This window comes from Agrobacterium tumefaciens (genome assembly GCF_005221325.1).
In the GTDB taxonomy this organism is placed as follows: domain Bacteria; phylum Pseudomonadota; class Alphaproteobacteria; order Rhizobiales; family Rhizobiaceae; genus Agrobacterium.
Window position 1 is genome coordinate 2595858 of the sequence record NZ_CP039888.1, and the last position, 89143, is coordinate 2685000.

At 58.7% G+C, this 89143-nt stretch carries 81 protein-coding genes and 1 riboswitch (1 of these 82 running past the window's edge); of the genes, 32 read left to right on the forward strand and 49 right to left on the reverse strand.

Annotation, left to right across the window (positions count from 1 at the left end):
- Positions 1-365 carry the 5' portion of a DUF1636 family protein gene (locus tag CFBP5499_RS13235; protein ID WP_175416724.1) on the reverse strand. The gene continues 61 nt to the left of window position 1, outside the view, so 365 of the gene's 426 nt are visible here — the first part of the coding sequence; its start codon is at positions 363-365; the stop codon falls past the left edge of the window.
- A gap of 119 nt (positions 366-484) precedes the next feature.
- Positions 485-701: riboswitch (cobalamin riboswitch) on the reverse strand.
- 134 nt (positions 702-835) lie between these two features.
- Between CFBP5499_RS13235 and cobO the strand changes: the two genes are divergently transcribed.
- A complete protein-coding gene (gene cobO, locus CFBP5499_RS13240) occupies positions 836-1453 on the forward strand; it encodes a cob(I)yrinic acid a,c-diamide adenosyltransferase (RefSeq protein ID WP_080827544.1) in 618 nt (205 codons plus the stop codon).
- A 1-nt stretch (position 1454) separates the two neighbouring features.
- Positions 1455-2912: a cobyric acid synthase gene (locus tag CFBP5499_RS13245; protein ID WP_080827018.1), complete on the forward strand. Its 1458-nt coding sequence runs from the start codon at positions 1455-1457 to the stop codon at positions 2910-2912.
- Here the strand turns inward: CFBP5499_RS13245 and cbiB are convergent.
- Positions 2899-3864: an adenosylcobinamide-phosphate synthase CbiB gene (gene cbiB / locus CFBP5499_RS13250; RefSeq protein WP_080827017.1), complete on the reverse strand. Its 966-nt coding sequence runs from the start codon at positions 3862-3864 to the stop codon at positions 2899-2901. The two genes, CFBP5499_RS13245 and cbiB, sit on opposite strands and share 14 nt — an antisense overlap.
- On the opposite strand from cbiB, the gene cobD reads away from it, so the two are divergent.
- The gene (gene cobD / locus CFBP5499_RS13255) at positions 3863-4909 is read left to right on the forward strand and encodes a threonine-phosphate decarboxylase CobD (RefSeq protein ID WP_080827016.1); all 1047 of its coding nucleotides are present in this window, start codon (positions 3863-3865) and stop codon (positions 4907-4909) included. The genes cbiB and cobD overlap by 2 nt on opposite strands.
- On the opposite strand, the gene CFBP5499_RS13260 is transcribed toward cobD, so the two are convergent.
- From CFBP5499_RS13260 to CFBP5499_RS13300, 9 genes are all read right to left on the reverse strand, one after another.
- A complete protein-coding gene (locus CFBP5499_RS13260; protein WP_080827015.1) occupies positions 4891-6168 on the reverse strand; it encodes an L-fuconate dehydratase in 1278 nt (425 codons plus the stop codon). The genes cobD and CFBP5499_RS13260 overlap by 19 nt on opposite strands.
- Before the next feature lie 36 nt (positions 6169-6204).
- Positions 6205-6534, reverse strand: a complete 330-nt coding sequence (locus CFBP5499_RS13265) for an L-rhamnose mutarotase (RefSeq protein ID WP_010972585.1) — start codon at positions 6532-6534, stop codon at positions 6205-6207.
- A gap of 11 nt (positions 6535-6545) precedes the next feature.
- Positions 6546-7679: a mannitol dehydrogenase family protein gene (locus CFBP5499_RS13270; protein WP_080827014.1), complete on the reverse strand. Its 1134-nt coding sequence runs from the start codon at positions 7677-7679 to the stop codon at positions 6546-6548.
- On the reverse strand, positions 7676-8686 hold the full coding sequence (locus CFBP5499_RS13275; protein ID WP_080827013.1) for a zinc-binding alcohol dehydrogenase family protein: 1011 nt from the start codon (positions 8684-8686) through the stop codon (positions 7676-7678). Before CFBP5499_RS13275 ends, CFBP5499_RS13270 begins: the two co-directional genes overlap by 4 nt.
- 3 nt (positions 8687-8689) lie before the next feature.
- Positions 8690-9511: an amidohydrolase family protein gene (locus tag CFBP5499_RS13280; RefSeq protein ID WP_080827012.1), complete on the reverse strand. Its 822-nt coding sequence runs from the start codon at positions 9509-9511 to the stop codon at positions 8690-8692.
- Positions 9512-9515: 4 nt separating this feature from the next.
- Positions 9516-10529, reverse strand: coding sequence for an aldo/keto reductase (locus tag CFBP5499_RS13285; protein ID WP_080827011.1), 1014 nt, complete (start codon positions 10527-10529; stop codon positions 9516-9518).
- Between the two features lie 96 nt (positions 10530-10625).
- Positions 10626-11567: an ABC transporter substrate-binding protein gene (locus CFBP5499_RS13290; RefSeq protein WP_080827010.1), complete on the reverse strand. Its 942-nt coding sequence runs from the start codon at positions 11565-11567 to the stop codon at positions 10626-10628.
- A gap of 77 nt (positions 11568-11644) precedes the next feature.
- The gene (locus tag CFBP5499_RS13295) at positions 11645-12667 is read right to left on the reverse strand and encodes an ABC transporter permease (protein ID WP_080827009.1); all 1023 of its coding nucleotides are present in this window, start codon (positions 12665-12667) and stop codon (positions 11645-11647) included.
- Between the two features lie 8 nt (positions 12668-12675).
- Positions 12676-14241, reverse strand: coding sequence for a sugar ABC transporter ATP-binding protein (locus CFBP5499_RS13300; protein ID WP_175416725.1), 1566 nt, complete (start codon positions 14239-14241; stop codon positions 12676-12678).
- Positions 14242-14494: 253 nt separating this feature from the next.
- Between CFBP5499_RS13300 and CFBP5499_RS13305 the strand changes: the two genes are divergently transcribed.
- A complete protein-coding gene (locus CFBP5499_RS13305; RefSeq protein ID WP_080827008.1) occupies positions 14495-15187 on the forward strand; it encodes a FadR/GntR family transcriptional regulator in 693 nt (230 codons plus the stop codon).
- Positions 15188-15229: 42 nt separating this feature from the next.
- The gene (locus CFBP5499_RS13310; protein WP_080827007.1) at positions 15230-16762 is read left to right on the forward strand and encodes a UxaA family hydrolase; all 1533 of its coding nucleotides are present in this window, start codon (positions 15230-15232) and stop codon (positions 16760-16762) included.
- 86 nt (positions 16763-16848) lie between these two features.
- On the opposite strand, the gene purH is transcribed toward CFBP5499_RS13310, so the two are convergent.
- The 4 genes from purH to htpX form a co-directional block, all read right to left on the reverse strand.
- Complete coding sequence (gene purH, locus CFBP5499_RS13315) at positions 16849-18465, reverse strand: bifunctional phosphoribosylaminoimidazolecarboxamide formyltransferase/IMP cyclohydrolase (protein ID WP_080827006.1); 1617 nt, start codon at positions 18463-18465, stop codon at positions 16849-16851.
- Positions 18466-18615: 150 nt separating this feature from the next.
- Positions 18616-20283, reverse strand: a complete 1668-nt coding sequence (locus CFBP5499_RS13320; RefSeq protein ID WP_175416788.1) for a heparinase II/III family protein — start codon at positions 20281-20283, stop codon at positions 18616-18618.
- A 125-nt stretch (positions 20284-20408) separates the two neighbouring features.
- On the reverse strand, positions 20409-21794 hold the full coding sequence (locus CFBP5499_RS13325) for an RsmB/NOP family class I SAM-dependent RNA methyltransferase (RefSeq protein WP_080827541.1): 1386 nt from the start codon (positions 21792-21794) through the stop codon (positions 20409-20411).
- Positions 21791-22756 carry a zinc metalloprotease HtpX gene (htpX, locus tag CFBP5499_RS13330; RefSeq protein ID WP_080827005.1) on the reverse strand — a complete coding sequence of 322 codons (966 nt, stop codon included), beginning with the start codon at positions 22754-22756 and terminating at the stop codon, positions 21791-21793. Before htpX ends, CFBP5499_RS13325 begins: the two co-directional genes overlap by 4 nt.
- Positions 22757-22872: 116 nt before the next feature.
- Here htpX and CFBP5499_RS13335 point away from each other — a divergent pair, with 116 nt between their 5' ends.
- Positions 22873-23085, forward strand: a complete 213-nt coding sequence (locus CFBP5499_RS13335) for a DUF1674 domain-containing protein (protein WP_080827004.1) — start codon at positions 22873-22875, stop codon at positions 23083-23085.
- Positions 23086-23146: 61 nt separating this feature from the next.
- Here the strand turns inward: CFBP5499_RS13335 and CFBP5499_RS13340 are convergent, their stop codons facing one another.
- The 8 genes from CFBP5499_RS13340 to hemE all read right to left on the reverse strand — a co-directional run bounded on the left by CFBP5499_RS13340 (position 23147) and on the right by hemE (position 31890).
- Positions 23147-24028, reverse strand: coding sequence for a ParB/RepB/Spo0J family partition protein (locus CFBP5499_RS13340; RefSeq protein ID WP_080827003.1), 882 nt, complete (start codon positions 24026-24028; stop codon positions 23147-23149).
- Between the two features lie 29 nt (positions 24029-24057).
- Positions 24058-24852, reverse strand: coding sequence for a ParA family protein (locus CFBP5499_RS13345; protein ID WP_080827002.1), 795 nt, complete (start codon positions 24850-24852; stop codon positions 24058-24060).
- 21 nt (positions 24853-24873) lie between these two features.
- Positions 24874-25491 (reverse strand): 16S rRNA (guanine(527)-N(7))-methyltransferase RsmG, encoded by a 618-nt coding sequence (gene rsmG / locus CFBP5499_RS13350; RefSeq protein WP_080827001.1) that lies wholly within the window; start codon positions 25489-25491, stop codon positions 24874-24876.
- Between the two features lie 11 nt (positions 25492-25502).
- Complete coding sequence (gene mnmG / locus CFBP5499_RS13355; protein ID WP_080827000.1) at positions 25503-27386, reverse strand: tRNA uridine-5-carboxymethylaminomethyl(34) synthesis enzyme MnmG; 1884 nt, start codon at positions 27384-27386, stop codon at positions 25503-25505.
- Positions 27387-27443: 57 nt separating this feature from the next.
- Positions 27444-28772 (reverse strand): tRNA uridine-5-carboxymethylaminomethyl(34) synthesis GTPase MnmE, encoded by a 1329-nt coding sequence (gene mnmE, locus CFBP5499_RS13360; RefSeq protein WP_080826999.1) that lies wholly within the window; start codon positions 28770-28772, stop codon positions 27444-27446.
- An 89-nt stretch (positions 28773-28861) separates the two neighbouring features.
- Complete coding sequence (gene rho, locus CFBP5499_RS13365) at positions 28862-30127, reverse strand: transcription termination factor Rho (protein ID WP_080826998.1); 1266 nt, start codon at positions 30125-30127, stop codon at positions 28862-28864.
- Positions 30128-30313: 186 nt separating this feature from the next.
- Positions 30314-30859, reverse strand: coding sequence for a protoporphyrinogen oxidase HemJ (gene hemJ / locus CFBP5499_RS13370; protein ID WP_175416726.1), 546 nt, complete (start codon positions 30857-30859; stop codon positions 30314-30316).
- Entirely contained in the window at positions 30856-31890 is a 1035-nt protein-coding gene (hemE, locus tag CFBP5499_RS13375; RefSeq protein WP_080826997.1) for a uroporphyrinogen decarboxylase, read from the reverse strand. Before hemE ends, hemJ begins: the two co-directional genes overlap by 4 nt.
- Before the next feature lie 408 nt (positions 31891-32298).
- Here hemE and CFBP5499_RS13385 point away from each other — a divergent pair, with 408 nt between their 5' ends.
- The 5 genes from CFBP5499_RS13385 to dnaQ are packed head-to-tail and all read left to right on the forward strand — an operon-like array spanning position 32299 to position 35903.
- Positions 32299-33120, forward strand: a complete 822-nt coding sequence (locus tag CFBP5499_RS13385) for a pyruvate, water dikinase regulatory protein (protein ID WP_080826996.1) — start codon at positions 32299-32301, stop codon at positions 33118-33120.
- A 30-nt stretch (positions 33121-33150) separates the two neighbouring features.
- On the forward strand, positions 33151-33750 hold the full coding sequence (actR, locus tag CFBP5499_RS13390) for a two-component system response regulator ActR (protein ID WP_080826995.1): 600 nt from the start codon (positions 33151-33153) through the stop codon (positions 33748-33750).
- Positions 33743-34603: a shikimate dehydrogenase gene (locus CFBP5499_RS13395; protein ID WP_080826994.1), complete on the forward strand. Its 861-nt coding sequence runs from the start codon at positions 33743-33745 to the stop codon at positions 34601-34603. The genes actR and CFBP5499_RS13395 overlap by 8 nt, the downstream gene beginning before the upstream one ends.
- On the forward strand, positions 34603-35184 hold the full coding sequence (gene coaE / locus CFBP5499_RS13400; RefSeq protein WP_080826993.1) for a dephospho-CoA kinase: 582 nt from the start codon (positions 34603-34605) through the stop codon (positions 35182-35184). Before CFBP5499_RS13395 ends, coaE begins: the two co-directional genes overlap by 1 nt.
- Positions 35185-35204: 20 nt before the next feature.
- Positions 35205-35903, forward strand: coding sequence for a DNA polymerase III subunit epsilon (dnaQ, locus tag CFBP5499_RS13405; RefSeq protein ID WP_080826992.1), 699 nt, complete (start codon positions 35205-35207; stop codon positions 35901-35903).
- Positions 35904-36001: 98 nt separating this feature from the next.
- On the opposite strand, the gene secB is transcribed toward dnaQ, so the two are convergent.
- Both secB and CFBP5499_RS13415 read right to left on the reverse strand, forming a co-directional pair.
- Entirely contained in the window at positions 36002-36484 is a 483-nt protein-coding gene (secB, locus tag CFBP5499_RS13410; protein WP_080826991.1) for a protein-export chaperone SecB, read from the reverse strand.
- A gap of 103 nt (positions 36485-36587) precedes the next feature.
- Positions 36588-37124: an FxsA family protein gene (locus CFBP5499_RS13415; RefSeq protein WP_080826990.1), complete on the reverse strand. Its 537-nt coding sequence runs from the start codon at positions 37122-37124 to the stop codon at positions 36588-36590.
- 140 nt (positions 37125-37264) lie between these two features.
- Here CFBP5499_RS13415 and CFBP5499_RS13420 point away from each other — a divergent pair, with 140 nt between their 5' ends.
- The 5 genes from CFBP5499_RS13420 to gyrB all read left to right on the forward strand — a co-directional run bounded on the left by CFBP5499_RS13420 (position 37265) and on the right by gyrB (position 42594).
- A complete protein-coding gene (locus tag CFBP5499_RS13420) occupies positions 37265-37963 on the forward strand; it encodes a Tim44/TimA family putative adaptor protein (protein WP_130932494.1) in 699 nt (232 codons plus the stop codon).
- A complete protein-coding gene (gene mltA, locus CFBP5499_RS13425) occupies positions 37960-39072 on the forward strand; it encodes a murein transglycosylase A (RefSeq protein ID WP_080826989.1) in 1113 nt (370 codons plus the stop codon). The genes CFBP5499_RS13420 and mltA overlap by 4 nt, the downstream gene beginning before the upstream one ends.
- Positions 39069-39638, forward strand: a complete 570-nt coding sequence (locus tag CFBP5499_RS13430; protein ID WP_080826988.1) for a Smr/MutS family protein — start codon at positions 39069-39071, stop codon at positions 39636-39638. Before mltA ends, CFBP5499_RS13430 begins: the two co-directional genes overlap by 4 nt.
- Positions 39635-40000: a helix-turn-helix domain-containing protein gene (locus CFBP5499_RS13435; protein WP_080826987.1), complete on the forward strand. Its 366-nt coding sequence runs from the start codon at positions 39635-39637 to the stop codon at positions 39998-40000. The genes CFBP5499_RS13430 and CFBP5499_RS13435 overlap by 4 nt, the downstream gene beginning before the upstream one ends.
- A 158-nt stretch (positions 40001-40158) precedes the next feature.
- A complete protein-coding gene (gene gyrB, locus CFBP5499_RS13440; protein WP_080826986.1) occupies positions 40159-42594 on the forward strand; it encodes a DNA topoisomerase (ATP-hydrolyzing) subunit B in 2436 nt (811 codons plus the stop codon).
- Positions 42595-42699: 105 nt separating this feature from the next.
- Here the strand turns inward: gyrB and CFBP5499_RS13445 are convergent, their stop codons facing one another.
- Entirely contained in the window at positions 42700-43302 is a 603-nt protein-coding gene (locus tag CFBP5499_RS13445) for a nitroreductase family protein (RefSeq protein ID WP_080826985.1), read from the reverse strand.
- A 128-nt stretch (positions 43303-43430) separates the two neighbouring features.
- Here CFBP5499_RS13445 and CFBP5499_RS13450 point away from each other — a divergent pair, with 128 nt between their 5' ends.
- From CFBP5499_RS13450 to CFBP5499_RS13485, 8 genes are all read left to right on the forward strand, one after another.
- Positions 43431-44273: a fumarylacetoacetate hydrolase family protein gene (locus CFBP5499_RS13450; protein WP_010970602.1), complete on the forward strand. Its 843-nt coding sequence runs from the start codon at positions 43431-43433 to the stop codon at positions 44271-44273.
- A 126-nt stretch (positions 44274-44399) separates the two neighbouring features.
- Entirely contained in the window at positions 44400-45632 is a 1233-nt protein-coding gene (locus tag CFBP5499_RS13455) for a polyhydroxyalkanoate depolymerase (protein WP_233284194.1), read from the forward strand.
- A gap of 69 nt (positions 45633-45701) precedes the next feature.
- Complete coding sequence (locus tag CFBP5499_RS13460; protein ID WP_080826983.1) at positions 45702-46469, forward strand: M48 family metallopeptidase; 768 nt, start codon at positions 45702-45704, stop codon at positions 46467-46469.
- Positions 46470-46571: 102 nt separating this feature from the next.
- Positions 46572-47234, forward strand: a complete 663-nt coding sequence (locus CFBP5499_RS13465; protein ID WP_080826982.1) for a phosphoribosylanthranilate isomerase — start codon at positions 46572-46574, stop codon at positions 47232-47234.
- Between the two features lies 1 nt (position 47235).
- A complete protein-coding gene (gene trpB / locus CFBP5499_RS13470; protein ID WP_080826981.1) occupies positions 47236-48456 on the forward strand; it encodes a tryptophan synthase subunit beta in 1221 nt (406 codons plus the stop codon).
- A gap of 4 nt (positions 48457-48460) precedes the next feature.
- Entirely contained in the window at positions 48461-49300 is an 840-nt protein-coding gene (gene trpA / locus CFBP5499_RS13475) for a tryptophan synthase subunit alpha (RefSeq protein WP_080827538.1), read from the forward strand.
- A 27-nt stretch (positions 49301-49327) separates the two neighbouring features.
- Positions 49328-50224, forward strand: a complete 897-nt coding sequence (accD, locus tag CFBP5499_RS13480) for an acetyl-CoA carboxylase, carboxyltransferase subunit beta (protein ID WP_080826980.1) — start codon at positions 49328-49330, stop codon at positions 50222-50224.
- A gap of 87 nt (positions 50225-50311) precedes the next feature.
- Entirely contained in the window at positions 50312-51691 is a 1380-nt protein-coding gene (locus CFBP5499_RS13485) for a bifunctional folylpolyglutamate synthase/dihydrofolate synthase (RefSeq protein ID WP_175416727.1), read from the forward strand.
- 49 nt (positions 51692-51740) lie between these two features.
- Here CFBP5499_RS13485 and trxA read toward each other — a convergent pair whose 3' ends face one another.
- The 12 genes from trxA to chvI all read right to left on the reverse strand — a co-directional run bounded on the left by trxA (position 51741) and on the right by chvI (position 69352).
- The gene (trxA, locus tag CFBP5499_RS13490) at positions 51741-52061 is read right to left on the reverse strand and encodes a thioredoxin (RefSeq protein WP_080826978.1); all 321 of its coding nucleotides are present in this window, start codon (positions 52059-52061) and stop codon (positions 51741-51743) included.
- 77 nt (positions 52062-52138) lie between these two features.
- Positions 52139-55696, reverse strand: coding sequence for a double-strand break repair helicase AddA (addA, locus tag CFBP5499_RS13495; RefSeq protein ID WP_080826977.1), 3558 nt, complete (start codon positions 55694-55696; stop codon positions 52139-52141).
- The gene (addB, locus tag CFBP5499_RS13500) at positions 55686-58871 is read right to left on the reverse strand and encodes a double-strand break repair protein AddB (protein ID WP_080826976.1); all 3186 of its coding nucleotides are present in this window, start codon (positions 58869-58871) and stop codon (positions 55686-55688) included. The genes addA and addB overlap by 11 nt, the downstream gene beginning before the upstream one ends.
- Entirely contained in the window at positions 58868-59605 is a 738-nt protein-coding gene (locus tag CFBP5499_RS13505; protein WP_080826975.1) for a nucleotidyltransferase family protein, read from the reverse strand. The genes addB and CFBP5499_RS13505 overlap by 4 nt, the downstream gene beginning before the upstream one ends.
- A gap of 15 nt (positions 59606-59620) precedes the next feature.
- Positions 59621-61132 carry a tRNA (adenosine(37)-N6)-threonylcarbamoyltransferase complex ATPase subunit type 1 TsaE gene (gene tsaE / locus CFBP5499_RS13510; protein ID WP_080826974.1) on the reverse strand — a complete coding sequence of 504 codons (1512 nt, stop codon included), beginning with the start codon at positions 61130-61132 and terminating at the stop codon, positions 59621-59623.
- Complete coding sequence (locus CFBP5499_RS13515; protein ID WP_080826973.1) at positions 61129-63774, reverse strand: sensor histidine kinase; 2646 nt, start codon at positions 63772-63774, stop codon at positions 61129-61131. The genes tsaE and CFBP5499_RS13515 overlap by 4 nt, the downstream gene beginning before the upstream one ends.
- Before the next feature lie 208 nt (positions 63775-63982).
- Positions 63983-65383 (reverse strand): adenosylhomocysteinase, encoded by a 1401-nt coding sequence (gene ahcY / locus CFBP5499_RS13525; protein ID WP_080826971.1) that lies wholly within the window; start codon positions 65381-65383, stop codon positions 63983-63985.
- Positions 65384-65511: 128 nt separating this feature from the next.
- The gene (locus CFBP5499_RS13530) at positions 65512-65787 is read right to left on the reverse strand and encodes an HPr family phosphocarrier protein (protein WP_003516321.1); all 276 of its coding nucleotides are present in this window, start codon (positions 65785-65787) and stop codon (positions 65512-65514) included.
- A gap of 11 nt (positions 65788-65798) precedes the next feature.
- Positions 65799-66200: a PTS sugar transporter subunit IIA gene (locus CFBP5499_RS13535; RefSeq protein WP_003505374.1), complete on the reverse strand. Its 402-nt coding sequence runs from the start codon at positions 66198-66200 to the stop codon at positions 65799-65801.
- Positions 66201-66325: 125 nt separating this feature from the next.
- The gene (locus CFBP5499_RS13540; protein ID WP_080826970.1) at positions 66326-66790 is read right to left on the reverse strand and encodes an HPr kinase/phosphorylase; all 465 of its coding nucleotides are present in this window, start codon (positions 66788-66790) and stop codon (positions 66326-66328) included.
- Positions 66780-68570: a two-component system sensor histidine kinase ChvG gene (gene chvG, locus CFBP5499_RS13545; protein ID WP_080826969.1), complete on the reverse strand. Its 1791-nt coding sequence runs from the start codon at positions 68568-68570 to the stop codon at positions 66780-66782. The genes CFBP5499_RS13540 and chvG overlap by 11 nt, the downstream gene beginning before the upstream one ends.
- A 56-nt stretch (positions 68571-68626) precedes the next feature.
- Positions 68627-69352: a two-component system response regulator ChvI gene (chvI, locus tag CFBP5499_RS13550; protein ID WP_080827537.1), complete on the reverse strand. Its 726-nt coding sequence runs from the start codon at positions 69350-69352 to the stop codon at positions 68627-68629.
- A 339-nt stretch (positions 69353-69691) separates the two neighbouring features.
- On the opposite strand from chvI, the gene CFBP5499_RS13555 reads away from it, so the two are divergent.
- The 3 genes from CFBP5499_RS13555 (at position 69692) to lysM (ending at position 72398) form a co-directional block, all read left to right on the forward strand.
- Positions 69692-71302: a phosphoenolpyruvate carboxykinase gene (locus CFBP5499_RS13555; protein ID WP_080827536.1), complete on the forward strand. Its 1611-nt coding sequence runs from the start codon at positions 69692-69694 to the stop codon at positions 71300-71302.
- Positions 71303-71429: 127 nt separating this feature from the next.
- Positions 71430-71864 carry an alternative ribosome rescue aminoacyl-tRNA hydrolase ArfB gene (arfB, locus tag CFBP5499_RS13560; RefSeq protein WP_080826968.1) on the forward strand — a complete coding sequence of 145 codons (435 nt, stop codon included), beginning with the start codon at positions 71430-71432 and terminating at the stop codon, positions 71862-71864.
- A gap of 84 nt (positions 71865-71948) precedes the next feature.
- A complete protein-coding gene (lysM, locus tag CFBP5499_RS13565) occupies positions 71949-72398 on the forward strand; it encodes a peptidoglycan-binding protein LysM (protein ID WP_080826967.1) in 450 nt (149 codons plus the stop codon).
- Between the two features lie 37 nt (positions 72399-72435).
- Here lysM and coaA read toward each other — a convergent pair whose 3' ends face one another.
- Genes coaA through hisB form a run of 7 tightly spaced genes read right to left on the reverse strand, consistent with a single transcriptional unit; the run spans position 72436 to position 77056 of the window.
- Positions 72436-73437: a type I pantothenate kinase gene (gene coaA / locus CFBP5499_RS13570; protein WP_173988160.1), complete on the reverse strand. Its 1002-nt coding sequence runs from the start codon at positions 73435-73437 to the stop codon at positions 72436-72438.
- Positions 73434-73757, reverse strand: coding sequence for a phosphoribosyl-ATP diphosphatase (locus CFBP5499_RS13575; RefSeq protein WP_080826966.1), 324 nt, complete (start codon positions 73755-73757; stop codon positions 73434-73436). The genes coaA and CFBP5499_RS13575 overlap by 4 nt, the downstream gene beginning before the upstream one ends.
- 15 nt (positions 73758-73772) lie before the next feature.
- Positions 73773-74549 carry an imidazole glycerol phosphate synthase subunit HisF gene (gene hisF / locus CFBP5499_RS13580; RefSeq protein ID WP_006311111.1) on the reverse strand — a complete coding sequence of 259 codons (777 nt, stop codon included), beginning with the start codon at positions 74547-74549 and terminating at the stop codon, positions 73773-73775.
- Positions 74546-75289 carry a 1-(5-phosphoribosyl)-5-[(5-phosphoribosylamino)methylideneamino]imidazole-4-carboxamide isomerase gene (gene hisA, locus CFBP5499_RS13585; protein WP_080826965.1) on the reverse strand — a complete coding sequence of 248 codons (744 nt, stop codon included), beginning with the start codon at positions 75287-75289 and terminating at the stop codon, positions 74546-74548. The genes hisF and hisA overlap by 4 nt, the downstream gene beginning before the upstream one ends.
- Position 75290: 1 nt before the next feature.
- Positions 75291-75941 carry an imidazole glycerol phosphate synthase subunit HisH gene (gene hisH, locus CFBP5499_RS13590; protein WP_080826964.1) on the reverse strand — a complete coding sequence of 217 codons (651 nt, stop codon included), beginning with the start codon at positions 75939-75941 and terminating at the stop codon, positions 75291-75293.
- 1 nt (position 75942) lies between these two features.
- Positions 75943-76437: a DUF2628 domain-containing protein gene (locus CFBP5499_RS13595; protein WP_080826963.1), complete on the reverse strand. Its 495-nt coding sequence runs from the start codon at positions 76435-76437 to the stop codon at positions 75943-75945.
- Positions 76438-76459: 22 nt separating this feature from the next.
- Positions 76460-77056, reverse strand: coding sequence for an imidazoleglycerol-phosphate dehydratase HisB (hisB, locus tag CFBP5499_RS13600; RefSeq protein ID WP_080826962.1), 597 nt, complete (start codon positions 77054-77056; stop codon positions 76460-76462).
- Positions 77057-77256: 200 nt separating this feature from the next.
- Here hisB and hslV point away from each other — a divergent pair, with 200 nt between their 5' ends.
- The 4 genes from hslV (at position 77257) to CFBP5499_RS13620 (ending at position 82625) form a co-directional block, all read left to right on the forward strand.
- Complete coding sequence (hslV, locus tag CFBP5499_RS13605; RefSeq protein WP_080826961.1) at positions 77257-77781, forward strand: ATP-dependent protease subunit HslV; 525 nt, start codon at positions 77257-77259, stop codon at positions 77779-77781.
- Between the two features lie 87 nt (positions 77782-77868).
- A complete protein-coding gene (gene hslU / locus CFBP5499_RS13610; protein ID WP_080826960.1) occupies positions 77869-79176 on the forward strand; it encodes an ATP-dependent protease ATPase subunit HslU in 1308 nt (435 codons plus the stop codon).
- 194 nt (positions 79177-79370) lie between these two features.
- Positions 79371-80336: a DUF1402 family protein gene (locus tag CFBP5499_RS13615; RefSeq protein ID WP_080826959.1), complete on the forward strand. Its 966-nt coding sequence runs from the start codon at positions 79371-79373 to the stop codon at positions 80334-80336.
- A gap of 120 nt (positions 80337-80456) precedes the next feature.
- Positions 80457-82625 (forward strand): malate synthase G, encoded by a 2169-nt coding sequence (locus CFBP5499_RS13620; protein WP_175416729.1) that lies wholly within the window; start codon positions 80457-80459, stop codon positions 82623-82625.
- Between the two features lie 179 nt (positions 82626-82804).
- On the opposite strand, the gene CFBP5499_RS13625 is transcribed toward CFBP5499_RS13620, so the two are convergent.
- Entirely contained in the window at positions 82805-83518 is a 714-nt protein-coding gene (locus tag CFBP5499_RS13625) for a L,D-transpeptidase (RefSeq protein WP_006311122.1), read from the reverse strand.
- A 183-nt stretch (positions 83519-83701) separates the two neighbouring features.
- On the opposite strand from CFBP5499_RS13625, the gene CFBP5499_RS13630 reads away from it, so the two are divergent.
- Entirely contained in the window at positions 83702-84187 is a 486-nt protein-coding gene (locus CFBP5499_RS13630) for an MmcB family DNA repair protein (protein WP_080827534.1), read from the forward strand.
- Positions 84188-84247: 60 nt separating this feature from the next.
- Here the strand turns inward: CFBP5499_RS13630 and CFBP5499_RS13635 are convergent, their stop codons facing one another.
- The 3 genes from CFBP5499_RS13635 to hrpB all read right to left on the reverse strand — a co-directional run bounded on the left by CFBP5499_RS13635 (position 84248) and on the right by hrpB (position 88723).
- Complete coding sequence (locus CFBP5499_RS13635; protein ID WP_080826957.1) at positions 84248-84835, reverse strand: ActR/PrrA/RegA family redox response regulator transcription factor; 588 nt, start codon at positions 84833-84835, stop codon at positions 84248-84250.
- Between the two features lie 73 nt (positions 84836-84908).
- Entirely contained in the window at positions 84909-86216 is a 1308-nt protein-coding gene (actS, locus tag CFBP5499_RS13640) for a two-component system sensor histidine kinase ActS (RefSeq protein ID WP_080827533.1), read from the reverse strand.
- A gap of 29 nt (positions 86217-86245) precedes the next feature.
- The gene (hrpB, locus tag CFBP5499_RS13645; protein ID WP_080826956.1) at positions 86246-88723 is read right to left on the reverse strand and encodes an ATP-dependent helicase HrpB; all 2478 of its coding nucleotides are present in this window, start codon (positions 88721-88723) and stop codon (positions 86246-86248) included.
- Positions 88724-89143: the final 420 nt, after the last annotated feature.

Sequence of the window (89143 nt, forward strand, 5' to 3'; positions counted from 1 at the left end):
GGTTCGGGGCGGCCACGCCAAGGCATCAGGCCATCGGGGGCGGCGGAAAGCAGCCGCGCGCCGGTCAGCAGGTCTTCCGCATCGCCGAGCGTCAGCCCGCCAAACACATAAGACCAGCCATCGGCGCTGCGCAGAACGGCGCTGAGACCACGCTTGCAATTGGCAAGGCAATTGACGGAGCGAACGGCAATGCCGGTTTCCTGCGCCTTTTCGATGACGGCATCGGCAAGACGCGAACCCGGACGCGGTTCGGCATTCGGATCAGCGTCATCGCGACAGCTGCGGCAAACGAAGACGATCACGCCAGACGTCGTTTCGTCCTGCGCGCTCGCATTTGCACATGAAGATGTCGATGAAATATCCAAACCGTCCCGTTCCCGCGCCACGTTAAAATTCATCGGGGTGCGGCTATCGAAAACGGTGTGCGTCAGGCGCAAACCGGCTGTTCGATCTGACCGACTGACCGGAGCACCCCGCCCGGCAGACGTTTTTTCCCGAAACGGCAGGTCTCCTGGCTTGCGGCTATCAACACCCTGTCACCGCCTTCCCGAACCGATCATGGAGGTCCAGTGGCTTTACGGCGCGGGCTTACCGCTTACAGTTGCGGGGGCAGCCACGGAATGGCCCTTTCTCAGGGCGGAACCGTGTTCCCTCTTAGCTTTTCCCGTTGCCGGGAAAAGACCGTCAGTCCCTTACCCTTAGGCTGAACGGGTGTGAGGGTCAATGCCGCGCGCCCGTGACCGACGCATTGCCGGGTGCGGCAAATTGAGTATAGTCGCCGCTCCGAATGGCGGGGGGCATAAGGTCCGCGCCGCTGGATGAGAAGGAAAAGGCGATGACCCGCGACATCAGCGACAGCGAAGCCGAGCGTCACCGGCAGAAAATGGTCAACCGCAAGACGGTGCAGGATGCCGAAGTTGCAGAAAAGACCATCGAAAAAGGCCTGCTGATGATCAATACCGGCCCCGGCAAAGGCAAATCGACGGCCGCTTTCGGCCTCGCCTTGCGCATGCTCGGCACCGGGCGGCGGGTGGGCGCCGTGCAATTCATCAAGGGCGCATGGTCGACGGGAGAGCAGCAGGCCCTGACACTCTTCGGCGACAAGGTCGTCTGGCGCACCATGGGGGAGGGTTTCACTTGGGACACGCAGGATCTGAAGCGTGATGTAGCGGCAGCAACGAAGGCCTGGGAAGAAGCCAAGGCCCTGATGGCAGACGAAACCATTGGCCTTCTGGTCCTCGATGAGCTGAACATTGCCCTGCGCTACGATTACCTGCCGCTGGATGAGGTTGTCGCAACGCTTTCCAACCGCAGGCCCGATCTACATGTCATCGTGACCGGCCGCAACGCCAAGCAGCCGCTGATCGACGCCGCCGATATGGTGACGGAAATGACGCTGGTGAAACACCACTTCAAGGCGGGCGTGAAGGCGCAGGCCGGGATAGAATTCTGATATGACTGCCCGGGTGCTGATGTTTCAGGGAACCGGCTCCGATGTCGGCAAATCGCTGATGGTGGCCGGCCTTGCCCGCGCATTCACCCGGCGCGGCCTCTCCGTCATGCCATTCAAGCCGCAGAACATGTCGAACAATGCCGCAGTCACCGCCGATGGCGGCGAGATCGGCCGGGCGCAGGCATTGCAGGCGCGGGCAGCGGGCGTGCCGCTTTCCGTGCACATGAACCCGGTGCTCCTGAAGCCCCAGAGCGAAACCGGCGCACAGGTGGTAGTGCAGGGCAGGATCGTCGGCAATGCCAAGGCGGCCGACTATCAGCACATGAAGGCCGGGCTGATGCCGCGCGTGCTTGATAGTTTCGAGCACTTGAAACAACAGGCCGATCTGGTGCTGGTGGAAGGAGCAGGCAGCGCCTCGGAAATCAACCTGCGCGCCAATGACATCGCCAATATGGGTTTTGCCCGGGCAGCCGATGCACCGGTTATCCTGATCGGCGATATCGATCGCGGCGGCGTCATCGCCAGCCTCGTCGGCACCAAAGCGGTGCTCGACGCCGATGACGCGGCGATGATCGAAGGTTTTATCGTCAACCGGTTTCGCGGCGATCCGACGTTGTTTGCAGACGGGATGCGGATGATTGCGGAAAAGACCGATTGGGCCTCCATAGGGCTTCTGCCGCATTTTTCCGATGCGGCGAAACTGCCCGCGGAAGATGCGCTGGGGCTTTCCGGCCCGGCCCAGCAGAAACCCGGCGCAAAAATCCGCATCGCCGTGCCGATCCTGCCGCATATCTCCAATTTCGACGATCTCGATCCTCTCGACATGGAGCCGGATGTGGAGCTGATCCGCGTGCGGCCGGGTGATACGATCCCCGCCGATTGCCGGCTGGTTTTGCTATGCGGCTCGAAATCCACCATTGCCGATCTCGCCGTGCTGAAAGATGCGGGCCTGGACATCGATATAAAGGCGCATGTGAGGCGCGGCGGCTATGTTCTCGGCCTTTGCGGCGGCTACCAGATGCTTGGAAAAACCGTTGCCGATCCTGATGGTATCGAAGGGCCCCCGGCGACAGTCAAGGGGCTCGGCCTGCTGGATATCGACACGGTTTTGACGGGTGATAAACGGCTTGTTTCCGTGCGAGGCACGAGTTTCGACGGTGTTGATTTATCCGGCTACGAAATGCATGTCGGAGAAACTACGGGAATAGCGGGCAACCTGCCGTTTTCGACGATCGATGGACATGACGATGGCGCCATCTCGCCTGATGGCCGCGTCTTCGGCACCTATATTCACGGCCTTTTTGCGGACAATCGCCAGCGTAGCGCATGGCTGGAACGTCTCGGCGGGCAGGGTACGGATCTGAACTATGATGCGCAGGTGGATGCGGTTCTCGACCGTCTGGCTGAGCATATGGAACAGCACCTCGATCTCGACAGGCTGCTTGCTATAGCGCGATAAGGATCGCCAGAAGCCCGAACAGGCCGATCAGCAACAGGTCCGCGATCCGCGCCAGCCGCAGTGCCCTTCGAATATCACCGGCAACCAGCGCCGACCTTCCCCCTTCGCCCATGAAACGCGCCTCGATCATCTGCCCGCCATAGGAACGCGGCCCGGCAAGCGCAAAACCCAGCGCACCGGCCAGCGCCGCCTCCGGCCAGCCGGCATTGGGGGAGCGGTGGTGGCGCGCATCGCGACGGATCGCAGCAATGGCCGCTTTTGGCGACGCGCCCTCAACAAAAAATGCGGCGATCACAAAGAGGCTGCCACTCAGCCTCGAGGCCGGCAGATTGACGAGATCATCCAGCCGGGCCGAAGCCCAGCCAAAGGCCTCATGGCGCGTCGAACGATGGCCGATCATGCTGTCTGCCGTGTTGATCGCCTTGTAAGCCGCACCGCCCGGCAGACCCAGAAGCCCGAGCCAGAAGGCAGGGGCGACGATGCCATCGGAAAAATTCTCGGCGAGACTTTCGATCGCCGCCCGGCAGATCGCCGCCTCATCCAGCTTTTGCGGATCACGCCCGACGATCATCGACACCGCCTTGCGGCCGCCCTCCACCCCCTCGCGCTCCAGCGCCGTGGCGACTGCCTCCACATGCTGTTCCAGACTTTTTTGCGCCGGAAGCGAAGCGCCGAGTATCGCCACGGCCAGCAGACCGAAGGGCAGGAAAAGCAGAACCGATTGCGCAAACCATGCAAGGATCACCGTCAGCCCGACAAAAGCAACCAGCGCCACAACACCTGCGGCCTTGCGTTGAGAAAATGACGCATTCTCCCGGTTCCATTTTTTGTCCATGAGCGCGATAAGCGAACCGATCCAGGTGACGGGGTGGCCGAGGCGTTTGAACAGCCAGTCCGGATAGCCGGTCAGGCGTTCGATCACGAGCGACAGGAAAGCGATAGCAAAGAACATGGGCGAGACAGTACCAGAAAAGGCTCAAGGAGCGATCCGTCACGGCGGCAATCTCGGCAAGGCGCGCCTGATGTTTCGGCAAGCGCCTGAACCGTGGATCGACCTTTCGACCGGGATCAACCCGCACTCCTATCCGCATTCACCCATTCCTGCCAGCGCATTCACCCGTCTGCCGGAACCCGGCACCGCCGAGGAGCTTAAACAGCTGGCGGCAACCCATTTCGGCGCGCCTTCCGCGCAGCATGTGACACTCTCTCCCGGCACCCAGATGCTGATGCCTTTGCTGGCGCAGATCGCCATCAATCGTGGAGCCCAAAACGGTGCCGTGCTTTCACCCGCCTATGCGGAACATGCCCGCACCGCACGCATGGCGGGGCTAACCGTCAACGAAGTGGAAAACATCAGCGATCTGTCGGCTTACGGCTATGCGGTAGTGGTCAATCCCAACAATCCCGATGGTCGCATCACCGATCGCGAAGCTTTACTCACGCTGGCAGGAGCAATACGCCGCAAAGGCGGCCTGCTCGTCGTGGATGAAGCCTTCATCGAAACGGGCGGCGCCGAAAGCCTCGCGGATGCAGCCGGTAGCGACGCGCTGGTAATCCTGCGATCCTTCGGAAAATTTTATGGCATGGCGGGCGTGCGATTGGGCTTCGCAATTGCGCATCCCGACATCGCTGCCGAACTGGAAGCAAGGCTTGGCCCCTGGGCGGTTTCCGGCCCGGCGCTGCATATCGCGACCGAAGCGCTGGCAGACAGGGAGTGGCAGTCATCCATGCGTCTGCGGCTCGCGGAGGAAGCAAGGCGCTTGAACGCGCTGCTGGAAAAGGCAGGGCTGAAAATCGCCGGCGGCACGTCCCTGTTCACGCTGGTGCGGGACGAGCGCAGCAAGGTACTGTTCGAGCATCTCGGCCGTCGCGGCATTCTGGTGCGCATCTTTGACGAAAGGCCTTATGACATGCGTTTCGGCCTTCCCGGCAGCGAAGCTGAGTGGCAGCGCCTCGAAGAGGCGCTGCGATCTTTCGATCACTCCTCGAAAGTGTAGGTCTCGATCGACTCCGGCTTCATTTCGATGGAGAAGCCCGGCAGCTTCGGCGGCATATAAGCCGCGTTGCGGATATCGCAGGGCTCGATGAAGTGCTCATGCAGATGGTCGACATATTCGATCACGCGACCTTCCTTGGTGCCTGATACCACGAGATAGTCGATCATCGACAGATGCTGCACATATTCGCAAAGGCCGACGCCGCCCGCATGTGGCCAGACCGGCAAATTGTATTTTGCCGCGATCAGCAAAACAGCCAGCACCTCGTTCAGACCGCCCATACGGCAGCTGTCGATCTGTACGACATCAATTGCGCCTTCGGCGATGAACTGCTTGAACATGATGCGGTTCTGGCACATTTCACCGGTTGCCACCTTCACCGGGCCGATGGCGGCGCGAATCTTGCGGTGGCCAGCCACATCATCCGGGCTCGTCGGCTCTTCGATGAAGAACGGCTTGGAAAAGGCGAGCTTATTCACCCACTCGATCGCCTGATCCACTTCCCATACCTGGTTGGCGTCGATCATCAGATAACGGTCGGGGCCGATCACTTCACGGGCAATAGTGAGACGGCGGATGTCGTCTTCGAGATCGCGGCCGACCTTCATCTTCACATGGTTGAAACCGGCATCGATCGCTTCCTGGCAAAGACGGCGCAGCTTGGCATCGTCGTAACCCAGCCAGCCGGCTGACGTCGTATAGCATGCATACCCTTCGTTCTTCAGCGTCTCGATGCGTTCCTTCTTGCCGGCCTCGGCCTTTCTGAGGATCGCCAGCGCATCGTCGCGGGTCAGCACGTCAGTGAGATAACGATAATCAACGATATCGGCGATTTCTTCCGGGCTCATATCGGCCACAAGCTGCCATACCGGCTTGCCGGCCTTCTTGGCCAGCAGATCCCATACCGCGTTGACCACGGCACCGGTGGCAAGATGCATCGCGCCCTTGTCCGGGCCGATCCAGCGCAGCTGGCTATCACTCGTCAGATGTCGCCAATATTTGCCGGGGTTTTCCGTGACGGTGGCAAGATCAGTGCCGACCACCAGATGGCGCATCGCTTCGATGGCCATGCAGCATATGTCATTGCCTCGGCCGATGGTGAAGGTCAGGCCATGGCCCTTCAGGCCCGGCTCGTCCGTATCGAGAATGACGTAAGCCGCCGAATAATCCGGGTCGGGATTCATCGCGTCAGAGCCGTCGAGGCTCTGGGAGGTCGGGAAACGCAGGTCGAAAACACGCAGATCTGTAATTTTGGTCATGGCCGGTTACTCGCGGTCAGTGTCAAAGAAAATCGTTCAATCGAGGTGGAAGGTTTCTTCCATCATCGCCCACCACTCGCCTTCCTTGCGGCTTTCGAGGGGCTGCTGGCAGGGAATGGTGAATGACCACCATTCCTGGTTTTTCGGGCTCGCAGCTATCTTCGCCATATCGGCGCTGAAATCACTGCCGTGATATTCCCAATAGCCGAAAAGCAGATTTTCCGGCTCGCGCAGGAAGATCGTGTAATTGCGAATGTTGCTTTCGCTGATCAACGCCAGAACCTCTGGCCAGACCGCGGCGTGCAGCCTTTTATATTCTGCGATCATCTCCGGCTTGACGCCTATGACCATGCCCATGCGCTGCATGAAAAACTCCGTTATTGCTCGATGGTGGCAAGCGCCGCACGCAGCTTCGACTGCGGCAGCTTCAGTTCCAGCCTTTCGGCGGCGGCAATGACCGGCACGAAGCGGCGGCGCTTCTTTTCGTCATGATTGCCGGCGATATCGGCAAGGCGATGCGCAAGAAAAGGATTGCGCAAACGCTCCCGCAACACGCGAATATAGGTTTGCGCCTCGCCGCCCATACCCTCAGTCGCAAAAACCGGCAGAACCTCGTCGCGCCAGAGTGCTTCCAGATCAGCCACCAGAGCGTCGTCAGCCATGGCCTGCCGCACCGTCTCGTCCTTCGGGCGTGCATCCTGCGCCCAGCGCTCCGCCAGATAGGAATGGCCGAGGTTGAGCAGGAAAAGCTTCAGCTTTTCATAGTGGTCGAGATCATCAGTCAGCACCACCGCGGGGTGCGTGCAGGGAAGCACTAGGCCTTCCTGCTTCTCGATCGCCCAGAGTGCATAGGGTTCCGCAACAGCGCCGACCGGATCGATCGGCTCGGAGACGATACGATCCACCAGACTATTGGCGAAACGGCACTTCTCATTCAGATAGAAGGCAAAACCCGCCGGCAATTGCCATTCATCCGCAAGCCGGCGAATGACTTGGCTCAGCTTTTCGCCGTTACGCGGCACGAGCTCGCAGGGGAAGATCGAAACAGGCGCTTCGGGATTAAGCTCAAAACGCTCCAGCAGCAGCATGCAAAGCTTCGCCGGAAAGCTTTTCGGCACGATGGTGAAATCGGCGGCAAGCTCGGGTCCGTCGCCCGAATCCAGCTCATAACCGCGATCGCCTGTGTTGGACAGAATGACCTCGGCCACACAGGCGAGACGGCGCACCTCGGCCCAATCGGTCGTAGCAGTCAAAGCCCGGGCGACGGCCTTACCCTGAATTTCCTCATCCACTTCCTGCCCATCGCGAATGCCGCGAATGCGCACGGGATAGGATGCGCCGCTGTTCAGCGCCGCAACGCGCTTCAGGCTCTCGGCATTGCCGGTCGTCTGGACGATTGCAATGCGGCCCAGCGCCTCGCCACTATCGAGCGCCTGCGAAACGAACAGATCCGCATGGGCGAGAAGAAAGCGGCTGGTGCCGAATTGCAGGATTGGCGTATCGGGTGTCATGCGACCTCCACCATACCCTTGATGACCCCGGCTTTCGGATCGGTCAGGCCCGCGAACTTCGACGGAACATCGGCAAGTGTCATGCGATGAGTGATCAGCGCCTCCGGCACTTTCCCTTCGCGCAAGGCGCGAAGCACGCGCTCGAAATCCTCCGGCGTCGCGTTGCGGCTGCCGAGCAGCGTCGTCTCACGCTTGTGAAATTCCGGGTCGTTGAAGCTGATATCGCTGGCGACGATGGACACCAGAACATAGGAGCCGCCGTGACCAACGAAGGAGAAACCGCGCTCCATGGCTTTCGGATTGCCGGTCGCATCGAAGACCGCATCGAAGAAATCGCCGCCGGTAATGTCGGAAAGTCGATCCTTGTCACCGTCGCCGAGGGCGACCGTATGAGCGACACCGAGGTGGTCCTTACAGAAATCCAGCCGGTCGGTGCGACCATCGATCATCGTCACTTCGCCGCCATCGAGAACGGCGAAGACTGCAACCGCCATGCCGATCGGGCCGGCACCGACGATCAGAACCTTCTGCCCTTTTTCAACGGCACCGCGCCGCACCGCATGGGCGCCGATCGCCAGGAATTCCGTCATGGCCGCCTGGTCGAGGCTCAACCCCTCCGCCTTCAGCACAAATTGCTGCGGCACGCTCAGATATTCCACCATGCCGCCATCGCGATGGACGCCGAGCACACCGATATTGCGGCAGCAATTGCTCTTGCCCTTCAGGCAGGCATTGCATTTTCCGCAGGACATATAAGGAATGATGGTCACCACATCGCCAGCGGAAAGGTCACTGCCCGCGGGTGCCTCCTCAACCGTGCCGGAAAGTTCGTGACCCATGATACGTGGATAGGAGAGATAGGGCTGGTTGCCGGTGAAGATGTGCAGATCCGTGCCGCAAACGCCAATGCGGCGAACACGCACCAGGACTTCACCTTCGCCGCGCACGGGTTTCGGCAGATCCTTGGCGGTTAATTGACCGGGAGTGTCACAGAAAATCGCCAGCATGCATCACCTGTCATCAAGGGAGTAAAAACGAATGGCGTTGCCGCCGAAGACTGCCGGATGGTCCTTCACCGGCACGATATCGCGGCAGAAGTCCAGCCAGCTCTGATAATCGCCCGCAAGACGCAGCACCGGCCAGTCGCTACCGAAAATCACGCGATCGCCACCGAATAGTTCCAGAATGGTCTCGGCATAGGGCCGCACCGCTTCCGGACGCTGCTCACCACGCTCGGTCAGCAGGCCGGATAGCTTGCAATGGACATTGGGAAGGGCCGCCAGAGCCGCCATATCACGCCGCCAGTCACTATAGTGGCCGGTGGCAATCAGAGGCTTCGCACCATGATCGATAACAACAGGCAAGTCTGGATGCCTGCGGGCAAAGGAAAGGAGATGCGGCAGATTGGGCGGCAGGACCAGCGCATCAAACACCAGACCGTGCTTCACCAGCGCGGCCACGGCAGCATCCAGCGCCGGATCGTCTATCCAGGCGACATCTTCCATGCCCTGAAGCATGGGGCGCGCACCCTTGAAGGCCGGATGTTTCGCCCGGCGGGCGATTTCCGCCACCGCTTCAGCAGACTTCATGTCCACCCAGCCGACCACGCCCTTGATGAAATCGGTTTTCTCTGCCAGTTCCAGCATGAAATCCGTATCGGCCGCCGTCTCCATCGTCTGCACCAGCACCGTGCCGGAAACCCCGGCGGCATCAAGCAGTGGCGACAGATCGGCCGGAAGAAAATCCCGGTAGATGGCAGCAAGCGATGGCGGCGGCCATTGCCCGGCGCGATCCTTCATCAACCAGAAATGCTGGTGGGCGTCTATGAGCATTGCCTCAGGCCTTTCCGCCGGGCACGGGCGCACCTTCGGCAATCAGGCCGCGCTTATGCAGCTCGGGCCAGAATTCATCCGGGATGGACTGCTCGAACCATTCAATATTGGAGGCGAGCTGCTGCGCATTGCGCGCACCTGAAACAACCGTGACCGACGCCGGATGGGCGAGCGGAAACTGAAGCGCGGCGGCCTGCAGCGAGACACCCAGTTCCTCGCATACGCTGTGCAGCGCGTCGACATGTTTGAGGATATCGGCAGGCGCATCGGCATAATTGAATTTGCGGTTGCCAGCCAGAATGCCCGAATTGAAAGCGCCGGCGACAACGATGGCGACGCCGCTTTCAGCGCAGCGGTTCATGAAAGCAAGGCTTTGCTGTTCGAGCAGCGTATAACGGCCGGCAAGCATTGCGACGTCGATATCGAAGACATCCATGGCGTCGTTGATGATTTCCCACTCATTGACGCCGAGGCCAACAGCCCCGGTCGATCCTTCTTCGCGCAGCTTGCCGAGCGCGCGGAACCCGCCGCCGGTAGTCAGCTGCTCCCAATAGTGCTGGTGCTTTTCACCATGGGTATGGGAGCCGATATCATGCACATAAAGAATATCCGGCTTCAGGATACCCAGCCGCTGCTGGCTTGCCTCGAAGGACCGCAGAATACCGTCATAGGAATAATCATAGACCGGGCGGAACGGCAGGGGCGCAATATAGGCATCCTCCTCCGGACCCACGGTCTCATCCGGCACCATGACACGGCCGATCTTGGTGCTGAGCGTATAGTCACCCCGGTCATGCTCGGTCACCATGGTGCCAAGACGGCGCTCCGACCGCGTATAACCGTAAAACGGCGCGGTATCGAAATAACGCATGCCGCTTTCCCATGCCTTGTCGAACGCACCTTTGGACTCTTCATAGGGCGTGACGCGGTAGAGATTGCCCATTTGGGCGCAACCGAGGCCCATGACGGTGACGTCGACAGTGCGGCGCGGCAATTTACGTGTATCGGAGACTTTCATCGCAGGGACTTCCTGAATTCTCAAGCATGGAGCGGGATGGTGAAACCGCATCTCAAAGGGTGAGGCGCGCCGCCGCCGGGCGGCGCGCCGTCGGCATCAGTAAAGCACGTTCTTGGCTTCAGGCTTCTCGATATTGTCCTTGGTGACAACAACGACGCCGGTATCGACGAACTTCTCAACCTTTTCCTTGTTGATGAGCTTGGTCACGGTTTCCACGCCCTTTTCACCCATCTGGTAGGAGCCCTGAACCACGATGCCGGCCAGCGTGCCATCCTTGACGAAGCTCTGCAGGTCCTGGTTACCGTCGAAGCCGATGGCGACGACCTTGCCTGCCTTGCCGGACTGGGCAAGCGCGCGGCCAACACCGATGGCAGTCGGCTCATTGGCGCCGAAAATGCCCTTCAGATCGGAGTTGGCGGCCAGAACGTCGGTGGTCTGGTTCAGCGCGGTCGCCATCTGCGACTGCGAATAGAACGGGCCAACGATCTGAAGCTTCGAATGCATCTGGATGTAGTCGGTGAAACCGCCGACACGGCCGATTTCAGAACCGGCACCGGCGACATAGGACATCACGGCAATCTTGCCTTCCGTGCCGACCTTGTCGATCAGCGCCTGCGCTGCCAGTTCGCCGGCTTTCTTGTTATCGGTCGCCAGGAACGACTGGTAATATTGCTCCGAGCCCTTGGTGAGCTGAGAGTCGATCAGAACCACTGGAATGCGGGCTTCCCAGGCCTTCTTGACGGCAGGCACCAGCGCGTCAGGATCCGAAGGCGCCAGAACGATACCCGCAACCTTACGGTTGATGGCGTTTTCGACCATGTTGACCTGATCGGCAATCGCCGATTCGGCAGCCGGGCCCTGGAAGGTCATGGTGTTGCCGGAAGAGTTCTTCATCGCCGCATCAGCGCCCTTCTGGACGTTCTGCCAGAAGGTGGAGTTGACGGTCTTGACGATGACGGCGATTTCACCGGCCTGCACGGTGGAAACGCTCCACAGCGCGATTGCGGATGTCAGAAGGGCAGTCGTAATTTTCTTCATTTTCTTCCTCCGTGATGTCGGCATACCGGGCCTCCCCTGCCGATCTTGTTTGCGGAAAGGGTCCGCAGCCCTTTTGATCAGCGGCGGTTGCGCAGTTGGTCGATCCAGACGGTGACCAGAATGACAAGGCCGATGATGATCTGTTGCGTGAAGGCGGAAACGCCGTTCATATTGAGACCGTTGCGCAAAATGCCGATGACAAAGGCGCCGATGGCCGTGCCGGAAATCGTGCCCACGCCGCCGATCAGCGATGTGCCGCCGATGACCGCGCTGGCGATGGCATCCAGCTCATACATCACACCTTCGTTCGGCTGGGCGGTGACGAGGCGCGACATCAGCACGCAGCCCGTCAACCCGGCGAGCGTACCGGACAGGATGTAGGTGAAATTGGTGACGCGGGCGACGTTGACGCCGGAAAGGCGCGCGGCATCCGCGTTGGAACCCACGGCATAGATGTGGCGGCCGAGGATGGAGCGGTTGAGCATGAAGGAAACCGCAAGTGCAATCACCACCATCAGGATGACCGGATAGGGTATGCCGGGAAACACGACATTCGGAAAACCGTCGTCACCAATGTTGACTATGCGGAAGAGTGCGCCATTGCCGAGTTCGCCGAAAGACTCGCCAAGGCCGGACACGGCGCGCGCACCGGTGATCTGCAGGGCCACACCGCGGGCGATCAGCATCATGCCGAGGGTGGCGATGAAGGGCGGCAGCTTGAAGCGCGTCACCAGAAGACCGTTGATGAGACCGCAAAACGACCCCGTCAGAATGCCGAGCAGCATGCCGATGGGCACTGGCAGACCGAGTTCCTTCACCGCAAGGGCGGCCACGACGCCGGCAAGCGCGAGCACCGAGCCGACGGAAAGATCGATGCCGCCGGTGATGATGACACAGGTGGCACCAATGCCGAGCAGCGCGATGGATGTCACCTGCAGCGCGATGGTCATGCCATTATTGACGGTGAAGAAGGCGTTGCTGGTTGCGGAGAAGACCGCGACCAGCGCAAAGAGGCTGCCGAGCGCCGCAAACTTCTGGATGATGTCCTTCTGGCGATCGCTGACGGCGAAGCCCTTCTTGGGTTCTGCAATATTGGCCATGTCGTTCCTCACTGCGCGGCCCGGCCGTAACCGGACGCATACCGCATGATTTCTTCTTGATTGGTCTTGGCGGTTTCGAGCACGCCTGTGATGCGGCCCTGATGGAACACCGCGATACGATCCGTCAGTCCTAGAATTTCCGGCAGTTCCGAACTGATGAGAATGACGCCGATGCCCTGTGCGGCCAGTTCGTCCATGATCTTGTAGATCGCGAACTTCGCGCCGACATCGATGCCGCGCGTCGGCTCATCGAAGAACAGCACGCGCGACTGACGGAACAGCCATTTGCCGATGATGATTTTCTGCTGATTGCCGCCCGAAAGCAGCCGCACCGTCTGATCGATCGAAGGGGTGCGGATATTCAGCAGATCGACGTAGCGCTTCGCCACATCGTCATGTTTCTTGAAGTCTATCAGCCCGAAACGGTTGGAAACCTCGCCGAGATTGGCGAGCGTCGTATTGGCCGCCACCGACATCTTGATGGCGAGGCCATCGCTTTTGCGATCTTCCGAGAGATAGGCAATACCTTCCTCGATGGCGTCCTGCGGCGAGCCGATCGAAAGTTCGCGCCCGTTGAAAACGATCTTACCCGCATCGAGAGGATCGGCCCCGAAGATTGCCCGCGCAACTTCCGTTCGCCCCGCGCCCATAAGTCCGGCAAAACCGAGGATTTCGCCGCGCCGCAGCGAGAAACTGACGTCACTAAACACGCCATTGCGCGTCAGTCCTTCGACGGAGAAGAGAATATCTTCCGTCGGGCGCGAGGTGCGCTCGGGAAATTTGTCTTCCAGCGAACGCCCGACCATGCGTGTGACAATGTCATCAACAGTGATCGAGGCAAAATCGTCGGTCGAAATATAACGTCCGTCGCGCAGGACCGTCACACGGTCGACAATCTCAGCCATCTCATCGAGACGATGGGAAATATAGACGATGCCGACGCCGGAAGCCTTGAGATCGCGGATGACCTTGAACAGAAGCCGGGTTTCCTGCTCGGTCAGCGACGAAGTCGGCTCATCCATGATGAGCACTTCCGCGTCGAGAGAGAGCGCCTTGGCGATTTCCACCATCTGACATTGCGCGACGGAAAGACCGCGGACCATCTGGTCGGGGTTGATATCGACGCCTAGCCGGTCGAGACAGCGTTTAGCATCGAGCCGCAGCTTCTTGCGGTCCACGAGAAAACCCCGGCGCGGTTCACGCGCGAGATAGATATTCTCGGCAACGGAAAGATGCGGAACGAGGTTGAGTTCCTGATGGATGATGGCGATTCCGGCGGCTTCGGACTCCAGCGGCGATGCATATTGCACCTTCACACCCTTGTGCAGGATCGTCCCTTCGCTTGGCTGGTACACACCGCTGATGATTTTCATCAGTGTCGATTTTCCCGCGCCATTCTCGCCGCAGACGGCATGAACTTCACCGCCGCGCAGATCGAAATGAACGTTCGACAGCGCCTTTACGCCGGGAAATTCCTTGCTGATGTTTTCGAGACGCAGAAGGGCCGAACGCTCCGCACGCGCCATCTCCTCAGGCGAAAAATCGCCCCGAATTGTCGATGCGCCCTGCGACATCTGGAAACCTCCACCCTGTTCCCCGCTCCACCGGGGTCATGAACAGGGCAAATGGTTAGGCCGGTTTTTCATAATGGTCAAGCCAATTAGGTCAAAAATTGAAATGGCGCGTTGGAAGGGATGGAAAGCCACCATAAAGAACTTTAAAATAATATATTGCTTTCAATAAGTTAAGTAATTTCTTGCGTATTGATACGCTTGGCGTTACGGTAAGGCCAAATATAAGCATCACGAAGGCTTCAGCAAAAAAGACATGAGTGGTCAGGCCAAAATAGCGGAACCGCGCAGGCTTTATCAGCAGATTGCGGATCAGATACGCGAACTCATCGACCTGGGTGAATTCCTGCCCGGCGCGCGGCTTCCCGCCGAACGGGAACTGGCACAGAAACTCGGCGTGTCGAGACCCTCGTTGCGCGAGGCGCTGATTGCGCTTGAAATCGATAACACCGTCGAAATTCGGATGGGTTCCGGCGTCTATGTATCGGCCGAAGCTCTTCAGACCACCCATCAGACCAAATCGCTGGGTGACAGCCCTTCCGAGCTGATGCAGGCGCGGGCCGCGCTGGAAGGGGCGACCATCGTGCTGGCGGCAAGCCGGATGACCGATGAAACGATCGCGGCCCTCCGCCAGATTCTCAACACCATGCAAAGGGAAATCGAGGCCGGCCGCAAACCCCTCGATCAGGATCGCCTGTTTCACGTCACCATCGCCGAACAATCCGGCAACAGCGTTCTGGCGCGGCTGGTGGCGAACCTCTTCGATGAGCGCCACAGCCCCATTTCGGCTCAGCTTCGCGTCAAATTTGAAGATCGCGACACCTGGACCCGCGCCCTGCAGGAGCACGAAGCCATTCTGGCTGCGCTGGAACTTAGGGATCCGCTGCTGGCGCAGGCCGCCATGCATACCCATCTGGAAGGCTCGAAACGCCGCTGGGTGGATAGCTGAATGACAAACATAGCAGGCAATGTACCGGGAGGAGGAAAACCCGTGAGTGAGAATTCCGAGGCAACCATTTTGCTGAACGCCAACGACAATGTCGCGGTGGCACGTCGGTCTATCCCGGCCGGCGGTGCAACGGGCAGGGGCGATCTGGCGGCACTCGAGCTGATCGGGCGCGGGCATAAGGTAGCCCTCAACTTCATCAAATCCGGAGACGAGGTGCTGAAATACGGGCAGGTGATCGGCATCGCCACCCAGGACATCGAACCCGGCCGGCATGTGCACCTGCACAATCTCGCCATGGTGCCTTCAGAACACGCACATCAGTTCAGCGTCGACATCGAGGAAAAGGGCATGGTGCCGGAAGCCGAGCGCCGGACCTTCATGGGGTACGACCGTGGTCTCGGCGGCGTTGGCACGCGCAACTATATTGGCGTGATCGCCTCGGTGAACTGTTCCGCCACCGTGTCGCGCTACATCGCCGACTATTTCAACAAACAGGGCGGCCTTGACGGTTTCGACAATGTCGACGGCGTCGTGGCGCTCACCCATGGCGGCGGCTGCGCGCTGAATACCAAATCGGAAGGCTACCGTCTTCTGATCCGCACCATTCAAGGTTATGCCCGCCATCCGAATTTCGGCGGCATTCTGCTGATCGGCCTCGGTTGCGAAACCAACCAGATCGCCCCCATCCTCGAACATTACAAAATGGAAGAGGGTGAGCGGCTGCGCACCATGACCATCCAGCAACACGGCGGCACCCGCAAGACGATCGATGCGGCAATCACCGAGATCAAGGCGATGCTGCCGATGGTCAATGCTGCGCGCCGTACGGAACAACCGCTTTCCAAGCTGAAGGTCGCACTGGAATGCGGCGGCTCGGACGGTTATTCCGGCATATCCGCCAATCCGGCTCTGGGCTATGCGTCCGACCTCATCGTCCGCAATGGCGGCACGACAGTGCTTTCCGAAACGCCCGAAATCTACGGCGCCGAGCACCTGCTGACCAAACGCGCAGTCACGCCTGCGGTCGCCGAAAAGCTGCTGCAGCGCATCGACTGGTGGCGGGACTACACCGCCCGCAATGGCGATGAACTCAACAACAATCCCTCTCACGGCAACAAGCTCGGCGGCCTGACCACCATTCTGGAGAAATCGCTGGGCGCGGTTGCCAAGGGTGGCTCCATGCCGCTGAAGGCGGTTTATGAATTTGCCGAAACGGTGACGGAGCAGGGCTTCGTCTTCATGGATACGCCCGGTTATGACCCCGTTGCCGTCACCGGCCAGGTTGCCGGTGGCTGCAACGTAATCTGTTTCACCACCGGCCGCGGCTCGGTTTCAGGTTTCAAGCCGTCCCCCTGCATCAAGATCGCCACCAATTCCGAAATGTATGAACACATGAAGGAAGACATGGATATCAATTGCGGCGAGATCGTCACCGGCAATGAAACCATCGAAGAATCCGGCAAACGAATTTTCGAACATATTCTAGCCGTGGCTTCCGGCGACAAAACCGTCAGCGAAATTTACGACTACGGCGACAACGAATTCGTGCCGTGGCAGGTCGGCGCAGTGACCTGAATAAAAATCGAAACTGTCCCACGTGAAACAAAAGGCCCGGAAAGCGATTTCCGGGCCTTAACTTTTGCTGACTATAGATCCGTAACTTAATGGCGGAAGTGGCGCATGCCGGTGAACACCATCGTCACATTATGTTCGTTTGCAGCGTCGATCACTTCCTGGTCACGCATGGAGCCGCCCGGCTGGATGACAGCTGTGGCGCCAGCGGCAATCGCAGCAAGCAAACCATCGGCGAAGGGGTAAAAGGCTTCCGAAGCAACGGCAGACCCGCGCGTCAGCGGTTCGGCAAGGCCAAGCGCCTTGGCTGCATCTTCCGCCTTCTGGGCGGCGATGCGGGCGGAATCCACGCGGCTCATCTGGCCGGCGCCAATGCCCGCCGTCTGGCCATCCTTGGCATAGATCACGGCATTGGATTTCACATGTTTGGCGATCTTGAAGGCGAACTTCATGTCCTCAAGCTCCTGCGCGGTCGGTGCACGCTTGGTAACGACTTTGAGTTCGAGATCCTCGACCATACCATTGTCACGGCTTTGCACGAGAAGGCCGCCGGAAACGGTCTTCGCCGTGAGGCCAGCCGCACGCGGGTCCGGCAGGCCACCGGCCGCCAGGAGGCGCAGGTTCGGCTTGCGGGCGATGATGGACTTGGCTTTTTCAGTCACGTCAGGCGCGATGATGACTTCGGTGAAGAGCTTGACGATCTCTTCCGCCGTTTCCGCATCGAGCGTGCGGTTGAGCGCAATGACGCCGCCAAAGGCGGAAACGGAATCGCATGCCAGCGCGCGCCGATAGGCTTCGGCAAGCGTCGGGCCGGTCGCAACACCGCAGGGATTGGCGTGTTTGATGATGGCAACGGCCGGCGCGTTTTCCGGCAGAAACTCCGCTACCAGCTCGTAAGCCGCATCCGTATCATTGATGTTGTTGTAGGAGAGCTGCTTACCCTGAAGAAGCGCCGCGGTCGCAACACCGGGGCGCTTTTCACCGGTCAGGTAGAAGCCGGCGCTCTGATGCGGGTTTTCACCATAACGCATCTTTTCCTTCAGCACGCCGCCGATGGCGCGGTAATCAGGCGTCTCGATCGCCAGTGCTTCGGCAAACCAGTTGGAAATCACGGCGTCATAAGCGGCCGTACGGGCATAAGCCTTGGCGGCAAAACGCTGGCGCAACGCATAGGAGGTCTGGCCGTCATCGGCCTGCAGGGCTTCGACCAGCGCAGGGTAATCGGAGGGGTCGGTAACAACAGTGACATAAGCATGGTTCTTGGCGGAAGCGCGGATCATAGCCGGGCCGCCAATATCGATATTCTCAACCGTCGTCGGATAGTCGCCACCCTTGGCGCGCACTTCCTCGAAAGGATAGAGATTGATCACGGAAAGATCGATCGCCTCGATGCCGTGCGCCTTCATCGCCTCGACATGGTCCGCATCATCCCGGATAGCCAGAAGCCCGCCATGGACATTCGGATGCAGCGTCTTGACGCGGCCATCCATGATTTCGGGAAAATTGGTGACATCGGAGACATCCGTGACCGCCAGGCCGGCTTCGGCAATCGCCTTTGCAGTACCGCCCGTCGACAGGAGCTTGACGCCAAGCTTGGAGAGCACCGTCGCGAGCTCGATAACATCGGTCTTGTCGGACACGGAAAGAAGCGCCGTGCGAATCTTGACCTTATCGGGGGCGGGAATTTTCTTGGACACCACGGCCATCAGGCATACTCCGTTAACAGGGAGGACAGGCTGGAAGGGGAATGATCCAGCAATTGCCGCCGCGTTAACACAGCTTACCGCATTAATAAACAGCGAGGATGCCGAACGGCAAGAACTATGGCCGTTTTTGCCTTCATGACTTGAAGGCGGTCAGCTCATGCGTTCAATGAGCCAGCGGATTTCCCGCGTATTGACGAGATTGAAGGGCAATTCGATCTGCTGCGACGGACGCATGCCGGATGCATCCGCCATGAAGACATCCTCCGTCACGAAAAGCTCCAGTCCGGGGGCCGAAAACAGCCAGGTGGTGCCATCTGCGGCCTCCAGATAAACCGACTCCTCATCCCGCTGATGAAGCTGGATATGGGGATGGATATGGAAACGGGAAACCGCCGACACCGATTGCAATTGCACATTCGCCGCCGCCTCGTCAGCGCGAAGCAGGTCGCGGCCCTTTATCTTGGTGCCGGCCGCATTCAATTCTATTTCCCGCTCGTGGTAGCAGCCGAAATTCTGCAAATAGCCATCATGGGACGCCCAAAGGACATCATTGCCATTCGCATCCGTTCCACGTCGGCTATCTACCTGGCTGACGCCCGAAACCATGATTGGGCCAAGCAACCTCGAGCGCGACAATCTGCAGGACGAGGTATCGGCAAGCGTGACGGTGGAATGCGCCGCCGTGGAACGGCTGGCACGCTGATATTCCGGTGCGGCGTTGCGAGGAAACCCGGAATTGACGATGAACCGGTTCTTGCCGCAGGACATTTCGAAAGAGAGGCATCCCGAATGGGCGCTGCGCGACAGTTCCGCAGAGCCGGGATAACCGGTATCCACGATGATAACAGTCTCATCCGTCGCCAACCGGTGGTAATTCACATCCGGCAGGACTTTGGAAGGCCTCCCGGCGGTTTCATCATAACGCAGCACGGAAACAAGCTCGTTGGCGAGCGTCGCCGTGGCGCCATTGAACAGCGCAAGATCGCCGCCCTGATGCCGGAAGAACCGGATCGCCGGAAACATACGGTCTATCGCCGGCACCAGCCCGGAGGGCAGGTCATGACCGAGATTGATATAGCTTTGCCGCAACGGCAGGAGATCGAGCAGGAGATCCAGCATAACCCTTGGATTGCGGGAAACATGCCCGCCATCCGGGAGAATCTGGCGTTCCATTTCCTGAGCCAGCTTCATTCCGTTCCGGTTGATCCGCGACAGCCGCATGGGCATAGCGATGGAGGCCATGGCAAGCGCTATTCTTATCCTCAGCCGCGCTTCACCATCCGGCGCATGTTTGACGATCCGCTCGAGATAACGCACATGAAAGGCGAGACTTTTCAGGAAACGGCGATAAAAACCGGCATCCGCCTCGTAGAGAACCACAGGAGAATGCGAGAGCAAGGCGATCAGCCTCTGCGCCGCAATTTCAGGTGACCAGGCCGTGCCGGTAACGCGCTTGCCATGTAACACCATCCACTCGGCAACGATGCGACGTGCGCGTTTGCAGGCCTCGCTCGATTTATCGGAACGGATGTGCCGCAGCCAGCTGAAGGCATGCAGCCGCTCTTCAAAAACCGCTGAGGGGTAGTCCACCTGAAACGGCGAAGCGCCGCCGGTTTCAACGACCCGCCCGGCCAGCGCGATGCGACCGCGCAACAACTCCTCGGCAAAATAGGGGTCAATCGCTCTCAGATCGGTGGGTGCGGCCACCAGACCGTCGGGCACGCGGTTGGCAAATCGGGATAGATGCAGGCGCAACGGGGTGAGGCCGACACACAGATGACGATACGCCATCCGCGAAAGAAGACCGGCGGCATTCATGCTGCCTGTGAAAGACCCTAACAAGCTGTGTTTCCCGTTTCACATGTTTTGTTTTTATCAGTGAACCGCGATGACCGGAACGTTTTCGATAAATATCTAATGATTCGCGAGAGCTTGGCTTTTTTCTACTTCTTACGCAAGACACTGCTAAAGAACCCATCGACGCCACCGAACATATCCGGCGTCGTGCGAAGATCGCCCGTGGCGCTGATGGCTGCTTCCATTCCGGGCCAGTCTTCCCTTTGGACCACAACGCGCTCCACATCAGGATTTTCCGCCAGAACCTCGGCAATCATCGCTTCCCCTTCAGAAGGATCGAGCGAGCAATTGGAAAAGACAACGAGGCCGCCTGGCCCGACGAGAGTCAGCGCATGTCGCAGCATCTGGCCCTGAAGCGCCGCGAGTTTGGCAATGTCGTTCTCGTCTTTCGTCCAGCAGACATCCGGATGCTTGCGCAAAGTCCCGGTAGACGAACAGGGTGCATCGAGGAGCACGGCATCGAAAAGCTGCTCCGGCTGGTATTTCAGCATATTGGTCTCGACCGTTTCGGCATGGAGACCAAGCCGGCCGAGATTTTCCCGCAGGCGGCGAAGACGGTTGCCGGACTGATCCAGCGCCGTCACCTTGGCGCCCGCCAGCGCAAGCTGGGCGGTCTTGCCACCGGGGGCAGCGCAAAGATCGGCGACGCGCTTGCCGGAGATATCCCCCAGAAGCCTTACCGGCATGCTGGCTGCGAGATCCTGCACCCACCAGGCGCCCTCGGCGAAACCGTCAAGTGAGGGGATCTGACCTTCGAATTCACCCAGACGCACGCTGCCATTCGGCATAAGCGTGCCGCCCAGCTTCTCCGCCCAAAGAGCAGGATCGGCCTTCACCGTCAGGTCAATGGAGGACGGCGTAAGCTGCGCCTCCGAAATCCTTTTAGCCACCTCATCGCCATAAGCCGAAACAAGCCGTGCATAGAACCACGCCGGCAAGACAGAAACGTCAGCGACAGCCTTTTCGATCTCCGCTTTTTCACGGCCGAGCCTTCTGAGCACGGCATTGACCAGCTTGACGAAACGTCGGTTGCGTGGATCGCGATGCGCCTGCTCCACGGCGAGATCGACAGCGGAATGATCCGGTACATCGAGGTAAAGCATTTGCGCAGCGCCCACGACAAGGACGTGATGCAGCGATCGCGCGCCTTGCGGCAATGGCCCATCCAACAACATCGACAATGCCGTCTCGATGCGGGGAAGGTGCCGAAGCGCACTATTGACGATGGCCCTCACCAGCGCCCGGTCAGCAAGCGACAACGCACGATAAACAGGGTTGCCGTTTTCGCTATCAAGCATCCCATCCATGGAGGTCTTCTTTTCCAGAACGGCCGCGAGAATGCGGGTGGCAGCAATGCGTGCAGCAAGACCCGGCTTGTCCTCGAAAGACGAAGGGCCGTCTTCACGGCCCCTTGCATGCGCTGGCTTCGGTTTTCTGGACCGCGCCGGCTTATTCTGAATATCGGATGTCAAGACCACGGCCCCTTGCGCTCGTTTTCATTGCCTCGTCCCCAGCCCGTTTTGGGGACGGAACCTGATTTGCGCAACGGTCTATCATCCGAGGGCGGCTTCGTCGATCCTCGCGGGGAAAACTCCTGCGCCATGGCGTGCAGCGCCGCCACGCGGTTTTCCGTGTTCGGATGGGTGGAAAAGAGATTGTCCATACGCTCGCCGGAGAGCGGATTGATGATGAACATATGCGCCGTTGCCGGATTGCGCTCGGCGTCATCATTGTGAATCTGCTGCGCCATGCCTGAAATCTTATGCAGGGCAGAGGCGAGCCAAAGCGGGTTGCCGCAGATTTCCGCGCCTCGACGGTCCGCGGAATATTCCCGAGTGCGGCTGATCGCCATCTGCACGAGCATCGCCGCGAGCGGCGCCACAATCATCGCGACCAGCACGCCGATGAAACCCAACGGGTTATTATTGTTTTCCCTGTTGCCGCCAAAGAAGAAGGCAAAATTGCCGAGCATGGAGATTGCACCCGCAAGCGTGGCGGTGATTGTCATGGTCAGAGTATCGCGGTTCTGCACATGGGCAAGTTCATGCGCCATGACACCCGCCACTTCCTCCGGCGTCAGGCGTTCCAGCAGCCCGGTCGACGCGGCAACAGCCGCGTTCTCAGGATTTCGACCTGTCGCAAAGGCGTTAGGCTGCGGACTGTCGTAGATATAGACCTTCGGCATAGGCAACCCGGCATTCTGTGACAAATCCCGGATCATGTGAAAAAACTCAGGCGCATTCGCCTCATCGATCTCCCGGGCGCGATAGGCTGACAGGACCATCTTATCCGAATTCCAGTAGGAAAACAGGTTCATACCGGCAGCAATGAGCAGGGCAATCATCATGCCGCCCTTGCCGCCGATCAGAAAACCGACACCCATGAACAATGCGGTCATGAAGGCCAGAAGCATTGCCGTGCGCATCATGTTCATCCGTCGAACTCTCCTTCTCACTCGCGGGAATATTGCGGGGGTTTATAAAACCCGTCCGATTATATAATCTGGGAAGCGGGAAACATATTTCAATATCCCGTCATAGGGAGGATTTCATGCAGAATGCGGATAATGACAATGGCACGGAAGAGGGCTCGGAGCCGGTGAAGCGACTTTCACCCGCAGCGCAGCGGGCGCTCAAGGAAGCGGAAGAACGACGCCTGCAGCAGGCGGATATTCAATTGCCGCCGGAGACCGGCGGTCGCGGCGGCGCGGAACCGGTTCGTTTCGGGGACTACGAAATAAAGGGCCGGGCTATCGATTTTTGAGAGCCCCAAAACGAAAATACCCGCCAAAAGCGGGTATTTATTAATTAAAACAGGTATTTAATTATTTCTGTTCCAACAGCCGGCAGACGGCCTCGAGTTGCTCTAGCGTGCGGTAACCGATACGAATCTGCCCCGATCCACCCTTGTGGCTGATTTTCACATCAAGCCCAAGAGCGTCGGAAAGGCTACGTTCGAGCGCGATCGTATCCGAATCCTTTTCCCCAGCCGGGCGCTTTTCAGCAATCTCACCCTGGGATTTGATATCGTTTTGCGCCAGACGCTCGGCATCACGCACCGAAAGTCCCTTGGAAACAATCGTGCGTGCCAAAGTCGCGGGATCTGAAGTGGAGACCAGCGCGCGGGCGTGACCGGCGGAAAGCGAACCATCCGCCAGCATATCCCGCACCGGATCGGGCAGCTTGAGAAGCCGCAGACTATTGGCAACATGGCTTCGGCTCTTGCCGATAATTTCGCCGAGGTCATTTTGCGTGTAGCCGTGTTCGGCGATCAGCTGTTCATAACCCATCGCCTCTTCAAGCGGATTGAGATCGGAACGCTGCACGTTTTCGACGATGGCAAGTTCCAGAGCAGTACGATCATCCACATCGCGAACGATGACGGGAACGTCGGTAAACCCAGCCAGCTGTGCTGCCCGCCAGCGGCGCTCACCTGCGATAATCTCGTATCGGTTGACTCCAACCGTTCTCACTACTACTGGCTGAACTATTCCATGCTGACGGATGGAAGCGGCAAGATCCTGCAGTTCATTTTCATCGAAATGACGCCGCGGGTTTCTCTGGCTGCGAGCGATGAATTCGATCGGAATGGTACGATCGGCATTAACCGCGCGCTGAGGCTCGCCGACCGGCACGGGCTGATCCATTTCACCGATCAATGCGGCAAGACCGCGCCCCAATCGACGCTTGGAAAGATCATCACTCATAAGATATTACTCCATACAGTCCGCAAATGTCAGGCAGCTTTGCGCAGGCGCTCTCTCTGGATCACTTCGGATGCCAATTGCAAATAGGCCTGACTGCCGGCGCATTTTAGATCATAGAGAATGGCCGGCTTACCATAGGACGGCGCTTCCGAAACACGAACGTTGCGCGGAATAAGGGTATGGTAAACCTTTTCGCCAAGATGGCTGCGCACATCCGAAACGACCTGCTGCGCAAGATTATTACGCGCATCGAACATCGTCAAAACGATGCCTTGTATATCGAGCTGTGGATTGACCGACCCGCGTATCTGGCTGACCGTATCCAGCAACTGGCTGAGACCTTCCAGCGCAAAGAACTCGCATTGCAGCGGCACCAGTACGGAATGCGCGGCCGTCATCGCATTCATCGTCAAAAGATTGAATGAGGGTGGGCAATCAACGAGAATATAGGAATAACCCCTGGCTTCTTGTGTTTCCATTGCCGCACGCAAGAGGAAAACGCGGTTGACAACATTCGCGACCTGCATCTCAAAACCGAGCAAATCCATTGTGGAGGGAACGATATCGAGATTGGGAACCGCCGTAGGAACAGCAACTTCCGCGACACCATGTTCTCCTACCAGAAGATCATAGGATGAAAGCTTGCGCTCTTTGCGGTCAATTCCGAGGCCCGTACTCGCATTGCCCTGCGGGTCCAAGTCCACGATCAGCACTCGCTCACCAATAGCCGCCAGCGCGGTCGCCAGATTAATAGCGGTTGTTGTCTTGCCAACGCCGCCTTTCTGGTTCGCAACTGCGATAATTCGGTTTTTTTCAAAGGTCATGCCGCACACCTGGCCAGCTTGTCAGCGCCTCAAATTGAGGTTGCTGATTTCAAGAACAACAGAATCTGCCTCAATGGCACTCTGATGTTTTACCAGATCAAACTGCCAGCGACCATGCGCTTTCTGCACTTCGGAATCATAATCCCGGCCTTTATTAAAATAGGCCTTGAGATCGGGATTATTCTGCGCCCAGGGATGAATATACTCAAAAAGCACATCCAGCTCGGCAAGGGCACGAGCGGAAACAGCATCACAAGTTGTTATAATTTCAGACGCCGTCTCGATTCTGATTGGGTGAACCGCTCCTCTGGCGCCGGTTTCCTTCAGCGCGATTCGCAAAAAGGCAGCTTTTTTATTGTTGCTTTCAACCAGATCGACCCAGCCGTCGCCAAGTTCCGCCATGAAGATCGCAGTGATAACGCCAGGGAAGCCACCACCGCTGCCAAGATCAATCCATTTTTTTGGTTGAGGAAAGAGCTGGAAGATTTGCGCACTATCGGCGACATGCCGGCTCCAAAGCTCCGTGAGCGTGGAAGGCGCTACCAGATTTGTGGTTTTGTTCCACTTCTTGAAAAGCTCGACAAAATGCTCGAGCTTCTCTTGTGTTTCACGTGAAACACTCTGGCCGTTTATCTTCATAATCCGACTCGCTATTGGTGCATGCGCAGTTGTTCACTTCGCGTTGCGGTATCTTTCCGCAGAAGTGCGAGCAGCAGCGATATCGCAGCCGGCGTCATGCCGTCAACACGGGCGGCCTGTGCAATATTCTCCGGACGGGCTTTTTCCAGCTTTTGTTTAAGCTCATTGGAGAGACCTGACAGACTCTGAAAATCGAAATCGTCAGGGATTTTCCTGTCTTCATCCCGTTTAATATCGACGATATCCGCGCTCTGCCGTTGCATATAGACGGCGTAACTCGCCTCGATATGTAAGACCTCTGCGACCTTGCCATTAAGCGCGTTGAGCTCTGGCCAGTGTTCCGCCAGAGCGTGCAAAGTCATGTCAGGATAAGCAAGCAACTCGTAGACGGAGCGACGTTGACCGTCCTGATTGAGTTTCAAACCCTGTTTGGCCGCCTGCGAAGGGCTGATGGAGAGCTCCTTCATTAACGCGCGGCCGCGATCGAGATCCGAAATAAAATCTGCAAAGCGCTGTTGACGCTCTTGACCGAGAATACCCGTCGCCTGGGCCACGGGTGTAAGCCGGAGATCCGCATTATCCACACGCAGGGAAAGACGATACTCCGCCCTTGACGTAAACATGCGATAGGGCTCGCTGACACCCTTGGATGTCAGGTCATCGATCATCACGCCAATATAAGATTCCGTCCGGCTAAAATGAAGCGGATGGGTGTTGCCAGCGTAAAGCGAGGCATTCAGGCCAGCAACAAGACCCTGAGCGCCAGCCTCTTCATAACCCGTCGTGCCATTGATCTGGCCAGCCAGAAACAGCCCCGGTATTTTGCGGCACTCGAGAGAGGGTTTCAGTTCCCGGGGATCGACATAATCATATTCGATCGCATAACCCGGCTGAAGAATCGTAACCCGTTCAAGGCCTGGTATCGTCCGGATAAATTGCTCCTGTACGGAGGCGGGCAGGGACGTGGAAATACCATTGGGATAAATGGTATGATCATCGAGACCCTCCGGCTCCAGAAATATCTGGTGGCCGTCCCTTTCGCCGAAACGAGTAATCTTATCCTCAATCGATGGGCAATAACGCGGGCCAACCCCTTCGATCTGCCCGGAATACATGGCAGAGAGGTGAATATTGTCCTGGATGATTTTGTGGCCTGCTGGAGTCGTGCGGGTCACACCACATTCGATTTGCGGATTGAGTATACGGTCCGTCATAAATGAGAATGGGACGGGATCCTCATCAGCCGCCTGCCGATCCACGGCGTTCCAATCGATGGTACGGCCATCCAAACGGGCAGGCGTGCCGGTTTTGAGCCGACCCATGGCGAGACCAAGCCGCGATAGCGTTTCGGAAAGGCCGAGAGAAGGCATTTCGCCAACTCGGCCGGCTGGAATCTTTTCGGAACCGATATGGATAAGACCACGCAGAAAAGTTCCGCTGGTGAGTACTACAGCCCCACAAGGAATCCGGCTACCATTTTTCATGATAACGGCAGCGACCCGATCATTGTCCATTTCAATATCAAAAGCATCGCCTTCGATAATTCTCAGGTTATCAATGGCATCGATTTCCCGCTGCATCGCTTCACGGTAGAGTCGGCGGTCAGCCTGCGTGCGCGGCCCACGAACGGCCGGACCCTTTTTCCGGTTGAGCATACGGAATTGAATGCCCGCAGCATCTGCGACCCTGCCCATCAATCCATCCAGCGCATCGATCTCACGAACGAGATGACCCTTTCCCAGGCCACCAATTGCGGGATTACAGGACATGACCCCAATCGTTTCGCGCTTGTGGGTAACAAGAGCGGTTTTTGCACCATGCCTTGCAGCGGCAGCGGCAGCTTCACTGCCGGCATGACCGCCACCAATAATAATGACATCGAATGACTGGTGCATTTTCCTGCGCCCTGTTTAATGCATCGACCTCACTATGGTGCCGATGTTTCACGTGAATCATTTTCCTATGCAGAATTCCGAGAAGATCACGCCCAGCAAATCTTCTACATCAACGCGGCCGGTGATCCGTCCGAGCGATGTCGCGGCGAGCCTTAGATATTCCGACCTTATCGCGAGGTCCAGGGTCTCAGAATCAAGCGCATCACTAACATAGTTCAGCGTCTCTTCAAGTCGTTTTTTATGGCGGGCACGGGCAGGAACCAAAGTCTGGCCAGCACCGACCTGTTTTTCTATCTCTCGCTTGAGGGCTGAGCGCAATTCATCGAGGCCTGTGCCTTCTTTTGCTGAGACAAACAAATCAAATTCATCATCCGAAGCGTGAGAGCGAAACGCAGATTTTGTTCTCACCCGCAAGGAGCTCTGATTATCAAATAAGCCAATAGATTGTTTCGGAGTCGAATCATTATCTTGCAGCAATAAAATAAGATCTGCAGTTTCCGCGGTCAGAACCGCACGCCGAACGCCTTCCTGTTCCACCACATCCTCAGTCTCCCGAATTCCTGCGGTATCGAATATCCGCACCAGATATCCGTCCAGATTGATGTCGACGCTTAAAACATCTCTCGTCGTCCCGGCAATGTCGGTAACAATTGCCACGTCACGACCGCTCAACGCATTAAGCAGAGTGGACTTACCCACATTTGGTTCGCCTACAAGCGCCACTTTAAAGCCATCGCGAATGATTTCGCCGCTTCCACCGCCTTTAAGGTGATCGCTGATTTCACCCTTGAGCTCCGCCATCGCTTCCCAAACCCGGGCAGCAACGGAATCCGGCACATCCTCCTCATCGGCAAAATCCAGTTCCGCCTCGATCAGGGCGCGGGCACGGGTCAGGCGATTGGCCCAGCCATCATAGAGAGCCGATAATTGACCGCTGCTTTGCTCGACCGCCAGACGCCGCTGCATCTCCGTTTCCGCCTGCAACAGATCGGCGAGGCCCTCAACCTCGAGCAGGTCCATCTTACCATTTTCAAAGGCTCTGCGGGAAAACTCACCGGCCTCTGCGGGTCGAAGTCCTTCAAGATTCTCGAGCTCTGCAAAAATGGAAGCCACGACCGCGCGGCTGCCGTGGCTGTGAATTTCAACGCAATTTTCACCCGTGAAAGAATTTGGAGCCGGAAAGGCGATCACCAGAGCTTGGTCAATGATCTCATTGTTTCGATTCCGAATCGAACAAAGGCTTGTTCTTCGTGGTGAAGCAAGGTCTCGACCTGTCAGCATCTTCAACGCATCAAAAGCCCTGAGACCACTGATCCTCAGAACCGCGACACCCGCCGGCAGGGCGCCGCTGGACAGCGCATAAATCGTATCGGCGGAAGCTGGCATCGTTCACCTCGGTCTAAAACAGTCAAGCCGCACCCGAATGAACGGATACGGCTTTAAAGCTCTTATGATGAATCCGACTAAAGTTCGGATCAGGTATTCATCGATTCGAAGAAATCCGAATTGGTTTTCGTCTGCTTCAGCTTGTCGATCAGGAATTCGATGGCGTCCATCGTTCCCATCGGTGCGAGAATGCGGCGAAGAACGAAGATCTTCTGGAGGTCCTGACGTGGTACCAGCAGGTCTTCCTTACGTGTACCGGATTTCAGAATATCCAGCGCCGGGAAGATACGCTTGTCGGCAACCTTGCGGTCAAGCACGATTTCCGAGTTGCCGGTACCCTTGAACTCTTCGAAGATGACTTCATCCATGCGGCTGCCCGTATCGATAAGTGCAGTCGCAATGATCGTGAGCGAGCCGCCTTCTTCGATGTTACGCGCGGCACCGAAGAAACGCTTCGGCCGCTGCAGGGCGTTGGCATCCACACCACCGGTCAGAACCTTGCCGGAGGAGGGAACAACGGTGTTGTAAGCACGGCCAAGACGCGTGATGGAGTCGAGCAGGATGACGACGTCACGGCCATGCTCGACCAGGCGCTTCGCCTTTTCGATGACCATTTCGGCGACCTGGACGTGGCGTACAGCCGGTTCGTCGAAGGTGGAGGACACAACCTCACCCTTTACCGAACGCTGCATGTCGGTCACTTCTTCCGGACGCTCATCGATCAGCAGAACGATTAGATAGCACTCCGGGTGATTCGCCGTGATGGAATGAGCGATGTTCTGCAGCAGAACCGTTTTACCAGTGCGCGGCGGCGCCACGATCAATCCGCGCTGGCCCTTGCCGAGCGGCGCGACGAGGTCGATGACGCGCGACGACAGATCCTTCGATGTTGGAACTTCCAGTTCCATCTTGAAGCGCTCATTCGGGTAAAGCGGCGTCAGATTGTCGAAGTGAACCTTGTGACGGATCTTTTCCGGGTCGTCGAAATTGATCGTATTGACCTTGAGAAGCGCGAAATACCGTTCGCCTTCCTTCGGACCACGGATCGGCCCTTCAACAGTATCGCCGGTCTTCAGCGAGAAGCGGCGAATCTGCGAGGGCGAAATATAGATATCGTCCGGGCCGGGCAGATAGTTTGCGTTTGCAGAACGCAGGAACCCGAACCCGTCCTGCAGGACTTCAACGACGCCTTCGCCGATGATTTCGATGTCCTGGCTCGCGAGAACCTTGAGGATTGCGAACATGAGCTCCTGCTTGCGCATGGTGCTCGCATTTTCAACTTCCAGGGATTCGGCAAAAGTCAACAAGTCGGTAGGCGATTTGCTCTTAAGTTCCTGAAGCTTCATTTCAGCCATGAAGGGAAGACCGTTTGATAATGTAATGTCGGGGGAGGGCGTGTTCGCGAATCAGATGCTGTGGGAGATACCGCAGATGACTGAATAATTCACATGCCACGAAGATGAGTGAACTGAAAATAGCGATTGAATACGGCGGCTGCAAGAGGAAAGCACGAATTCCGCGAAATTTATCGTCGCACCGTCTTAACCAAACGGTTTCACAACCACAAGTATGACAATCAGGATCATTAGAACGGTCGGAACTTCGTTCATCAACCGCCAGTGACGGGCCGGTCTTGTATTTTCATCCCGCGCAAAACGTTTTGCGCTACGGATGAAGTAAACATGGGTGGCGGTCAGAAGCACGACCAGCCCGATCTTCGCATGCAGCCAGCCGCCGGAAAAACCATAAACCGACCAAGCGAGATAGAGCCCCAATATCCAGGATATCATCATCGCTGGGTTCATGATCACCCTGATCAGCCGCTGCTCCATCACCTTGAAGGTTTCAGATTGCTGCGAACCGGCAGGTGCATCGGTGTGATAGATAAAAAGCCGCGGCAGGTAGAAAATCGCGGCCATCCACGAGATCACGGCGACGATATGCAGCGCCTTGACCCAGAGATAGAGATCGGCGGGATCGGCGTAAAATACGAGCGCGATGAAAGCGGCAAAGACACCGAGTGCGACACCGGCACGCAAAGCCGCCTTGTTTCCGGAGCGGGCCGAGGTCTGTTTTTCCTCGCTCATCCAGCACCCCCAACCGAGCGCACACGCTGCACCAGCCGGGTTACGTTCTCCGGATCCGCCTGCGGGGTGATGCCGTGGCCGAGATTGAAGATCAGCGGACCTTGCCCAAGCGCCTGCAGCACAGCGTCGATGCCATCCTGCAAAGCCTTGCCACCCGCCACCATCAGCATCGGGTCGAGATTGCCCTGCACCGGGCCTTCCTTCTGCAAATCCCTGGCGAAGCTTAACGGCACGGACCAATCCAGGCCAATGGCGTCAGCACCCGTCTTGCGGCGATAATCCCTCAGCAGATAACCAGCGCCCTTAGCAAAAGCGATGATCTTTGCCGAAGGCCGGCGGGCGCGTACCGACGCGATAATGCGGGCGACCGGCTTGATCGCATATTCCTCGAATTCCTTTTCGCCGAGCACGCCGGCCCAGGAATCGAAGATCTGAACCGCATCGGCCCCGGCATCAATCTGCGCCACCAGATAATCGGCAGAGACCTCAGCGAGGAAAGCCAGCAGCTTTTCCATGGCGGCCGGCTCCTGATAACCGAACAACCGCGCCGGGGCCTGGTCCGGCGTCCCATGCCCGGCAATCATATAGGTCGCAACCGTCCAGGGCGCGCCGCAAAAACCGAGAAGCGTCGTTTCATCCGGCAATGAGCTGCGCAGACGCGACACCGTTTCGAAAACGGGCGAGAGATGCGCCATGACATCAGACGCATCGAGTTTCCCGATACCGCTCACATCGATCGGGTCCATGGCTGGACCTTTGCCTTCGCTGAAGGACACGTTGCGATGGAGCGCGTCGGGGATGACAAGAATGTCGGAAAAGAGAATGGCTGCATCCAGCCCGAACCGGCGAATGGGCTGAAGGGTCACTTCGCTCGCCAGCTCGGGATTATAACAGAGATCAAGGAAACTTCCGGCGGTCTTTCGAGTTTCCCGATACTCCGGAAGATAACGCCCAGCCTGACGCATCAGCCATATGGGCGGCGGTGTGACCGTCTTCCCGTTCAAAACAGTCATAACCTTGCGTTCGCTCATGGCACCCAGCTTCTAAAAAATAAAATCAAAGAGATTTAAAAGATTTTCTATTTCTTAGAGTCTGTGGGTAGCAAGGATTAAAATCATTCCAGTCGAAATGCCGCAGCGGCGACATCTCAACAGCGCCTGCGTATATTGATCATGCGAGTGTTTAAAGATAATTGGGAAAACTGTAATTATATGAATAATTTCATATAGTTATTTATACGGCAATAAATTTCGTCTCTGTGGATAATCTGGGGAAAATTCTGAACAGTTTCGCACTATTCCATTAATTCACAGGCGCCGTGAAGGCGAGAGACACCACTTGCGAATTGTGGAAAAACACCACCTTATTCACCTCGCGGTTCGGCCCGCCGGGCAATTCAGAGACTTGTCCAAGTTTATCAACAGGGGGAGAAAAACAGCGTGGAGAACAAAAAAAGTTTCTTCCATCTGCACCTGATTTCGGACTCGACGGGAGAGACTCTGATGTCGGCCGGCCGCGCCGTCTCGGCGCAGTTCCATGCCTCCATGCCGGTGGAACATGTCTATCCGATGATCCGTAACCAGAAACAGCTCGCGCAGGTCGTGGATCTCATCGACAAGGAACCGGGCATTGTTCTTTATACGATCGTTGACCAGCAGCTGGCCGAATTCCTGGATCTACGCTGTCATGCGATCGGTGTGCCTTGCGTCAACGTGCTTGAACCCATCATTGGTATCTTCCAGACCTATCTTGGTGCGCCATCGCGAAGGCGGGTGGGCGCACAACATGCGCTGAATGCCGATTATTTTGCGCGGATCGAAGCGCTCAATTTCGCCATGGATCATGATGACGGACAGATGCCGGAGACCTACGACGAGGCGGATGTCGTCATCATCGGCATCAGCCGCACGTCGAAAACACCAACCAGCATCTATCTCGCCAACAGGGGCATAAAGACCGCCAATATTCCGGTTGTTCCCAATGTGCCTTTGCCCGATAGCCTCTATGCCGCTACCCGGCCTCTGATAGTCGGTCTCGTCGCGACATCGGATCGCATATCGCAGGTTCGTGAGAACCGGGAGCTGGGCGCAACCGGCGGATTTGACAGTGGCCGTTACACGGATCGCGCCACCATCATGGAAGAGCTGAAATATGCGCGCGCTCTCTGCGCGCGCAACAATTGGCCGCTGATCGATGTCACACGCCGTTCCATCGAGGAAACGGCTGCGGCGATCCTTGCCCTACGCCCGAGGACGCGATAATCCGGTCGCATCATCAGGAGCAGACAGTCGATGAAACAAGAGTTGATCCTCGCCTCGTCCAGCGCATCCCGGCAGATGCTGATGCGCAATGCGGGGCTGACATTTTCGGCAATACCCGCGGATATCGATGAGCGTGCGCTTGACGAGCAATTGGAACGAGACGGCGCCAGCCCCGAGGAGGTTGCGCTGGAGCTCGCCCGGGCCAAAGCGCTTGCAGTCAGTGCACTCCACCCGGAAGCACTGGTTCTCGGCTGCGACCAGACCATGGCGCTCGGTGCTCGCGTCTATCACAAGCCAAAAACGATGGCGGAAGCCGAAACGCATCTTCTGTCATTATCCGGCAAGGTCCATCGTCTGAACAGCGCGGCTGTTCTAGTTCGAAAGGGCGATGTGGTGTGGCAGACCGTTTCCAGCGCTGAGCTTGCCGTTCGGGCCTTGAGTGCTGAGTTTGTCTCCCGCCACCTGCAGCGGGTGGGAGAAAAGGCCCTCAGCAGCGTCGGCGCCTACCAGCTTGAGGGGGAAGGAATCCAGCTATTCACCTCCATCGAGGGGGATTATTTCACGATCCTCGGTCTGCCGCTTCTGCCTCTTTTATCGAAACTGCGCGACATGGATGTCATCGATGGCTGATTCACGTGAAACACTAACCATAAACGCCTTCGTTGTCGGTTACCCGATCAAGCATTCCCGGTCGCCGATCATACATTCCTATTGGCTCAAAAAATTCGGTATCGCCGGTTCCTATAAAGCCGTTGAGGTCTCCCCGGATAATTTTCCGAATTTCATTAAAACACTGAAGGAAGGTAAACCGGGTGCAGCCGTGGGCGGCAATGTCACCATTCCGCACAAGGAAGCGGCTTACCTGTTGGCGGACCGTCCCGATGCTCTGGCGGAAGAACTCGGCGCCGCCAACACCATATGGATGGAGGAGGGTAAACTCCACGCTACCAACACGGATGGTTACGGTTTCGTCTCGAACCTGGATGAGCGGCATCCGGGCTGGGATAAGACCGACCGGGCGGTGGTTTTCGGCGCCGGCGGCGCAAGCCGGGCCGTTATTCAGTCACTGCGTGATAGGGGTATTGCGGAGATTCACGTCCTGAACCGCACGGTCGAGCGTGCGCGCGAACTGGCCGACCGCTTTGGCCCACGGGTCTTTTCCCATCCACAGGCGGCGCTTCAGGAGGTCATGCAGGGCGCTGGGCTGTTCGTGAATACGACATCGCTCGGAATGGATGGAACCGAAGCGCCGCATCTCGATTTTTCGCAGCTCGCTCCCGATGCGGTCGTGACCGATATCGTCTACGTGCCGTTGAAAACGCCGATCCTCAATATGGCGCAAGAGCAGGGTATGGCCACCGTCGATGGGCTCGGCATGTTGCTCCATCAGGCAAAACCGGGTTTCAAGCGATGGTTCGGCAGAATGCCTGAGGTGGATGAAACGCTCCGTTCGCTGATCATCGCGGATATGGAGAAACATTGATGATCGTCATCGGTCTCACCGGCTCGATTGGAATGGGAAAAACGACGACGGCGAAGCTCTTTGCCGACGAGGGTGTTCCGGTTCTCGATTCCGATGAGGTCGTGCACGGGCTTTATCGTGCAGAAGCCGTTCCGTTGATCGAGGCCGCCTTTCCTGGCACTACCATCTCCGGCATGGTCGATCGGCAGAAACTCGGTGATATCCTGCGGCAGAAACCCGCTAATTTTATCAGGCTGGAAGAGATCGTTCATCCGCTGGTGCGCAAGAGACAGGACGGGTTTCTGGCGGAAGCGCGGAAAGACAATCGGTCTTTTGCTCTGCTCGATATACCCTTGTTGTTCGAAACGGGGGCGGAAGGCCGGGTCGATAAAGTCGTGGTGGTGAGTTGCGCGCCGGATATCCAGCGCGAGCGGGTTTTATCCCGGCCGGGTATGACGGAAGAGAAATTTGACATGATCCTTGCCCGGCAGATGCCTGATGCGGAAAAGCGCCGGCGCGCCGATTTTGTCATCGATTCCGGAAATGGTGTCGAAGCAGCGCGGGATCAGGTAAAAGAAATTCTGCAGAAACTGGGCGCTTGAGTCGCGCCGCGGAGAGACGAATGCGTGAGATCATTTTCGATACGGAAACCACGGGCCTCGAATCGAAGCTTGACCGCGTGATCGAAATCGGCGGCATCGAACTGATCAATCATTTTCCCACCGGCCGCACGCTGCATCTTTATATCAGCCCGGAGGATCGCAAAGTACACCCCGACGCGCTTGCCGTTCACGGCATAACCGATGAGTTTCTGAAAGATAAACCGAAATTCGGCGAGGTTGTCGACCAGATCCGTGAGTTCTTCGATGGCGCGCGCTGGGTGGCGCATAATGCGACCTTCGATATGGACTTCATCAACGCGGAATTCGCGCGTCTTGGCATCGAGCCGGTCTCGGCCGAGCTGGTGACGGACACACTTTCACTCGCGCGTCGCAAGAACCCGATGGGCCCGAATTCGCTGGATGCTCTTTGCCGGCGTTACGGCATCGACAATTCCCACCGCACCAAACACGGCGCGCTTCTCGACTCCGAACTTCTGGCCGAAGTCTATATCGAAATGATCGGCGGTCGCCAGACGGCGCTCGGTTTTGGCTCTGCCGCCAGACAGGAAACCATTGTCATTGAGGAAGACGTTCCGCTTGAGCCATTGCGAAGGCCAAGCGCCTTGCCCTCAAGGCTGGATGCGGAAACAGTCGCGGCGCATGGCAAACTGGTTCTCGGCATGGGCGACAAGGCTATCTGGAACCGCTACCAGAACTGAAGCCTTCGCGGAGGTTGAAATGACAAAACTGGCTAAAGAAAAACCCGGGCGAAAACCCGGGTTTTGTTTTGTCTGCAATGAAAAGCGGTGCGTGCCGTTCAGTTGGGGACTGCCTGAACCTGAGCCTTCGCCTGTTCTTCGGCAACGCGCTGCGCAAACATCTGCGCGAAATCGATCGGGTCGATCATCAGCGGCGGGAAACCGCCATTGCGGGTGACATCGGCAATGATCTGGCGGGCGAAGGGGAAGAGCAGGCGCGGGCACTCGATGAAGAGGACCGGCAGCATGTGTTCCTGGGGGAAACCGGAAATGCGGAACACGCCGCCATAAACCAGCTCGGCCGCAAACAGGATCTTGTCGCCATCCTTGGCTTCCGCATTCAGCGTCAGCACAACGTCGAAATCCGAACCGGAGATCGGGTTTGCATTGACATTGACATTGATGTTGATTGCCGGCGCATTCTCACGGCCCTGCAGCGAACGAGGAGCACCCGGATTTTCGAAAGAGAGATCCTTGATGTACTGGGCAAGAATATTGAGAGAAGGGCTAACTGCGCCCTGTGCGCCATTTTCAGCGGTCATTACGGTTCCTCGCGGCGTGAATTCGTGGAAGGCGGTCTATCATTTCGACCCGGGGCTTACAACCCTTCGTGATCGGGTCATCGCCGTCGATTCCGCACGGAGGTCAGGGTTTGGGCAGGTCGCGATCATCAGGCCTGTTCGACCAGGGAGAGTCCTTCGGGCCTTCGCGGTGAAACTCCTCTTCGTCCAGATCGACCACCTTCGAATTGCCCGCAGGTCCAGGGCCATTGCGAAACCCGGAATAGTCACCGGACCGGGGGCCGGACTGCCTGAATGAGCCAGCCGCAGCGACGCGCGGGCCGAAGGCCTTCCAGAAAAACCGGCGAATGGCCGGCGACAGAAGCAGAAGGCCGAGAATGTCGGTGATGAAACCGGGAATGATTAGCAGGATGCCCGCCACGACGCGCATGGCCCCATTAACGAGCTCATCCGCCGGCTGCGCGCCGGTGCGGCCCGCATCCTGAAGATTTCTCACCATGCCGATGCCACCGAGCCGCAGTATGAGCAACCCGAGGAATGATGTGAACAGGACGAGCGCCAATGTCAGCCACAGGCCTATTGCCTTGCCGACGATGATGAAGCCGGCAATTTCGAGAATGGGCATCATCAGGATGACGATGGGGAGAAAGGAAAAACGCATCTTCTAGCCTTGCGTGTGCATCTCTGGCAGATTGCCGGTTCCCGGGACACCGATGATTGAATCTGCACATTTGAATGATGATAAGATGCAGACTATATGATGGTGTGGTTTTTGATTTTAAATGGCGGTTTTGGTAAAAGATGGGCTTTAGCGACTTTATCACATTGTTTTTTCTCGTTGCAGCGGTGCTGATCTTCTTCCAGCTGCGCAGTGTCCTTGGCCGTCGCACAGGCAATGAAAAGCCGCCATTCGACCCCTATAGCCCCCGTGATGTGGCAAAGGGCCCCGCCGCTGACGATAACAAGGTCGTGACCTTGCCGAAACGCAGCGAGGCGGAGGATGAGAACCGCTTCGCCGAGGCGGATGCGCTTGCGCCTGTTGATACCCCACTCAATGCATCGCTGCGCGACGTGATGACCAAGGACCCGTCCTTCAGGCCCAAGGAATTCCTGAACGGCGCCCGCATGGCTTACGAAATGATCGTCATGGGTTTTGCCGATGGCGACCGCAAGACACTCAAGAACCTTCTGTCGAAGGAAGTGTTCGACGGTTTCGAGGCGGCGATTTCCGAGCGGGAAAGCCGTGGCGAGGTGGTGAAATCCACCTTCGTTGGCATCGAGAAAGCCGACATCACCCAGGCGAGCGCTCGCGATTCCGAAGTGCAAGTGACGCTGCGGATTATCAGCCAGCTGATTTCGGCAACCTATGACAAGGACGGCAAGCTGGTGGATGGTGATCCGGATGCGGTTGCGGAGGTGGATGACATCTGGACCTTCTCGCGCGACATCCGCTCGCGTGATCCGAACTGGAAGCTGATCGCCACCGAATCCGAGCAATGAATACGCCCTTTTCGATCGACGAGGTCTCTTTTCACGATCTGCCCGGATGGGGGCAAGACGATCCCGGCAAGCTTTTTCCGGCGATGGCAACGATCCTGTCGCATCTTCGCAATGCGAAACCCTACAGGACCGGCGCGCTCGGGATAACGGCGGCGGAACTGGTTTCGCTTCTGGAACTCGCCGAAAAAACCCAGCTCAACAGCCCCGAACAGGCGCGCCGGTTTTTCGAAACCAATTGTGTGCCTTTCAGGATTTCTCCGGCTCAGGGAAAAAGCGGTTTCGTGACCGCTTTTTACGAGCCCGAACTGAAAGTCTCCGCCACGCACGACGATGTCTGGCGTTACCCGATTTACCGCCGGCCGCCGGAGCTGGTGGATATTGACGATGCTAACCGGCCGGATGGCTTCGATCCGTCCTATGCTTTCGGCAAGACGGATGAACACGGCATTTCCTATTTTCCCGATCGCCGCGCCATCGATGAAGGGTATCTGCAGGGCAGGGGTCTGGAAATCGCCTGGGCAAGATCGAAGGTCGATCTTTTCTTCGTCCATGTGCAGGGTGCGGCGCGTCTGGTGTTTCCGGATGGCGCGATAAAGCGGATCACCTACGCGGCCAAAGCCGGGCATGCTTTTTCGCCGATTGGCCGGCTGCTTCTCGATTGCGGCGAGCTTGATCCGAAAACAATCTCGATGCAGACGATCCGCCAATGGCTCGCCGACCATCCCGATGAGGTAGACGGGGTACTGTGGCATAACCGCTCCTACATTTTTTTCCGGGAGGCGGATGTCGCCGGTCTGGATATGGGGCCGATCGCCGCCGCCAAGGTGCCGCTGGTTGCCGGCCGCGCGCTCGCGGTCGACAGACTGATCCACACTTTCGGCTTGCCGTTCTTTATCCACGCGCCGACGCTGACCCATCTGGACGATGGAAAGCCCTTCGCTCGGCTGATGCTGGCGCTGGATACGGGCTCGGCCATCGTCGGCCCGGCACGCGGCGATATTTTCACCGGCTCCGGTTTCGAAGCGGGAGAGCTTGCCGGCACGGTGCGCAATGAGGCCGATTTTTATATACTGCTGCCGCGGGTTGCTGCGGAGAGGTATCGGCGATGAAAGGCAGTCGCAAGCTCGGCAAGGAAGAACGTGTTCTGTGGGGAAAGGTCGCGAAAACCACGCGGCCTATTTCCGGCAGGCTGGAAGACTTGCTGGCTTTCGACGATATAGAAGAATATCCGCTGGAACCCAGCGTTCCGCAAACCGGCAAAAGCGCATTTCCGCGCATGCTTGTGGAGGCGGCGGAAGCCCCGCTTGCGACACCGGATAAAAAGCCGAAAATCCATCAGCCGATGGAAAAACCGGTCAAGCGTAAGCTCACCCGCGGCCGGCTGCCGCTGGAAGGGCGGATCGATCTGCACGGCATGTTCCAGAGCGAAGCCCATGCGGTACTTCTGGATTTCCTGCTGCGGGCGCATGAGCGAGGCCTTCGACACGTGCTGGTCATTACCGGCAAGGGGCGTTCCATCGGCAGCGATGGTGCTTTGAAGAGGGCGGTGCCGATGTGGTTCTCCAAACCGGAATATCGCCACCTGATCTCGTCCTATGAGGATGCGTCGGCCAATCATGGCGGCGACGGCGCGCTTTATGTGCGGCTTTCGCGGCGGCGCGGTGAAAAAACATGACGCCCTTTGCGGAAGCCGTGCGGCAGCTTCGTGAACGGAAGGGCGTGACGCAGAAGGAAATGGCCGCGGCAATCGGCGTATCGCCGGCCTATCTTTCCGCGCTGGAGCACGGCAAGCGCGGCAAGCCGAGCTTCGATCTGCTGCAACGCATTGCCGGTTATTTCAACATCATCTGGGATGAGGCGGAGGAATTGTTCTTTCTGGCCGGCTCGTCAGACCCGAAGGTGGTGATCGATACGGTGGGCCTGGCGCCGCAATATACGGCTTTCGCCAACCGTCTCGCACGGGATATTCGCAAGCTGCCGCCGAGTGTGGTAGAGGAACTGTCAGCCGTGCTGCAAAAAAGCCGTTCTTGCGATTGAAACCCCTCTATCCCCTGCTTTATTCAGCATCCTGAAGCATGCGGCCTTTGGGATTGGGTGTAGAATTTCTATAGTCGCATGTCGGATTTGAGTGATTCGCTGGCTTCAGGCCTTCTCACTGAAACGCCTGGCCCGAGAAAACTTTGGAAAGAGTACTTATGACCGAAACATCGTCAAGCGAAGTCGGCGCGAACGCGGAATATGGAGCCGATTCGATCAAGGTCCTCAAGGGCCTTGATGCCGTGCGCAAACGGCCCGGCATGTATATCGGCGATACCGATGACGGTTCCGGCCTGCATCACATGGTCTACGAAGTCGTCGACAACGCCATCGACGAGGCGCTCGCCGGCCATGCCGATCTGGTGACGGTGACGCTGAACGCTGATGGCTCCGTGACGGTGACCGATAACGGACGCGGCATTCCGACCGATATTCATTCTTCCGAAGGCGTTTCCGCCGCCGAAGTCATCATGACCCAGCTTCACGCTGGCGGCAAATTCGACCAGAACTCCTATAAGGTTTCCGGCGGTCTGCACGGCGTCGGCGTCTCGGTGGTGAACGCGCTTTCCGTCTGGCTGAAGCTCAGAATCCGCCGCAATGGAAAGCTGCACGAAATCGGCTTCACCCATGGCGTCGCAGATGCGCCGCTGTCGGTCATCGGCGAATATGAAGGCCGCTCCGGTACGGAAGTCACCTTCCTGGCCAGCCCGCAAACCTTCACCATGACGGAATATGATTACGGAACGCTGGAGCATCGCCTGCGCGAGCTCGCGTTCCTGAATTCCGGCGTGCGTATCCTGCTCACCGACAAGCGTCACTCGGACGTCAAGCAGCAGGAATTGCTGTATGACGGCGGCCTTGAGGCCTTTGTCCGTTATCTGGACCGCGCCAAGAAGCCGCTGGTGGACAAACCCATCGCCATTCACAGCGAGAAGGACGGTATCACCGTCGAAGTCGCGCTTTGGTGGAATGACAGCTACCACGAGAATGTGCTCTGCTTTACCAACAACATTCCCCAGCGCGATGGCGGCACCCATATGGCCGGTTTCCGCGCGGCGCTTACCCGTCAGGTCACCTCCTATGCCGATACATCCGGCATCATGAAAAGAGAAAAGGTGAGCCTGCAGGGTGAGGACTGCCGTGAAGGCCTGACGGCCATTCTTTCGGTCAAGGTTCCCGACCCCAAGTTTTCCTCCCAGACGAAGGACAAGCTCGTTTCATCCGAAGTTCGTCCGGTCGTGGAAAGCCTCGTCAACGAAGCGCTCTCCACCTGGCTGGAAGAGCACCCTTCCGAAGCGAAGATCCTCATCGGCAAGGTTGTGGAAGCGGCCGTCGCCCGCGAAGCCGCCCGTAAGGCGCGCGAACTGACGCGTCGTAAGGGCGCGCTCGATATCGCTTCTCTGCCCGGCAAGCTTGCCGACTGCTCCGAGCGCGATCCGGCCAAATCCGAACTCTTTCTCGTCGAGGGCGACTCAGCCGGTGGTTCCGCCAAGCAGGGCCGTTCGCGCGAAACCCAGGCGATCCTGCCGCTGCGCGGCAAGATTCTGAACGTGGAACGCGCCCGTTTCGACAAGATGTTGTCCAGCCAGGAAATCGGTACGCTGATTACCGCGCTCGGCACGTCGATCGGCAAGGACGAATTCAACGCCGACAAACTGCGTTACCATAAGATCATCATCATGACGGATGCTGACGTCGATGGCGCTCACATTCGTACCCTGCTGTTGACCTTCTTCTTCCGCCAGATGCCGGAACTGATCGAACGCGGCCATCTCTATATTGCCCAGCCGCCGCTTTATAAGGTGACGCGCGGTAAATCCGTGCAGTACCTGAAGGACGAAAAGGCGCTGGAAGAATACCTGATCTCCATGGGTATCGAGGAAGCGTCGCTGACGCTCGGCACCGGTGAAGTCCGCGTCGGCGCCGATCTGCGCGAAGTCATTCTCGATGCGGTGCGCATGCGCTCGCTGATCGATGGCCTGCATTCGCGCTACAGCCGCTCGATCGTGGAACAGGCGGCCATTGCCGGCGCGCTGAACCCGGAACTGTCGGCCGATGCTGCCCGCGCTGCGGAAACCGTTGCCGAAGTGGCCCGGCGTCTGGACATGATTGCGGAAGAAACCGAACGCGGCTGGTCGGGCACAGTTCTGGAAGATGGCGGCCTGCGCTTCGAGCGTATGGTGCGCGGCGTCAAGGAAGTCTCGACGCTGGATATGGGCTTGCTCGGTTCAGCCGATGCCCGCCATATCGATCAACTCGTAGCCCGTACCCGCGACATCTATGCGACGCCGCCGGTTCTTCAGCGCAAGGATGGCAGCATGGAGTTGGCCGGACCGCGGGCGCTTCTGGATGCGATTTTCGCCGCCGGCCGCAAGGGTCTTTCCATGCAGCGTTATAAGGGCCTTGGCGAGATGAATGCGGAACAGCTGTGGGAAACCACGCTCGACGCCAATGTCCGCTCCCTGCTGCAGGTGAGGGTGAACGACGCGACCGATGCCGATGGCCTGTTCGCCCGGCTGATGGGCGATGAAGTTGAGCCGCGCCGCGACTTCATCCAGGAGAATGCGCTGAGCGTCGCTAACCTCGACATTTAATCTGTGGGGTGCTTCACGTAACGATTCACGTGAAACGAAAATTTAACAAAAGGCCCGGCGGTCAATATCCCGCCGGGCCTTTCGTTTTAAGCGGATGGACCGATATCAGTCGGCCTTGCCGGTAAAGCGTCCTTCGAAAACTACCTCGGAAAGGGGCAACCGCTTGCTCGGGACTTCCCGCTCCGCCAGATCGTCGGGAAGAACCGACTTGTCGGTCAGCGTGCCGATAGCGATACCGGCCTCCACCTTGTATCCATCAGGAATATCAAGCGCTTCGACAATTCGGTCCTTGAGGATGCCGCCCATGCCGTGGGCGTGATAACCGAGCAGATGCGCCTGCATGGCGAGCGAGAACCAGGCTGCGCCCGCATCTAAGGAATGGGTCGCGGACGGCTTTTTCTCGCCTTCGCGCGAGATATTGTAGCTTCGTGAAACGACGAAGAGCAGCACGGAGGCATTTTTTGCCCAGCGCTGGTTTCCTTCCATGAGAAGCTCCACAAAAAGCGGCCAGTCTTCGCTGTCCTTATGCGCATAGACAAATCGCCATGGCTGATAATTGGACGCCGAGGGTGCCCAATGCGCCGCATCCAGAATGGTCATCAGATGCTGGGTCGGCATGGGGCTGCCATCAAAGGCGCGCGGAGACCAGCGGTCGAGAAAGAGGGGATCGACGGGATATTCGGATTGCCTGTTATTGCTGTTCGTCACGGGCCATGTCCTTTTGGTTGCCGGGAAGGAAAAGGTATTTTTCGAAACTTGGCGCAGTCAAGGGGTGACAAGTATGAATGCATCGTTCATATATGCATCACCTTGTCTGACAACCGGGAGAGAGTTCCATGAAATTGATGCGTGTTGGCCAGCCCGGCCAGGAAAAACCAGCAATCCTCGACGCGGAAGGAAAAGTCCGCGATCTGTCCGCCCATGTGAAAGATATCGGCGGCGACGCCATTTCTCCCGAGGGCCTCAAGAAGATCGCCGCGATCGACCTCGCCACCCTGCCGGTGTTGAGCGAAGAACGCATCGGCGCCTGCGTTGCGGGTACCGGAAAATTCATCTGCATCGGCCTCAACTTCTCCGACCATGCTGCCGAAACGGGTGCCACCGTACCGCCGGAACCGGTCATTTTCATGAAGGCGACCTCGGCCATCGTCGGTCCGAACGATAACGTCACCATTCCGCGCGGTTCGGAAAAGACCGATTGGGAAGTCGAGCTTGGTGTCGTCATCGGCAAGACCGCCAAATATGTCTCCGAAGCGGATGCTCTCGATTATGTCGCCGGTTATTGCGTTTCGCACGATGTTTCCGAGCGCGCCTTCCAGACGGAGCGTGCCGGTCAGTGGACCAAGGGCAAATCCTGCGACACTTTCGGCCCCATCGGCCCCTGGCTGGTGACCAAGGACGAAATCACCGATCCGCAGAACCTCGGCATGTGGCTGAAGGTCAATGGCCAGACCATGCAGGACGGTTCCAGCAAGACCATGGTCTACGGCGTCGCCCATGTTGTTTCCTATCTCAGCCAGTTCATGTCGCTGCACCCCGGCGATGTCATTTCCACTGGCACCCCTCCCGGCGTGGGCATGGGTCAGAAGCCGCCGCGTTACCTGAAGACTGGCGACGTCGTGGAACTCGGCATCGAGGGCCTCGGTTCCCAGAAGCAGACTTTCGTCGCCGACATCTGATCGCCGGCAGGCATTCAACGAAAAGTGAGGCGCCGGCGGGAGACCGCTGGCGCCTTAAATTTTGTGCACCTGCGAAAAGCTGCTATGGTTGAAAAAAAGAGCGTGATCGCGAGGGAGGCGTCATCAGTGTTCTACCACCTCTATGAAATGAACCATGCGGCCATGGCGCCGCTGCGTGCCGGTGCCGATATGATGCGCCAAGCCTGCAACAATCCTCTCAATCCGTTATCCAGCACCGCTTTCGGCAGAAGCCTCGATGCCGGTTTCGAGGTTTTCGAACGTCTGACGCGCCGTTACATCAAGCCGGAATTCGGCCTCGGCTCCACGGTCGTTGATGGCCAGACCGTTGCCGTCACGGAGGAGACCGTCTGGTCGCGCCCGTTCTGCAATCTGCTTCATTTCAAAAAAGAACTCGATCCACCCCGCCAGTCCGACCCGAAGGTGCTGCTGGTGGCACCGATGTCCGGCCACTACGCAACCCTGCTGCGCGGGACCGTGGAGGCACTGTTGCCCTCGGCCGATATCTATATCACCGATTGGGCCGATGCCCGTATGGTGCCGGCGACGGAGGGAACCTTCGATCTCGACGATTATATAGACTATGTCATCCAGATGTTGCGGCATATCGGCCCCCGAGCCCATGTGGTTGCCGTCTGCCAGCCATCCGTGCCTGTTCTGGCTGCCGTTTCCCTGATGGAGGCGGATGGAGACACGTTTGCACCCGCTTCCATGACGCTGATGGGCGGGCCGATCGATACGCGCATCAACCCCACGGCCGTCAACGGTCTTGCCAAGGCCAAGCCAATCGAATGGTTCCGCGACAATGTCGTCATGCAGGTGCCGTGGCCGCAGCCGGCTTTCGGCCGTAATGTCTATCCGGGTTTCCTGCAGCTGTCGGGTTTCATGTCCATGAACCTCGACAAGCACATGACGGCGCACAAGGATTTTTACCTGAACCTTGTCAAGAATGACGGCGATTCCGCTGAAAAACATCGCGAGTTTTACGATGAATATCTGGCTGTGATGGATCTGACGGCGGAATTCTATCTCCAGACGGTGGAAACCGTCTTCATCGACCATGCGCTTCCGAAGGGGAACATGCTGCACCGGGGCAGGGCGGTCGATCCGGCCGCTATCCGCAATGTCGCATTGTTCACCGTCGAAGGGGAGAATGACGATATTTCCGGCGTAGGCCAGACGAAGGCGGCTCATGATCTCTGCCGGAATATCCCTGAAGACAAACGCGCTCACTACATGCAGCCGGATGTGGGGCACTATGGCGTCTTCAACGGTTCGCGTTTCCGCAAGGAAATCGTGCCGCGCATGCTGGATTTCATCCGCAAACACCAGCCGGCCTAACGGTGAAACGGCAGGTGACGCCGCGTATTTGCATGGCCAAGGGATGGACGAATCGGTTATGAAGGCTTCATGTTTTCGCTCCTCAGAAAATCCCTGAAGTCGCCGGCGCCCAAAAAGGTCGCGCCGAGCCAGCGCACCGTCTCGGTTGCGGGCCGGCAGGTACCGATTACCGTGAAGGAAAACCCACGGGCCACACGTATTACGCTGCGCATCGAGCCGGGCGGCCGGGCGCTGAAGCTGACGATCCCGATGGGCCTGCATCACCGCCAGGTGGATGATTTTCTCGAAAGGCACCAGGGCTGGCTGGAAGGCAAGCTTCTGAAGTTCAGCCCAGATGACGGTTTGCGTCCCGGTGCGACCATCGATATCAGAGGCATTTCCCATCGCATCGAACACACCGGCGGCCTGAGAGGCCTGACCCACATCGCGAAAGACGCTGATGGTGTGGCTGTTCTGAAAGTCAGCGGCGCGCCTGAGCATCTGAGACGGCGGATCGCGACCTTCCTGAAAAAGGAAGCAAAGGCCGATCTGGAGCGGCTGGTTGCCATTCACGCCGGCGCTGCCGGCCGGCCGGTGCGGTCCATCAGCATGAAGGATACACGCAGCCGTTGGGGCTCCTGTTCCCATGATGGAAACTTGAGTTTTTCCTGGCGTATCGTCATGGCCCCGGAAAGGGTCATCGACTATCTCGCCGCCCATGAGGTCGCGCATCTGAGCGAAATGAACCATGGCCCGAAATTCTGGGCGCTATGCGAAAAGCTCTGTCCGCACACCAATGAGGCCAAGGAATGGCTGAAACGCCATGGCTCCAAACTTCACGCCATCGATTTCGATTGAAACCGGAGACGTGCATCGCCATCTGGATTCACGTGAAACATTCCATCAAAAAGGGATGCGATTTGGCTCGACTCTTGTCGCATTTCATGTCAGGTCGCGGGTATGAAACCGGATATCAAGATTTGCGGATTGAAGACACCGGAAACGCTGGAGCGCGCCGTCCGGCGCGGTGCGTCCCATGTCGGTTTTATTTTCTTTGAAAAAAGCCCGCGTTACATCGAGCCGGATCTTGCCGGCCGGCTGGCCGAAGCCGCCCGTGGCGCCGCCAAGGTCGTTGCCGTCACCGTCGATGCCGATAATGATTATCTCGATGAAATCGTCGATCTCGTAACGCCGGATATCCTGCAACTGCATGGCAGCGAAAGCCCGGAGCGACTGCTGAACATCAAGGCGCTTTACGGTCTGCCTGTCATGAAGGCGATTTCCATTCGCGATGACGCTGATCTTGCCAAAATCGAGCCTTATATCGGTATAGCCGACCGTTTCCTGCTGGATGCCAAGGCGCCTGCCGGTTCCGACCTGCCCGGTGGCAACGGCGTCTCGTTCGACTGGACGATCCTGCGCTCACTTGACGAAAGTGTGGATTACATGCTTTCCGGGGGGCTGAACAAGGACAATGTCGTTGAGGCTCTGGCGGAGACCAGGACGAGCGGACTAGATTTGTCGTCCGGTGTGGAAAGTGCGCCGGGCGTCAAGGATTTGTCGAAGATCGACGCTTTTTTCGATGTGGTGAATGATTGGTCGAAAGGCCCAAAGGGAGCTTGAAGTGAACGACGCGCCAACACCCAATTCTTTTCGTGCTGGTCCCGATGAGGACGGCCGCTTCGGCATTTACGGAGGACGCTTTGTTGCCGAAACGCTGATGCCGCTTATCCTGGATTTGCAGGCGGAATGGGACAAGGCCAAGAGCGATCCCGAGTTTCAGGCCGAACTGAAATATCTCGGCACGCATTACACCGGCCGTCCGAGCCCGCTTTATTTCGCGGAGCGCCTGACGGCGGAACTCGGCGGCGCGAAGATTTATTTCAAGCGCGAAGAGCTGAACCATACCGGTTCGCACAAAATCAACAATTGCCTCGGCCAGATTCTGCTTGCGAAGCGCATGGGCAAGACCCGCATCATTGCCGAAACCGGTGCCGGCCAGCATGGCGTTGCCTCGGCAACGGTTGCCGCACGCTTCGGCCTGCCTTGCGTCGTTTACATGGGTGCGACTGATGTTGCCCGCCAAGCCCCGAACGTATTCCGCATGAAGCTTCTCGGCGCCGAGGTAAAGCCGGTCACGGCGGGCCATGGTACGCTCAAGGACGCTATGAACGAGGCGTTGCGTGACTGGGTCACCAATGTCGAGGATACCTATTACCTGATCGGCACCGCAGCCGGCCCGCATCCCTATCCGGAAATGGTCCGCGATTTCCAGGCCGTCATCGGCGAGGAAGCCAAGGCACAGATGCTGGAGGCGGAAGGCCGCCTGCCGGATCTGGTCGTTGCCGCCGTCGGCGGTGGCTCCAACGCCATCGGCATCTTTCATCCGTTCCTCGATGACAAGAATGTTCGCATCGTCGGCGTCGAAGCCGGCGGCAAGGGCCTTTCGGGCGACGAGCATTGCGCCTCGATCACCGCCGGTTCGCCGGGCGTGCTGCATGGCAACCGCACCTATCTGCTGCAGGATGAGGACGGCCAGATCAAGGAAGGCCATTCGATTTCCGCTGGTCTCGACTATCCCGGTATCGGGCCTGAACACTCCTGGCTGAACGATATCGGCCGCGTCGAATATGTGCCGATCATGGATCACGAGGCGCTGGACGCCTTCCAGATGCTGACCCGCCTCGAAGGCATCATTCCGGCACTGGAGCCGAGCCACGCCTTGGCCGAGGTCATCAAGCGCGCGCCAAAAATGGGCAAGGATGAAATCATCCTGATGAACCTTTCTGGTCGCGGCGACAAGGATGTCCACACCGTCAGCAAGTTCCTTGGAATGGATGTATAAGATCATGACTGCACGTATGGACAAGCGCTTTGCCGATCTGCGCGCTGAAAATCGCCCTGCCCTGATCACCTATTTCATGGGCGGCGATCCGGATTTCGAGACCTCGCTCGGCATCATGAAGGCCCTGCCGGAAGCCGGCGCCGATGTTATCGAACTCGGCATGCCGTTTTCCGACCCGATGGCGGATGGCCCGGCTATTCAGCTGGCCGGCCAGCGCGCGCTGAAGGGCGGACAGACGCTGAAGACAACACTCGATCTCGCACGCGAGTTCCGCAGGCAAGATAATGCAACGCCGATCGTGCTGATGGGCTATTATAACCCGATCTATATCTATGGCGTCGAAAAGTTCCTGGACGACGCGCTTGCCTGTGGCATCGATGGCTTGATCGTGGTCGACCTGCCGCCGGAAATGGACGATGAACTCTGCATTCCCGCACTCGCGCGCGGCGTCAATTTCATCCGTCTCGCCACACCGACCACGGATGGCAAGCGCCTGCCTGCCGTCCTTAAAAATACCTCAGGTTTCGTGTATTACGTCTCGATGAACGGTATCACCGGTTCAGCACTTCCCGATCCCTCGTTGATCTCGGGCGCTGTCGGTCGTATCAAGGCGCATACGGAACTGCCGGTCTGTGTCGGTTTTGGCGTCAAGACGGCCGATCATGCCAAGGCAATCGGCGCCGTGGCGGATGGCGTGGTGGTGGGTTCCGCCATCGTCAACCAGATTGCGGGCAGCCTGACCAAGGACGGGCAGGCGACCGCCGACACTGTGCCGGCCGTTACGACGCTGGTAAAAGGACTTTCAACGGGCGTGCGTGCATCGCGCCTCGCCGCTGCGGAATAAGCGCGCGGCCCAGTCAGGAGTAGACAGTTGAACTGGATCACCAATTACGTTCGGCCGCGGATCAATTCCATGCTCGGCCGCCGCCCGGAGGTTCCGGAGAACCTGTGGATCAAGTGCCCGGAAACGGGCGAGATGGTCTTCCACAAGGATCTGGAAGACAACAAGTGGGTCATCCCGGCTTCCGGTTACCACATGAAGATGCCGGCCAAGGCGCGCCTTGCCGATCTTTTCGATGGCGGCGTCTATGAGGCCTTGGCCCAGCCGAAAGTGGCGCAGGACCCGCTGAAATTCCGCGATTCCAAGAAATACACCGATCGCCTGCGCGACAGCCGCGCAAAGACTGAGCAGGAAGATACGATCCTTGCCGGCGTTGGTCTTCTGAAAGGCCTGAAGATCGTCGCCGTCGTGCATGAATTCCAGTTCATGGGTGGTTCGCTGGGCATTGCTGCCGGCGAGGCCATCGTTAAGGCCTTCGAGCGCGCCATTTCCGAGCGTTGCCCGCTCGTCATGTTCCCGGCATCGGGCGGCGCCCGCATGCAGGAAGGCATTCTTTCGCTGATGCAGCTGCCGCGCACCACGGTTGCGGTGAACATGCTGAAAGAAGCCGGCATGCCCTATATCGTGGTTCTGACCAACCCGACGACGGGCGGTGTCACGGCTTCCTATGCCATGCTGGGCGACGTGCATATTGCCGAGCCAGGCGCAGAAATCTGCTTTGCCGGCAAGCGCGTCATCGAGCAGACCATTCGCGAAAAGCTGCCGGAAGGTTTCCAGACCTCGGAATACCTGCTGGAACACGGCATGGTGGATATGGTCATCGATCGTCGCGAAATCCCGGACACGCTGGCCAGCATGTTGAAGATCATGACCAAAGCGCCTGCTGATAACGCAAACGCCGTCGTTCCGCTGGCCGCTTCGGCCTGAGGAAAAAAATATGTCGCCCGGAGGCATAAACTGCCTTCGGGATGATGCTATAACGTTGCCTGATTTCATTTTTGGGGCGGCGGACAAATGGCAAGCAAAACGCCTGAAAGGCGAACGGAAGACATGACGAAGCCCGCGATTGGTGAGGCCGAAAAGATCATTGAAGAGCTCATGCAGCTTCACCCCAAGGGGTTTGATCTTTCACTCGACAGAATTTCCCGTCTTCTCGAAAAACTCGGCAATCCGCAAAACAGAATGCCGCCGGTGATCCATGTAGCCGGCACCAACGGCAAAGGTTCTGTCAGCGCCTTTTGCCGGGCTTTGCTGGAAGCGGCCGGACTTCCTGTTCATGTCCATACCAAGCCGCATCTCGTCAACTGGCATGAGCGCTATCGTCTCGGCGTTGCCGGCGAGAGGGGCCGCTTTGTTGAAGACGCTGTCTTCGCGGACGCTCTGCGTCGCATCGAAGTTGCGAACGGTGGGCAGAAGATCACCGTTTTTGAAATTTTGACGGCTGTCATGTTCCTGCTTTTTTCGGAGCATCCCGCTGATGCTGCGATTGTCGAGGTTGGACTGGGCGGTCGCTTTGATGCGACCAATGTGATCAATAACCCTGCCGTTTCCATCATCATGCCGATTTCGCTCGACCATGAAGCCTATCTTGGCGACCGAGTGGAGCTGATTGCCGCCGAAAAGGCTGGCATCATGAAAAAGGGCTCGCCCGTTGTCATCGGCCATCAGGAATATGATGCGGCGCTGGACACGCTTGTTGCCACGGCCGAACGTATTGGTTGCCCAGTTTCCGTCTACGGACAGGATTTTTCCGCCCACGAAGAATTCGGCCGCATGGTTTATCAGGACGAATTCGGCCTGACGGATGCGCCTTTGCCGCGCCTTCCCGGCCGTCATCAGCTTGCCAATGCCGCCGCAGCGATCCGCGCCGTGAAAGCAGCCGGTTTCGAGGTGACGGAACGGATGATCGAAAAGGCCATGACCTCAGTGGAATGGCCCGGCCGTCTTCAGCGCATCCTGACCGGCAAAATCGCTGAGATCGCCCCGAAGGGCGCGGAAATATGGATCGATGGTGGTCACAACCCCGGCGCGGGCGAAGTGATAGCCGAGGCCATGGCAGGTTTTGAGGAAAAGACGCCGCGCCCGCTCTTCATCATCGCGGGCATGATCAACACCAAGGATCCGGTGGGTTATTTCAAGGCTTTCGCCGATATTGCCGAATATGTCTTCACCGTGCCGATCGGCGGCACAGATGCGGCAATCGACCCCGTCGTGCTTGCCCATGCCGCTTTTGACGCCGGTCTGGTGGCGGCACCCACATCGTCGCTGACCCATGCTCTGGAGGAGCTGTCGCGCCGTGTGGATCCCGAAGGACCGCCACCGCGCATCCTGATCGGCGGATCGCTTTATCTTGCCGGAAACGCCCTTGCCTTCAACGGCACGGTTCCCCAATAAAAAAGCCCGGCGATAATGCCGGGCTTTTTTCATTCCATCGGATAAATGCTCAAGCGGCGCTGGAAATCCAGGCGGAAAGCGCAGTCTTGGGTGCAGCGCCTACCTTGATATCAGCCACTTCGCCGCCCTTGAAAATGGCGAGCGTCGGGATAGAGCGAACGCCAAACTGGGCGGCCAGTTCCGGATTTTCGTCGATGTTGAGCTTCGCGACCTTGACCTTGCCGGCGAGCTCGGAGGAAATTTCCTCAAGGCTCGGCGCGATCATCTTGCACGGACCGCACCACTCAGCCCAGAAATCCACCACGACGGGTTCGGAGGATTCAAGGACTTCGGACTGGAAGTTGGCGGCATCGACTTTTACGGTAGCCATATCTGGCTCTCCTTTCAGCTAATCTTTTCCGCTATCGATGTGATGCGGGCGCGTCGAAATTTCAATGCCCCGGTATCTCACTTTGTCTTTATTGCGGCAAGGGCCTCCACCATGGCATCGTCGCCCACCCGCACAAAAGCGGCATTTTCCGTATAGATCAGCGCACAGACAAATTCCTTGCCGGGATAAAGCGGCGCCAGAATTTCGCGATAAATGGCAAGCTGCGCGACCTGTGAGAAGGGAAGCTCCCGGGCTTCGCGCGGTGGCACGCGGTTTGTCTTGTAATCGACCAGAATGACCCGATCACCCTCCACCGCCAGCCGGTCGATGCGGCCGGAAACGGCATAGTGCTGCCGGCCGAGGGTCATCGTGCCCATGATCGACACTTCCGCACGGCTGTTGGCGGAAAAGGCCGGCTGCACCGCCGGTTCGGAGAGGACGCGCAAAACCGCCTGGATCAAATGTTCCCGTTCGGCAGAGGGCCAGAAACGCGCCGCGCGCTCGGCATAACGCCGGGCCGCCTCTTCCCGCTCGCTTTCCGCAAAATCTGGCAGGGCCTGCAGCATGCGATGCACCAGCTTGCCCCGTTGCAGGGCGAGGCTGGAAACCTCGGTCTTTTCTCCGAACAGCGGTGAACGCACGGCCAGATCGTCCGCACCGTCATCAATGATGGTCCCGGCGCCCGATGGGCTGAGCGGCCGCGGCAAGGAGGGCAGGGCAGGCAGGGGTGCAAGAAGGCCGGCCGGAAGCGCGTGGTCTTCTTCCTGCTGCGTTTCCACCGGCTTTTGCGGGGCGGGCGTCGCGCGCGCTTCGGACTTGCGCCAGACAAGACCCTGCCATTCCTCGCCATCGGCAGTGAACAGCTGCGGCTGGCAATGATCCTGATTATCCGCAAGCGCCGCCTTGACGATAGCGTGCCAGCATTCGGGGTTTTCCTTCTGGCCGCGATAACCACAGACAACCAGATGATCGGCGGCACGCGTCATCGCCACATAAAGCAGCCGGCGATATTCATCTTCCGCCGCCGTCTTCAGGCGTTCCTCATCGGTGCGGATGAGATGATTGGAAAAACCGCTGCCGGGCAGCCAGACCGGAAAGGCATTGCCATTCGCTTCCACGAAGCGCAGTTTCGGGACATGGCTATGATTGAAGGCCTTCGAGCCTCCATCGACGACAAAAACCACCGGCGCTTCCAGACCCTTGGAGGCATGCACGGTCATGATGCGCACTTCGCCGCGATCCTTGTCCTGCTCACGCTTCACTTCAGGTGAATCGGTCTCCAGAACCGAGAGAAAGGCCTGCAGGCCGGGCAGGCCGGTTCTTTCGTGATCCAGCGCAAAGGACAGGAACTCGTCGAGAACGTCGCTCGCCTCGTTGCCAAGCCGACCGAGGAATTTCTTGCGCCCGTCATGCAGGGTCAGAACCGCCGCGAAGAAATCATGCACCGTGGCCGTTTTCGACAGTGAAATGAAATGCCGAAGCTTGTCTGTGACGATGGTTAGACGGTTGGTTTCTTCGCCCGAAAGAACGTGTAGCCTCTGCCACACGCTCTCCGTCTCGGATCGCGTCGCGGCTATCTCAAAGACATCGTCTTCCGTCAGGTTGAAAAGCGGGCTTTTCAGTAGCGCCGCCAGCGAAAGATCATCCTCCGGCAGCACCACGAACCGGCCGAGCGCGAGAAGGTCCTGTACGGCGATGTGATCGGTCAGGCGGAGGCGGTCGGCACCGGCAACGGGAATGTTCTTGCGCCGCTTCAACTCGCGGGTCAGCGCGTTGACGAAGGCAGCGCGTTTTCTGACAAGCACGAGAATATCGCCGGCCTCGACAGCGCGTTCCACGCCCTTTTCGATGATGGTTTCATGTCCGATCATGTCGGCAATGCGCGCGGCGATGCGGCGCGCGACGATGGTAGCAGGCGCGCTTTCCCGCAGCGCATCGAAGGGCGCCGTCCAGTCCTCTTCATCTTCGGTGGTTTCCGGTGCCACCATATCCCACACTTCCACGGTGCCGGGATGGCCGGCGCGGTTGGAGCGGTGTTCGACGGGCTCATTATCGGCGCTGAGGCCGCTCGCATTTTTCGGGTCTGAAAAGACCTGGTCGACGGCAGCCAGCACATCTTCGGTGGAGCGGAATGAGAGTGGCAGGCGGATGCGGTGGAAGGCCTGCTCCACCTGATCGACACGCCTTTTTGTCTCGTCACGTTCCTGCGAGAACCGTTCCGGCCGCGCGCCCTGGAAGGAATAGATCGACTGTTTTTCGTCACCCACGGCAAACAGCGTCCGCCGCCCCATACGGGCGCTTTCACCGGTGAAGAAATCCGCTGCCAGCGACTGGATGATCGACCATTGCACCGGGCTGGTATCCTGCGCCTCGTCAACGAGAATATGGTCGATGCCCTGATCCAGCTTGTAGTGCACCCAAGCACATGCCGTATCGCGGTTGAGCAGATTGGCGGCGCGCTCGATCAGGTCCTCGAAATCAAGCTGGCTACGTTGCTTTTTCAGGTCTTCGAAATCGCCGATCAACCGCTCGGCCAGCACAAGGGCGCTTTTTGTTGCCGCCAGCATCCGCACCAGACGAAAACGATTGCGGCAGGCAACGACATGGTCGCGTGCCAGTGTCAGTGCGTCAACGAGATCGGGAGCGGATTTCTGCATGCCCTTGTTGATGACATAGGCATCCGATTTTTTCTCACCCTTGGCGGTCAGCAGCGCGGCCTCGATGAATTCCATCCGCCGCACCGGGTCCGTCTGCCGTTTTGCTTCCCGGAGCGCATAAGCGACCTCGATGACACGCGATCCCCCCACCTCATCGGCAAGCGTAAGGTAGGTGTCGAGAGCCAGCCCGGAAAGGCCGGGCAGGGGCCAGAAGGCCTCAGCCGCGGTTTCCTCGGTCTCCCCAGCAGCAATCTGCATTTCGTGCCGCAAACGGGCATCGAGGCCGCCTGACTGTTTTGTCTCGTGCAGAAACGCACGAAGCGCGCTGCGATTGGCGATGATGGCGGAAAGCAGCGCTTCCAGCCCGCTTTCATCGGCGAGATCAAGCACATAGGCGAGCGCCTGCGCCAATTCCGTGTCGCCCTCGGTCGAAACCGCCGTCAGAAGCGAGCGGCGTGCTTCTGCCAGAAGCGTGGTGGCGGCGCGATCGTCGAGAACCGAGAAATGGCCGGCGACATTGGCCTCCAGCGGGAACTGGTGCAGCAGTGCTTCGCAAAAAGCGTGGATGGTCTGGATTTTTAACCCGCCCGGGGTCTCCAGTGCCTTGGCGAATAACCGCCGCGCTTCGGCGAGCTTGATACGATCCGGCACCTTGCCTTCGATGGTGGTGATGCGATCCTTGAGGTCGGAATCCGGCAAAGTAGCCCATTCCGCCAGCCGGTCGAACACGCGGCTCGACATTTCAGACGCCGCGGCCTTGGTATAGGTGAGGCAGAGGATCGCCGAGGGGCGGCATCCGGCCAGAAGCAGACGAATGACGCGCTGGGTCAAAACATGCGTCTTGCCGGAGCCTGCATTGGCCGACACCCAGGCGGAACTTGCAGGATCGGAGGCAAGCCGCTGCCGGGCGCTGGTCCAGTCGATCCAGCTTTCAGGTGTATCGGCGGCGGGGCCGGCGTCGAAGGGATCAATCGTCATCGCCGTCTCCCGGTTCCGCGGTCGACCATTCCGAAACCCGGGCGAGGTGGTCATATTCCCCGCCATAGGATTGCTGCTCTTCAGGCACCAGCCGTGAAGCGAAACCGTTTTCGCCTTCGCGAAGCGAACGCACGAATTTGGCGAGCTGGTCGATCGATTCTGTCGCTAGCTCAATAGCCGATTTAGGTGATCTTTTGCTGCTTCGGCTGGAATGTTCGTTATTCACCTGATCGGCAAAAAAACGCTCGCCCGGCCGCAGGCGCACATAGATGAGATTGTCAGGCGTAGGCGAACCCGTTTCGCGGAAGGCGCCGCGCATCAGTGCTGCCGCCTCCAGCGCCAGCTGCGGGTCGAGCAGCGCCCGCGCCTGATTGACTGATGGCGCAAGACCGGTCTTGTAGTCGATAATATCCGCCTGGCCGCCGGTCTTGATGTCGATACGGTCGGCGACGCCCGTCAGCCTGATGCCCGCCTCGGCGATTTCTTGGCCCGCCCGTGCTTCGAAAAAACTGCGGCGGATGGACGGGTGCCGTTCTTTCTCCCAATCGATAAAGGCGCGGGCCACGGCCGCAAAACGCGGACGCCAGATGACGTCCACATGCACAGGCAGGTTTTCCGCGTCGAAACAATCGTCGAGAATGCGTTGCATCGCCTCAAGCGAGGCCGGTGTGCCGGGAATATGCCCCTCACGGGAATAGCGCTCAATAATCTCGTGATAAAGCGTGCCGCGATCGGCAGCGTTCGGGTCGCGGTTGAACGGGTCGAGCGGATCGAGCTTCAGGATGCGCCGCGCATAGATCGCATAGGGATCCCGCCGCAGCCGCCCCACTTCGCTGAAGGAGTAGCTCTTCGGCTGCAGATCAGCGGGCGGTTTGGGGGCAGGGCGCTTTGCCGTCTCCTGATCGATGCTCTCATCCATCAGACCTGCCCAATGGCGATAGGTCTCGCCGCGCTTCCTCAGTTGTTCGGCAAAATTCTCGCCACCCAGAGCCAGGAGCCTTTGCAGCCAGCGGGAGGCGACGGCGGGGGTGGAGCCCTGCCTCAGCGCCCGGGTGTAAAAGATCTGCCGGGTGCCGTTCGCCATCTCGAAGTCATGCGCGAGCTGGCCGATGCGCCGTTCCGGCGGCTCCAGCCCGATGGCGGTCTTCATGCTGCGGGACAGGAACGGATTGTTCGCCGTCTGGCCCGGCCAGAGCCCTTCATTGAGACCACCGATGACGACGGTGTCGACGCTTTGCAGCCGTGCCTCCAGCGCGCCGAAGATGAAAATGCGCGGATGGCGCATGGAACGCGGCTTGATCGATTCGCCTGCCACCAGCGCTGCAAAAATATCGATCCATTGCGGCCCGTCCGCATCGAGGATCTCGCCGCTCTCCAACAGTTCCGCAAAGAGGCTTGAGAGTTTGTCTCCCGCCTCGCCGGACCACAATGCGGCCAGATCATTGCTGTCGTCGGCACAGATGGCCTCGATCACTCGACCTGTCCGCCCCGCCCAATCGGAAAGCGGCAATTTATCGGTGAAGGCGCGGCCGGAACGGTCGCGACGGATGAAGGCGGAGCCGAGCGGCTCCGTGGCAATGGCGATCCGCCGCGCCAGATCGCGGGCCGCATCTACGCTTCCCTCCGGCAGCGCCACCCGCCAGGCGGGCGGGTGCCGGTCATCACGCTGGGCCAGAAGCTGCGTCTCCAGAACCGCTTCGAGATTGCCTATTTCGGTTTCGACGCGGCCGCCGCGCAGCGCGATCAGCTCCAGCGCTTTCGAGGCCTTGGTAAAAGCATCGCCGGAAAGCCCGAAGCGGGCGAGGGGATGCTTCAGAAGCGAAATGATCGGCACCGGGTCTCCGGGTCTGAGAATGGCTTCCAGCGCCAGTTGCGTCAGCCCTGCCTGCGGCGTGGCGGAAAGCGGCGTGCCGGCGGAATCGTCCGCTTCGATGCCAAAACGTTGCAACTCCGTCGCCACCCGCCGCGCCAGTCCGCGGTCGGGTGTTATCAGCGCCGCCTGGGACGGCCGCCCAGGACCCGGAGCCTCCAGCGCCAGCCGGAGCGCCACCGCGATGGCGGTCGCCTCTTCACGCTCATTGGCGGCCTCGATCAGCGTGGCCGCTGCGAAAGCCCCATCGAAAAAGCCGGAATCCCTGTCTTCGCGCCAGCGGTTCCAGTCGCTTGTGGACTTGGCAGGTGCGAGTGCGGCCGAAAATACGGCCGCGCGTTTTTCCAGATCACCATCAAGAGCGCCGATCTGAACCACATCGTCCCGGAACATGCCGAGCTTCTGCAGCAGCATAAAAAGCCCATATTGCGAATGGGTGCGGCTCGAAGGATCGGTGGGATCTTCTGCAATCGCCTGCCAATGCTCTTCAGGCATGGCAAGATCGAGCCCCGGAAGTACGACAGTACCTTGCGGCAGGGCGGCAACGGCGGCGATGAGATCGGCGGCGGCCGGAATGGAGCCCGTGGAACCTGCCACGATGATCGGCCCCGTATCTGGCAAATTGGCTAGCCGGTCTGCCTCTGCCCGCAGGATGGCGTTGCGATGCCGGCCCGCGGAGGAACGGTTGAGCTCTGCAAGCCGCGCTGGCCAGAAGACGCTGGCAATCTTCAGGAAATCCGCGGTCAGCTGCCACCATTGGGCATGTTCACCGGTATCGAGATGCTGAAGCGCTTCCCAGTCTTTTTCTTCGGTATCCATCGCGTCGATCACTTCGCCAAGTGCACGCGCGAGCCAGATGGCGTCGGCGGGACTGGCGGGGGCGACAAGCGGCGAATCCGAATGGATCGCCCGGATGGCGTCGGGCAGGCTGTTGCGCCAGGCAAGGATGAGGCGCGCCAGTTCGATCAGCCGGCCGGTGCCGGAAATCGGTGGCGCCAGATCCATGATTTCAGGGTTTTCGATATCGAAGAAACCGCTATCGTCATCCGTTTCGCCGAGAGGCCGGATCAGCGGCAGAATGGCGGATCGGCCGCCCAGAAGATCGACGAATTCGGAGCGCAGCACGCGCGCGGAGCGCCGCGTCGGCACATAAATCGTCACGCTCGCAAGCGAAAGAGGATCGGCCGGATCATATCTATAGCCGGCTGTCAGCCGCCCGTCACACAGCGTTTCCGCGAGCGTTTTGAGGAACGGCGTTCCCGCAGCGATCGTCAGGACGCGCTTTGCGTGGTGGGTGAGCGTCATGCGAAACGTTTTTCCCTGAATTGCCGGATGATGCTTTCCGCATCGTCAATCGCGTCAGGTGTTCCCACGGTGATCCAGTGGCCATCCAGCGACAGCCCGAAAAGCCGGTCTTTTTCAATGGCGCGGTCGAAATAGATATTGAGGTTGAATGCATCCGCCGGGGCATCGTCAAGCAGCCGCGAATCCATGGCGATGGCGCCAGCATAAACCACCGGGTTGGCGTCACCGTCGCGATAGCGCGTCAGCTTTCCGTCGTCGGCAAGGTTGAAATCCCTCTTGCCATTGTGGCCGGTAGTGCGATCCATATCGACGCAGAGCAGCGCCATATCCATGCGCGCCGGGTCAAAGAACTGTGCAAGCTTGCGAAGATTGCTGACGGCGTTCAATCGCTCGCCGATCCAGAACAGATCGGCGTTCATGACGAAGACCGGGCCGGGTTCCAGAAGCTTCAGGCCCTTTGCAAGCCCACCGCCAGAATTCATCAGCTGCGGGCGTTCATCCGAGATCAGAATCTCGGCATCGGTGCGATGTCCAAGGTGGGCTATCATCTGTTCGGCATGGTGATGCACATTGACGACGATCTTCTCGGCCCCAGCCTCGACAAGCGCGTCGAGCGCGTAATCGATCATCGGCTTACCGGCGATCTTTACCAGCGGCTTCGGGATCGTATCGGTGATCGGGCGCATCCGCGTGCCAAGCCCGGCGGCCAGCACCATCGCGTTTTTGATCGTCATCGTGGTCAACCGTGTTTAGTCGTTAAATTCCATGCCCATGCGGACACACCATTCTCTGAGTGGTGCGAGTTCGGGATGCGAAAGCGCGTCAGCGAGATAACGGAACGTCCTCGGCATATGTTTCATATAACCGGGTTTCTTGTCCCGTTCCAACAGCCTTACCCAGATGCCAGCAAGCTTGCAGTTGCGCTGCGCCGACATGATGGCGAAAGCCTTGAGGAATGTGGCCTCATCGAAGGCAGGCGTTGCTTTTCTGCTATCGAGATAATGCGAGAGCAGGCGTGTCTGCAAGTCGGGAGAGATGGTAACCCGCGCATCCTGCACGATGGAAGCGAGATCATAGGCGGTCGGGCCTATCATCGCATCCTGAAAATCGATCAGGCCGACTTGGCCGATGCCGCTGTTCTGCGCCTGCCAGAGAATGTTCGGCGAATGGAAATCGCGCAGCAATAGCCCCGTTTCGCAGCCGGCGAGCGCATCGATCAAGCCGTCCCAGATGGCGTAATAATCCTGTTTCTCGCCATCGGTAAGTGCTCCACCGCGTTTATGGGGCAGATACCATTCCACCAGCAGCGAGACTTCGATCTTCATCGCCTGCCGGTCGAAGGGAGGAATGTCGTAAGTGCTGCCATCGCGCATCGGCAGCAATGCCGGGCGGGGCGTCTGGTGAAGTGCGGCGAGACAGGTGACACTTTGAAGATAACGTTCTTCTATCGGGGTGTCGTCGGCAGCAAGTACACCCTCGCGTCCGAGGTCCTCCAACAGGAGAATGCCCTGATCAATATCTGCGGCCAAAATCTCCGGCGCACAGAAGTCGCTGTTTCGCAAAAAATCACCGATCGCCACGAAGGAGCGCGCATCCTGGGCAAGATGGACGATTTCCGCGTAAGTCTTGCCATCCGCAACGATTGCTCCCCTCATGGGGCGCCGCCAGTCCATCAAAATAAGGTCGGGGCCATGGGTGGAAATCGTCTCATAGGCGCGCGTTGAAGCATCGCCGCTCAGGAAACGGCGGGTTGCGTCGCCTCTGCCATTGTTCGCCAGGAATTCACGAATGGCGAAAACACGGTCGAGTCGTGCTTTCTGTTGTGCTGGAGCCTCTATCACGGCCACGCGACCTTCCCCCGAATGCGTCAGCCGCAGGGTGATCGTCTGCTCAGGCGGCAGAGCCTCGGCGGCGATATCCGGCCACTCGATCAGGCAGATACCGTCCTCCAGCATTTCGTCGATGCCGAGTTCATCCAGCTCGGAAACATCCGAAAGCCGGTAGAGATCGAGATGGGCGACCGGAATGCGGGTTGCGTAGGTCTGGATGATGGTGAAGGTGGGGCTCGGGACCTCAAGATCTGGCTCATCCGCCATCGCCCGGATGAAAGCGCGGGCGAGTGTCGATTTGCCGGCGCCGAGATCGCCGATCAGCGCCAGGCAATCGCCGGGCTTCAGGGCCAGAGCAAGGTCTTCACCGAGCCTTATGGTGTCCTTTTCTCCCGCCAGCGGAATGGTGATGGGCAAGATGTCTTCGCTCATTCTGCGGCGATGGAATGTGGCCGTGTGCCGGAGGGAATGCGGCAGGTGACGATGGTGCCGTTGCCGGGCCGGCTGTCGATGCTGACGGTGCCATGATGCAGACTGACGAAGCTTTCGACAATGGAAAGGCCAAGCCCCGCACCGGTCCGCCGCCCGCCATTGCCACGCGTCGCAAAGCGGTCGAACACGCTCTTCAGCATGTCTTCGGGAATGCCCGGACCCTTGTCCGCAACGGAGAATACGAAGTCACCCTCGCTGCGCTGGCAGGAGAGCTGCACCGAGGAGCCTTCGGGTGCGAAGTTGATCGCATTGGTCAGGAGTTTGATGAGAATCTGCTTCAGCCGCTGGTGGTCAGCCACCAGACTGCCGAGATGGGCAGGCGCGACGATCTCGAGCGAAATGCCGCTTTCCTGCAGCCGGTCGGCGATCTGCACCGAAACGTCATCAAGCAACTCGTTCAGATCATTATCCGAATAATTGAGCTGCATGATGCCGGCATCGACGGTCGCGAGATCGAGAATATCGTTGACGATGGTCAGGAGAACCGAGGACGAGGTGGAAATATGGTCGAGATATTCCGCCTGCCGTTCCGTCAATTGGCCGATGCCGGGCGTCTTCAGCAGATCGGTAAAGCCGATGATATTGGTCAGCGGCGAGCGTAGCTCGTAGGAAACATGCTGCACGAAATCGTTCTTCAGCTCATCGGCCTTCAGAAGCGCGTCGTTCTTTTCCTTGAGCGCCCGCTCGGCGCGCACGCTGTCCGTCATGTTGACAAAGGTCAGCATGGTCTGCGCATCCGGTAGCGGAATGATCGCATAATCAAGCACCAGACCGGAAAGCAGTTCCAGCGTGCCCTGCCGCGACGGCCGTTCGTCGTCGAAGCTGGTGATGAATTGGCTGAAGGCGCGCCAGCCGTCCGGCCCGTCATAGGATTGAGCACAGGCGGTTTCGATGGCGCGAATATGCGTGCCCGTTTCCGCCTGTTCGGCGGTCACACCCCAGAGCGCGCGGAATGCCGGGTTGGACAGGCGAATGCGCCCGTCTGCGCCGAACACGGCGACACCTTCGGCCAGATGGTCGATGGTTTCGCCCTGCACCTTTACCAAGGTGTTGTAGCGCATCTGCAGATCGACCTGCTCGGTCAGGTTCTCGAAAACCCAGGTCGCGCCACCCTGCGGATGGGCCGTGGCGATGACCCGCAGGGTCTGGCCATTGGGCAGGTGCCAGAGATCGGTCTTGGTATCGAGTGAACGGTAGACGGAAAGCGCCGTCTCCTTCCAGTTCTTCCAGTTCAGCTGCTCGGGCAACTTGCCGGCGCTGCGCAGCCTGTCCAGAAGCTCGGAATTATCAGGACCGGATTCGAGGAAAACCAGATCGAAACCCCACAGGCTGGCAAAAGCCTGATTGTAGAATTGCAACCGCTGCCGGCCGTCGAAAATGGCAACGGGTGTTGCCAGATGATCGAGCGTTTCGGCGTGGCTTTTCAGAACTCGCTTGAGTTCCTCGCTGATCGTTTCAGCTTCGGTGGCATCGATGGCGATCCCGGCGGACCCGCCCGCCGTCTTGATATCGACCACGTCGAAGAAGCTGCGGTTACCGGAAACCACTGTCGAAATGCGATCATGATAGGGCGATTCCGGTGTTGCGGCCGCACGTATCTTCTGTCGCGTGACGGTGTTCAGAAGTTCGCGCTTCTCCTGAATGGCCTGCTCGGCATCGCGCGCATCCACCGCATGGGCATAGGCGTGGTTGACCCAGGTGAGTTCACCTTCGCCATTGCGTCGCCACACGGGCTGTTCGATGGAATCGAGAAGTTCCTGAAATGTCGATACGGAGGCAAGCAGACGCTCACGCTCCACCTGCAATTCGGCGAGTTCGGCACGCAGATTGTTGAGCGCGATGAAGCGCGCAAAGGCATTGCCGCCGGAAACGCGTCCTTGAACTTCAATGACTTCGCCGCGCTGCGTCTCGATGGTCAGATCGAAGCTCTGCGCGTGGCTGCGCAGTTTTTCGATGGATTTTTCAAGCTGGCTCGCGGATGCCGGTTTCAGCCAGCGGCCGAAGGCCAGAAAATCCTGATCCGCCGGTGGCACACCGGTCTCGGCCGGCAGCTGTCCCAAAAATTCAGGACGCTTGTCTGCACCGTCCCAGATGACGATGCGGCGGCTCTTGTCGGAAATCAGCGCCTCATATTTCGCGATCTTGTGGTGGGATTGCGCAAGCGCCTGACGGTATTCGCTGCTTTCTGCCTCGATATTGCCGCGCTGGCGCACCAGCCAGACGACGGAAAACAGCGTTGCCGAAAGCATGCCGACGAAAAGCGAATAGGTGATGGTTTCTCCAGACGAGAACAGCCGCGCGCTGGTCTTTGCCACAAGGCCGTCCTGGGCCATCGCAACGGTCGTCGAGCCGGTGAGAACCGTACCCGAAAGCAGGATGTGCACCCACGAAAAGCCGGTCCGGATCGCACGGATTGCCAGCCAGCAACGTGCTAAAGCATTTCCAGGAAAAGTGGACGCCGGTTTTCCCTCCGGAAATGCGCAGAAACGCGCCACCGCCTGCGCGCTCAATGCCACGCCCGCATGCGTGTTTTCAACGCGTTGAACTGTCTGCTCGCGCAGATCCGAATTGTGAACCGTCATCCCCGGTCTGTCTCCGTCCTATGTGCCGCATCTTCGACAAGACATCCCATTTCGTCCCCGCCGCCCTTTGGCGTGTCCGAATCAAGTCCGATGACAATACCGCCTTCATAAATCTGCGGAAAGGGAGCGCGCAAAAAAGATGCCGCGCGTTTTGTCAAGCGCACGGCATCTACATATTGTGTAATTTCAGTGGATATTAACTATGATATTAATATCTGTAGTGTTCAGCCTTGAACGGACCCTGCTTCGGGATGCCGATATAATCTGACTGAAGGTCGGTAAGTTCCGTGAGGCGCACGCCAAGCTTTTCAAGATGAAGGCGCGCGACCTTCTCATCGAGGTGCTTCGGCAGCACGTAAACTTCGTTCTTGTATTCGCCCTGCTTGGTGAAGAGTTCAATCTGGCCAAGCACCTGGTTGGTGAAGGATGCAGACATCACGAAGGACGGGTGACCCGTGGCATTGCCGAGGTTCAGCAGACGGCCTTCGGAAAGCAGGATGATGCGGTTGCCCTTCGGGAACTCGATCATATCGACCTGCGGCTTGATGTTCGTCCACTTGAGGTTGCGCAGCGAGGCGACCTGAATTTCATTGTCGAAATGGCCGATGTTACCGACAATGGCCATGTCCTTCATCTCGCGCATATGCTCGATGCGGATCACGTCCTTGTTGCCTGTCGTGGTTATGAAGATATCAGCCGAAGAAATGACGTCTTCCAGACGGACGACTTCGAAACCGTCCATGGCAGCCTGAAGTGCGCAGATCGGGTCGATTTCGGTAACCTTCACGCGGGCGCCAGCGCCCTGCAGCGAGGCGGCCGAACCCTTGCCGACATCGCCGTAACCGCAGACCACGGCAACCTTGCCAGCCATCATCACGTCAGTTGCGCGGCGAATGCCGTCCACCAGCGATTCCTTGCAGCCGTACTTGTTGTCGAACTTGGACTTGGTGACGCTGTCATTGACGTTGATCGCCGGGAAGGGCAGCAGGCCCTTCTTGCTGAGGTCGTAAAGACGATGAACGCCGGTCGTCGTTTCTTCCGTCACGCCCTTCAGCGCATCACGCTGCTTGGTGAACCAGCCGGGGGAAGCCTTGAGGCGCTTGTTGATCTGCGCGAAGAGGATTTCCTCTTCTTCCGAACCGGGGTTGGAAAGCACATCCTCACCGGCTTCGGCGCGCGCGCCGAGCAGGATATACATGGTGGCATCGCCGCCATCGTCGAGGATCATGTTGGAGAAACCGCCATCGGTCCACTGGAAGATCCTGTCGGTGTATTCCCAATATTCCGTCAGGCTTTCACCCTTGACGGCGAAGACCGGAATGCCGGCTGCTGCGATGGCCGCTGCCGCATGGTCCTGCGTCGAGAAGATGTTGCAGGACGCCCAGCGAATATCCGCGCCCAGTTCCTTGAGCGTTTCGATGAGAACGCCGGTCTGGATCGTCATGTGAAGAGAACCGGTGATACGTGCGCCCTTCAGCGGCTTGCTTGCGCCGAACTCGCTGCGGCAGGACATGAGGCCCGGCATTTCGGTTTCGGCGATGTCCAGCTCCTTGCGGCCGAATGCGGCAAGGTTGATGTCGGCGACGATGTAGTCCTTCTCAAGGCTCATAAGGTTCTCCAGATCAGAAACGCCACGCCTGACGGCCCGGCTCTTAAACGTAGCTGCGGTTTAGCAGGCCACAAACGATCTGGCAATGATGATATAAAGAAGTCTTTATGTCTTTATATGGTGGAGGTTCAGGCTTCTTCACCGAAGCGGTCGGCCACCAGCGCCTCGAGTGCGGCGAGCGCTTCTTCCGCCTGGTTGCCGCTTGCCTCGACATAGACGCTGCAGCCGGGGCTGGCCGCCAGCATCATCAGACCCATGATCGAGGTGCCGCCAACGGTCATGCCGTCCTTGGAAACTGTGATCGTGGCGTCGAAACCCTCGACCATCTGCACGAACTTCGCGGATGCCCGGGCGTGGAGACCGCGCTTGTTGATGATCGGCAATTCCCGGGAGTGAGGCGACATGGGCTGACTTCTTATTTGCCGCTTAAGACGCGGCTGGCGACGTTGATGTATTTACGGCCGGCATCGGACGCGTCCTGCAATGCCTTGTCCATATTGTCTTCGCTGCGAACGCCGGCGAGCTTTATCAGCATGGGAAGATTAACCCCGGCGATGACTTCGACATTACCGTTGTTCATGACGGAAATCGCGAGATTGGACGGCGTGCCACCGAACATATCAGTCAGAATGATGACGCCATTGCCATCATTGGCGCGCGCAACGGCGTCGATGATATCCTGCCGGCGCTGATCCATGTCGTCTTCGGGACCGATACAAACCGTCTCGATCAATTTCTGGGGACCGACGACATGCTCCAACGCATGGCGAAACTCCTCAGCCAGCTTGCCATGGGTGACAAGCACTAGTCCGATCATGAAATGCTCCCTTGCACACGCACTCTCATTGCCGACTATCGCAACGCGGCAATCCTGTCCATCGGTGGGATTTCATCTTGATGAGGAAAATGCGAATCGCAAGCCTAAAATCGCCTGAATCATGGTCACTTCACATTCGTTTTAAAAAGATTCTGAGCAAGTGCAGCAAACTTTCCATAGGGCACAAGACTGGAGAGGGGAATACGCAGAAGCCGGAGATGCCCGCCGCAGGGCATTAACAACGCTTCGTCATCTTCGGGAAGTCTTGGATTTTCCGGTGAAAGAACTGTCGTGACGGCGAAATGTAGTACACCGCTCGGGACGCTTTTAACGGAAACAATGCCGCTGCCGCGCAATTCCAGTAGCCCCGCGATTGCTTCCGGCCGCTCGGCGATGATGGTTTCGCCGTCGCGATACACGAAAATCTGATCGTCCGCGATCAGCGCCGCCGGCAATCCACATCGTTCCGCCTCTGTCAGGAAGCTGAAGGCAAGCTCGCTTTTGCCGCTCCCCGACGGACCCGTGAAGAGGATGCCGGTGTTGTCGACGACGATCGCGGTTGCATGCAGGTTGAAGCGTTCAGCGTTCATGGGTTTCGGCCGCCGGCAGCGACAGGGTGAAGCGTGCGCCTGATATCACGCCGTATTTGTCGACCACGTTTTCCGCCCGGAGGCTGCCGCCATGGGCCTCTGCAATCTGGCGGCTGATGGAAAGGCCAAGGCCGGAATTCTGGCCGAAACCTTCGCTGGCCGGCCGGTCGGTGTAAAATCGCTCGAAAATCCGGTCGATATCTTCCGCCTGAATGCCGGGGCCGTTGTCTTCCACCTGCACGATACAGCGGTCCTTGTGGCGGGAAAGGCGCACGGTGATGCGGCCGCTTTCCTCTGACACGAAAGAACGTGCATTCTCGATAAGGTTGGTGACGATCTGCCCGATACGAAGATCGTGACCGTTCACCACGAAAGAGGTCTTGGCTCCGGCCTTCCGGTCGGCGACGTAATCGATCGCCACGGTCTTTTTCTTGGTGCTGATCTGGCGGGATATGTCCACCAGACCCTTCATCAGCACATCGAGGTCGAGCGGCGAGGCATCGGCGCGCGCCAGCTCGGCATCGAGCCGCGACGCGTCCGAAATATCGCTGATCAGGCGGTCGAGGCGCCGAACGTCATGGAAGATGATCTCGGTCAGCCGCTGTTTGGACTCTTCGGTCTTGGCGCGGGGCAGGGTTTCCACGGCGCTGCGCAGCGAGGTCAGCGGGTTCTTGAGTTCATGGCTGACGTCGGCGGCGAAGCTTTCGATGGCGTCTATACGGTCGTAAAGCGCCGTCGTCATTTCACGCAATGCTATGGAGAGGTTGCCGATCTCATCCTGACGGGCCGAGAAATCCGGTATTTCCTCACGCGTTCTCGCCCCGCGGCGCACGCGGATCGCGGCCGCCGAAAGCCGCCGAAGCGGTGTGGCGATGGTTGAGGATAAAAGCAGCGACAGCACGATATTGACGAGGGTGGCGATGCCGAAGACGCGCATGATGGCAAGGCGCTCCGCATGCACGATCTTGTCGATGTCGCCCGCCTGTGTCGACAGCAGCAATACGCCGAGCACGGCCCGGAAGCGCTGCACCGGCACGGCGACCGAAACGATCAGCTCTCCCTTTTCGGTCACGCGCACCACCGCGCCGCGAACGCCCGTCAGCGCATTCATCACTTCCGGATAGATCGAGCCGTCACCGCCAGGCGCTTCCTTGTATTGCGGCAGGCTGCTCGGCTGCAGCATGCGGTTGAACATGCTGGTGAACCAGTCGCCCCAGGTCTGGGTTTCCGGCGTTACCGGCGGCAGATCGAAGCGCAGAACCTGACCACGCGAATAAAGGTGGCGGGAATCGAGCAGCAGATTGGCATCGGCATCGAACAGCCGCGCGCGGGTGCGCGTCGGTGAAATCAGCCGCCGCAGCACCGGCGCCACCCGCTCCGGATTGATCGGAAAACTCAGATCCTCATCATTGGGGGCAGGGGTGATGCTCTGCCCCGCCTGCAATTCGAGCAGCTTTTCCGGATTGATGGTGATCGAGTTGGTATCGACCGAGGCGGAAGCGGAGACCGCGCCGGCGATGATTTCACCCTGCGTCAACAGGCTTTCCACGCGCGCATCGATCAGCCCTTCGCGGAACTGGTTGAGATAGAGAATGCCGCCGACCAGAACCACGGTCGCGGCGACATTGAAGAAGAGGATACGGCGCGTGAGGCTGGAAAACACCGCATTGCCGAAAATGCGCCGGATGATTGTCAGCGGATGGATACGATGGCGGCGTTCGCTGCCGCGTTCTTCGGCATCGTCACTGTCCGAGACGGTTTCCGGCGTTTTCTTCAACACGTATTCAAGTCCTCACCACCCGGTTCGGGCGGTCCCTTCTGCTTGAGTCGGCTTGTTCAAGCCGCTTCGCGGAAGCGATATCCTACGCCATAAAGCGTTTCAATCATATCGAAGTCGCCATCGACCAGTTTGAACTTCTTGCGAAGGCGCTTGATGTGGCTGTCGATGGTTCGGTCGTCCACATAGACCTGTTCGTCATAGGCGGCATCCATCAGCGCGTCGCGGCTTTTCACCACGCCCGGCCGCTGCGCCAGCGAATGCAGGATGAGGAATTCCGTGACCGTCAGCGTCACCGGCTCACCCTTCCAGGTGCAGGTGTGGCGTTCCTGGTCCATGGCGAGCTGCCCGCGCTCCAGCGTGCGCGCCTGCTGGTCCGCGGTCGGCTTCAGCGTGCTGCCGGTTGCGGCGGACGCCTCGCGGCTGCTGGCGCGGCGCAGGATGGCCTTGACGCGTTCCACCAGAAGGCGCTGCGAAAAGGGCTTGGTGATGAAGTCGTCAGCGCCCATCTTCAGGCCGAACAGTTCGTCGATCTCTTCATCCTTGGAGGTGAGGAAGATCACCGGCAGGTCCGACTTCTGGCGAAGGCGCCGCAAAAGCTCCATGCCATCCATGCGCGGCATCTTTATATCGAAAATGGCGAGCTGCGGCGGACGGGCGATCAGCCCGTCGAGCGCGGAGGCGCCGTCCGTATACGTTTCGACCCGGTAGCCTTCGGCTTCGAGCGCGATCGATACCGAAGTCAGAATATTCCGGTCATCGTCGACAAGCGCGATCGTCTGCATGTAGTTGGTCTCCATGGTCATTTTCTCGTAACTCCCGACATTCACCCAGCCAGGTTGTGCGCCGCGAGCCACTCTCTTGAGTATAAAGGTGGAACAAATTGTGGCAAAGGAAAACTCGCCCTGAAAATCGCGGGGGCGAGCCGGGAGGATTTCGCAAGAAGGCTGCGATTGGATTTTAATGCGTCTTCAACCGATTTAAAAAGAAATAAAATCTTTTAAATCGATTAATATATTGAAATCACTAAGTTTTTTAAAGTCAGGCTCTTGCGTTTCCAAAAGCTGCCACGTATTTTCCGTGAAAATTTCAACGGCCTTATCGTCATTAACAAGGAACGCGTCATGAACGAGCTTGGGGTTCATAATCCTGCCAATGGAGTTGCGGAACTCGGACTGGGCGAGGCCTCCCGCGTCTTTTATAACCTCAATGAGAGCGAATTATACGAACACGCGATCCGAAACGGCGAGGCCGAACTGACCATCGACGGTGCGCTGCGCGCCGTCACCGGCCAGCATACGGGCCGCTCGCCGAAGGATAAATTCGTCGTTCGTGATGCCTCCACCGAGAACACCATCTGGTGGGACAACAACAAGCCGCTTTCGCCGGAAAATTTCGAGCTGCTGCGCCAGGACATGCTGGCCCATGCCGCCGGCAAGACGCTTTACGTGCAGGATTTGATCGGCGGTGCCGATGAGGAAAACGCGCTGCCGACCCGCGTCGTCACGGAGCTTGCCTGGCATTCGCTGTTCATCCGCAATCTGCTGATCCGGCCGAAGCGGGAGACGCTTTCGGGCTTCAGCCAGAAGCTCACCATCATCAACCTGCCAAGCTTCAAGGCCGATCCGGCCCGTCACGGCGTGCGTTCGGAAACCGTCATCGCCTGCGATCTGGCGAATGGCCTCGTGCTCATCGGTGGCACGTCCTATGCCGGCGAAAACAAGAAGTCGGTCTTCACGGTGCTGAACTACCTGTTGCCGGCCAAGGGCGTGATGCCGATGCATTGCTCGGCCAATGTCGGTCCTGAGGGTGATTCCGCCGTGTTTTTCGGCCTCTCCGGCACCGGCAAGACCACGCTCTCTGCCGATCCTGCACGTACGCTGATCGGCGATGACGAACATGGCTGGGGCGAACACGGCATCTTCAATTTCGAGGGCGGCTGCTACGCCAAAGCAATCAAGCTTTCGGCTGAAGCCGAGCCGGAAATCTACGCCGCGACCAACCGTTTCGGTACGGTTCTCGAAAATGTCGTGCTGGACGAAAGCCGCGTTCCTGATTTCAACGACAATTCGCTGACGGAAAACACCCGCAGCGCCTATCCGCTGCACTTCATTCCGAATGCATCGGAAACAGGCATTGCCGGCCATCCGAAGACGATCATCATGCTGACGGCGGATGCCTTCGGCGTGCTGCCGCCGATTGCCCGGTTGACGCCGGAACAGGCCATGTACCACTTCCTCTCCGGTTACACCGCAAAGGTTGCTGGCACGGAAAAGGGCGTGACGGAACCGGAAGCCACCTTCTCCACCTGCTTCGGCGCACCCTTCATGCCGCGCCATCCAGCGGAGTATGGCAACCTGCTGCGCGAGCTGATTGGCAAGCACGGCGTCGATTGCTGGCTGGTCAACACCGGCTGGACCGGTGGCGCTTACGGCGTCGGCAAGCGCATGCCTATAAAGGCGACCCGCGCGCTTCTGACGGCTGCACTCACAGGCGATCTGAAGGGTGCGCAATTCCGCACCGATGCGAATTTCGGTTTCGCCGTGCCGCTGTCGCTCGACGGCGTCGATAGCGCAATCCTCGACCCGCGTTCCACCTGGGCCGATGGCGCAGCTTACGACGCGCAGGCGAAGAAGCTGGTATCGATGTTTGTCACGAACTTCACCAAGTTCGAAGATCACGTCGACAGCAAGGTTCGCGATGCAGCTCCGGGCCTTCTGCTCGCGGCTGAATGAATAAAGCCTCATTCGTAAGGAGGAGGGGACCCGGCCTTGTGCCGGGTTTCTTTTTGCCGGTTTCTTTCATTTTGTCCGCTGTTTTCATTTTTCACGTTCTGTGGCATCACCGGCGCGGAGAAAGATCATGGCCAGCGACCCGCTTTACATCAGCAACCGTATCACCATCGCCAGCTGGGAGCTGACGGAGCAATTCGTGTTGGCCGGTGGGCCGGGTGGCCAGAACGTCAACAAGGTCTCGACGGCGGTTCAGCTGTTTTTCGACATTGCCAATTCACCGTCCCTCTCGGATCGGGTGAAGGCCAATGCTATCAGGCTTGGCGGCAGACGTGTCTCGAAAGACGGCGTGCTGATGATCGAGGCCAGCCGGTTTCGAAGTCAGGAGCGCAATCGTGAAGATGCGCGCGAGCGCCTGAAGGAGCTGATCCTGGAAGCCGCCGCCCCGCCACCGCCGGTGCGCAAGGCCACCAAGCCCACCAAAGGATCCGTCGAACGCCGCCTCAAGGCAAAATCCGGTCGTTCGGATATCAAGAAAATGCGCGGCAAGCCCTCGGGCGATTAGGCCGGCGAGGTGGCGAATGTTTCGCCCTTGTCATAGAGCTTCAAATATCGTCTGTTAATCCTCCGTACAACCAAGGAGGGTGCTATGGGTCTGTTCAATTTCATCAAGGAAGCGGGAAAGAAGCTTGGTATCGGCGGTGATGATGCCCCTGATGTCGAAGCGGTGAAGAAGGAACTCGCTTCCCACGATCTCGGCACGGACAAGGTTCAGGTCGAGGTGGTGGACGACAAGGTCGTGCTGAAGGGCGAAGTGGCCGATCAGTCGATTTTCGAAAAGGCGGTGATTGCGGTTGGCAACACGCTGGGCATTTCCAAGGTCGAGGCCGGCGAACTGACGGTAGCCGAAGCACCGGCAAAGGAACCCGTCTTCTACACCGTCAAGAAGGGCGACAACCTCTGGAAGATTGCGGAAGCCCAATATGGCAAGGCCAATGGCGCGAAGAACAATATCATCTTCGAAGCCAACAAGCCGATGCTGACCCATCCCGATAAGATTTATCCCGGCCAGGTTCTGCGTATTCCCGAGCTTGTATAAACCGCCGCAATGGAGATGCCGCTCCGTGCGGCGTCTCTTACAATTTGCGAAGCGCCACCGTATCGATCAGGTGGTTCTCTCCCTTGCGCAGAATAAGATCGGCGCGCGGGCGCGTCGGCACAATGTTCTGGCGCAGGTTCTTCAGGTTGATGTTCTGCCAGAGCCCTTCGGCAATGCTCAGCGCCGCTTCTTCGCTGATCGACGCATAACGATTGAAGAATGAATTCGGATCGCGGAAGGCGGTTTGCCGCAGATTCATGAACCGGTTCACATACCAGTTGTGAATGAAGTCCTCGTCGGCGTCGATATAGATCGAGAAATCGAAGAAGTCGGAAACGATCGGCACGATGCGCCCGCCCGCCGGCAGATCGCGCGATTGCAGCACGTTGATGCCTTCGAAAATCAGGATGTCCGGCTGGTCGATGACGGTGAATTCGTTCGGCAGCACGTCATAGGTCAGGTGCGAATAACGCGGCGCCTTCACATTCGGCTGACCCGCCTTGATCGCAGACAGGAAACGCAGAAGCGCGCCGATATCGTAGCTTTCCGGAAAGCCCTTGCGCTCCATCAGGTTTTCCCGCCGCAGCACCTCGTTCGGATAGAGAAATCCGTCTGTTGTGATGAGATCGACCTTCGGGCTGGAAGGCCAGCGGGCCAGAAGCTCCTTCAGGATACGTGCCGTCGTTGATTTTCCAACGGCGACCGAGCCGGCAATGCCAATGACGAAGGGCGTCTTGTTGACGTCGCCCATGTTGAGGAAGCGGTTGCGCTGTTCGAACAGCAGCTGCGACGCCTCGACATGCGAAGACAAGAGGCGCGACAGCGACAGATAGATGCGCCGTACTTCGTCCAGATCGATCGGGTCGTCCAGCGAGCGCAACCGTTTGACCTCGTCGGCGGAAAGCGTCAGTGGCGTATCGGCACGGAATTTCGCCCATTCTTCCGAACTGTAGAAGTGATAGGGCGAATATTCGTCCGGTCGGAAATGATCGAGTGTACTCGGCATGCCTCTCTCCCCGCTGCCTGCCTCGACCTTCATGAGTTAGGCCTCGCCGCTTTTTCCGCAAGGCCGGTTTGCCCGGTCCGGCGCTCCAGCTCGGCAAAAACGTCGCTTAAGGGAATGTCGGCGATCTTCAGCACCACCAGCAGGTGGTAAAGCAGGTCGGCGGCCTCGTTCTTCAGCCCGTCGTGGTCTTTCGCGATGGCCGCGATAACGGCTTCCACCGCCTCTTCGCCAAGCTTTTTTGCCGCTCGTTCCTGGCCAGCGGCAACGAGCTTGGCTGTCCAGGATTCATCGGGAGAGGCAGCGGCGCGGATCGCGACGATGCGTTCCAGATCGGAAAGGGAAAATGCGCTCATGGGATGTTCCTGCAATCAGTCGAGACGCATGGCGATGCCATGTTCGGCCATATAGCTCTTGGCTTCGCCTATCGAATAGGTCCCGAAGTGGAAGATGGAAGCGGCAAGCACTGCCGTTGCGTGGCCATCGCGAACACCTGCCACCAAATCATCAAGCGTGCCGACGCCGCCCGAGGCGATGACGGGCACACGAACCTGATCGGCAATGCTGCGCGTCAGGCCGATATCGTAACCGCTTTTGGTGCCGTCGCGATCCATCGAGGTGACAAGCAATTCGCCGGCACCCCGTTCGACCATCTTGATGGCGAATTCCACGGCGTCGATGCCCGTTGGCTGGCGTCCGCCATGGGTAAAGATTTCCCAGCGGCCAGCTTCCCCGTCTTTCGACACCCGTTTGGCGTCGATGGAGACGACGATACATTGGTTTCCGAACTTGTCGGCTGCCTGCGCAACGAAGTCGGGATCTTTGACGGCCGCGGAATTGATCGAGACCTTGTCCGCGCCGCAGAGGAGCAGCTTGCGAATATCCGCAACACTGCGAACCCCGCCGCCAACGGTCACCGGCATGAAGCAATGATCGGCAGTGCGCGAGACGACATCGAAGATGGTGTCGCGATTGTCCGAGGACGCGGTGATATCGAGGAAGCAGAGTTCATCCGCACCCGCTGCATCATAGGCTTTTGCCGCCTCGACGGGATCGCCGGCGTCGATCAGATCGACGAAGTTCACGCCCTTGACGACACGTCCGTCTTTCACATCCAGGCAGGGAATAATGCGGGCTTTGAGGGTCATGCACGTACCTCCTTCGCGGCCTTGATGAGGGCAAGCGCCTCGGCGGGATCGATGCGGCCGTCATAAAGCGCGCGGCCCGAAATCGCACCCTCGAGCTTTGCGGCATCCGGCTGCAACATGCGCTTGATGTCATCAATGGAGGCAAGGCCGCCGGAGGCGATGACCGGGATAGACACGGCATCCGCCAGTTCAAGCGTCGAGGCCCAGTTGATGCCAGCCAGAATGCCGTCACGATCGATGTCGGTATAGATGATGGCGGCAACGCCGGCACCTTCAAAGCGCCTGGCGAGTTCGATGACGCCGAGTTCGGAGGCTTCCGCCCAGCCTTCCACGGCAACCTTGCCGCCCTTGGCGTCGATGCCGACGGCGACCTGGCCGGGGAAACGCTTGCAGGCTTCGATGACCAGAACGGGATCGCGCACTGCCACGGTGCCGAGAATGACACGGGCGAGCCCACGGCTCAGCCATGCTTCAATATGGTCAAGCGTGCGGATGCCGCCACCCAGCTGCACCGGGTTTTTCGTGGCTTTCAGAATGGCATCAACCGCCGCACCATTGACCGTCTCACCGGCAAAGGCGCCGTTGAGATCAACCACATGCAGCCATTCAAAACCCTGGTCCTCGAAGGCCTTCGCCTGTGCGCCGGGATCGGTGTTATAGACGGTGGCCTGGTCCATATCGCCGAGTTTCAGGCGAACGCACTCACCGTCTTTGAGATCGATTGCGGGAAAAAGAATCATGTCATGGCTTCCAGCGCAGGAAATTGGAAATCAGGGCGAGGCCGAGCGTCTGGCTTTTTTCCGGGTGGAACTGCGCGCCCGCCATATTGTCACGGCCGACGAAAGCCGTCATCGCGCCACCGTAATTGGTGGTGGCGATGACGTCAGTCGAGTGCTTGGCTGCCAGATGATAGGAATGCACGAAATAGGCGTGCAATCCGTCCGCACCGGTCTTGATGCCGTCGAACAGCGGGTGGGCGTGGCGAATTTCCAGCGTGTTCCAGCCGATCTGCGGGATTTTAAGAGAGGGATCGGACGGCGTCATTTCCACGACGTCGCCTTCGATCCAGCCGAGCCCGGTGCTGACGGTCTTTTCCAGCCCGCGTGAGGACATCAGCTGCATGCCGACGCAGATGCCGAGGAAAGGATGGGCTTTTTTCTCGACAGCTTCGATGAGCGCTTCATGCATGCCGGGCACGGCATTCAGACCCGCACGGCAATCCGCATAGGCCCCGACGCCTGGCAGGACGATGCGGTCCGCCGAAGCGACGTGATCCGGCTTGTCGGTCAGATCGATGGTTGCGTCGATGCCAGCCTCGCGGGCGGCACGCTCGAAAGCTTTGGTGGCCGAACGCAAATTGCCCGAACCATAGTCGATAATCGCGACACGCATGTCAGCGCCTTCCATTCAAGTCGAAAAGAAACGATCCGGCGGGATCGTCGACGAAGTTTTTGCCGCCGCTCTTTTGCGGCGAAGTGGTCCAGACCGGCTGGGACAACTGTTCCGCCGTGCCGGCATTTTCGGAGAGACTGGAGAAATATATGTCTTCCGCGCTCGAAAGATCAGGGGCGGAAACGACTGAAGTCAGCCTCCAGCCTTTGCGGATCAGATGCCGGACGAGAAAATCGCGTCCCTCCAGCGCCGCAACAAGCCCGATGGCGAAATTGCAGAGAATGCCGACAGGTTCGAATCCGGCTAATATCGAGACCTGCCCGGCCAAAACGAGCGCGACGACGACGATGGCCGTCGCCAGCCACAGGCGGTTGATGGCAAGCCATAATAAGGGCGCAATCAGTGCCAGCCAGACGAAACGGTCGGCGATGAAGCGGGTCGTCTTGTGGTCCCTGTCCGGCCCGTTTCGGGCTTCCAGAACGAGATAGCTTGTCATGGGCTTCCTGACAGCTTTGGCGTCAGGCCAGCATGCCCTTCGTGGAGGGAACGCGGCCTGCCTGCCGGGGGTCGATCTCGGTTGCCGCGCGAAGAACGCGGGCAACGGCCTTGAAGCACGTTTCGGCGATATGATGGTTGTTGGCGCCGTAATGGTTCAGGATATGCAGCGTAATGCCGGCATTCTGGGCGAGCGCCTGGAAGAACTCGCGCACCAGTTCGGTATCGAAGGTGCCGATCTTCGGCGCGGAAAAATTGACGTTCCAGACAAGGAACGGCCGGCCGGAAATATCGACGGCAGCCTTGGTCATCGTCTCGTCCATGGCCAGATCGAGCGAGGCGTAACGGGTAATGCCACGCCGGTCGCCCAGTGCCCTGGCAATTGCCTGGCCGATCGCGATGCCGGTATCTTCCACAGTGTGGTGGTCATCGATATGCAGGTCGCCCTGAACCTCGATGTCCATGTCGATCAACGAATGGCGGCTGAGCTGGTCCAGCATATGGTCGAAAAATCCCACGCCGGTGGAAATTTTCGATTTGCCGGTGCCGTCGATATCCACGCGCACCGAAACCGAGGTTTCGTTGGTCTTGCGGATAATCTCGCCTTTACGTTCTGCCATTTTGGCCGCTCCGTGAAAATGTTGCCGTTCCTTATCAGCACGGGACACAAATATCCAGTTGTTCCATCGTCTTGCCTGATGCGCCGAAAACAGTGCGTCGCCCCGAAGATTGCAATCGTGAAAAGCAAACTTACATAGAACCGCAGAGGGCTGTATCCCGGCCCATTAACCCCAGGCCCGTGAGGGCAGACAGGTGTTTGATGACAACGATTATTACAGTCAGGAAGGGCGGCAAGGTCGTCATGGCTGGCGACGGACAGGTAAGCCTTGGCCAGACCGTCATGAAGGGCAATGCCCGCAAGGTTCGCCGCATCGGCAAGGGTGAAGTGATTGCCGGTTTTGCCGGCGCGACCGCGGATGCCTTCACGCTGCTCGACCGTCTCGAAAAAAAGCTCGAGCAATATCCCGGCCAGCTCATGCGCGCTGCGGTCGAACTTGCGAAGGACTGGCGCACGGACAAATATCTGCGCAATCTCGAAGCCATGATGCTGGTGGCTGACAAATCGACCACGCTTGCCATTACCGGCAATGGTGACGTGCTGGAGCCGGAACATGGCGCAATTGCCATCGGTTCCGGCGGCAATTATGCCTTTGCTGCCGCCCGCGCCATGATGGACACGGACAAGTCGGCCGAAGAGGTGGCGCGTCAGTCGCTCGATATCGCCGCCGATATCTGCGTTTATACCAACCACAATCTCATCGTCGAAACGCTCGACGCCGAATAAGCATATTTCTCACCCGATTTTCTCACCAATGGGTCCTGTGGGCCGGGCCGGAATGGCCGGCCGGAACAGGAAAGCCGAGAGGATAGAATGACCACTTTTTCTCCCCGGGAAATCGTCTCGGAACTCGACCGCCACATCATCGGCCAGCATGATGCGAAACGTGCGGTCGCGATTGCGCTTCGCAACCGCTGGCGCCGCCAGCAGCTCGATGAGAGCCTGCGCGATGAAGTCATGCCCAAGAACATTCTGATGATCGGGCCGACCGGTGTCGGCAAGACGGAGATTTCGCGTCGGCTGGCCAAGCTGGCTGGCGCGCCCTTCATCAAGGTCGAGGCGACCAAATTCACCGAAGTCGGTTATGTCGGCCGCGATGTCGAACAGATCATCCGTGATCTGGTCGAGATCGGCATCGGCCTCGTGCGTGAAAAGAAGCGCGCCGAAGTGCAGGCCAAGGCGCATCAGAGCGCCGAAGAGCGCGTGCTGGATGCGCTGGTTGGCACAACCGCATCACCAGGCACGCGTGAAAGCTTCCGCAAGAAGCTGCGTGACGGCGAGCTGGACGACAAGGAAATCGATATCGAAGTGGCGGATGGCGGATCGGGCATGCCCGGTTTCGAAATTCCCGGCATGCCGGGCGCCAATATCGGCGTTCTGAACCTGTCGGAAATGTTCGGCAAGGCGATGGGTGGCCGCACCAAGAAGGTGCGCACCACGGTGTCGAAATCCTACGCCGATCTCATCCGCGACGAATCCGACAAGCTGCTCGACAATGAAATGATCCAGCGCGAAGCGGTGAAGTCGGTGGAAAATGACGGCATCGTCTTTCTCGATGAGATCGACAAGATCGCCGCCCGCGATGGCGGCATGGGTGCCGGCGTCTCGCGCGAAGGCGTACAGCGCGATCTTCTGCCGCTCGTTGAAGGCACGACCGTCTCGACGAAATACGGGCCGGTGAAAACCGACCACGTTCTCTTCATCGCATCGGGCGCGTTCCATGTGGCAAAGCCGTCGGATCTTCTGCCGGAGCTACAAGGCCGCCTGCCGATCCGCGTCGAGCTGAAGCCGCTGACCAAGGAGGATTTCCGCCGCATCCTGACGGAGACGGAAGCAAGCCTCATCCGCCAGTACAAGGCGCTGATGGCAACGGAAGAACTCGATCTCGACTTCACCGATGATGCAATCGATGCGCTGGCCGATGTGGCGGTTCATCTCAACTCGTCGGTTGAGAACATCGGTGCGCGCCGCTTGCAGACGGTGATGGAGCGTGTTCTGGACGAGATATCCTATAACGCACCGGATCGCGGCGGCTCTGCCGTCAAGATCGATCAGGAATACGTCAAAAAACACGTCGGCGATCTTGCCGCTGATACGGATTTGTCGCGTTACATTCTCTGAAGACCTCAGGGACAACGAAAGAAGGGTGCGGCCATATTTGCCGCACTCTTTTATTTTATCTGCCTCATCTCGCATTCAGCCCGCATTTTGTTTATGGGAAGGGCTGCATTCCGGTTGGAACCGCTTTCGTGGAATGATCCGGTTTTCCCGCTTGTCATGCCGGTAATGGCCGGTTCGAGAAAAGGCAGTCGCTCGTGCGCAAAACTCTTCTGGCATTTGCCGTGGCTCTGGCGGTTTCCGCCGTTTCGTCTTCTTATGTCGAGGCCGCGACGGTTGTTCCACCGGGCAATCGCAATGCCGAACAGCCGGGCGTTCCCGGCGCTTCCGCCCGCAGAACCAAGGCGTCCAACAGCTCTTTCGAACGCAAGTACCAGAAGGTGATCGACCTTTTGTCCTCCGACAAGGCGCTGATCGCCAAGATCAAGGCGACCGCAGGACGCTACGGCATCGATCCGATCCATATGATCGGCGCGATCGTCGGCGAGCACACTTATAATGTCGATGCCTATGACCGGCTGCAATCCTATTACGTCAAGGCGGCCTCTTATGCCGGCAGCAGCTTCCGCTTCGGTTACAAGGACGAAACGATTGCGCAATTTCTGGCGCATTCGCAATTTTCCAAATGCCAGGCGAAAAAGGATTCCTACAGCCTCTGGAACTGCCGCGAAGATGTCTGGGACGACAGTTTCCGTGGCAAGACCGTCGATGGCGTGGCCTACCCGAACAACCGTTTCAGCGCCGTCTTCTTCCAGCCCTTTTATGCCGGCCAGACCTTCGGCCTCGGCCAGATCAACCCCCTGACGGCGCTGATGTTGTCCGACATGGTGTCGAGAACCTCCGGTTACGAAAAGCTGGATGAAAACGACGCCACTGCCGTTTATACGGCGATCATGGACCCCGATCGCTCACTCGCCTTCATGGCGGCATCCATCCGCAAGTCGATTGATGACTATCGATCAATCGCCGATATGGATGTTTCGAAAAATCCGGGCGTGACCTCCACGCTTTATAATGTCGGCGGTTCGCAGCAGCGCGCTGCCGCCCTTGCCCAGAAGAACCGCCAGCGCGCCGAAGGCGGCGAGCAGCCGCTGTTGCCGGAAGAGAATTATTACGGCTGGCTGGTGAATGACCGCATCAAGGATCTGCAGGCGCTTTTGTAGAAAAAGACGACTATCCGCCACATTGTTTCCAAAACGGAAATAATATTTGGCTGCCTGCCGCAATTGACGAGCGACCGCCTCAGCGTCCAATCTGTGCCTTCAGAATATAAGGAGGCGCATGTGAGCCGCACGGATAAATTCGGTCTTTCCATTGACGACAGGCTGTATGCCTTTTTGACGGATGAGGTGCTGCCGGGCACGGGTCTGGACAGCGAGACCTTCTTTGAAGGTTTCTCGGCCATCGTCCATGAGCTTTCCCCGAAGAACCGTGAACTGCTCGCCAAGCGTGATGCGTTGCAGGAAAAAATCGATGGCTGGTACCGTGAGAACGGCGCTCCCTCGGATTTCGACGCCTATGAGGCCTTCCTGAAGGACATCGGTTACCTGCTGCCGGAAGGTCCCGGCTTCAAGGTGGAAACCGGCAATGTCGACCCGGAAATTGCCGTCGTCGCCGGTCCGCAACTCGTTGTTCCCGTCATGAATGCGCGTTATGCGCTGAACGCCGCCAATGCCCGCTGGGGCTCGCTTTATGACGCGCTTTACGGCACGGATGCCATTTCCGATGCCGACGGTGCGGAAAAGGGCAGGGGCTACAATCCGAAGCGCGGCGAAAAGGTCATCGCCTGGGCCCGCAACTTCCTCGATGAATCCGCGCCGCTCGAGACCGGAAGCTGGTCCGATGTGACGGGCTTCCAGATCGTTGACGGTCTGTTGCAGCTTACCATCGGCGACGCCATGACTGGTCTGAAGGATGCAGCCCAATTCAAGGGTTTCAGCGGTGAAGCTGCAAAGCCCGCCACGATCCTGCTCGGCAAGAATGGTCTGCACACCGAGATCGTCCTCGATCCCTCGACCGAAATCGGCAAGGGCGACAGAGCCGGCATTTCCGATGTCATTCTCGAATCGGCGCTGACGACCATCATGGATTGCGAGGATTCGGTCGCTGCCGTCGATGCCGAAGACAAGGTGCTAGTCTATGGCAACTGGCTTGGCCTGATGCGCGGCGATTTGACGGAAGACGTGTCCAAGGGCGGCAAGACCTTCATCCGCCGCCTCAACCCGGATCGTTATTATACCGCTCCCAATGGTTCCGCGCTCACCCTGCCGGGCCGTTCCCTGATGCTGGTGCGCAATGTCGGACATCTCATGACCAATCCAGCTATCCTCGACAGGGATGGCCGCGAGGTGCCGGAAGGCATCATGGATGCCGTCGTTACAGGGTTGATCGTCCTTTATGATGTCGGCCCATCCGGGCGACGCCAGAATTCCCGCGCCGGTTCCATGTATGTCGTCAAACCGAAGATGCATGGGCCGGAAGAGGTTGCTTTCGCCAGCGAGATATTCTCCCGCGTCGAAAACCTCGTTGGCATGGCGCCGAACACCATGAAAATGGGCATCATGGATGAGGAGCGCCGCACCACTGTTAACCTCAAGGAAAGCATTCGCGCTGCGAAGGATCGCGTTGTCTTCATCAATACCGGCTTCCTCGACCGTACCGGCGACGAAATCCACACCTCGATGGAAGCGGGCCCGATGATCCGCAAGGGCGACATGAAGCAGGCCGCCTGGATCGCGGCTTATGAAAACTGGAACGTCGATATCGGCCTCGAATGTGGCCTTTCCGGCCATGCCCAGATCGGCAAGGGCATGTGGGCCATGCCGGATCTGATGGCGGCCATGCTGGAGCAGAAGATCGCGCATCCGAAAGCCGGGGCCAATACCGCCTGGGTGCCGTCGCCGACGGCGGCGACGCTGCACGCCACGCATTACCACAAGGTCGATGTCGCTTCCGTTCAGGAAGGGTTGAAAAGTCGGGGCCGCGCGAAGCTCTCCGATATTTTGTCAGTGCCGGTCGTGCCTCGTCCCAACTGGACGCCGGAAGAAATCCAGCGCGAACTCGACAATAATGCCCAGGGCATTCTCGGTTATGTCGTGCGCTGGGTCGATCAGGGCGTCGGCTGCTCCAAGGTGCCTGACATCAACAATATCGGCTTGATGGAAGACCGCGCCACGCTGCGCATTTCCGCGCAGCACATGGCGAACTGGCTGCGCCACGGCGTGGTGACGGAGGCCCAAATCATAGAGACCATGAAGCGCATGGCCGCGGTGGTGGACACGCAGAATGCCGGCGATCCGGCCTATCTGCCGATGGTATCGGATTTCGATGGATCGGTGGCTTTCCAGGCCGCTGTCGAGCTGGTGCTGAAAGGCCGTGAACAGCCGAACGGCTACACCGAACCGGTTCTGCACCGCCGCCGTCTGGAGTTGAAAGCCAAGCAGGCGGCCTGAAGCCGCCGCCTAGAGCATTTCCAGTAAAAGTGCGTAGCGGTTTTACTGGAAATGCGTGAAAGCAAGGAAATAGAGCATTGCAAGTGATCCCGTCTTCATCGGAAATGCTCTAGCGTTTCCATAAACAAAAAAGCCGCCGGGAAAATCCTCGGCGGCTTTTTCTTGATCTGGTGTAACCCTTACTGGATCACGACGACCTTGGTGCTGCGGCCGGGGCGGACGCGGCTGTAGAGATCGATCACATCCTGGTTGATCATGCGGATGCAGCCTGAAGAGGCAGCGGTGCCGATCGAAGCCCATTCGGGCGAACCATGGATGCGGAACAGCGTGTCCTGTCCCTTTTCGTTGAAGAGATACATGGCGCGTGCGCCGAGCGGGTTGGAAAGGCCTGGGCCCATGCCGGCCTCGACATATTTGGCCACTTCCGGCTTGCGGTCCGCCATTTCCTTCGGCGGATGCCACATCGGCCATTCCTGCTTCCAGGCCACATAGGCTTCACCGGCCCAGGCAAAACCGGCCTTGCCGACGCCGATGCCGTAACGCACAGCGCGGTTACCGGACATGATATAATAGAGGTAACGATCGCGCGTATTGACGATGATGGTGCCGGGACGCTCGGATGTCTGGAACTCAACGATCTGGCGACGGTACTTCTCATTCACGCGATTGATCGGAATGGCCGGCAGCGCATAACCCGCATCGGTCACGGGACCGTAGACATCGTTGAAAATCTGGACCGTTTCGACCTTCGCCGGAACGGGGTCAGCAACCGGTACCGACGCCGCGATCTTGCCGGATGTCGGAGCGGAGGATTGGGATGTAGTTTCGGCGCAGCCGGCCAGTGCCAGTGCTGCCGTCAGACCGAGTAGGGTCAATGGGGTGCGGATGCGCATGTCGTTCTCGCGGAAAATTCGCCAAATTGTGCGAAGGAGTAGGCTTAATTGGATAAATCGGTTATTTTCCATTCAGCCGCACTTGGCAAGCCATTGTGCAGCCGCGAAACCGCAGCGCATCTAAAATTGCCGGTTGATTGCCTTTTTGCAACAATAGGCCAAACGCTTCAGCAGCTTTTATCCATGACTATTCTTTCCGTTACCAACAATAATCCGTTAATCGACGGCCGCCAGTCGGACAAGGCGATGCTGGTGCGTCGTGGCGTACAAGTGTTGTTGCACGAGATGCGCCATTCGGTATTGCCGGAACTGCCGCTTGCGAGCGGACGTAGAGCCGATCTCATCAGCCTGTCAGCCAAGGGCGAAATCTGGATCATCGAAATCAAATCTTCGATCGAGGATTTCCGTGTCGATCGCAAATGGCCGGACTATCGCCTGCATTGCGACCGACTGTTTTTCGCCACCCATCCTGAAGTTCCGACCGACATATTCCCTGAGGAATGCGGGCTCATCCTGTCAGATGGTTACGGAGCCCACATGCTGCGCGATGCGCCGGAGCACAAATTGCCGCCGGCGACCCGCAAATCCGTGATGCTGGATTTTTCGAGAACCGCTGCAACCCGGCTGATGTTGGCCGAATGGACGACCGGGCGCAGCTTCGGGGAATAGCGGCCGGTTCCAGCGCATTGTCCTGATGTAAAAACGCTTCGCACTTTTATTGGAAATGCTTCACTTCGGAGCGCGTTTCGCGAGAATGCGTTGCAGGGTGCGCCGATGCATGTTGAGCCGGCGTGCCGTTTCCGAGACATTGCGCTCGCACATTTCATAAACGCGCTGGATATGCTCCCACCGAACCCGGTCTGCCGACATCGGGTTTTCGGGAACCTCGGTCTTTTCACCCTTGCGCTGTGTCAGAGCATTGAACACATCGTCCGCATCGGCCGGTTTGGCGAGATAATCCAGCGCGCCAAGCTTCACGGCAGTCACGGCGGTGGCGATATTGCCGTAGCCGGTCAGGACCACGATCTGCGTGTCGTCCCGGTTCTGCCTGATGGCTTCGATCACCTCCAGCCCGTTGCCGTCAGCAAGTCTGAGATCGACGACCGCATATTTCGGCGGCGCGGCCTTGGAGCGGGCAATGCCCTCGCTCACCGTCTCGGCAGTATCGACAGCAAAGCCGCGTGTTTCCATGGCTCGGGCAAGCCGGCGCAGGAACGGGCCGTCATCATCGACGATCAGCAGCGATCTGTCGGGTCCGATCGGATCGATATCGTCCACCGGTTCGCTGGTGGCTGGGGTCTGGTCTTCTGTCTTCATGTTTCCGGCCTTCCGGCAACTTCATCGGCATGATTTTCTTCTTCTTATCGCCGCTTCAACGTGGATGGTAAAGTCAACGGCTTCTTTTATCGTCCATCAGCGCCCGAGGCCAGACGATTGTGACCCGCGCCCCGCTTTCGCTTGATGATCGATTTTCAAACGTAACGGCCGCGCCGGAACGCTCCAGCAAGGTCTTGGCGATGAAAAGCCCGAGGCCGAGCCCGCCGGCGCGCGTATCATTGTGACGTTCGGTCACATAGGGCTCGCCGATACGGGCAAGCACGTCATGGGCATAACCCGGCCCGTCATCCTCTATGATGACGGCGATATTCTGCTGATCGTGATCCACCGTCACTGTCACCTTCTCGCGCGCATAGTCCACGGCATTTTCAATGAGGTTGCCCAGCCCGTAGATAATGCCGGCGTTACGGATACCGACAGGTTCCTCGGCACGGCTGGTCTTTTCCACCAGCTCCAGGCGAATACCGAACTCCCGGTGCGGCGCTATCACCTCCTCGATCAGCGAGGAAAGCGGCAAGCGGTTCATATGCTCCTCATTATCGGCGGAAAGCGAAGTGAGCCGGCGCAGAATATCGCGGCATCTTTCACTCTGGCTGCGCAGCAGCGCTATGTCCTCGCCATATTTCTCATCATGCCCAAGTTCTCGTTCCATTTCCTTGGCGACGACGCTGATTGTCGCAAGCGGCGTGCCCAGCTCATGCGCCGCAGCGGCCGCCAGCCCGTCGAGCTGGGAAAGGTGCTTTTCCCGCTCCAGCACCAGCTCCGTTGCCGCCAGCGCATCAGCAAGCTGATTGGCCTCATGCGAAATGCGATAGGCGTAAAAAGCCGCGAAAGAGGTGGTGGCGATGATCGCAACCCAGGTGCCGACATGCAGCAGAAGCTGGATCGGCAAAATCTCGTCCGGATACCAGGGAACAGGAAAGGGCGAAAAGGCGATCGCCGTCGAGCAGATGACGGCAAAGCCGAGCAGGATGAGCGAATGCCGAAGCGGCTGCGAGGCGAAGGCGATGATGACCTGCACGCAGATCAGCGGGGCGAAGGGATTGGAAAGACCGCCGGTAATATAGATCAGCGCCGTCAGTTGCAGCAGGTCGAAGGCCAGCAGCAATGTCGCTTCCCAGGGCTCCAGACGATAGGTGGAGGGAAAACGGGCGGTGAGAAACAGATTGGCAAGCGCCAGCGCCGCAATGAGAAGGCCGCAGGCGAGAAGCGGCAGGGGAAAATTCAGCCCGAAAGCGACGAACAGGATCGTCGCCGTCTGTCCGGCCACCGCCAGCCAGCGCAGCCAGATGATGGTCTGCAACCTTATCCTGCGGCTGGCGCGGCCAAGCCTCGTGGTTTCGATCGGGTGATCAGCCACCGTCTTCTCCTTTACCCTTTTCATCATCGTCACGTCCCGCGCGGTTTCGCACGGCTGGTGGGCAGGGCCGAGGCGGGATCCTCCGGCCAGGGATGGCGCGGATATCGCCCGCGCATATCCGCTCGTACATCCTTCCACGAACCCGCCCAGAAACCGGGAAGATCGCGTGTCGTCTGTATCGGCCTGTGCGCCGGCGAGGTCAATTCCAGGAGCAGCGGCAGGCGTCCCTGCGCAATGGCAGGGTGGGCCTTCAGCCCGAAAAGCTCCTGTACGCGAATGGAAAGCGTCGGTTCGTTGGCATCGTAGCGAATGGGATGTCGCTGACCGGTCGGCGCCTCGAAATGTGTCGGCGCCAGCCGGCCGAGATCACGCGCCACCTCATGCGGTACCAGCGATAGGATTCCCTCGGAGAGGCTGCCGGGCCGGATGTCCTGCAGGCTGCGGGCGCCGTGCTGGAAAGGAACGAACCATTCCTCGAGCCGCGAAAGCAGCGCCGCATCGCTGACGTCAGGCCACTGTTCGCCGATGCTGGCATTCAGAAAACCGATCCTGTCGCGCAGCTGCAGGGTTTCTTTCGAAAACGGAAGCATATTGAGGCCGAATTCCCTGACGCCATTGGCGAGAGCCTGCGCCGCCTGTTCGCCGTCGGGTCGGGGCAGGGGTGTCTCATCGAGAATGATCGCACCAAGGCGCGTCACTTTTCGCGCCCGCGCCTGACCGCTCGCTTTGTCGAACAGCAACTGTTCCTGCTGAACGATAAGATGCGGCATCCGCTCTTCTATATCGGCCCTTTCGATACCCGCCGCCGCAAGAACACGCGGCTGCGCCGCCCGTCCGGTAATATCGGCCACGACAAGCATCTTGCTCGCCGCCAGCCGCTCGGTCTCGGCAAGCTCCGCTCCCCGCCCATTGGCCATCACGTAACGACCCCGCGCCCCGCGTTGAAGCGCAATCCTGTCCGGATAGGCGTGAAGCAGCAGCGGACCGGCTTCACTCGGCGCTTCGGCTGCAGCGGTTTTATCGCCGATTGCGTCGAACAGCCTCGATGCCAGCTTGCGCGCCGCCTGCGCCCTTTCACCCTTATCGGAAAGAAAACGCCGCAGCCTTTCATCGAGATCGATGTCGTTGCCGCCCAGCCCCTGTTCCGTCAGTATGACGGCGAGCATCGCCGCTTTTTTCCCCGAACCTTCACGCGCCGAGGCAATCACCATGGCCGCAAGCCGCGGCGGCAGCGAAAGGCCGCGCATCAGATGGCCTTGTCGCGTCAGCCCGCCGCTGTCATCGAGGGCACCGAGATTTTTGAGAAGCGCCACCGATTCTTTCAGTGCGGCTTCGGGCGGCGCATCGAGAAATGCAAGCGCTGAAGGATCGTGAACGCCCCAGTGGGCGAGATCGAGGGCGAGACCGGCAAGATCGCTCGCCAGAATTTGCGGTGGCGTAAAGGCATTGAGCGCCGCCGTCTGCCCCTGATGCCACAGCCGGATCGCAACGCCGGGTTCCGTTCGCCCGGCGCGGCCGGCCCTCTGGTCGGCGGAAGCCCGCGACACCCGCACGGTCTCCAGCCTGGTGATTCCGGTCGCCGGTTCAAAGACCGGCAATCGCTGCATCCCGCTGTCGATCACCACCCGCACGCCATCGATGGTAATGGATGTTTCGGCAATCGATGTGGCAAGCACGACCTTGCGCCGTCCGGCCGGTGCCGGCTTGATCGCCGCATCCTGCTCCTTTTGCGACAGGTTGCCGTAAAGCGGGATAATGTCCGTATCGCTAGAAAAACGTCCCTCCAGCCGCGAGGCCGTGCGGGTGATTTCCGCCTGTCCGGGCAGGAAGGCCAGAATCGAACCCGTCTCGGATGCGTGGGCCTCGGTAATCGCCTTGGCGACTTTTTCATCGACCTGGACACCCTGCCAGCGCTCTTCATATCGGATATCGATCGGAAATGTCCGGCCAAGGCTCTGAATGACGGGTGCGTCGCCCATCAGCGCGCTGATACGCTCCACATCGAGCGTGGCGGACATGACGAGGATGCGCAGATCCTCCCGTAACCCCGCCTGTACGTCGAGCGCCAGCGCCAGCCCGAAATCACCGTCGAGCGAGCGCTCATGAAATTCGTCGAAAATCACCGCGGAAACGCCTGATAGCTCGGGGTCGTCAAGAACCATCCGGGCGAATACACCTTCAGTCACCACCTCTATCCGGGTTTTCGAGGAGATGCGGCTGTCGAGGCGCATGCGATAACCAACGGTTTCCCCGACATCCTCATGAAGCAGCTCGGCCATGCGCCCGGCCGCGGCCCGGGCAGCAAGCCGGCGTGGTTCGAGAAGAATGATCTTGCCGTCACCCCGCCAGTCCTCATGTAAAAGATGAAGCGGCACAAGCGTGGTCTTGCCCGCCCCCGGCGGGGCCGAAAGAACTGCGCGTTTCTTTGCGGCCAACGCTTCGGCAATATCCTCCAGTACGGCGCTGACGGGGAGTTCGGTCTTTATGGGAACGGGCGTTCTGGTCATGCAAAGGGCCTGCGGCGATCTCGTGGTGTTAAGCGTCTTATATGCCGTTTCTAATCCACGGCCCCGCGCTTTGACAGCCATATGTAAAGGCCAGGCAAATCACCTGCCGGCAAATTCGTGGTCCCTTCACGTCATTTGCAATGCGGCATGAAGGGGGAATCATCTCGTGTGCCGCGAAAACGGGTAAAGAATCCGCCCCTTTTGGCGTCATCGAGCGATTTTTCCGAAACTATCTATTGATATCAGTCACTTACCAAAAATGTCAGTTTTTTGACGATGGGTGTGTTGACTTGTTTGGTGTGGTTCTCTTATAAGTCCGCTCACTGAACGAGGGCGGCGGCGCTGCTGGCGACGAAGTCTTTCGTTCTAAATAAATCAAGGAATGAGCGGATTGCTTGTTTGGTTTCGGGGCCTGATGGT

What these genes read in the sequence shown, in the direction of transcription:
- cobO (WP_080827544.1), top strand. Translation starts at nt 836, where the DNA reads ATGACCCGCGACATCAGCGACAGCGAAGCCGAGCGTCACCGGCAGAAA.
- CFBP5499_RS13245 (WP_080827018.1), top strand. Translation starts at nt 1,455, where the DNA reads ATGACTGCCCGGGTGCTGATGTTTCAGGGAACCGGCTCCGATGTCGGC.
- cobD (WP_080827016.1), top strand. Translation starts at nt 3,863, where the DNA reads ATGGGCGAGACAGTACCAGAAAAGGCTCAAGGAGCGATCCGTCACGGC.
- cbiB (WP_080827017.1), bottom strand. Translation starts at nt 3,864, where the DNA reads ATGTTCTTTGCTATCGCTTTCCTGTCGCTCGTGATCGAACGCCTGACC.
- CFBP5499_RS13260 (WP_080827015.1), bottom strand. Translation starts at nt 6,168, where the DNA reads ATGACCAAAATTACAGATCTGCGTGTTTTCGACCTGCGTTTCCCGACC.
- CFBP5499_RS13265 (WP_010972585.1), bottom strand. Translation starts at nt 6,534, where the DNA reads ATGCAGCGCATGGGCATGGTCATAGGCGTCAAGCCGGAGATGATCGCA.
- CFBP5499_RS13270 (WP_080827014.1), bottom strand. Translation starts at nt 7,679, where the DNA reads ATGACACCCGATACGCCAATCCTGCAATTCGGCACCAGCCGCTTTCTT.
- CFBP5499_RS13275 (WP_080827013.1), bottom strand. Translation starts at nt 8,686, where the DNA reads ATGCTGGCGATTTTCTGTGACACTCCCGGTCAATTAACCGCCAAGGAT.
- CFBP5499_RS13280 (WP_080827012.1), bottom strand. Translation starts at nt 9,511, where the DNA reads ATGCTCATAGACGCCCACCAGCATTTCTGGTTGATGAAGGATCGCGCC.
- CFBP5499_RS13285 (WP_080827011.1), bottom strand. Translation starts at nt 10,529, where the DNA reads ATGAAAGTCTCCGATACACGTAAATTGCCGCGCCGCACTGTCGACGTC.
- CFBP5499_RS13290 (WP_080827010.1), bottom strand. Translation starts at nt 11,567, where the DNA reads ATGAAGAAAATTACGACTGCCCTTCTGACATCCGCAATCGCGCTGTGG.
- CFBP5499_RS13295 (WP_080827009.1), bottom strand. Translation starts at nt 12,667, where the DNA reads ATGGCCAATATTGCAGAACCCAAGAAGGGCTTCGCCGTCAGCGATCGC.
- CFBP5499_RS13300 (WP_175416725.1), bottom strand. Translation starts at nt 14,241, where the DNA reads ATGTCGCAGGGCGCATCGACAATTCGGGGCGATTTTTCGCCTGAGGAG.
- CFBP5499_RS13305 (WP_080827008.1), top strand. Translation starts at nt 14,495, where the DNA reads ATGAGTGGTCAGGCCAAAATAGCGGAACCGCGCAGGCTTTATCAGCAG.
- purH (WP_080827006.1), bottom strand. Translation starts at nt 18,465, where the DNA reads ATGGCCGTGGTGTCCAAGAAAATTCCCGCCCCCGATAAGGTCAAGATT.
- CFBP5499_RS13320 (WP_175416788.1), bottom strand. Translation starts at nt 20,283, where the DNA reads ATGAATGCCGCCGGTCTTCTTTCGCGGATGGCGTATCGTCATCTGTGT.
- htpX (WP_080827005.1), bottom strand. Translation starts at nt 22,756, where the DNA reads ATGAACATGATGCGCACGGCAATGCTTCTGGCCTTCATGACCGCATTG.
- CFBP5499_RS13335 (WP_080827004.1), top strand. Translation starts at nt 22,873, where the DNA reads ATGCAGAATGCGGATAATGACAATGGCACGGAAGAGGGCTCGGAGCCG.
- CFBP5499_RS13340 (WP_080827003.1), bottom strand. Translation starts at nt 24,028, where the DNA reads ATGAGTGATGATCTTTCCAAGCGTCGATTGGGGCGCGGTCTTGCCGCA.
- CFBP5499_RS13345 (WP_080827002.1), bottom strand. Translation starts at nt 24,852, where the DNA reads ATGACCTTTGAAAAAAACCGAATTATCGCAGTTGCGAACCAGAAAGGC.
- rsmG (WP_080827001.1), bottom strand. Translation starts at nt 25,491, where the DNA reads ATGAAGATAAACGGCCAGAGTGTTTCACGTGAAACACAAGAGAAGCTC.
- mnmG (WP_080827000.1), bottom strand. Translation starts at nt 27,386, where the DNA reads ATGCACCAGTCATTCGATGTCATTATTATTGGTGGCGGTCATGCCGGC.
- mnmE (WP_080826999.1), bottom strand. Translation starts at nt 28,772, where the DNA reads ATGCCAGCTTCCGCCGATACGATTTATGCGCTGTCCAGCGGCGCCCTG.
- rho (WP_080826998.1), bottom strand. Translation starts at nt 30,127, where the DNA reads ATGGCTGAAATGAAGCTTCAGGAACTTAAGAGCAAATCGCCTACCGAC.
- hemJ (WP_175416726.1), bottom strand. Translation starts at nt 30,859, where the DNA reads ATGAGCGAGGAAAAACAGACCTCGGCCCGCTCCGGAAACAAGGCGGCT.
- hemE (WP_080826997.1), bottom strand. Translation starts at nt 31,890, where the DNA reads ATGAGCGAACGCAAGGTTATGACTGTTTTGAACGGGAAGACGGTCACA.
- actR (WP_080826995.1), top strand. Translation starts at nt 33,151, where the DNA reads ATGAAACAAGAGTTGATCCTCGCCTCGTCCAGCGCATCCCGGCAGATG.
- CFBP5499_RS13395 (WP_080826994.1), top strand. Translation starts at nt 33,743, where the DNA reads ATGGCTGATTCACGTGAAACACTAACCATAAACGCCTTCGTTGTCGGT.
- coaE (WP_080826993.1), top strand. Translation starts at nt 34,603, where the DNA reads ATGATCGTCATCGGTCTCACCGGCTCGATTGGAATGGGAAAAACGACG.
- dnaQ (WP_080826992.1), top strand. Translation starts at nt 35,205, where the DNA reads ATGCGTGAGATCATTTTCGATACGGAAACCACGGGCCTCGAATCGAAG.
- secB (WP_080826991.1), bottom strand. Translation starts at nt 36,484, where the DNA reads ATGACCGCTGAAAATGGCGCACAGGGCGCAGTTAGCCCTTCTCTCAAT.
- CFBP5499_RS13415 (WP_080826990.1), bottom strand. Translation starts at nt 37,124, where the DNA reads ATGCGTTTTTCCTTTCTCCCCATCGTCATCCTGATGATGCCCATTCTC.
- CFBP5499_RS13420 (WP_130932494.1), top strand. Translation starts at nt 37,265, where the DNA reads ATGGGCTTTAGCGACTTTATCACATTGTTTTTTCTCGTTGCAGCGGTG.
- mltA (WP_080826989.1), top strand. Translation starts at nt 37,960, where the DNA reads ATGAATACGCCCTTTTCGATCGACGAGGTCTCTTTTCACGATCTGCCC.
- CFBP5499_RS13430 (WP_080826988.1), top strand. Translation starts at nt 39,069, where the DNA reads ATGAAAGGCAGTCGCAAGCTCGGCAAGGAAGAACGTGTTCTGTGGGGA.
- CFBP5499_RS13435 (WP_080826987.1), top strand. Translation starts at nt 39,635, where the DNA reads ATGACGCCCTTTGCGGAAGCCGTGCGGCAGCTTCGTGAACGGAAGGGC.
- gyrB (WP_080826986.1), top strand. Translation starts at nt 40,159, where the DNA reads ATGACCGAAACATCGTCAAGCGAAGTCGGCGCGAACGCGGAATATGGA.
- CFBP5499_RS13450 (WP_010970602.1), top strand. Translation starts at nt 43,431, where the DNA reads ATGAAATTGATGCGTGTTGGCCAGCCCGGCCAGGAAAAACCAGCAATC.
- CFBP5499_RS13460 (WP_080826983.1), top strand. Translation starts at nt 45,702, where the DNA reads ATGTTTTCGCTCCTCAGAAAATCCCTGAAGTCGCCGGCGCCCAAAAAG.
- CFBP5499_RS13465 (WP_080826982.1), top strand. Translation starts at nt 46,572, where the DNA reads ATGAAACCGGATATCAAGATTTGCGGATTGAAGACACCGGAAACGCTG.
- trpA (WP_080827538.1), top strand. Translation starts at nt 48,461, where the DNA reads ATGACTGCACGTATGGACAAGCGCTTTGCCGATCTGCGCGCTGAAAAT.
- CFBP5499_RS13485 (WP_175416727.1), top strand. Translation starts at nt 50,312, where the DNA reads ATGGCAAGCAAAACGCCTGAAAGGCGAACGGAAGACATGACGAAGCCC.
- trxA (WP_080826978.1), bottom strand. Translation starts at nt 52,061, where the DNA reads ATGGCTACCGTAAAAGTCGATGCCGCCAACTTCCAGTCCGAAGTCCTT.
- addA (WP_080826977.1), bottom strand. Translation starts at nt 55,696, where the DNA reads ATGACGATTGATCCCTTCGACGCCGGCCCCGCCGCCGATACACCTGAA.
- addB (WP_080826976.1), bottom strand. Translation starts at nt 58,871, where the DNA reads ATGACGCTCACCCACCACGCAAAGCGCGTCCTGACGATCGCTGCGGGA.
- CFBP5499_RS13505 (WP_080826975.1), bottom strand. Translation starts at nt 59,605, where the DNA reads ATGACGATCAAAAACGCGATGGTGCTGGCCGCCGGGCTTGGCACGCGG.
- tsaE (WP_080826974.1), bottom strand. Translation starts at nt 61,132, where the DNA reads ATGAGCGAAGACATCTTGCCCATCACCATTCCGCTGGCGGGAGAAAAG.
- CFBP5499_RS13515 (WP_080826973.1), bottom strand. Translation starts at nt 63,774, where the DNA reads ATGACGGTTCACAATTCGGATCTGCGCGAGCAGACAGTTCAACGCGTT.
- ahcY (WP_080826971.1), bottom strand. Translation starts at nt 65,383, where the DNA reads ATGAGCCTTGAGAAGGACTACATCGTCGCCGACATCAACCTTGCCGCA.
- CFBP5499_RS13530 (WP_003516321.1), bottom strand. Translation starts at nt 65,787, where the DNA reads ATGTCGCCTCACTCCCGGGAATTGCCGATCATCAACAAGCGCGGTCTC.
- CFBP5499_RS13535 (WP_003505374.1), bottom strand. Translation starts at nt 66,200, where the DNA reads ATGATCGGACTAGTGCTTGTCACCCATGGCAAGCTGGCTGAGGAGTTT.
- CFBP5499_RS13540 (WP_080826970.1), bottom strand. Translation starts at nt 66,790, where the DNA reads ATGAACGCTGAACGCTTCAACCTGCATGCAACCGCGATCGTCGTCGAC.
- chvI (WP_080827537.1), bottom strand. Translation starts at nt 69,352, where the DNA reads ATGCAGACGATCGCGCTTGTCGACGATGACCGGAATATTCTGACTTCG.
- CFBP5499_RS13555 (WP_080827536.1), top strand. Translation starts at nt 69,692, where the DNA reads ATGAACGAGCTTGGGGTTCATAATCCTGCCAATGGAGTTGCGGAACTC.
- arfB (WP_080826968.1), top strand. Translation starts at nt 71,430, where the DNA reads ATGGCCAGCGACCCGCTTTACATCAGCAACCGTATCACCATCGCCAGC.
- lysM (WP_080826967.1), top strand. Translation starts at nt 71,949, where the DNA reads ATGGGTCTGTTCAATTTCATCAAGGAAGCGGGAAAGAAGCTTGGTATC.
- coaA (WP_173988160.1), bottom strand. Translation starts at nt 73,437, where the DNA reads ATGAAGGTCGAGGCAGGCAGCGGGGAGAGAGGCATGCCGAGTACACTC.
- CFBP5499_RS13575 (WP_080826966.1), bottom strand. Translation starts at nt 73,757, where the DNA reads ATGAGCGCATTTTCCCTTTCCGATCTGGAACGCATCGTCGCGATCCGC.
- hisF (WP_006311111.1), bottom strand. Translation starts at nt 74,549, where the DNA reads ATGACCCTCAAAGCCCGCATTATTCCCTGCCTGGATGTGAAAGACGGA.
- hisA (WP_080826965.1), bottom strand. Translation starts at nt 75,289, where the DNA reads ATGATTCTTTTTCCCGCAATCGATCTCAAAGACGGTGAGTGCGTTCGC.
- hisH (WP_080826964.1), bottom strand. Translation starts at nt 75,941, where the DNA reads ATGCGTGTCGCGATTATCGACTATGGTTCGGGCAATTTGCGTTCGGCC.
- CFBP5499_RS13595 (WP_080826963.1), bottom strand. Translation starts at nt 76,437, where the DNA reads ATGACAAGCTATCTCGTTCTGGAAGCCCGAAACGGGCCGGACAGGGAC.
- hisB (WP_080826962.1), bottom strand. Translation starts at nt 77,056, where the DNA reads ATGGCAGAACGTAAAGGCGAGATTATCCGCAAGACCAACGAAACCTCG.
- hslV (WP_080826961.1), top strand. Translation starts at nt 77,257, where the DNA reads ATGACAACGATTATTACAGTCAGGAAGGGCGGCAAGGTCGTCATGGCT.
- hslU (WP_080826960.1), top strand. Translation starts at nt 77,869, where the DNA reads ATGACCACTTTTTCTCCCCGGGAAATCGTCTCGGAACTCGACCGCCAC.
- CFBP5499_RS13625 (WP_006311122.1), bottom strand. Translation starts at nt 83,518, where the DNA reads ATGCGCATCCGCACCCCATTGACCCTACTCGGTCTGACGGCAGCACTG.
- CFBP5499_RS13630 (WP_080827534.1), top strand. Translation starts at nt 83,702, where the DNA reads ATGACTATTCTTTCCGTTACCAACAATAATCCGTTAATCGACGGCCGC.
- CFBP5499_RS13635 (WP_080826957.1), bottom strand. Translation starts at nt 84,835, where the DNA reads ATGAAGACAGAAGACCAGACCCCAGCCACCAGCGAACCGGTGGACGAT.
- hrpB (WP_080826956.1), bottom strand. Translation starts at nt 88,723, where the DNA reads ATGACCAGAACGCCCGTTCCCATAAAGACCGAACTCCCCGTCAGCGCC.